Origin of the sequence: Mycolicibacterium arabiense, assembly GCF_010731815.2 — a bacterium.
GTDB classification, from domain to species: Bacteria; Actinomycetota; Actinomycetes; order Mycobacteriales; family Mycobacteriaceae; genus Mycobacterium; species Mycobacterium arabiense.
In genome coordinates this window covers 1,955,017-2,069,282 of the sequence record NZ_AP022593.1, presented here as the reverse complement: position 1 = coordinate 2,069,282, position 114,266 = coordinate 1,955,017, and the positions used below count along the sequence as shown (strand labels likewise).

At 68.7% G+C, this 114,266-nt stretch carries 114 protein-coding genes and 1 tRNA gene (2 of these 115 only partly in view); 74 read left to right on the top strand and 41 right to left on the bottom strand.

Annotated features, from left to right (window positions below):
• On the top strand, positions 1–775 hold the 3' portion of the coding sequence (locus tag G6N61_RS11670) for a glycosyltransferase family 2 protein (RefSeq protein ID WP_163918671.1). It extends 119 nt beyond the left edge of the window; the window shows 775 of its 894 coding nt (coding positions 120–894); the start codon falls outside the window, past its left edge; the stop codon is at positions 773–775.
• Between the two features lie 14 nt (positions 776–789).
• Entirely contained in the window at positions 790–1,866 is a 1,077-nt protein-coding gene (gene manB, locus G6N61_RS11665) for a mannose-1-phosphate guanylyltransferase ManB (RefSeq protein WP_163918670.1), read from the top strand.
• On the opposite strand, the gene G6N61_RS11660 is transcribed toward manB, so the two are convergent.
• The 3 genes from G6N61_RS11660 to cofD are packed head-to-tail and all read right to left on the bottom strand — an operon-like array spanning position 1,848 to position 4,773.
• Positions 1,848–2,402, bottom strand: a complete 555-nt coding sequence (locus tag G6N61_RS11660; protein WP_163918669.1) for an NUDIX hydrolase — start codon at positions 2,400–2,402, stop codon at positions 1,848–1,850. The two genes, manB and G6N61_RS11660, sit on opposite strands and share 19 nt — an antisense overlap.
• The gene (locus tag G6N61_RS11655; protein ID WP_163918668.1) at positions 2,399–3,751 is read right to left on the bottom strand and encodes a coenzyme F420-0:L-glutamate ligase; all 1,353 of its coding nucleotides are present in this window, start codon (positions 3,749–3,751) and stop codon (positions 2,399–2,401) included. The genes G6N61_RS11660 and G6N61_RS11655 overlap by 4 nt, the downstream gene beginning before the upstream one ends.
• Complete coding sequence (gene cofD / locus G6N61_RS11650) at positions 3,748–4,773, bottom strand: 2-phospho-L-lactate transferase (RefSeq protein WP_163918667.1); 1,026 nt, start codon at positions 4,771–4,773, stop codon at positions 3,748–3,750. Before cofD ends, G6N61_RS11655 begins: the two co-directional genes overlap by 4 nt.
• A 450-nt stretch (positions 4,774–5,223) precedes the next feature.
• Here cofD and G6N61_RS11645 point away from each other — a divergent pair, with 450 nt between their 5' ends.
• Positions 5,224–5,463: a WhiB family transcriptional regulator gene (locus G6N61_RS11645; protein ID WP_235887624.1), complete on the top strand. Its 240-nt coding sequence runs from the start codon at positions 5,224–5,226 to the stop codon at positions 5,461–5,463.
• Positions 5,464–5,497: 34 nt separating this feature from the next.
• On the opposite strand, the gene G6N61_RS11640 is transcribed toward G6N61_RS11645, so the two are convergent.
• Positions 5,498–5,920: a metallopeptidase family protein gene (locus G6N61_RS11640; protein WP_163918665.1), complete on the bottom strand. Its 423-nt coding sequence runs from the start codon at positions 5,918–5,920 to the stop codon at positions 5,498–5,500.
• A 129-nt stretch (positions 5,921–6,049) separates the two neighbouring features.
• Between G6N61_RS11640 and G6N61_RS11635 the strand changes: the two genes are divergently transcribed.
• The 4 genes from G6N61_RS11635 to manA all read left to right on the top strand — a co-directional run bounded on the left by G6N61_RS11635 (position 6,050) and on the right by manA (position 10,309).
• Positions 6,050–6,469, top strand: coding sequence for a DUF3499 domain-containing protein (locus tag G6N61_RS11635; protein ID WP_163918664.1), 420 nt, complete (start codon positions 6,050–6,052; stop codon positions 6,467–6,469).
• Positions 6,470–6,589: 120 nt separating this feature from the next.
• Positions 6,590–7,996, top strand: coding sequence for a phosphomannomutase/phosphoglucomutase (locus tag G6N61_RS11630; RefSeq protein ID WP_163918663.1), 1,407 nt, complete (start codon positions 6,590–6,592; stop codon positions 7,994–7,996).
• Positions 7,993–9,078: a TobH protein gene (locus G6N61_RS11625; protein ID WP_163918662.1), complete on the top strand. Its 1,086-nt coding sequence runs from the start codon at positions 7,993–7,995 to the stop codon at positions 9,076–9,078. Before G6N61_RS11630 ends, G6N61_RS11625 begins: the two co-directional genes overlap by 4 nt.
• 4 nt (positions 9,079–9,082) lie before the next feature.
• Positions 9,083–10,309 carry a mannose-6-phosphate isomerase, class I gene (gene manA / locus G6N61_RS11620; protein WP_163918661.1) on the top strand — a complete coding sequence of 409 codons (1,227 nt, stop codon included), beginning with the start codon at positions 9,083–9,085 and terminating at the stop codon, positions 10,307–10,309.
• On the opposite strand, the gene G6N61_RS11615 is transcribed toward manA, so the two are convergent.
• On the bottom strand, positions 10,306–11,688 hold the full coding sequence (locus G6N61_RS11615; protein WP_163918660.1) for an FAD-dependent oxidoreductase: 1,383 nt from the start codon (positions 11,686–11,688) through the stop codon (positions 10,306–10,308). The genes manA and G6N61_RS11615 overlap by 4 nt on opposite strands.
• Positions 11,689–11,745: 57 nt before the next feature.
• On the opposite strand from G6N61_RS11615, the gene G6N61_RS11610 reads away from it, so the two are divergent.
• The 10 genes from G6N61_RS11610 (at position 11,746) to G6N61_RS11565 (ending at position 20,299) form a co-directional block, all read left to right on the top strand.
• A complete protein-coding gene (locus tag G6N61_RS11610; protein WP_163918659.1) occupies positions 11,746–13,224 on the top strand; it encodes an APC family permease in 1,479 nt (492 codons plus the stop codon).
• Positions 13,225–13,432: 208 nt separating this feature from the next.
• Positions 13,433–14,656 carry an alkane 1-monooxygenase gene (locus G6N61_RS11605; protein ID WP_163918658.1) on the top strand — a complete coding sequence of 408 codons (1,224 nt, stop codon included), beginning with the start codon at positions 13,433–13,435 and terminating at the stop codon, positions 14,654–14,656.
• Positions 14,653–14,817, top strand: coding sequence for a rubredoxin (locus tag G6N61_RS11600; protein ID WP_163918657.1), 165 nt, complete (start codon positions 14,653–14,655; stop codon positions 14,815–14,817). Before G6N61_RS11605 ends, G6N61_RS11600 begins: the two co-directional genes overlap by 4 nt.
• 1 nt (position 14,818) lies before the next feature.
• A complete protein-coding gene (locus G6N61_RS11595; RefSeq protein ID WP_163918656.1) occupies positions 14,819–14,998 on the top strand; it encodes a rubredoxin in 180 nt (59 codons plus the stop codon).
• Between the two features lie 55 nt (positions 14,999–15,053).
• Entirely contained in the window at positions 15,054–15,686 is a 633-nt protein-coding gene (gene alkX, locus G6N61_RS11590) for a TetR family transcriptional regulator AlkX (RefSeq protein WP_163918655.1), read from the top strand.
• Positions 15,687–15,806: 120 nt separating this feature from the next.
• Entirely contained in the window at positions 15,807–17,273 is a 1,467-nt protein-coding gene (gene ahcY, locus G6N61_RS11585) for an adenosylhomocysteinase (RefSeq protein ID WP_163918654.1), read from the top strand.
• A gap of 172 nt (positions 17,274–17,445) precedes the next feature.
• Positions 17,446–17,673, top strand: a complete 228-nt coding sequence (locus G6N61_RS11580) for a hypothetical protein (RefSeq protein ID WP_235887497.1) — start codon at positions 17,446–17,448, stop codon at positions 17,671–17,673.
• A gap of 60 nt (positions 17,674–17,733) precedes the next feature.
• Entirely contained in the window at positions 17,734–18,591 is an 858-nt protein-coding gene (locus G6N61_RS11575) for an oxygenase MpaB family protein (RefSeq protein WP_163924763.1), read from the top strand.
• 3 nt (positions 18,592–18,594) lie between these two features.
• Positions 18,595–18,870, top strand: coding sequence for a hypothetical protein (locus tag G6N61_RS11570; protein WP_235887496.1), 276 nt, complete (start codon positions 18,595–18,597; stop codon positions 18,868–18,870).
• Positions 18,871–18,982: 112 nt separating this feature from the next.
• Positions 18,983–20,299, top strand: coding sequence for a lipase family protein (locus tag G6N61_RS11565; protein ID WP_163918653.1), 1,317 nt, complete (start codon positions 18,983–18,985; stop codon positions 20,297–20,299).
• On the opposite strand, the gene G6N61_RS11560 is transcribed toward G6N61_RS11565, so the two are convergent.
• Entirely contained in the window at positions 20,296–20,868 is a 573-nt protein-coding gene (locus tag G6N61_RS11560; RefSeq protein ID WP_163918652.1) for a TetR/AcrR family transcriptional regulator, read from the bottom strand. The genes G6N61_RS11565 and G6N61_RS11560 overlap by 4 nt on opposite strands.
• Before the next feature lie 202 nt (positions 20,869–21,070).
• On the opposite strand from G6N61_RS11560, the gene G6N61_RS11555 reads away from it, so the two are divergent.
• The 9 genes from G6N61_RS11555 (at position 21,071) to G6N61_RS11520 (ending at position 30,116) form a co-directional block, all read left to right on the top strand.
• Positions 21,071–21,736 (top strand): HAD family hydrolase, encoded by a 666-nt coding sequence (locus tag G6N61_RS11555; protein ID WP_163918651.1) that lies wholly within the window; start codon positions 21,071–21,073, stop codon positions 21,734–21,736.
• A 34-nt stretch (positions 21,737–21,770) separates the two neighbouring features.
• Positions 21,771–22,997, top strand: a complete 1,227-nt coding sequence (locus G6N61_RS11550; RefSeq protein WP_163918650.1) for a sedoheptulose 7-phosphate cyclase — start codon at positions 21,771–21,773, stop codon at positions 22,995–22,997.
• Positions 22,998–23,001: 4 nt separating this feature from the next.
• Positions 23,002–23,835 (top strand): O-methyltransferase, encoded by an 834-nt coding sequence (locus tag G6N61_RS11545; RefSeq protein WP_235887495.1) that lies wholly within the window; start codon positions 23,002–23,004, stop codon positions 23,833–23,835.
• A complete protein-coding gene (locus tag G6N61_RS11540; RefSeq protein WP_235887494.1) occupies positions 23,832–25,190 on the top strand; it encodes an ATP-grasp domain-containing protein in 1,359 nt (452 codons plus the stop codon). The genes G6N61_RS11545 and G6N61_RS11540 overlap by 4 nt, the downstream gene beginning before the upstream one ends.
• A gap of 1 nt (position 25,191) precedes the next feature.
• The gene (locus tag G6N61_RS30815) at positions 25,192–26,247 is read left to right on the top strand and encodes a D-alanine--D-alanine ligase family protein (RefSeq protein ID WP_163918649.1); all 1,056 of its coding nucleotides are present in this window, start codon (positions 25,192–25,194) and stop codon (positions 26,245–26,247) included.
• A complete protein-coding gene (locus tag G6N61_RS11535; RefSeq protein ID WP_163918648.1) occupies positions 26,229–26,999 on the top strand; it encodes a TauD/TfdA dioxygenase family protein in 771 nt (256 codons plus the stop codon). Before G6N61_RS30815 ends, G6N61_RS11535 begins: the two co-directional genes overlap by 19 nt.
• A gap of 21 nt (positions 27,000–27,020) precedes the next feature.
• Positions 27,021–27,938, top strand: a complete 918-nt coding sequence (locus G6N61_RS11530; protein WP_235887493.1) for an endonuclease/exonuclease/phosphatase family protein — start codon at positions 27,021–27,023, stop codon at positions 27,936–27,938.
• 132 nt (positions 27,939–28,070) lie between these two features.
• Positions 28,071–29,249, top strand: coding sequence for a PP2C family protein-serine/threonine phosphatase (locus tag G6N61_RS11525; protein WP_235887492.1), 1,179 nt, complete (start codon positions 28,071–28,073; stop codon positions 29,247–29,249).
• 51 nt (positions 29,250–29,300) lie between these two features.
• The gene (locus tag G6N61_RS11520; protein WP_163918646.1) at positions 29,301–30,116 is read left to right on the top strand and encodes a GAF domain-containing protein; all 816 of its coding nucleotides are present in this window, start codon (positions 29,301–29,303) and stop codon (positions 30,114–30,116) included.
• 615 nt (positions 30,117–30,731) lie between these two features.
• On the opposite strand, the gene G6N61_RS11515 is transcribed toward G6N61_RS11520, so the two are convergent.
• The 5 genes from G6N61_RS11515 to G6N61_RS11490 all read right to left on the bottom strand — a co-directional run bounded on the left by G6N61_RS11515 (position 30,732) and on the right by G6N61_RS11490 (position 36,304).
• Positions 30,732–31,163, bottom strand: a complete 432-nt coding sequence (locus tag G6N61_RS11515) for a hypothetical protein (RefSeq protein WP_163918645.1) — start codon at positions 31,161–31,163, stop codon at positions 30,732–30,734.
• 173 nt (positions 31,164–31,336) lie between these two features.
• Positions 31,337–32,155: a hypothetical protein gene (locus G6N61_RS11510; protein ID WP_163918644.1), complete on the bottom strand. Its 819-nt coding sequence runs from the start codon at positions 32,153–32,155 to the stop codon at positions 31,337–31,339.
• A gap of 405 nt (positions 32,156–32,560) precedes the next feature.
• Positions 32,561–35,263 carry a WXG100-like domain-containing protein gene (locus G6N61_RS11500; protein ID WP_163918643.1) on the bottom strand — a complete coding sequence of 901 codons (2,703 nt, stop codon included), beginning with the start codon at positions 35,261–35,263 and terminating at the stop codon, positions 32,561–32,563.
• 34 nt (positions 35,264–35,297) lie between these two features.
• Positions 35,298–35,579: a WXG100 family type VII secretion target gene (locus G6N61_RS11495; protein WP_179973607.1), complete on the bottom strand. Its 282-nt coding sequence runs from the start codon at positions 35,577–35,579 to the stop codon at positions 35,298–35,300.
• 2 nt (positions 35,580–35,581) lie between these two features.
• Positions 35,582–36,304: a WXG100 family type VII secretion target gene (locus tag G6N61_RS11490; protein ID WP_163918642.1), complete on the bottom strand. Its 723-nt coding sequence runs from the start codon at positions 36,302–36,304 to the stop codon at positions 35,582–35,584.
• A 140-nt stretch (positions 36,305–36,444) separates the two neighbouring features.
• Here G6N61_RS11490 and G6N61_RS11485 point away from each other — a divergent pair, with 140 nt between their 5' ends.
• The 4 genes from G6N61_RS11485 (at position 36,445) to lpqB (ending at position 41,248) form a co-directional block, all read left to right on the top strand.
• Positions 36,445–37,074 (top strand): dTMP kinase, encoded by a 630-nt coding sequence (locus G6N61_RS11485; RefSeq protein ID WP_163918641.1) that lies wholly within the window; start codon positions 36,445–36,447, stop codon positions 37,072–37,074.
• A 75-nt stretch (positions 37,075–37,149) separates the two neighbouring features.
• Positions 37,150–37,836, top strand: coding sequence for a two-component system response regulator MtrA (mtrA, locus tag G6N61_RS11480; RefSeq protein WP_163918640.1), 687 nt, complete (start codon positions 37,150–37,152; stop codon positions 37,834–37,836).
• Positions 37,833–39,485 carry an MtrAB system histidine kinase MtrB gene (gene mtrB / locus G6N61_RS11475; RefSeq protein ID WP_163918639.1) on the top strand — a complete coding sequence of 551 codons (1,653 nt, stop codon included), beginning with the start codon at positions 37,833–37,835 and terminating at the stop codon, positions 39,483–39,485. Before mtrA ends, mtrB begins: the two co-directional genes overlap by 4 nt.
• Before the next feature lie 17 nt (positions 39,486–39,502).
• Positions 39,503–41,248, top strand: a complete 1,746-nt coding sequence (lpqB, locus tag G6N61_RS11470; RefSeq protein WP_163924756.1) for an MtrAB system accessory lipoprotein LpqB — start codon at positions 39,503–39,505, stop codon at positions 41,246–41,248.
• Positions 41,249–41,289: 41 nt separating this feature from the next.
• Here lpqB and G6N61_RS11465 read toward each other — a convergent pair whose 3' ends face one another.
• Complete coding sequence (locus G6N61_RS11465) at positions 41,290–42,066, bottom strand: SDR family NAD(P)-dependent oxidoreductase (protein ID WP_163918638.1); 777 nt, start codon at positions 42,064–42,066, stop codon at positions 41,290–41,292.
• A gap of 112 nt (positions 42,067–42,178) precedes the next feature.
• Between G6N61_RS11465 and G6N61_RS11460 the strand changes: the two genes are divergently transcribed.
• From G6N61_RS11460 to secA, 3 genes are all read left to right on the top strand, one after another.
• A complete protein-coding gene (locus tag G6N61_RS11460) occupies positions 42,179–42,802 on the top strand; it encodes a ComF family protein (protein WP_163924755.1) in 624 nt (207 codons plus the stop codon).
• A gap of 285 nt (positions 42,803–43,087) precedes the next feature.
• The gene (gene hpf / locus G6N61_RS11455) at positions 43,088–43,768 is read left to right on the top strand and encodes a ribosome hibernation-promoting factor, HPF/YfiA family (protein WP_163918637.1); all 681 of its coding nucleotides are present in this window, start codon (positions 43,088–43,090) and stop codon (positions 43,766–43,768) included.
• Between the two features lie 140 nt (positions 43,769–43,908).
• Entirely contained in the window at positions 43,909–46,755 is a 2,847-nt protein-coding gene (gene secA / locus G6N61_RS11450) for a preprotein translocase subunit SecA (protein WP_163918636.1), read from the top strand.
• A 12-nt stretch (positions 46,756–46,767) separates the two neighbouring features.
• Here secA and G6N61_RS11445 read toward each other — a convergent pair whose 3' ends face one another.
• Positions 46,768–47,268 (bottom strand): Rv3235 family protein, encoded by a 501-nt coding sequence (locus tag G6N61_RS11445; protein WP_163918635.1) that lies wholly within the window; start codon positions 47,266–47,268, stop codon positions 46,768–46,770.
• Between the two features lie 183 nt (positions 47,269–47,451).
• Between G6N61_RS11445 and G6N61_RS11440 the strand changes: the two genes are divergently transcribed.
• The 4 genes from G6N61_RS11440 to G6N61_RS11425 all read left to right on the top strand — a co-directional run bounded on the left by G6N61_RS11440 (position 47,452) and on the right by G6N61_RS11425 (position 51,930).
• Entirely contained in the window at positions 47,452–48,861 is a 1,410-nt protein-coding gene (locus tag G6N61_RS11440) for a WS/DGAT/MGAT family O-acyltransferase (RefSeq protein ID WP_163918634.1), read from the top strand.
• Positions 48,862–48,878: 17 nt separating this feature from the next.
• On the top strand, positions 48,879–49,379 hold the full coding sequence (locus G6N61_RS11435) for a DUF6912 family protein (protein ID WP_163918633.1): 501 nt from the start codon (positions 48,879–48,881) through the stop codon (positions 49,377–49,379).
• A gap of 91 nt (positions 49,380–49,470) precedes the next feature.
• Positions 49,471–50,634 (top strand): ferredoxin reductase, encoded by a 1,164-nt coding sequence (locus G6N61_RS11430; RefSeq protein WP_163918632.1) that lies wholly within the window; start codon positions 49,471–49,473, stop codon positions 50,632–50,634.
• Positions 50,635–50,700: 66 nt separating this feature from the next.
• Positions 50,701–51,930: a fatty acid desaturase family protein gene (locus tag G6N61_RS11425; protein ID WP_163918631.1), complete on the top strand. Its 1,230-nt coding sequence runs from the start codon at positions 50,701–50,703 to the stop codon at positions 51,928–51,930.
• A gap of 81 nt (positions 51,931–52,011) precedes the next feature.
• Here G6N61_RS11425 and G6N61_RS11420 read toward each other — a convergent pair whose 3' ends face one another.
• The 4 genes from G6N61_RS11420 to aroA are packed head-to-tail and all read right to left on the bottom strand — an operon-like array spanning position 52,012 to position 55,871.
• Positions 52,012–52,875 carry an aldo/keto reductase gene (locus G6N61_RS11420; protein ID WP_163918630.1) on the bottom strand — a complete coding sequence of 288 codons (864 nt, stop codon included), beginning with the start codon at positions 52,873–52,875 and terminating at the stop codon, positions 52,012–52,014.
• 38 nt (positions 52,876–52,913) lie between these two features.
• The gene (locus tag G6N61_RS11415; protein WP_163918629.1) at positions 52,914–53,570 is read right to left on the bottom strand and encodes a class I SAM-dependent DNA methyltransferase; all 657 of its coding nucleotides are present in this window, start codon (positions 53,568–53,570) and stop codon (positions 52,914–52,916) included.
• Between the two features lies 1 nt (position 53,571).
• On the bottom strand, positions 53,572–54,552 hold the full coding sequence (gene rsgA / locus G6N61_RS11410; protein WP_163918628.1) for a ribosome small subunit-dependent GTPase A: 981 nt from the start codon (positions 54,550–54,552) through the stop codon (positions 53,572–53,574).
• Entirely contained in the window at positions 54,549–55,871 is a 1,323-nt protein-coding gene (gene aroA, locus G6N61_RS11405) for a 3-phosphoshikimate 1-carboxyvinyltransferase (protein WP_407666430.1), read from the bottom strand. The genes rsgA and aroA overlap by 4 nt, the downstream gene beginning before the upstream one ends.
• Before the next feature lie 44 nt (positions 55,872–55,915).
• Between aroA and G6N61_RS11400 the strand changes: the two genes are divergently transcribed.
• Together G6N61_RS11400 and G6N61_RS11395 are read left to right on the top strand one after the other, a co-directional pair.
• Complete coding sequence (locus G6N61_RS11400) at positions 55,916–56,671, top strand: SOS response-associated peptidase (protein WP_163918626.1); 756 nt, start codon at positions 55,916–55,918, stop codon at positions 56,669–56,671.
• Positions 56,668–58,176, top strand: coding sequence for a DUF7782 domain-containing protein (locus tag G6N61_RS11395; RefSeq protein ID WP_163918625.1), 1,509 nt, complete (start codon positions 56,668–56,670; stop codon positions 58,174–58,176). The genes G6N61_RS11400 and G6N61_RS11395 overlap by 4 nt, the downstream gene beginning before the upstream one ends.
• Before the next feature lies 1 nt (position 58,177).
• Here G6N61_RS11395 and G6N61_RS11390 read toward each other — a convergent pair whose 3' ends face one another.
• From G6N61_RS11390 to G6N61_RS11380, 3 genes are read right to left on the bottom strand one after another with little or no spacing between them, the layout of a single operon-like run.
• The gene (locus G6N61_RS11390) at positions 58,178–58,954 is read right to left on the bottom strand and encodes a class I SAM-dependent methyltransferase (protein WP_163918624.1); all 777 of its coding nucleotides are present in this window, start codon (positions 58,952–58,954) and stop codon (positions 58,178–58,180) included.
• Between the two features lie 5 nt (positions 58,955–58,959).
• On the bottom strand, positions 58,960–59,802 hold the full coding sequence (locus G6N61_RS11385) for an SDR family oxidoreductase (protein WP_163918623.1): 843 nt from the start codon (positions 59,800–59,802) through the stop codon (positions 58,960–58,962).
• A 35-nt stretch (positions 59,803–59,837) separates the two neighbouring features.
• On the bottom strand, positions 59,838–60,332 hold the full coding sequence (locus G6N61_RS11380; protein ID WP_163918622.1) for a YbaK/EbsC family protein: 495 nt from the start codon (positions 60,330–60,332) through the stop codon (positions 59,838–59,840).
• A gap of 226 nt (positions 60,333–60,558) precedes the next feature.
• Here G6N61_RS11380 and G6N61_RS11375 point away from each other — a divergent pair, with 226 nt between their 5' ends.
• Together G6N61_RS11375 and rsrA are read left to right on the top strand one after the other, a co-directional pair.
• Positions 60,559–61,227 carry a sigma-70 family RNA polymerase sigma factor gene (locus G6N61_RS11375; RefSeq protein ID WP_249783792.1) on the top strand — a complete coding sequence of 223 codons (669 nt, stop codon included), beginning with the start codon at positions 60,559–60,561 and terminating at the stop codon, positions 61,225–61,227.
• Entirely contained in the window at positions 61,224–61,535 is a 312-nt protein-coding gene (gene rsrA / locus G6N61_RS11370) for a mycothiol system anti-sigma-R factor (protein ID WP_163918620.1), read from the top strand. The genes G6N61_RS11375 and rsrA overlap by 4 nt, the downstream gene beginning before the upstream one ends.
• A 53-nt stretch (positions 61,536–61,588) precedes the next feature.
• Here rsrA and G6N61_RS31330 read toward each other — a convergent pair whose 3' ends face one another.
• A complete protein-coding gene (locus tag G6N61_RS31330) occupies positions 61,589–61,663 on the bottom strand; it encodes a 50S ribosomal protein bL37 (RefSeq protein ID WP_011728008.1) in 75 nt (24 codons plus the stop codon).
• Between the two features lie 167 nt (positions 61,664–61,830).
• On the opposite strand from G6N61_RS31330, the gene G6N61_RS11365 reads away from it, so the two are divergent.
• Positions 61,831–62,046: a biotin/lipoyl-binding carrier protein gene (locus tag G6N61_RS11365; RefSeq protein ID WP_163918619.1), complete on the top strand. Its 216-nt coding sequence runs from the start codon at positions 61,831–61,833 to the stop codon at positions 62,044–62,046.
• Positions 62,047–62,069: 23 nt separating this feature from the next.
• Positions 62,070–63,569 carry a two-component system sensor histidine kinase PdtaS gene (locus G6N61_RS11360; protein ID WP_163918618.1) on the top strand — a complete coding sequence of 500 codons (1,500 nt, stop codon included), beginning with the start codon at positions 62,070–62,072 and terminating at the stop codon, positions 63,567–63,569.
• Positions 63,570–63,759: 190 nt separating this feature from the next.
• On the opposite strand, the gene whiB1 is transcribed toward G6N61_RS11360, so the two are convergent.
• Together whiB1 and G6N61_RS11350 are read right to left on the bottom strand one after the other, a co-directional pair.
• Complete coding sequence (whiB1, locus tag G6N61_RS11355) at positions 63,760–64,014, bottom strand: transcriptional regulator WhiB1 (protein ID WP_059165613.1); 255 nt, start codon at positions 64,012–64,014, stop codon at positions 63,760–63,762.
• A 269-nt stretch (positions 64,015–64,283) separates the two neighbouring features.
• On the bottom strand, positions 64,284–65,252 hold the full coding sequence (locus G6N61_RS11350) for a diacylglycerol/lipid kinase family protein (RefSeq protein WP_163918617.1): 969 nt from the start codon (positions 65,250–65,252) through the stop codon (positions 64,284–64,286).
• A gap of 74 nt (positions 65,253–65,326) precedes the next feature.
• On the opposite strand from G6N61_RS11350, the gene G6N61_RS11345 reads away from it, so the two are divergent.
• Positions 65,327–65,755, top strand: a complete 429-nt coding sequence (locus tag G6N61_RS11345) for a hypothetical protein (RefSeq protein WP_163918616.1) — start codon at positions 65,327–65,329, stop codon at positions 65,753–65,755.
• Here G6N61_RS11345 and G6N61_RS11340 read toward each other — a convergent pair.
• Genes G6N61_RS11340 through G6N61_RS11330 form a run of 3 tightly spaced genes read right to left on the bottom strand, consistent with a single transcriptional unit; the run spans position 65,707 to position 67,888 of the window.
• Positions 65,707–66,189 carry a GNAT family N-acetyltransferase gene (locus G6N61_RS11340; RefSeq protein WP_163918615.1) on the bottom strand — a complete coding sequence of 161 codons (483 nt, stop codon included), beginning with the start codon at positions 66,187–66,189 and terminating at the stop codon, positions 65,707–65,709. The genes G6N61_RS11345 and G6N61_RS11340 overlap by 49 nt on opposite strands.
• Complete coding sequence (locus G6N61_RS11335; RefSeq protein WP_407666483.1) at positions 66,186–67,277, bottom strand: isochorismate synthase; 1,092 nt, start codon at positions 67,275–67,277, stop codon at positions 66,186–66,188. The genes G6N61_RS11340 and G6N61_RS11335 overlap by 4 nt, the downstream gene beginning before the upstream one ends.
• Entirely contained in the window at positions 67,277–67,888 is a 612-nt protein-coding gene (locus G6N61_RS11330) for an acid phosphatase (protein WP_163918614.1), read from the bottom strand. The genes G6N61_RS11335 and G6N61_RS11330 overlap by 1 nt, the downstream gene beginning before the upstream one ends.
• Positions 67,889–67,941: 53 nt before the next feature.
• Here G6N61_RS11330 and G6N61_RS11325 point away from each other — a divergent pair, with 53 nt between their 5' ends.
• Positions 67,942–68,736: a ParA family protein gene (locus G6N61_RS11325; RefSeq protein ID WP_163918613.1), complete on the top strand. Its 795-nt coding sequence runs from the start codon at positions 67,942–67,944 to the stop codon at positions 68,734–68,736.
• On the opposite strand, the gene G6N61_RS11320 is transcribed toward G6N61_RS11325, so the two are convergent.
• On the bottom strand, positions 68,733–69,944 hold the full coding sequence (locus G6N61_RS11320; protein WP_163918612.1) for an Rv3212 family protein: 1,212 nt from the start codon (positions 69,942–69,944) through the stop codon (positions 68,733–68,735). The two genes, G6N61_RS11325 and G6N61_RS11320, sit on opposite strands and share 4 nt — an antisense overlap.
• 18 nt (positions 69,945–69,962) lie before the next feature.
• Complete coding sequence (locus tag G6N61_RS11315; protein ID WP_163918611.1) at positions 69,963–71,549, bottom strand: DEAD/DEAH box helicase; 1,587 nt, start codon at positions 71,547–71,549, stop codon at positions 69,963–69,965.
• 231 nt (positions 71,550–71,780) lie between these two features.
• Here G6N61_RS11315 and G6N61_RS11310 point away from each other — a divergent pair, with 231 nt between their 5' ends.
• The gene (locus G6N61_RS11310) at positions 71,781–72,482 is read left to right on the top strand and encodes a ferritin-like fold-containing protein (RefSeq protein ID WP_163918610.1); all 702 of its coding nucleotides are present in this window, start codon (positions 71,781–71,783) and stop codon (positions 72,480–72,482) included.
• Between the two features lie 3 nt (positions 72,483–72,485).
• On the opposite strand, the gene G6N61_RS11305 is transcribed toward G6N61_RS11310, so the two are convergent.
• Positions 72,486–73,388, bottom strand: a complete 903-nt coding sequence (locus G6N61_RS11305; protein ID WP_163918609.1) for a hypothetical protein — start codon at positions 73,386–73,388, stop codon at positions 72,486–72,488.
• 215 nt (positions 73,389–73,603) lie between these two features.
• Between G6N61_RS11305 and G6N61_RS11300 the strand changes: the two genes are divergently transcribed.
• On the top strand, positions 73,604–73,861 hold the full coding sequence (locus G6N61_RS11300; protein ID WP_163918608.1) for a DUF3107 domain-containing protein: 258 nt from the start codon (positions 73,604–73,606) through the stop codon (positions 73,859–73,861).
• Here G6N61_RS11300 and G6N61_RS11295 read toward each other — a convergent pair.
• Positions 73,848–74,531 carry an HTH-type transcriptional activator FasR gene (locus G6N61_RS11295; RefSeq protein WP_163918607.1) on the bottom strand — a complete coding sequence of 228 codons (684 nt, stop codon included), beginning with the start codon at positions 74,529–74,531 and terminating at the stop codon, positions 73,848–73,850. The genes G6N61_RS11300 and G6N61_RS11295 overlap by 14 nt on opposite strands.
• A gap of 288 nt (positions 74,532–74,819) precedes the next feature.
• Here G6N61_RS11295 and G6N61_RS11290 point away from each other — a divergent pair, with 288 nt between their 5' ends.
• From G6N61_RS11290 to G6N61_RS11280, 3 genes are all read left to right on the top strand, one after another.
• Positions 74,820–75,809, top strand: coding sequence for a DUF3152 domain-containing protein (locus G6N61_RS11290; RefSeq protein ID WP_163924753.1), 990 nt, complete (start codon positions 74,820–74,822; stop codon positions 75,807–75,809).
• Between the two features lie 214 nt (positions 75,810–76,023).
• Positions 76,024–77,190, top strand: a complete 1,167-nt coding sequence (gene moeZ / locus G6N61_RS11285; protein WP_179973661.1) for an adenylyltransferase/sulfurtransferase MoeZ — start codon at positions 76,024–76,026, stop codon at positions 77,188–77,190.
• Positions 77,191–77,226: 36 nt separating this feature from the next.
• Positions 77,227–78,081, top strand: coding sequence for a TIGR02569 family protein (locus G6N61_RS11280; protein WP_163918605.1), 855 nt, complete (start codon positions 77,227–77,229; stop codon positions 78,079–78,081).
• Here G6N61_RS11280 and G6N61_RS11275 read toward each other — a convergent pair.
• Both G6N61_RS11275 and G6N61_RS11270 read right to left on the bottom strand, forming a co-directional pair.
• Positions 78,078–78,374: an MGMT family protein gene (locus tag G6N61_RS11275; protein ID WP_163918604.1), complete on the bottom strand. Its 297-nt coding sequence runs from the start codon at positions 78,372–78,374 to the stop codon at positions 78,078–78,080. The genes G6N61_RS11280 and G6N61_RS11275 overlap by 4 nt on opposite strands.
• A gap of 2 nt (positions 78,375–78,376) precedes the next feature.
• Entirely contained in the window at positions 78,377–79,153 is a 777-nt protein-coding gene (locus tag G6N61_RS11270) for an alpha/beta hydrolase (RefSeq protein ID WP_163918603.1), read from the bottom strand.
• A 62-nt stretch (positions 79,154–79,215) separates the two neighbouring features.
• Between G6N61_RS11270 and G6N61_RS11265 the strand changes: the two genes are divergently transcribed.
• Both G6N61_RS11265 and G6N61_RS11260 read left to right on the top strand, forming a co-directional pair.
• Positions 79,216–82,350, top strand: coding sequence for an ATP-dependent DNA helicase (locus tag G6N61_RS11265; protein ID WP_163918602.1), 3,135 nt, complete (start codon positions 79,216–79,218; stop codon positions 82,348–82,350).
• Positions 82,347–85,616 carry an ATP-dependent helicase gene (locus G6N61_RS11260; RefSeq protein WP_163918601.1) on the top strand — a complete coding sequence of 1,090 codons (3,270 nt, stop codon included), beginning with the start codon at positions 82,347–82,349 and terminating at the stop codon, positions 85,614–85,616. Before G6N61_RS11265 ends, G6N61_RS11260 begins: the two co-directional genes overlap by 4 nt.
• Here the strand turns inward: G6N61_RS11260 and G6N61_RS11255 are convergent.
• Complete coding sequence (locus tag G6N61_RS11255) at positions 85,613–86,014, bottom strand: DoxX family protein (protein ID WP_163918600.1); 402 nt, start codon at positions 86,012–86,014, stop codon at positions 85,613–85,615. The genes G6N61_RS11260 and G6N61_RS11255 overlap by 4 nt on opposite strands.
• A 45-nt stretch (positions 86,015–86,059) precedes the next feature.
• On the opposite strand from G6N61_RS11255, the gene G6N61_RS11250 reads away from it, so the two are divergent.
• Positions 86,060–87,157, top strand: a complete 1,098-nt coding sequence (locus G6N61_RS11250) for a potassium channel family protein (RefSeq protein WP_163918599.1) — start codon at positions 86,060–86,062, stop codon at positions 87,155–87,157.
• 7 nt (positions 87,158–87,164) lie between these two features.
• On the top strand, positions 87,165–88,091 hold the full coding sequence (gene nudC, locus G6N61_RS11245; RefSeq protein ID WP_163918598.1) for an NAD(+) diphosphatase: 927 nt from the start codon (positions 87,165–87,167) through the stop codon (positions 88,089–88,091).
• Positions 88,092–88,100: 9 nt separating this feature from the next.
• Here nudC and mrx1 read toward each other — a convergent pair whose 3' ends face one another.
• Complete coding sequence (mrx1, locus tag G6N61_RS11240; RefSeq protein WP_179973605.1) at positions 88,101–88,355, bottom strand: mycoredoxin Mrx1; 255 nt, start codon at positions 88,353–88,355, stop codon at positions 88,101–88,103.
• 37 nt (positions 88,356–88,392) lie between these two features.
• Between mrx1 and G6N61_RS11235 the strand changes: the two genes are divergently transcribed.
• The 3 genes from G6N61_RS11235 (at position 88,393) to G6N61_RS11225 (ending at position 91,294) form a co-directional block, all read left to right on the top strand.
• The gene (locus tag G6N61_RS11235) at positions 88,393–90,546 is read left to right on the top strand and encodes an ATP-dependent DNA helicase UvrD2 (protein ID WP_179973604.1); all 2,154 of its coding nucleotides are present in this window, start codon (positions 88,393–88,395) and stop codon (positions 90,544–90,546) included.
• 136 nt (positions 90,547–90,682) lie between these two features.
• Positions 90,683–90,880 (top strand): hypothetical protein, encoded by a 198-nt coding sequence (locus tag G6N61_RS11230; protein ID WP_163918597.1) that lies wholly within the window; start codon positions 90,683–90,685, stop codon positions 90,878–90,880.
• A 138-nt stretch (positions 90,881–91,018) separates the two neighbouring features.
• Positions 91,019–91,294: a WhiB family transcriptional regulator gene (locus G6N61_RS11225; protein ID WP_163918596.1), complete on the top strand. Its 276-nt coding sequence runs from the start codon at positions 91,019–91,021 to the stop codon at positions 91,292–91,294.
• 61 nt (positions 91,295–91,355) lie between these two features.
• On the opposite strand, the gene G6N61_RS11220 is transcribed toward G6N61_RS11225, so the two are convergent.
• The 3 genes from G6N61_RS11220 to G6N61_RS11210 are packed head-to-tail and all read right to left on the bottom strand — an operon-like array spanning position 91,356 to position 94,985.
• Positions 91,356–92,681, bottom strand: coding sequence for a macrolide-binding ATPase MABP-1 (locus G6N61_RS11220; protein WP_163918595.1), 1,326 nt, complete (start codon positions 92,679–92,681; stop codon positions 91,356–91,358).
• Positions 92,682–92,739: 58 nt separating this feature from the next.
• Positions 92,740–93,582 carry a bacteriocin biosynthesis cyclodehydratase domain-containing protein gene (locus tag G6N61_RS11215; RefSeq protein WP_163918594.1) on the bottom strand — a complete coding sequence of 281 codons (843 nt, stop codon included), beginning with the start codon at positions 93,580–93,582 and terminating at the stop codon, positions 92,740–92,742.
• Between the two features lie 35 nt (positions 93,583–93,617).
• Positions 93,618–94,985: a zinc-dependent metalloprotease gene (locus tag G6N61_RS11210; protein ID WP_163918593.1), complete on the bottom strand. Its 1,368-nt coding sequence runs from the start codon at positions 94,983–94,985 to the stop codon at positions 93,618–93,620.
• An 88-nt stretch (positions 94,986–95,073) separates the two neighbouring features.
• Here G6N61_RS11210 and G6N61_RS11205 point away from each other — a divergent pair, with 88 nt between their 5' ends.
• The 7 genes from G6N61_RS11205 to G6N61_RS11175 all read left to right on the top strand — a co-directional run bounded on the left by G6N61_RS11205 (position 95,074) and on the right by G6N61_RS11175 (position 102,995).
• The gene (locus G6N61_RS11205; protein ID WP_163918592.1) at positions 95,074–96,096 is read left to right on the top strand and encodes a YlbL family protein; all 1,023 of its coding nucleotides are present in this window, start codon (positions 95,074–95,076) and stop codon (positions 96,094–96,096) included.
• Positions 96,097–96,184: 88 nt separating this feature from the next.
• Positions 96,185–99,214: a UPF0182 family protein gene (locus tag G6N61_RS11200; RefSeq protein WP_163918591.1), complete on the top strand. Its 3,030-nt coding sequence runs from the start codon at positions 96,185–96,187 to the stop codon at positions 99,212–99,214.
• Between the two features lie 108 nt (positions 99,215–99,322).
• Entirely contained in the window at positions 99,323–100,699 is a 1,377-nt protein-coding gene (locus tag G6N61_RS11195) for an FAD-binding oxidoreductase (RefSeq protein WP_163918590.1), read from the top strand.
• Between the two features lie 52 nt (positions 100,700–100,751).
• Positions 100,752–100,825, top strand: a tRNA-Met gene (locus G6N61_RS11190).
• Positions 100,826–101,007: 182 nt separating this feature from the next.
• Positions 101,008–102,138 (top strand): GGDEF domain-containing protein, encoded by a 1,131-nt coding sequence (locus tag G6N61_RS11185; protein ID WP_163918589.1) that lies wholly within the window; start codon positions 101,008–101,010, stop codon positions 102,136–102,138.
• A gap of 104 nt (positions 102,139–102,242) precedes the next feature.
• Positions 102,243–102,611, top strand: coding sequence for a nuclear transport factor 2 family protein (locus G6N61_RS11180; RefSeq protein ID WP_163918588.1), 369 nt, complete (start codon positions 102,243–102,245; stop codon positions 102,609–102,611).
• A 114-nt stretch (positions 102,612–102,725) separates the two neighbouring features.
• On the top strand, positions 102,726–102,995 hold the full coding sequence (locus tag G6N61_RS11175; RefSeq protein WP_235887491.1) for a dienelactone hydrolase family protein: 270 nt from the start codon (positions 102,726–102,728) through the stop codon (positions 102,993–102,995).
• Positions 102,996–102,999: 4 nt separating this feature from the next.
• Here the strand turns inward: G6N61_RS11175 and G6N61_RS11170 are convergent, their stop codons facing one another.
• Positions 103,000–103,482, bottom strand: coding sequence for a cyclophilin-like fold protein (locus G6N61_RS11170; protein WP_163918587.1), 483 nt, complete (start codon positions 103,480–103,482; stop codon positions 103,000–103,002).
• Complete coding sequence (locus tag G6N61_RS11165) at positions 103,479–104,366, bottom strand: helix-turn-helix transcriptional regulator (RefSeq protein ID WP_163918586.1); 888 nt, start codon at positions 104,364–104,366, stop codon at positions 103,479–103,481. The genes G6N61_RS11170 and G6N61_RS11165 overlap by 4 nt, the downstream gene beginning before the upstream one ends.
• A 162-nt stretch (positions 104,367–104,528) precedes the next feature.
• On the opposite strand from G6N61_RS11165, the gene G6N61_RS11160 reads away from it, so the two are divergent.
• Genes G6N61_RS11160 through G6N61_RS11145 form a run of 5 tightly spaced genes read left to right on the top strand, consistent with a single transcriptional unit; the run spans position 104,529 to position 108,488 of the window.
• Positions 104,529–105,554, top strand: a complete 1,026-nt coding sequence (locus G6N61_RS11160; protein ID WP_163918585.1) for a zinc-dependent alcohol dehydrogenase family protein — start codon at positions 104,529–104,531, stop codon at positions 105,552–105,554.
• A gap of 38 nt (positions 105,555–105,592) precedes the next feature.
• The gene (locus G6N61_RS30810; protein ID WP_235887490.1) at positions 105,593–106,237 is read left to right on the top strand and encodes an MFS transporter; all 645 of its coding nucleotides are present in this window, start codon (positions 105,593–105,595) and stop codon (positions 106,235–106,237) included.
• Between the two features lie 3 nt (positions 106,238–106,240).
• Positions 106,241–106,843: an MFS transporter gene (locus tag G6N61_RS30805; protein WP_235887489.1), complete on the top strand. Its 603-nt coding sequence runs from the start codon at positions 106,241–106,243 to the stop codon at positions 106,841–106,843.
• Positions 106,840–107,976, top strand: coding sequence for an alpha/beta hydrolase (locus tag G6N61_RS11150; protein WP_163918584.1), 1,137 nt, complete (start codon positions 106,840–106,842; stop codon positions 107,974–107,976). Before G6N61_RS30805 ends, G6N61_RS11150 begins: the two co-directional genes overlap by 4 nt.
• 26 nt (positions 107,977–108,002) lie before the next feature.
• Entirely contained in the window at positions 108,003–108,488 is a 486-nt protein-coding gene (locus G6N61_RS11145) for a (R)-mandelonitrile lyase (protein ID WP_235887488.1), read from the top strand.
• Positions 108,489–108,501: 13 nt separating this feature from the next.
• On the opposite strand, the gene G6N61_RS11140 is transcribed toward G6N61_RS11145, so the two are convergent.
• Positions 108,502–108,864, bottom strand: coding sequence for a DNA polymerase ligase N-terminal domain-containing protein (locus tag G6N61_RS11140; RefSeq protein WP_163918583.1), 363 nt, complete (start codon positions 108,862–108,864; stop codon positions 108,502–108,504).
• 182 nt (positions 108,865–109,046) lie between these two features.
• Here G6N61_RS11140 and G6N61_RS11135 point away from each other — a divergent pair, with 182 nt between their 5' ends.
• From G6N61_RS11135 to G6N61_RS11125, 3 genes are read left to right on the top strand one after another with little or no spacing between them, the layout of a single operon-like run.
• Entirely contained in the window at positions 109,047–109,295 is a 249-nt protein-coding gene (locus G6N61_RS11135) for a BatC protein (protein ID WP_163918582.1), read from the top strand.
• 6 nt (positions 109,296–109,301) lie between these two features.
• The gene (locus tag G6N61_RS11130; RefSeq protein ID WP_163918581.1) at positions 109,302–110,534 is read left to right on the top strand and encodes a cupin domain-containing protein; all 1,233 of its coding nucleotides are present in this window, start codon (positions 109,302–109,304) and stop codon (positions 110,532–110,534) included.
• Positions 110,531–111,424 carry a ferredoxin family protein gene (locus tag G6N61_RS11125; protein WP_163918580.1) on the top strand — a complete coding sequence of 298 codons (894 nt, stop codon included), beginning with the start codon at positions 110,531–110,533 and terminating at the stop codon, positions 111,422–111,424. Before G6N61_RS11130 ends, G6N61_RS11125 begins: the two co-directional genes overlap by 4 nt.
• Positions 111,425–111,437: 13 nt before the next feature.
• On the opposite strand, the gene G6N61_RS11120 is transcribed toward G6N61_RS11125, so the two are convergent.
• A complete protein-coding gene (locus tag G6N61_RS11120) occupies positions 111,438–112,364 on the bottom strand; it encodes a LysR family transcriptional regulator (protein ID WP_163918579.1) in 927 nt (308 codons plus the stop codon).
• A 108-nt stretch (positions 112,365–112,472) separates the two neighbouring features.
• Between G6N61_RS11120 and G6N61_RS11115 the strand changes: the two genes are divergently transcribed.
• Positions 112,473–113,993: an APC family permease gene (locus G6N61_RS11115; protein ID WP_235887487.1), complete on the top strand. Its 1,521-nt coding sequence runs from the start codon at positions 112,473–112,475 to the stop codon at positions 113,991–113,993.
• Between the two features lie 204 nt (positions 113,994–114,197).
• Positions 114,198–114,266, top strand: partial view of a histidinol dehydrogenase gene (gene hisD, locus G6N61_RS11110; protein WP_163918577.1) — the 5' portion only. Its footprint extends 1,269 nt past the window's final position; the window shows 69 of its 1,338 coding nt (coding positions 1–69); its start codon is at positions 114,198–114,200; its stop codon lies off the right edge, out of view.

Sequence of the window (114,266 nt, the reverse complement as noted above, 5' to 3'; positions counted from 1 at the left end):
CGGATCCACCGATGGTGCGCCGGAGGCCGCCGTGCAGCAGCACCCGAACGTCCAATTGCTGCGCACCGGAGCCAATCTCGGCTACGGCGGCGCGGTGAACCGGGCCGTCGAGCACTACCTGCACGACCCGTCGTACTCGGGCGACGCGGAGTTCTTCGTGGTCGCCAACCCCGACGTGCAGTGGGGTCCCAACAGCATCGACGAGTTGCTCGAGGCCGCCGCGCGCTGGCCGCGTGCCGGGTCGCTCGGACCCTTGATCCGCGATCCGGACGGGTCGGTCTATCCCTCGGCGCGTCATCAGCCGAGCCTGGTGCGCGGCGGCATGCACGCGGTGGTCGGACCGTTCTGGAAGTCGAACCCGTGGACGGCGGCCTACCGTCAGGAGCGGCTGGAGCCCAGCGAACGCCCGGTCGGCTGGCTGTCCGGCTCGTGCCTTTTGCTGCGTCGGTCGGCTTTCGACGGGGTGAACGGCTTCGACGAGCGGTATTTCATGTACATGGAGGACGTCGACCTGGGTGATCGGTTGCACCAAGCCGGTTGGCTCAACGTCTACGTGCCGTCGGCGGAGGTTTTGCACGACAAGGGGCACAGCACGGGTCGCGACCCGGCCCGCAACTTGGCTGCCCATCACGTGAGCACCTACACTTTCCTCGCCGACCGGCACCCTCGCTGGTGGCAGGCTCCACTTCGGTGGAGCATCAGGTCGGCCCTCGCGGTACGCGCGCGGCTGGTCGTGGGCAATTCTCGGCGAACATTGGCGAAGGGACGGGGCTGATCGTGGGAACTCCGGTGGATCCAGCGCAGACGGACGCCGTCATCCTCGTCGGGGGACAGGGCACCCGACTGCGGCCGCTGACGCTGTCGGCGCCCAAGCCGATGCTGCCGACGGCGGGGCTGCCGTTCCTGACCCACCTGCTCAGCCGCATCGCGGACGCAGGCATCAAGCACGTCGTGCTCGGAACCTCCTACAAGGCGGACGTGTTCGAGAAGGAGTTCGGCGACGGTTCGGCGCTGGGACTCGACATCGAGTACGTGTTCGAGGAGGAGGCGCGCGGAACCGGTGGCGGCATCGCGAATGTGGCGCCCAAGCTGCGCTACGGCACGACGCTGGTGTTCAACGGCGACGTCCTGTCCGGCGCCGACCTCAAGGCACTGCTGACCAGCCACCACGAGCGCAAGGCCGACGTCACCCTGCACCTGGTCCGCGTCGGTGACCCGCGTGCCTTCGGTTGCGTGCCAACGGATTCCGAGGGTGGCGTCACCGCCTTCCTGGAGAAGACCCAGGACCCGCCGACCGATCAGATCAACGCGGGCTGCTACGTGTTCCAGCGCGAGGTGATCGACCGCATTCCCACCGATCGCGCGGTATCGGTGGAACGCGAGGTGTTCCCGGCGCTGCTGTCCGACGGCCTCAAGGTGTGCGGGTACGTCGACGCCACCTACTGGCGTGACATGGGCACGCCCGACGACTTCGTGCGTGGCTCGGCCGATCTGGTCCGCGGCATCGCGCCGTCGCCCGCCCTCAAGGGCCACCGCGGCGAGGAACTGGTGCACGAGGGCGCGGCCGTCGCACCGGGTGCGCTACTGATCGGCGGCACGGTCGTGGGCCGGGGTGCCGAGATCGGCGCGGGCGCACGGCTCGACGGCGCCGTCATCTTCGACGGGGCGCGCATCGAGGCCGGCGCGGTGATCGAGCGGTCCATCATCGGGTTCGGCGCTCGCATCGGCCCGCGGGCGCTGATCCGCGACGGCGTCATCGGTGACGGCGCGAACATCGGCGCTCGCTGCGAACTGCTGCGCGGCGCCAGGGTGTGGCCGGGGATCACGATCCCCGACGGCGGCATTCGCTACTCCACCGACGTCTGACCGCGAGCCGCGGCGGCCGCGGCCAGCTGACGCAGGCCGAAGTCGGCGTCGTCGGGCAGGCCGTCGAGCGGCCACCATCTCAGGTCGAGCGATTCGTCGCTGCGGGTGATCTCCGACCCCGCCGGGGCGTGCGCCACGAACTGGACGTCGAGGTGACGGGTGGCGACGCCCAGCGAACACGTCAGTGCGTGCACGTGGATGGCCGCGGGGACGGGGTCGACCACCACGCCCTCGATGCCCGATTCCTCGGTGGCCTCCCGCAGCGCGGCCGACGCGATGTCCAGATCGGTGTCCTCGCAGTGGCCGCCGAGCTGAACCCAACGGCCTATCCGTGGGTGCAGCGTCAACAGCGCATGCCTGCCGGCGTGGTCGAGCAACAGCGTCGACGCGGTGACGTGGCCCGGCTCGCAGGATCGCGAGCACGCATCCGGACGGGCCAGCACGAACGCCAGCACCGCGTTGCGTACCGAGTCCTGCGCCGGATCGATTGGGCGCCAGGTGCTCAGGGTCTCGACGACGGAGGCGTGCGGGCTCACAGTTCGACGAGCAGGTCGGTGGTCGGCACCGGCGGGCGCGGGCCGTCGGGCACGGAGCCCTCTGCGGCGTGGCCGATCGCGATGGCGCCCAACGGTTCCCAGTCGGCGGGCAGCTCGAGCTGGCTGCGCACGAGGTCGGCGGCGAAGATGGTCGACCCGATCCAGCAGCTGCCCACGTCACGGACTGCGAGCGCGACCAGCAGCGCCTGCACGGCGGCGCCGACCGCGACGGTGAACATGGTGTGTTCCGCGGCGGTCCGCTCGGCGTCGGGATACTCGTGAGCGCCGTCGGGGACCATGAACGGGATGATCAATTCGGGCGCGTCGTACAGGATTCGACCGCGCGCGACGCGGCGCTCGACGGCGTCGGCGGGCCTGCCGTCACCGAGCAAATCGGCGCGCCACCTGTCCTGCATGGCGTCGAGCAGGCGGGTGCGGCGGCCCCGGTCGCGCACCCACACGAACCGCACGGGGCGGGTGTGGTGTGGTGCGGGTGCCGTCAATGCCTCGCCCACCGCTGCCTCGATCACGGCCGGATCGACCGGGTCAGGGGCGAACTGGCGAATCGACCTGCGGAGCAACTGGGCCTGGGTGCGGCCGAGTTCGATCGCCTCGGCGGTGCCGAGCCAGAACAGGTCTTCCTCGCCCGCGCGAACCAGCGAGTGTCCGTTCGAGCCGTCGTCGCGTGGGGACAGGCCACGCACCACGGCGACGGGGATGGCGGTCAGCTTCCCCTTTACCAGATCTGCGGCGGCGGCGACTTCGTCGGCCACCGCCACCTCGGTGACGATCAGTTCGTTGCCGTGGCCGTCCTGGGCGCCGGCATAGCCGTGCAGCACGGCGAGGCCCGCAGCCCCGATCGCCACGTCGGTCTGCCCGTTCCGCCAGGCGCGGCCCATGGTGTCGGTCACGACGACGGCCACCGTGACGCCGAGCAGTTCCCGGAGTCGGTCGCGCAGCGCCGCGGCGCTGCCGTCGGGATCGACGGGCAGCAGGGCGAGTTCGGCGGAGTCGACGTTCGAACCGTCGACGCCGGCGGCGGCCTGGACGAGCCCGATGGCGTTCTCGGTGATGAGAGTCCGGCCCTTGCGGGCGAGCACGCGGACGGCTTCGTCGTCGATCAGGCGACGACGCAGGGCATCTCGTTCGTCCGGGTCCGTCGGGGCGGCGACGATGCGCCCCTCGCTCTTCGAGAGCACCTTGCTGGTGACCACGACGACGTCGTCGTCGCGTAGCCATGGCGCCGCACCGGCGATGGCGGCGGCGACGTCGTCACCGGGGCGGAACTCGGGCAGGGCGGACACGGGCAGGATTTCGACGGTCCCCGCCGAGCCGTGGTCGACGCTCACGCCAGGCCCGCCAACTGAAGTCCGCTGCGCACCATCTCGGCGGTGGTCGGTGGGTCGGACATCAACAAGGGTACGGAACGGACCTCGAGACCTTCGACCGTCGCCTCGTCGCCTTCGTCGATCAACCAGCCGTCCAGGATGCCGACGCCGCTGCGCGCGCCGTAGTGCGCACCGACCGCCTCGGAGGAGGTCTTCACGCCGATCACCGACAGGCATTCGTCGGCCATGCCGCGCAGTGCCCGTCCGGCGACGATGGGGGAGTAGCCGATCACGGGGGCGGGTGTCGAACGTAGAGCGGCCCGCACGCCGGGCACCGCGAGGATGGCGCCGATGCTGACGACGGGGTTCGACGGCGCGACGAGCACGACGTCGGCCTGAGAGATCGCCTCGGTGACCCCGGGACCCGCGGTGGCCTTCTCGGCACCGACGAACGCGAAGCCGTGGGTGGGGATCTTGGCGCGGTAGCGGACCCACCACTCCTGGAAGTGGATCGCGCGCCGGCTGCCATCCCCGTCCTGCGCGTTGCCCCCGTCGCCTGGTTCGGGATCCGTTACGACGACGTGCGTTTCGCTGCGGTCGTCACTCGCCGGCAACAACCGGGCCCCCGGCTGCCACCGGTCGCACAGTGCCTCGGTCACCTGGGACAGGGGGTAGCCGGCCCGGAGCATCTGGCTGCGCACGAGGTGGGTGGCGAGGTCCCGGTCGCCGAGGCCGAACCAGTCGGGCTGCACGCCGTAGGCCGCGAGTTCCTCCTTGGCGTGCCAGGTTTCGTCCCGGTGTCCCCAGCCGCGCTCGGGATCTATACCTCCACCTAAGGTGTACATACAGGTGTCCAGGTCGGGGCAGATGCGCACGCCGTGCATCCACGCGTCGTCGCCGACGTTCACCACCGCGGTCAGTTCGTGCTCGCCTGGCAAAGGAGCCGGGGGCGTAGCGCTGAACTGACCCAGCCCCAGCAACCGCTGCACTCCGAGGAGGAAGCGGGCACCACCCACTCCGCCGACCAGAACCGTCACCTTCACACCGATCGACACTAGGCTTTGGCGTGCGATGGTGTCGCCCGCGGGTGGGTGTGACCGACACGCCGGATGTCCGACGCGCCGCGTTTTGATCACGGGATGATATGAAATCCCGCCCTACCGCTTGACCGGTGCAGCTAACCCGTGTCTAATCACATCAGTGTCATTTCGCGGTTGGCCCTCCGGTTCCGGTGTCGCAGACCGAGATTCGATCACTTGTTCGAATTGAGTTGGCGCCACTTGCAGGGGTGGGGCTCCAGTGAGCGATCTACGAGACAAGTGAGGAGGCGGAATATGTCTTATGAGCGTGTCGATTTCGACGGCGTCGTGCAGTTCGATGGGCGGATGCTCGGCTCAGTAGGCGACGTGCCGCACACCAACACGGGGCCGGCCCAGTTCGCCGCGCCGGCGCGGCCCCAGCTGAGCTTGGTGCCGTTGCACGAGCGGTTCGACATGGAGTCGGACGACGAGGACGACGATCAGTGGCAGGAGCGCGGCCTGTGCGCTCAGACCGACCCCGAGGCGTTCTTCCCCGAGAAGGGTGGCTCGACCCGCGAGGCCAAGCGCATCTGCCAGGGCTGCGAGGTCCGCGACCGGTGCCTCGAGTACGCCCTCGCCAACGATGAGCGGTTCGGCATCTGGGGTGGGCTGTCCGAGCGGGAACGCCGTCGCCTCAAGCGCGGCATCGTCTAGGGCCCCTTCGCGCGACCTACCTGAGCGACCGCGCTCAGTCGTCGTCGATCGTCGGGTCGATGACGTTGGGCTCAACGCCCAAGAAGGTGGCCACCTGGGCCACCAAGATCTCGTGCAAGAGATCGGCGAGTTCGTCGGCGTCCTTGACCCGACGCTCGATCGGCTTGCGGAACAACACGATTCGGGCTCGTGTCGAATTGCCCCGAACATCTACTCCCGCCGGGATCAGCCGGGCCAGCGCAATCGGACCGTCGGCGATCACCTCGGGCGGCCACTGCACGCTCTCCGGGTCCTTCGGGGCTATCCGCGGAATCTCGTCCACCGCGACGTCGAGGGCCGACACCCTTTCCTGCCACTGTCGCTCGATCGGCTCATAGGCCTCGAGCACCGCCATGTCGAAGCGCTCCGCCCTGCTGCGCCAACCCGGGACGGTGTTGGGCAGCAGTGGTCCTCGCATTCCCCGTCCTCGGCGCGAGCCCCTTCGACGCTGTGCGGGCATCGGTCGATCGTAACGGTTCGGGATCGGCGGTCGTCCGACGCGCGTGTCCGGCACCGGGTGACGGTGCCGCGCGATAGCCTCTGCTCCGTGAACGTTCCTCGTCGCTGCTGCCGGCCTGGGTGCCCGCACTACGCCGTGGCGACGCTGACCTTCGTCTACAAGGACTCGACTGCGGTCGTAGGACCCTTGGCCACCGTGTCGGAACCGCATTCCTGGGATCTGTGCGTCCTGCACGCCGGGCGCATCACGGCGCCGCGTGGATGGGAGCTGGTCCGCCACGCCGGGCCATTGCCGTCGCACACCGACGACGACGACCTCGTCGCCCTGGCCGACGCCGTCCGCGAGGCCCGCGACGGCGGCGTTCCGTCGAGTGGTGTGGTCGCCGGCTTCTCCGATCCGACCACGGGAGCCCACGGCGGAGCGCTGATGGCGCCCGCCGCCCGTCGCGTGGAGCCCAACGGCCGCCGACGGGGACATCTGCGGGTCCTGCCCGATCCCTCGGACTGAGCGAACGGATGGCTGACGGACCGGTGTGAGCGGCGACGTGAGAAATCGCGAGCCGATAGGCTGGAGTCACGAGCATTCTGCGAGGGGATGCGGTGACCGTTGATGGGATCTAGGAGTTCTATGTCTCGGCCCGCTGCCGCCGTCCAGCGAGTGATCAAGGCGTACGACGTACGTGGGCTGGTCGGCGAGCAAATCGACGAGGACTTCGTCCGCGACGTCGGCGGCGCCTTCGCCCGCCTGGTGCGCGACGAGCAGACCCCCGGAGCCACCCAGGTCGTCATCGGCTACGACATGCGGGAGAGTTCCCCGTCGCTGGCCGCGGCCTTCGCCGACGGGGTGGTGGCCCAGGGGCTGGACGTCGTCCGGATCGGCCTCGCCTCGACCGACCAGCTCTACTTCGCCTCCGGCCTGCTCGACTGCCCCGGCGCGATGTTCACCGCGAGCCACAATCCCGCTGCCTACAACGGCATCAAGCTGTGTCGCGCCGGCGCCAAGCCGGTCGGCAAGGACACCGGCCTGACGACCATCAGCGACGAGGTCATCGGCGGGGTGCCCGAGGGCGCCGGTGCGCCCGGTTCCATCGAGGATCGCGACGTCCTCGCCGAGTACGGCGACTTCCTGCGGTCCCTGGTCGACCTGCGCGCCAGCAGGCCGCTGCGCGTCGCCGTCGACGCGGGCAACGGCATGGGTGGACACACGTCGCCCGCCGTGCTCGGCGCGATCAGCGGCATCACGCTGCTGCCGCTGTACTTCGAACTCGACGGCACCTTCCCCAACCACGAGGCCAACCCGCTGGACCCGGCCAACCTCGTCGATCTGCAGAAGCACGTACTCGACACCGGCGCCGACATCGGCCTGGCGTTCGACGGCGACGCCGACCGCTGCTTCGTCGTCGACGAACGCGGCATGCCCGTGTCACCGTCTGCGGTCACCGCCCTGGTGGCTGGTCGCGAACTCGGCCGCGAGATCGGTGCCACGGTCATCCACAACCTGATCACCTCGCGCGCGGTGCCGGAGCTGATCGTCGAACGCGGCGGCACCGCCGTCCGCTCGCGCGTCGGCCACTCCTACATCAAGGGGCTGATGGCCGAGACCGGCGCCATCTTCGGCGGTGAGCACTCGGCGCACTACTACTTCCGCGACTTCTGGGGCGCTGACTCCGGCATGCTCGCGGCGCTGCACGTCCTGGCCGCGCTCGGCGAGCAGGAGCGGCCGCTGTCGGCGATCATGGCCGACTACCAGCGCTACGAGGCGTCCGGCGAGATCAACTACACGGTGTCCGACGCGGCCGCGTGCGTCGACGCGGTGCTCAAGTCGTACGAGGGGCACATCCACTCGATCGACCACCTCGACGGTGTCACCGTCGACCTCGGCGACGGGCGCTGGTTCAATCTGCGCACCTCCAACACCGAACCCCTGTTGCGGCTCAACGTGGAGGCCCGCACGGCCGCCGAGGTCGACGACATCGTCGACCACGTCGGTACCCGGATACTCGCCACCTCGGGAAGCGGCGAGCCCGTCCCATGAGCGCTGAACCGCGCGCCGGCGCCGCAACCATCGACCTCGACGACGTCGACGGTCTGCTCGACGCCGACCGCGACGGACTGCTCCGTGCCGCATCGATGGCGGGGGCTCAGATGCGTTCCACTGCAGCGGCTTTCGACGAAGGCGTGTTCGAGCCGATGCGGTCGGATCATCCACCGCGCACCGTGATCTGGGTGGCGGGCAGCGGTACCGCCGCCGCGGCGGGCGCGCTGCTGGTCGCCGCTCTCGGCGCGTCCACGGTCGCGCCGATCGTCACCGCGTCCGAGGTGCCCCCGTGGGTGGGTGCCCTCGACGTCCTCGTCGTGGCGGGAGACGACGCAGCCGATCCCGCGCTGGTGACCGCTGTCGCCACGGGCGTGCGTCGCGGCGCACGGGTGTTGGTGGTCGCGCCGGAGGAGGGGCCGCTGCGCGATGCCGCCGCGGGCCGTGCGGTGCTCCTCGGCCCGCGTCTGCCCGTGCCCGACGACTTCAGCCTCGCCCGGTACCTCGCGGCGGGCCTGCTCGTCCTGCACGCCGTGGACCCCGGCATGCAGGTCGACGTGGCTGCCCTGGCCGACGAACTCGACGCCGAGGCACTGCGCAACAGCGCGGGCCGGGACGTCTTCACCAACCCGGCCAAGGCGCTCGCCGACCGGATGGCGGACGCGACCGTCGTCGTGGCAGGCGAGGGCGCGCCGATGCTCGCGCTGGCCCGGCACGTGAGCGCCGTGCTGCTGCGCGTGGGTCTTAGACCGGTCGCGTCGGTCGGGTTGGCCGACGTGCTGGTGTCCCTGCGCGGTGGGCTCAACCGCCAGACCGCCGACTTCGAGACATCGATCTTCCACGACGAGGAACTCGACGGTCCGCTGCCGACGCGCGTCCGCGCCATCGTGCTGACCGCCGATCAGGACCGGCCGACCACGCTGTCGCGGCTCAGCGGATACGACGACGTCACCACCACCAGCGCAGGCGACGTGGGGGACACCGCGGCGCCTCCGCCGAGTGGTCGGCTCGAGCAGCAGCTGGCGATGTTGGCGGTACGGCTCGAGATGGCGGCCGTCTACCTGCGATTGGTTCGGGGTTAGTCGCATGAACCTACTCAAGGGCGCACTGCGGACCTACGCCTGGGGTTCGCGCACGGCGATCGCGGAGTTCACCGGAAGGCCCAGTCCCACACCGCATCCCGAGGCCGAACTGTGGCTGGGCGCGCACCCCGGTGACCCCGCCCGGCTGATGTCCGACGACGGCGAGACCTCACTGCTCGAGGTGATCTCGCGCGACGCCGAAGGGCAGCTGGGCGCGGCGACGCGCAACCGCTTCGGCGACGCGCTGCCGTTCCTCGCCAAGGTGCTCGCCGCCGACGAGCCGCTGTCGCTGCAGGCCCACCCGAGCGCCGCGCAGGCCGCCGAGGGCTACGCCAGGGAGGACCGGCTCGGGATCCCGATCAACGGGCCGGCCCGCAACTACCGCGACCGCAGCCACAAACCCGAGTTGATCGTGGCGCTCGGACCGTTCGAGGCGCTGGCGGGGTTCCGGCCTGCGGCGGGCAGCGTCGAACTCATGCAGGCGTTGAACGTTCCCGCACTCGACCCGTACATCGGCCTGCTGTCGGGCCAGTCCGACGCCGACGGGCTGCGCGCGCTGTTCACCACCTGGATCACTGCGCCGCAACCGCAGCTCGACGTGCTGGTGCCGACCGTCCTCGACGGCGCGGTGAACTACATCCGCTCGGGGCAGACGGCGTTCGCCGCCGAGGCGAAGACACTGCTCGAACTCGGCGAGCGCTACCCCGGTGACGCCGGTGTGCTCGCCGCGATGCTGCTCAACCGCATCAGCCTCAGCGAGGGCCAGGGCATCTTCCTGCCCGCGGGCAACCTGCACGCGTATCTGCACGGCATGGGCTTCGAGGTGATGGCCAACTCCGACAACGTCCTTCGCGGTGGGCTGACGCCCAAGCACGTCGACGTCCCCGAACTGCTGCGCGTGCTCGACTTCACGCCGAACGCGGAGGTCGTCATCGAGCCTCGGGTCGTCGGCGACGGGCTGGAACTGGTCTACGAGACTCCCGCACCGGAATTCGCGGTGTCGGTGCTGTCACTCGACGGTGAGTACCTGGGCCACGAAGTCGATGCGCCTGCCCGCCACGATGGGCCGCAGGTGTTGCTGTGCACAGAGGGATCGGTTGCCGTGCATGCGAAGTCGAACACCCTGACCCTCGAGCGCGGCGCGTCGGCGTGGGTCCCCGCCGACGACGGCCCCATCCGACTGGTCGCCGAGCGGCCGAGCAAGCTGTTCCGCGCGACCGTCGGGATCTAGGGCGCCGACACCCGGTCGCGCTGCGGCGCCGACCGCAAGGACCGGCGCTTCTCGGCGATCAACGCACCCATGTTGTGCCGGATCGTGCGGCCTAGCGTGCGGGCATCCGGGACCATGTAGAGGCTGTCCAGCAGGCTGAACCGACGCAGGAACCACTCGGCCAGATCGGCCTCCGTCTCCGCCGCACCGAGGAACTGGTCGAACAGCTTGCCCACCCTGATGTACCACCACGGCACGTGCTCGGCGGTGGCGTTGTGCAACGCCAGGTCGCCGACGGCGTTCATCGTCCACACCGGCCACGTCGTCTTCTTCGTCGCCCGGAACAGCCGCGCCGCTAGGTCCTGCTCGCCGGCCTCCAGCACCGCACGCAAGTTGCGGGCCTGGATCGACGTCATCGTCATGCCTTGGCCGTACGTCGGGTTGAAGCTCACCACGGCGTCGCCGAACGGGATGATGCCCGCCGGGAAGCGGTCCATCTTGTCGTAGCGTCGCCACCGGCTGGTCGGGTACTTGTGGAAGGCCATCTCGCCGATGGGCTCGCCGCTGCGCAGCGCCGCGCTGATGTGCGGCGGCAGCAGGGTGTCGGCGAGTTCGTAGATCTCGGCCAGGTTCTGCGGCGGCGGGACCTTGCCGGTCCCGAACGTCGTCACGCTCCAGTTACCGTCCTCGTAGAGGAGCATGCCGAGGCCGACGGGATGATCGTGCGACGCGCCGGCCACCACGACCTTCTCCTTGATGACGCCTTCGGGGATGTGCACCTGGTGCGTCGCGTAGTCGATGCCGACGTCGACGGTGTCCTCGGTCGGTCGGCCGAATCCCCACTGCTCCAACCAGACCGGCAACCGGGTTCCGCGGCCCGTCGCGTCGACCACCAGGTCGGCGGGTACCGCGCTGGACTCGTCGCCGGCTTGCAGCAGGACACCGGTCACGCGTTCCCGCGCCGGGTCGTACCGGGGTTCGGCGACGCTGGTCTTGACCAGCACGACGTTCGGGATCGCCAACGCGCGCTTGCGGATCTGCCACTCCAGGTGCGGCCGGCTCGGCACGTATGCGGTGAACTCGCGCTTCAGCGTCGTCTTCGTGCCAAGGACGTGGCCTGCGGCGCCGAAGTGGATGCAGTCGGGCCGGTTCTCCAGCATCGGCACGCCGGCGGCGACCATGTCGTCGAGCAAACCCGGGAACAGGTCCTCGAACTCGGCGGCCCCGCGTGCCATCAGCAGGTGGACGTGGCGGCCCTGCGGCACCGCGGTCCGGTTGGCAGGGCCGTCGGGAAGTTCGTCGCGTTCGTAGATGGTCACCCGGTCGTAGGTGTCCGACAGCACCCGAGCCGCGCAGAGTCCGGCGAGGCTGGCACCGATCACAATGGCCTGTTTGCCCATGACTGCGACGGTACTGGGTATGGTCCCCGTCACACGAACCATGGAGGAGCTCCGAATATGACGGATCGGTGGCGTATCAAGTCGGTCGAGCAGTCCATTGCCGACACCGACGAGCCGGATACCCGTCTACGCAAGGACCTCACGTGGCGTGACCTCACGGTCTTCGGGGTGTCGGTCGTCATCGGGGCCGGGATCTTCACGATCACCGCGTCGACGGCGGGCGATCTGACCGGCCCGGCGATCTCGATCTCGTTCGTGATCGCCGCCATCACCTGCGGGCTGGCGGCGCTCTGCTACGCCGAGTTCGCGTCGACGGTGCCGGTGGCCGGCAGCGCCTACACGTTCTCCTACGCCACCTTCGGCGAGTTCACGGCCTGGATCATCGGCTGGGACCTCATCCTCGAGTTCGCGGTCGCCGCGGCAGTGGTGGCGAAGGGCTGGTCGTCGTATCTGGGCACGGTCTTCGGCTTCTCCGGCGGCACGGTCGATCTCGGCCCCGTCACGCTGGACTGGGGCGCGCTGATCATCATCACCGTGCTGTGTCTGCTGCTGGCGCGAGGCACCAAGCTCTCGTCGAACTTCAGCGCTGTCGTCACCGCGATCAAGGTGACGGTGGTGCTGCTCGTGGTGATCGTCGGAGCGTTCTACGTCAAGGCGGCCAACTACAGCCCGTTCATCCCGCCTACGGAATCGAACGCCGACACCGGGTCGGGCATCGACCAGTCCGTGTTCTCGCTGATCACCGGCGCCGAGGGCAGTACCTACGGCTGGTACGGCCTGCTGGCGGGTGCGTCGATCGTGTTCTTCGCCTTCATCGGCTTCGACATCGTCGCCACCACCGCGGAGGAGACCAAGAACCCGCAGCGCGACGTGCCACGCGGCATCCTGTACTCGCTGGCGATCGTCACGTTCCTCTACGTCGCGGTGTCGGTCGTGCTGTCGGGCATGGTGCCCTACACCGATCTGACCGCCGGCCCCGATGGTCAGGCGAATCTGGCCACGGCGTTCACCGCCAACGGGGTCGACTGGGCGGCCACGATCATCTCGATCGGTGCTCTCGCGGGCCTCACCACCGTGGTGATGGTCCTGCTGCTGGGGCAGATCAGGGTGCTGTTCGCGATGTCCCGCGACGGTCTGCTGCCGCGTCAGCTGGCCAAGACCGGAACACACGGCACGCCAGTGCGGATCACGGTGGTGGTCGGCGTCGTCGTCGCGCTGGCCGCCTCGGTGTTCCCGGTCGAACGCCTCGAGGAGATGGTGAACGTCGGCACGCTGTTCGCGTTCGTCCTGGTCTCCGCCGGGGTCATCGTGCTGCGGCGGACGCGGCCCGACCTGCCGCGGGGCTTCCGTGCCCCGTTCGTGCCCGTGCTGCCGATCGTGTCGATCCTCGCCTGCCTCTGGCTGATGCTGAATCTGACCGGACTCACGTGGATCCGGTTCGGCATCTGGATGGTCATCGGCATCGTCATCTATCTGCTGTACGGCCGCAGGCACTCGCTGCTGGGCCGCCGCGAGGCCGCCCCCTCGCCCAGGTAAACCCCTTCCCGCGGGGCCGCGGCCCCACCTCCCGCCGAGACTGCTGGCAGATCGCATTTCACCTCGAAAACGCGATCTCTCAGCAGTCTCGGCGACGTCGTGGGCGCGCCTGCGTTTACAAAAACGGTCTCGGTGTCTAGACAGCCGACAAAACAGCTCCTATAGTCAACGCAGACAGTGATGGCTCTCACATGGAGGTGAACTAGCTGTGACTACGCAGATCGATCCGAATGCGAACGTCCCGGTGGAGCAGTGGCGCGACAAGAAGCGTTACCTGTGGCTGATGGGCTTGATCGTGCCGACCGCGGTGCTGGTGATGCTGCCGATCGTGTGGGCGCTCAACCAGCTCGGCTGGCACGCGGCGGCGCAGGTCCCGTTCTGGATCGGGCCGATCCTGGTGTACATCGTGCTGCCGCTGCTCGACCGGAAGTTCGGACCCGACGGCGAGAACCCGCCCGACGAGGTGGTCGCCCGGCTCGAGAACGACAAGTACTACCGCTGGTGCACCTACAGCTTCATCCCGTTCCAGTACCTCACCGTCGTCATCGGCGCCTACCTCTTCACGGCCTCGGACCTCGGCTGGCTCGGGTTCGACGGCTCACTGAGCTGGCCGGCGAAGATCGGTCTCGCACTGTCGGTCGGGATGATGGGCGGCGTCGGCATCAACACCGCGCACGAGCTGGGCCACAAGAAGGACTCGCTCGAGCGGTGGTTGTCGAAGATCACGCTGGCGCAGACCTGCTACGGGCACTTCTTCATCGAGCACAACCGCGGCCATCACGTCCGGGTTGCCACGCCGGGGGATCCCGCGTCGGCGCGGTTCGGTGAGACGTTCTGGGAGTTCCTGCCCCGCAGCGTGTGGGGCAGCCTCAAGTCGTCGTGGGAGCTGGAGGCGCAGCGGTTGCGCCGTCTCGACAAGAGCCCGTGGCACTGGTCGAACGACGTGCTGAACGCCTGGGCGATGTCGGTGGTGCTGTACGGCGCACTGATCGCGGTGTTCGGTCTCGCGCTGATCCCGTACGTGGTGATCTCCGCGGTGTTCGGGTTCGCGCTGCTGGAGACCGTGAACTACCTCGAGCACTATGGGCTGCTCCGGCAGAAGACCGCCAGCGGGCGGTACGAGCGCTGCGCGCCCCAGCACAGCTGGAACTCCGACCACCTGGTGACCAACCTGTTCCTCTACCACCTGCAGCGGCACAGCGATCACCACGCGAACCCGACGCGCCGCTACCAGACGCTGCGCAGCATGGAGGGCGCTCCAAACCTCCCCAGCGGGTACGCGTCGATGATCGGACTGACGTACTTCCCGCCGCTGTGGCGCAAGGTCATGGACCACCGCGTGCTGGCGCACTACGACGGCGACATCAGCCGCGTCAACGTCCACCCGCGGGTGCGGGACAAGGTGCTCGCCAAGTACGGCGATCAGAAGTGAGCGCCTACCGCTGCCCGGGTTGCGACTTCGTCTACGACGAGGCCAAAGGTGCTCCGCGCGAGGGATTTCCGGCCGGCACGTCGTGGGACCAGGTGCCCGACGACTGGGCCTGCCCGGATTGCGCGGTCCGCGAGAAGGTCGATTTCGAGGAAGTGAGCTGACATGGATTACAAGTTGTTCGTCTGCGTGCAATGCGGTTTCGAGTACGACGAGGAGAAGGGCTGGCCGGAGGACGGCATCGCGCCGGGCACCCGGTGGGACGACATCCCCGAGGACTGGAGCTGCCCGGATTGCGGTGCGGCCAAGTCCGACTTCGAGATGATCGAGGTCGCCAGGCCGTGAACGCGACGCGGCGGTGACGACGTCCCTGGCGCCCGAAACGGATACTGTCGCCCGTGTGAGTGCAGACCGTGACCGTCGTTCGGCCCAGAGGGTGCCGTACGCCGAGGCGTCCCGGGTGCTGCTGCGCGACTCGATCCTCGATGGCATGCGGGAGTTGTTGCTGTCCCGCGACTGGTCGTCGATCACGCTGTCGGACGTCGCCAAGGCGGCAGGCATCAGCAGGCAGACGATCTACAACGAGTTCGGGTCGCGACAGGGCCTCGCCGAGGGGTACGCCCTACGCCTGGCCGATCGCCTGGTCGACGCCGTGGACCACGCGATCGACGGAAACGTCGGAAACATACACACCGCGTTCCTCGAGGGTTTCCGGGCGTTCTTCGCCGAGTCCGCCTCCGACCCGTTGGTCATCTCGCTGCTGACCGGCGTGGCCAAGCCGGACCTGCTGCAGATCATCACCACCGACAGTGCGCCGATCATCACGCGCTGCTCGGAACGGCTGACGTCGACCTTCATGCACAGCTGGGTCCGCGCCAGCGAGGAGGACTCCGGCGTCCTCGCCCGCGCCATCGTGCGGTTGGCCATGAGCTACGTGTCGATGCCGCCGGAAGCCAATCACGACGTGGCGCGTGACCTGGCCAGATTGATGACACCGTTCGCCGAACGCTACGGTGTCATAGATACCCCTTAGCCGGCAGAGCGCTTCAGTCGCCTGTCCCGCGAGCCCGCAGGCCGAGGGTGTCTACTTGCTGTTGCCGTTGCACGCTTCCGCGCGCCCACGGCACGACTCACGAACAAAAGGGACATCTACATGACTGCACCAACATTGACCGCCGACGTACGCAACGGGATCGACTTCAAGGTGGCGGACCTCTCGCTGGCCGAGTTCGGTCGCAAGGAGATCCGTCTGGCCGAGCACGAGATGCCCGGTCTGATGGCGCTGCGCCGCGAGTACTCCGAGGTTCTGCCGCTCAAGGGCGCCCGGGTCTCCGGCTCGCTGCACATGACGATCCAGACCGCCGTGCTCATCGAGACGCTGGTGGCGCTCGGCGCCGAGGTCCGCTGGGCCTCCTGCAACATCTTCTCCACCCAGGACCACGCCGCTGCGGCGACGGTCGTCGGGCCGCACGGCACGCCCGAGGAGCCCAAGGGCGTCCCCGTGTTCGCGTGGAAGGGTGAGTCGCTCGAGGAGTACTGGTGGGCGGCCGAGCAGATGCTGACCTGGCCGAACGAGCCCGCGAACATGATCCTCGACGACGGCGGCGACGCCACCATGCTGGTGCTGCGCGGCGCACAGTTCGAGAAGGCCGGCGTCGTGCCCCCGGACGAGGAGGACGCGTCCGACGAGTACAAGGTGTTCCTGAACCTGCTGCGCAACCGGTTCGAGACCGACAAGGGCAAGTGGACCAAGATTGCCGATTCGGTCCAGGGCGTCACCGAGGAGACCACCACCGGCGTGCTGCGGCTCTACCAGTTCGCCGCCGCGGGTGACCTGGCGTTCCCGGCGATCAACGTCAACGACTCCGTCACCAAGAGCAAGTTCGACAACAAGTACGGCACCCGGCACTCGCTCATCGACGGCATCAACCGCGGCACCGACGTCCTCATCGGCGGCAAGGCAGCGCTGGTGTGCGGTTACGGCGACGTCGGCAAGGGCTGCGCCGAGGCGCTCAAGGCGCAGGGTGCGCGCGTCGCGGTCACCGAGATCGACCCCATCAACGCCCTGCAGGCGCTGATGGACGGCTTCGAGGTCAAGACCGTCGAAGAGGCCGTGGGCTGGGCCGACATCATCATCACCGCTACCGGCAACCAGGGCATCATCACCCTCGACCACATGCGGTCGATGAAGCACCAGGCCATCCTGGGCAACATCGGTCACTTCGACGACGAGATCGAGATGGCGCGCCTCGAGCGTGACCCGGACATCCGCCGGATCAACATCAAGCCGCAGGTCGACGAGTTCGTCTTCCCCGACGGCCATTCGATCATCGTGCTGTCCGAGGGTCGTCTGCTGAACCTGGGCAACGCGACCGGACACCCGTCGTTCGTGATGAGCAATAGCTTCTCGAACCAGGTCATCGCTCAGATCGAGCTGTGGACCAAGAACGACGAGTACGACAACGAGGTGTACCGCCTGGCCAAGCACCTCGACGAGAAGGTCGCGAAGATCCACGTCGAAGCACTCGGTGGGTCGCTGACCCGCCTCACCAAGGAGCAGGCCGAGTACATCGGCGTCGACGTCGAGGGCCCGTACAAGCCGGAGCACTACCGCTACTGATCGTCTCGCCGCAACACTGGCGAGCGCCGTCTCACAGAGAGCCCCTGGCACACATCGTGTGCCGGGGGCTTTCCGTTGTGTGGGTGAATCGACCATCGGATGCGGTCGAACCGACCTCGCGGTCCGGAATGATCATTAACATAGCGGTCAGTCGAGAGCCGGGGGAGACGTCGTGGACGCATACGAGAGTGCGCGCGCACTGCTGCGCAAGGAGATGACGGTCGCCGAGTGGATCGGTCTGGCGGTGATCGTCAACGCGCCGTACGCGATCCTCGGCGTGGCGTGGACACTGTTCCACGCCGACCGCTTCGCCGGGTTGACCGGCATCGGGCTGGTGGTGTCGGTCGTGGGCAGCGTGCTGGCGTGGCCGTTGCTCCTCGTCGGCGCCTGCGTGGTGTGACGACCCGTGTCCGTTGATCCCGTCGGCGACGAATCATACTCTGCCAGGCCAGATCTCACGCTGGAGCAGTGCCGCATCGCGATCGGTCGCCGCACCGCACGTTGGACGGACGACGATGTCACCGCGTCCGATGCCATGGACTTCTGGGCCTTCGCCGCCGGCGCCGCCAACGTCGTCATGCAGTTGGCCCGGCCGCAGGTCGGGTACGGCGTGGTCGAGAGTCGAGTCGAATCCGGCAACCTGCTCGTACACCCGTGGAAGCGGGCGCGCACGACGTTCCAGTACCTCGCAGTGGCACTGCTGGGTTCCGACGACGATCGCGTCGCGTTCAAGGCTGCGGTCGACGGCGTCCACCGGGAGGTGACGTCGACGACGGCGAGTCCGGTGCGCTACAGCGCGTTCGACCGCGAACTTCAGATGTGGGTCGCTGCATGCCTGTTCGTCGGCCTCGAGGACACCTATCAACTGCTCCGGGGGGTGATGACGCCCGAGCAGTCCGAGCAGTTCTATCTGTCGGCATGGCCGCTCGGCACCACGCTGCAGGTCACCGACGATCAGTGGCCGGCCACCCGTGCCCAGTTCGACGACTACTGGGTGGATGCCTGCCGACGCGTCACCGTCGACGCCGTCGTGCAGACGTATCTGCAGGACCTGCTGAACCTAGTGATGGTCAATCCCGTTCTGCGGCTATCGATGCGGCCGTTGCTGAAATTCCTCACCGCGGGTTTCCTCGCACCCGTGTTCCGCGATGCACTTGGGCTGGGCTGGGGGAGCGGACGGCAGTTCGTCTTCGAGCGGTTGTTCCTGACCGTCGCCTTCGCGAACCGATTCCTGCCGGAGTTCGTCCGCCAGGGCGGCAGTCTCCTCCTGCTGGCCGACGTGCGTCGCCGGATCCGTACCCACCGAAGATTGGTGTGACAGTTGAAGACTCGAGAAGCGCATCAGCCGGTCCGCAGCCGCGCGCGTCGACTCCTCGGCCGCAAGGTGAGCGTCGAGGCGATGGTCGAGTTCGGGTTGTGGCTGGCGATTCCGCACATCCTGATCGGTCTTGGCTACTCACTGCTTCGCTACGAGACCATCACCGCGCTCGAGAAGCAGTTGCAACCGCTGCTCCCCGCGGCCGCCGACCTCGTCGCGTTCGGGCTGGTCGCGTCGCTGTGGCCGCTGTTTGCCGTCGTCCCCGACCTGTGCTCGTAATTGGCAAAATGGTCACAACCTCGTTCGACGACAACGACTTTCACGGTTCAGAAGTCGAGCAATGGGACGAAGCCATTACATAAGCGGCGTGATTTGTTACGGTTCGGCCATCATGGGTCGGTTACTGGGGGTCGTCGTCGTCGCGCTGCTGTTCGGAACTCTGGGGGCACTGCCCTCGGCATACGCGGAGCCGGATCCGACCAACGACGTTCGTGACCCCAAGTACAACGAGGACGAGTACTTGGCGTTCTACACGCCGCCGGACCCGTTGCCGCCCGGCAGGCCGGGCGACGTGGTGCGCTCGGAGCCGTCGCGCCTGGTGCTCGAGCCGTCTGGTCAGCTCGGGGCGATCATGGCCACCGGCACCCGAATCATGTACCGCAGCACCGACGCCCGCGGCAATCCGATGGCGGTCACCGGAACCTACTTCGAACCGTTCAACGACTGGCCGGGGCAGGGTCCGCGGCCGCTGATCGTCTACGGCCCCGGCACCCAAGGGCAGGGCGACCAGTGCGCGCCGTCACGGCAGTTCAATCAGGGCATTCACTTCTCGCCGTATCTCGACATCGCGTTCAACTACGAGGAACTGTTCGTCGCGACCATGGTGGCGCGGGGCTTCGCGATCGTGATGACCGACTACCAGGGCCTCGGCACCCCGGGCCTGCATACCTACGTCAACCGCGTCGCGCAGGGCAACGCGATGCTCGACGCGGGCCGGGCGGCCATGCGCTTGCCGGAGACCTCGTTGAACCCGGATGGGCCGCTGGCGTTTTGGGGCTACTCCCAGGGCGGCGGCGCGGCAGCGTCGGCCGCAGAACTCGCGTCGTCCTACGCGCCGGAGCTGCACGTCGTCGGAACCTACGCGGGTGCGCCCCCGGCCGACCTGAAGGAACTGTTCCCCTACGCCGACGGCAGCGCGCTGGTGGGCGTGGTCGGATACGCGCTCAACTCGGTCATCACGACGTACCCGGAGTTCGCGCAGACGATCCGGGACAAGCTCACCCCGCGTGGCGCCGACATGCTGGCGAAGGTCCAGGATCAGTGCGTCGCCGAAACGGCCACCAAGTTCATGTTCCGGCACCTGCAGCCCTACTTCAACGACGACATCTTCGCGACAGTGGAGCAGGAGCCGTTCAAGACGCTGTTCGACATGCAGCGCATCGGCAAGCTCACGCCGAATGCGCCCGCGCTGATCCTCAGCAACCGATTCGACCCGCTGGTGCCGTGGACTGCCTCCAATCAACTCGGCCGTGACTGGTGCGGCCACGGCGCCGACGTCCAGTTCTGGACCAACGAACAGCCGCCGTTCCTCAACAAGGCCGTCGTCAACCACGCCCTGCCGATGCTGGTCGACGGCGAACGGGCCATGCAGTGGATTGCCGATCGGTTCAACGGTCTGCCGACGACGCCCAACTGCGGCCAGTTCTAGCGCGCGCCCTTCAACACCAGGTCCACTGCCGCTTCGATGACGTCGTCGTCGGGAAGCGCGCCGAACATCACCGTCGGGCAGGCCACCACGCCGGAGATCATCGAGGTGGCCGCCTGCAGTCTGGGCCCTTCGAACACCTGGCTCAGCATGGTGCGGATCGGCCGCTGGCCGTCACCGTTGATGCGGTCCCGGATTGCGGCCATGTCGTCGACTGAGGCCCACTGGGCCATTACCGACAGGATCTGGTCGAGCCGGAAGTCCGTCACGGCCTGCCGGAAGACGCGCAGTTCGCCGATGAGGTCGGCGCGCAGGTCGCCGGTGGGTTCCTGATGCGGGAACTCGCCCATCGCGTCGAGCGCCAGCATGATCAGCTCTACCCGCGAGGGCCAGTGGGTGTACAGCGTGGTCTTCGAATAACCGGCGATCTCGGCGACGTGCGCGTGGGTCAGCGCGTCGGCGCCCTCGCTGGTGAGGACTTGTAGGGCGGCGCGGGATACGTCGGCACGCGTACGGGCCACCCGGGCGTCCTGTCCTGAATCGGCCGATTCGGATCGGTCGGGAGGTGTCACGGGCCACCTCCTCGCCGTCGTGTGCACCGAATGGCACAAGCTACCTAATGGACGCTCTGTTCAATAATGACATGAATGTTCATAATTGGACGTTTAGCGCAGTATTGGACCGGGGATTCACGGCGCGGGATGCGGGTCGGGTGAGTGGGTTCGCGTCGCGTCAACCATCAGAAGACGCCATGCGTCGAGCGAAAGGCCATCAATGTCCGCAATCTTGTTCGGATCCATCAGCACCCTCGCCGACACCTCGGAACTCCAGCGCCGCGCGTTCAACGAAGCGTTCGCCAGCCACGGGCTGGACTGGGACTGGTCCCAGGACGACTACTCCGCCATGCTCGGCTCCAACGGCGGCGCCCAGCGAGTCGCGGACTATGCGGCGTCGCGCGGCCAGGACGTCGATTCGTCGGCCATCCACGCCACCAAGTCCGAGATCTTCCGCAAGCTGCTCAACGACGAGGACGTGGAACCGCGTCCCGGTGTCGTCCGCACCATGGAACGGGCCAAGCACGAGGGCTACAAGCTCGGACTGGTCACCACCACGTCGACCGAGAACGTGTCCGCGCTGCTCGCCGCCCTGCAGCGCAAGCTCAACGCGGACGCCTTCGACCTGGTGGTCGACAGCTCGTCGGTCGATCAGACCAAGCCCGACCCTGCGTCATACCTCTTCGCCCTCGAAGAGCTCGGCGAGGACGCTTCGAGCGCCGTCGCGATCGAGGACAACGTGGGTGGCGTGCAGGCCGCCGCGAACGCCGGCGTCACCTGTGTCGCCTTCCCCAACCAGAACACCTCCGGCGGTGACTTCAGCGCGGCCGCCGAGACCGTCGACGCGCTCGACGCCGACCGCATCGTCGAGCTGACCCGCGCCTGATCGCGGACCGACCAACCGAGACTAGGAGAACCCGATGAGCAACATGCAAGCTCGAGTGACGAGCAGCGACAGGGCGTTTCACGTCGAGGGCTACGAGAAGATCGAGTACGACCTCCTCTACGTCGACGGCATCTTCGCACCCGAGCAGGAGGCGCTGGCCGACTGCTACCGCCCGTACGGCCGGGTCCTGATGGTCGTCGACGAAAGCGTCTACGGCATCTACGGCGAGCAGATCCGCGCCTACTTCGATCATCACGGTCTCACGCTGACGGTCATCCCCGTGCAGATCCGCGAGACCGCGAAGTCGCTGGAGACGTTCGAGCGCATCGTCAGCGAGTTCGATGCCTACGGTCTGGTGCGCACCGAGCCCGTCCTGGTCGTCGGTGGCGGATTGACCACCGACGTCGCGGGTTTCGCGTGTGCGAGCTACCGGCGCAACACGCCCTACATTCGCATCCCGACCACGCTGATCGGTCTGATCGACGCCAGTGTGTCGATCAAGGTGGCCGTCAACCACGGCAAGCACAAGAACCGCCTCGGTGCCTACCACGCCTCGCAGAAGGTCTTCCTCGACTTCTCCTTTCTGCGCACGCTGCCGGAGGATCAGGTGCGCAACGGCATGGCCGAGTTGATCAAGATCGCCGTCGTCGGCAATGCCGAGATCTTCGGACTGCTGGAAAGCCACGGCGCAGATCTGCTGCGGACCCGGTTCGGCCACCTCGACGGCACCGAGGAACTGCGCCAGGTCGGTGACCGTCTCACCTATGAGGCCATCGCCACGATGCTGGACCTCGAGGCGCCGAACCTGCACGAGATCGACCTGGATCGGGTGATCGCATTCGGTCACACCTGGAGTCCCACGTTGGAACTCACGCCGCCGGCGCCGTTCTTCCACGGCCACGCGATCAACATCGACATGGCGTTGTCGACCACGCTCGCCGAGCAGCGTGGCCTCATCTCGGCCACGGACCGCGACCGGGTGCTCAACGTGATGAGTGCGCTCGGCCTGGCACTCGACAGTGACTACCTCACCGCCGGTCTGCTGGCCTCGGCCACCGACTCGATCCTGAAGACCCGCGACGGCATCCTCCGCGCCGCCGTGCCCGATCCGATCGGGAACTGCCGGTTCCTCAACGACGTCACCGTCGACGAACTCGCCGACACGTTGACGTTGCACAAGAAGCTGTGCCTCGAGTTCGATCGCGGCGGGGACGGTGTCGACATGTTCACACCGGCCACCCCCGCCGCCTCCCATGCCTGACGCCATGGCTGCGCAGGAGACTGCGCCGGCACCACCGCGCGCTGTGACGCCGACGACGATCGTCGCCGCCGAATTGGTGGACCTGTGCGCGGAGCTGGAGGCGTGGGGCGGGGCGCCGACGGACCTGCTGGACCGGATGCGCCGCGTGCGCGACCTGGCAGGCGGGCTGGACCCGTATCTGGATCGTTGCACGACCGCGGAGTCGCCCGCATTGGCGCGACTCGCGCAGCGGACCCGCGAAACGGACTGGGCAGGCCAGTCCTCCGGGCAGCTCGAGCAGGAGATGCTCTCGGGTCACGTCGAGGGCCAGGCGCTGAAGTTCCTGGTGCGCCTCTGCGGTGCCACGCGGGTGCTCGAGGTCGGAATGTTCACCGGCTATTCGGCGCTCGCAATGGCAGAGGCACTGCCGGACGGCGGATCTCTGGTGGCGTGCGAGGTCGACGCCGGCGTCGCGGAGTTCGCGAGGGGCTGCTTCGACGATTCCCCGGTGGGTGACCGCATCAGCGTAGAGGTGGGCCCCGCCATGGACACGCTGCGCCGATTGGCAGCAGGCGTGCCGGAGACCGGGCCGTTCGACTTCGTCTTCATCGACGCAGACAAGTCGGGCTACCTGGGCTACCTCGACCTGCTGCTCGACGGCGACCTGCTCAGCCAGGACGCCGTCATCGCGGTGGACAACACCTTGATGCAGGGGCAGCCGTACACCGGGGTGAACGTCACTTCCAACGGTGCGGCGATCGCCTCGTTCAACGAGGCCGTCGCCGCCGACGCCAGGGTGGAGCAGGTGATCCTGCCGCTGCGTGACGGACTCACGCTGATCCGGCGCATCCCGACGTGACGACGTCGACGACGACCTCGACCCCGGCGCCGATCGTCGCCGGGGCCGAGGTGCGCCTGGGTTCGGCCGCCCGCACGCTGCTCGCTCTCGCCGGGCTGTGCATCACCGCGCCGATCAACCTGGCGGTGGTCGCACTGGCTCTCGCCACCAGGGCGCCGAAGCCCCGCCACGGAGACGGAACCGGCGGTGCGAGAACGATTTTGATCAGCGGCGGGAAGATGACCAAGGCGCTGCAACTCGCGCGGTCATTCCACACCGCAGGGCACCGGGTGATCCTCGTCGAGTCCGCGAAGTACCGGCTGACCGGCCACCGGTTCTCGCGGGCCGTCGACCGGTTCCACGTCGTGCCCGAACCCACCGCGCCCGGGTACGCCAAGGCGCTGCTGGACATCGCGCGCCGTGAGGGGGTCGATGTCTTCGTGCCGGTCTCGAGTCCTGCCTCGAGCGTGTACGAGTCCGATGCCCGTCGTCTGCTCGACGAGGTGTGCGAGGTGGTGCACCTCGACTCCGAGATGGTGCGCAGAGTGGATGACAAGTCCGAGTTCTCCCGCACGGCAGAGGCGATCGGTCTGCGGGTTCCCGATTCCCGCCGCATCACCGACGCGCGTCAGGTCGAGGAGTTCGAGTTCCCCGAAGGTCGCAGCTACATCCTCAAGCGGGTTGCATACAACCCCGTCGGACGGATGGACCTGACGCGTCTGACGCGTGAGACGCCCACGCAGAACGCGGAGTTCGCGCGTCGGTTGCACATCACCGCCGATGACCCGTGGATCCTGCAGGAGTACGTCACCGGTCAGGAGTACTGCACGCACGGTACGGTCCGTGACGGCCACCTGCAGGTCTACTGCTGCTGCGAGTCGTCGGCGTTCCAGATCAACTACGCCGCGGTCGACAAGCCCGAGATCGAGGACTGGGTGCGCCGTTTCGTCGCAGCGCTCGGACTCACCGGACAGGTGTCGTTCGACTTCATCGAGGCCGCGGACGGGCACGTCTACGCGATCGAGTGCAACCCGCGCACCCACTCGGCGATCACGATGTTCTACGACCACCCGGACGTCGCGGCGGCCTACCTCGAGGACGGCCACTCCACGATCACGCCGAATCCGGGTGCGCGGCCCACGTATTGGCTGTATCACGAAGTGTGGCGGCTGCTCACACAGCCCAATCGGCGAGACCGGATCGCCACCATCCTGGCGGGCAAGGACGCGATCTTCGCGCGCTGGGACCCGCTGCCGTTCTTTGCGGTCCACCACGTGCAGATCCCGTCGCTGCTGTGGCGGAACCTCCGGCGCGGCACGGGATGGACGCGGATCGACTTCAACATCGGCAAGCTCGTGGAACCGGGTGGTGACTGACGTGACCGGACCGCGCACCGTGCTACACCTCGTCGGATCGCCCGTCGACGACTTCCACGCCGAACTGTCCCGCCTCTACGCCGGCGCCTGCCTGACCGCGCTGGCCGATCCGCAGCGATACGACGCACGGGTGGCCTACGTTGCGCCGGACCGCAGCTGGCGGTTCCCGGTCGATCTGTCGGACCGGGCGATCGCCTCGGCGCCGCCGATGTCCGTGGCCGAGGCGATCGCTCACGTCGGATCCATGGACGTCGACGTGATGGTCCCGCAGATGTTCTGCCTGCCAGGCATGACGGCGTATCGGTCGCTGTTCGAGACGCTGGAGATCCCGTACGTGGGAAACTCCGCCGAGGTGATGGCGATCGCGGCGGACAAGGCCAAGACGCGCGCCATCGTCGCCGCTGCCGGGGTGCGCGTCCCCGATGGCCGAGTCGTTCACGACGACGCGCCCAGCGAGGTCCCATTCCCCGTAGTGGTCAAGCCGGTGGGAGCGGACAACTCGGTCGGCGTCTCGCTCGTTCGGTCCGAGTCCGATTACGCGCCCGCCGTACGGTCGGCACTGGCCCACGGCGGTCGGGCACTCGTCGAATCCTACGTCGAACTCGGGCGAGAAGTGCGCTGCGGCATCATCGTTCGCAACGGCGAGCTGGTGTGCCTGCCGCTGGAGGAGTACGCCGTGGACACCGCGACCAAGCCGATCCGCGGGGGCGACGACAAGCTCGCGCGTTCGGCGGACGGCGACTTGTTCCTGGTGGCCAAGGAGAGCAGCCGGGCGTGGATCGTCGCGCCGGACGACCCGGTGAACGAACGGGTGTGGGATGCCGCACGCCGCGCGCACCGGGCACTGGGATGTCGGCACTACAGCCTCTTCGACTTCCGCATCGACCGCGAGGGCAACCCGTGGTTCCTCGAAGCCGGACCATACTGCTCGTTCGCCCCGACCAGCGTGATCGCGGTGATGGCAGCCGCGGCCGGAACCCCGGTCGATCAGCTCTTCGCCGACACCCTCGAACAACTCGACCGCGAACGGAGCGCCGCGTGCACGTCACTTCACTGAACCCCGTCGGGGCCGTCGTCGAGGGCATCCGCGTCGAGGGTCTGGATCCGACCACCGTCAACAGGCTGCGGGTCCTGCTCGGCGAGCACGGTGTGCTGATCATGCCCGGCCAAGACGTCGACGACGACGGCTTCCTGGAGTTCCTGCGCAGCTTCGGCGAGTTGATGTTCACCGCAGGCGAGACACCCGTCGACGGCTTCGCCGACCTGAACGTGATCAGCAACGTCGGACGGACGACGCCGCCACGATCGACCTTTCACGTCGACACCACCTACGTGCGAAATCCGCCTGCCTACACGGCATTGCGCGCGGTGGAGGTGCCCGATCTGGGTGGGCAGACATTGTTCACGAACCAGTACCGGGCCTTCGACACGCTTCCCGAGCACGTGCAGCACGACCTCGAGGGCCGGGTGATCGAGCACGTGGTCACCGGCGTGGAGGTGGGCGAGGACGACGAGACGTCGGCCCGCCACCCCGTGCTACGTCCGCATCCGGTCACCGGTCGCACCGCGTTGTTCCTGACCACGCCGAAGCGGTGTGCATCGATCAGTGGGTTGGGGCCGCAGGAGGCCGCCGCGACGGTGGATTACCTGTTCGAGCATTCGACCCGGGACGACAACGTGACGAGGCACGCGTGGTCGGCGGGGGACGTGGTCATGTGGGACAACCGGTGCGTGATGCACAAGGCCGACCACTCCGGCGTCGTGGGTCGGCGCGTCATGCACCGCGGGATGGTGGCGGACGTCGCTTGATGCCGACGTCGGCGTGACGGCATGATCGTGGCCGTGACGTCGATGGGTGGCTGGCTGCGCACCGTCCGGTTCGCCCTGTCGCGGCGTCGGGTCGGCGTGCCGATCCGCGTCTATGACGTCGCGACCCGCCGATGGCGTGGCGCCGAGGGCGAGACGACCGACACGATGCGAGACGTGCTCACGGTGGCGACGTTCAACGTCTGGTTCGACGAGTACCACGCCCGCCAGCGCTACAACGCCATCGCCGACGAACTCGAGCGAGATGCCCCCGACGTCATGGTGTTTCAGGAAGTGACGGCGCCCGCGCTGGACGTTCTGCTCGCGCGACCGTGGATTCGCGCGGAGTACCGGAGCGCTGCCGTTACGGGTCGACGCGTGGGCAATTACGGCATGATGATCTTGTCGCGACTGCCGCTCGAAGACGCCGTCTACAGCCGGCTGCCGACCGCGGCAGCGAGGGGTCTGCTCACCGCGGGGGTGAAGGTCAATGGGGCCCGTGTGACCGTCGGCTGCGTCCACCTCGACAGCGGCAAGGCGTCGGCCCGGCTCCGGGAGCGCCAGCTGGCCGCGATCTTCGAGGCGACGGCACGCGAGCGCGACGTCGTGCTGCTCGGGGACTTCAACATGCGCGATCACGAGGATGGTGGGATCGACCCCCGGTACCGGGACGTCTGGCCCAGCCTGCGGCCGGATGATCCGGGGTACACCGAGGACACGTCGATCAACTTGATGCGCCTCGACAGCACGCAGAAGGAGCGTCATGTCCGGTTCGACCGCGTGCTGCTGAAGGGCGATGGGTGGGCGGCCGCGGACATCGAATTGTTGGGCACGGCGCCAATCTCGGCGACGCTGCCGCGGGTGTTCCCGTCGGACCACTTCGGCGTGCGGTGTCGGCTGGTGCGCACCGGAGTGACCGACCCCTTACCGACGTCGGACTGACCCTCGGCCCGTTCGTCGGCGTGGCATGATCAAAGTCGTCCCTGGGTGCAGACCGTCGCCCTCCGTCCACGATCGGAGACAAGAGGTACGGGTGTGGGACCCGTTGCACCATGGCATCGCTTGTGCCTCCTGGTGGCGGACGACGATGCGGAGTCGGTCGCCCGACTCCGGGAATTGATCGCCGAAGCGCTCTCCGACGCCGATGTCGTGTGGACGACGTCGATGGCGAGCGTCGAACGCCACCTGACCTGGCTGCGTCCGGATTGCGTGCTGCTCGACCTGGACCTGCCCGATGGGCGTGACCTCGCGGGGCTCGACCGGATGACCGCGGCGGCGCCGTCGGTCCCCGTGATCGCCTTGACCGCCTCCGAGGACGTCGACTTCGGCATCCTCGCGGTCGCGTCGGGCGCGCAGGACTACCTGGTCAAGCACCGGACAGACGCCGACTCGCTGCGTCGCGCACTGATGTACTCGATCGAGCGCAAGCGAGGGGAACTCGCGGCGTTGGAACTCGAATCGATTCGGCTGAACGCCGACGAGAACTCCCGGCTCGAACGGGGGTTGCAGCCGACGCCGTTGCTCCTGTCCGACCCGGGTGTCGACGTGGTCACCTCGTACCGGCCCAGCCGGGCGGGCACGCTGCTCGGCGGCGACTTCTACGACGTGGTGCAGACGCCCGATCGCGTCACGCACGTCGTGATCGGCGACGTGTCCGGCCACGGTCCCGAGGCGGCAGCACTCGGCGTGGCCCTTCGGATCGCCTGGCGGACACTGGTTGCATCCGGAGTGCAGGGCGCCGACGTCATGCCCCGGCTCGAATGGCTGCTGCGTGCCGAGCGGGACGGCCCGAGCAGCTTCGCCACGGCGCTGACGCTGTCGATCCAGCCCAACGGATCGGTGGACGCCGTGTGTGCCGGTCACCCCGGGATGCTGTGGCACGGAGGGTCGGACGTGCACTGGGTGGAGCCGCGGCGAGGCCCAGCGCTGGGCTTGGGCGGTGCGGCGTGGCCAGTGGAGTCGTTTGAGCTGTCCGACGGCGCGGGTCTGATCCTGTTGACCGACGGACTCTTCGAGGGGCACAGCGGATCCGGCAACGACCGGTTGGGCGAGGACGGTCTGCTGGAGATTGCGAGGGGGTTGTGCGCGCTCGGGGCCGGAGACTTCGTCGAGCAGCTGATCGGCGGCGCCGAACGACGAGCAAGCCAGCACGGTGGTTTGACCGATGACGTTGCGGTGGTGCGCATTGCACGCTCGGCCGACCTGATCACCGCCAGGCCCACCGGTTTCGGCGCGGCGCAGGGCGGGTACTGACGCGTCGAACGTCGACGAACGCGCGACGAACGTCGACGAGAGGATGCACCCATGGTCGGTTCCGCAGCTGGTGACGAGGGCGTCGTCGACACCGAAACGTTCATCGCACGCGTCAATCTCATCACCCACGCGACCGTCCGCTCGGCAGTCGATCGCCTGCAGAACGATCATCGAAACATCGACGCCGACAACGCCTTTCGTGCGCTCTATCACGTAGCCAAGCGTCACGACGTGAAGCTGCGGCACCTCGCGGCCGCGGTCGTCGAGACGGAGCCACGATCCGGCATCCGATCGGTGGACGAGCCGGAGCTGCCCTTCCAGCCTGGCCGTCGCGCAGGCCTCCCCAGCCGCACCGACGTCATGGCCGACCTACTCGCCGAGGCCGTCGAATTGACGTCGGCCAACGCCGCGGCGGTTCACCTGCGCCATGCCTTGCACGGCGGACTGTGCATCGAGCGCGACTCAGGGCTGGGCGAGGGGTTCCGGCGACAGTTCAGTTACGTCGACGATGCAGGTTCCGCGGCGGGCCGCTCCAGCGCGCGCTGCGAGGTCGTCCGCATCGACGACGTGAGCGTCTCGCCGATCTACACTCGCGCCGACGTCGCCGTGCTGGCAGACGAGGGCATTCGGGCGCAGCTGGCGGTGCCGATGTGCGATGAGACCGGGTTCAATTGGGGCGCAGTGGATGTGTTGTTCGCCGTGCGGCATCCCCGCATCGATCCGTTCGGAGTCGACATGCTGCACGGCCACGCGGATGCCTGCGCACAGTGGCTGCGGTGGTACGACCTGACCGTCATGCCGAAGTTGGTCACCGCCGTGCACCGTGCAGCGCAGGCGACGGGCTTGGTCGACGTCGCTTCGGCATAGCCGGGGGACAGGCTTCCGCTGACCGTCGTACTCGACCTGACGCGACTCGGGCAGTGGCTGCTGGCTAGGCCGGACGAAACGCTGTTCGGCGGAGATCTTCTCCAAGGCCGACATTTCGGAGCACGAACGCGCAATCGCGTCTTCTGCGAACAACGTCTCGATGCGTTCCAAATTGCTCTCCAACCATGCGGCCGACGCCTTGCCGGAGATTGCGTGCGCTTCGTCTAGGCCCTCGAGGTACTGACGGACGATCGGTAAGCGAAACCAATTTCGCTGCGAGGCCGACTGGGTGGGTGCCACGTCGCAGAACAGCTGGCTCCGCTCGTTACTGATCCAGAAGCTGGCTTACGGGCCTGTCAACCGCAACGAGGCGTCGCCAGTGGGTCTTCCGTCGGTTCTCGAGTCGGTGAGCCGGAACTGGGGGTTCGTATAGAGGAACTCGAAGTCGTTGTATAGATACGCCAGTAGAGTTTTCATGGACTTCTCCTGTGGGGGTGTCGGCAGAGTACGGTCGCCCCGACCGCCTGTGTGCCCGTGGTCTTCGAGCGAACGTCGCAATCGGCGCCCATGCCTTGCGGGTAGGCGTGTCGACTGAGTGCTACGGCATCGCCGAGATTAGGCAGACTGAGGTGGCCGCTGCATGTTCAGCATCGCATCGTGGGCTGTGTCGAAGTGCGCTTCTATGCAAGCCTTGACCCATTCGAGCGGGTTGTCGTAGCTTTCGTACTCTTGCCTGGCCATCTTCAAGCGACCTTCGAGCGGCAGATCTGAGCGCTTCACGAATCGCGTCAAGAACTGCCACTTCTTCGAAGTGCTGCGCAACCCGAATTCGTTCGGTGCGTCCAAGGGAGCGATCATGCAGTTCGTCTCGCCCTCCCGCGCGGATTCATAGATCTGAATCTTGCAGTCTGCGCTTCGGAAGTAGACAACGGACAGCAGGCGGCCGCCATCGTCTGTTCCATCTTGGATCTCGTCGAGGACGAAACCTCGTTCCGACAGGATCGGCTCAACCACTAGCCGAACGTCGCTGGGGAAGTCATCACTCATGGCTTGTCGTAACCGTAGGTCCCGGAGCGCATCGAGGAGGGTTACCGCGGAAGGCCACGGTCAGTACCGGGCTTCATCAGGAGTCTGCGATCCTGTTGCGTGATACATCCCTGAATCGACTCCGACACCCAGTGAGTAGCGGTCCACTGTCGAGACGAAGGTGTCCTGGAACTTCACTCGGCCGCCCCGGTCAACTGATTCTCTACGCCCTGCGTGTTCGCCAGTCGACTCGTCTCGACTATCGCCTCGTAGACCCCGGGCTCGACTAGCGTCGCCCCGATCCCTTCGGCCTCGGCTGGGTCATCGGACAGCAGAAGAACTCGGGCCTGTGATGCGCTGCGTCGCAACAGTCTTACGGGAACGCCGTCCACTTCGGCTGTGAACACCCTCTCGAAGATCTCGCATTCGGACGCCGGGACTGTCGAAACCCAGGCCCCAGGTCGGACTTGCTCGAAACCGCTTGGCCCATCACCGGTGATCGCTGACAACAGGACTAAATCGGCACGGACGTCTGCGAAGAACTCGCCACCCCGCCACCTCGCCATGGTTCCGACGATCGGGCTCGGGGGGCGCCACTGCCGGGCACCCGCCCAACCCCGCGCAACACCGGCATAGTTCGACAGGCACTTCTGTTCGCCGTCGGCTCGGATCCGCCAGTATTCGGCGCCATAGGAGTAGCGGGTCCGTCCCATGACCCACACGCGCGCCAGCGAGTCGCCCAGTAAGAAGCCGCTCGGGAACGTCTGCCATGGCCGCTCGGCAGGTCCAGGGCGGGCGAGCGTCGCCAGACGGGGCTGTTCGAAACGCACGACATCGGCGAATTCCGGTGCCCCATCGACGCCGTAAGCCGCCAGGAGTTGCCTGGGTGTCCGCAGGCTCGCCACCTCCGATGCCAACGTCACGTACCCACCGACGTGGTCGGAACCAGCCTCGACGATCGCAGCGGCTACCGCGCCGGTGAGCAGCTTCTGTAGCACGACGGGTTCAGGCACGACGGGTCTCCTCGACGTGAACGTCCTTCAGCTCCGCAGGATCGATCAGACCCGTCCATCCCATGTACTGGTCGCCCTCCAGGCCCAGTTCTTTGGCCACCGCGGGTGGGCCGACGAACCCCACCAGAACGCGGCCGTCCGGCAAAGTCCGCTGAAGCGAGACTTGGTGCCCCTCGAGAGTTGCTCTTGCGCGAAGGTGAAGCACACCGTCGATGGCCGACCTTGGCACCTTTACCCACGGGCCGCGCTGACCCATCCCCACCGAGGACTCACCTGACTCGAATCCGTCCGGCACGTCGGGTCCGGGAGCCGCACGTAAGGCCACCCAGTCATCGCCACTGAAGACGATGGGAAATCGACTACCTCGGTACTCGGCCACCGCACCAGTTACGGGCATTTCGTTCATCAGTTGCCCTGCGGAATCCACGCGCCACCCTTGAGCACAGCCACTAGGCGCTGGGTCCCATCGTCGAGTACCTCCCACATCTCTGCGCCTTCTCGCATGGTCATGTCCTTCGCTGTGTACTCGGGGATGACGTCGTCGCCCGATTTAGTGAAACCATTGCCGGTGAACGGATCGTCCCACCCGTCGTAGCTTCCGTCTCCCCCCATGTCGGAGTTCCGCGGCACCTCGTAGAAGCCTAGGGAGTCGGGGTCGGCGTGGAATCGGATGAGGTGTGTTCCAGGGTCGTGCGGCGCGAAGTGCGTGTCGGAGTAGTCCAATCGCAGACCGTCATGAATCTGTTCGGGTGTCGACAGGTGTGCCGTGTCGTCGGCGAACGTGACGGACCCACCGACCCGGTCAGGGGCAACGCGAGGGTTGTTCTCCATGATGTAGTCCTCGGCGCGACTTTGAACAAAATCGCCTGCTGCGTCGAAGTAACCCGGGGGCAGAACCTTCTGCATGACGGTATCCCTGGTCGGCGCAGGAAGGTCATCGCGCACGGCGTTGATCAGATCTCGTTGGTCCGGCGTCAGTCGTTCGGTGGGCGTATTGACCAAGTCCACGAAGTCACTCCTGCTGACACCATGCCGCTCCAACGCATCGGCGACACGATGGTTGTCACCCAGTTGTTCGGGCGCGAAGGCGGTTTGATGTGACGTGTCGTCCATCATCGAGTAGGTGCGCGAGCCGTCGCCATGATCCTCGCCGCCGGAGGATCCGTCGTGGGGAGGTCCTGCCGGCTCGTCCGAACCGCCCGCGCCCTCGGCGGAGCCGTGCGGGTGGCTCGCGTCTGGTGCGTTGGCGCCGCCTCCGCTGTGCTCGCTCGGAGATCCGCCGGGCGGCTCCCCACCCGCGTGCGCGGCGGCTGACGTGCCGGGATCGAACGGCGATGTGCCAGAACCATTTCCGCTCGTCGGGTCAGGGTGTGGTGACCCGCCGGAGGCGGCGGATGGGGCCGCGTCGGCGGGCGAGGGGCCACTGCTGGCAGCAGGCGTGCCCGAGTCGACCGGCGCGGGGCCGTCCCCGCGTCCCGGGCCGGCAGCAGCGCCCGTTCCCGGGTTGGGTGATCCGGTGGTCGGGTTGGGCGATGCGACGGGTGGCCCATCGCCGCCGCCAGTGCCTTGACCCCTGCCGCCAGGAGGCGTCGTCCCGGTCGGGTCACCCGACCTGGTGGGCCCACCGGAAGTACTCGGACTCGTCGGCGTGCCAGCACCATTGGGCGCGAACGGTCCGATGACCGAGTCGGGCACGGTGCCGGGCCGGAACTCGGGCATCTCCGGGAGACCACGTCCAACGCCCGGTACGTCGTCCAGATCGGGCAGGCGGTCGCCGCTGCCAACGCCCGGCAGGTCCGACAGCCGGGGGAGCCGCCCTTCGTCGAAGAGCCGGGTCGTGTAGCTCAGGCCCTTGGCCACCGAGCCCGTCTTCGACAGCGCGCCGCCGGGAACGAACAGCGACCCGATGTTGAACGCCGCCTCTCCGGCGGCTCTGCCGGGGTGGTCGCCCGACCACTTGTCCCACGCCACGAACTCCTTGCCCATGTTCGCGAGCACGCCGGGCAACGTCGACGGATCCTGAGCCACCGACTGGGCGAGTTCTGCCATGCCCTTCCAGGTGTCGACGTCGGCCATCGACACCACACCCGACACGGTGTTGATCAGGCCGGTGGTCAAACCCACCTGGAAGTCGGTGTAGACCGTCACCGTGTTGGCGAGCGCATTGCCCACGTCATCGCCGAAGGTCTCCACCAGGATGGGTCGGATCCACCGTTGGAACGCGTCCGCAGCCAGGCCGAGCGCGATCGTGAGTTCCTCGAGCAGTCCGACGACACCCTTGACCTGGTTCTGGAAGTTCTCCAGCACCTCGCCGACGTCATGGGCGATCTCGCGCAGGATGTCATCGCCCTCGCCGGTGAGGAACCCGGTGACCGTGTCCCACAGCCCATCGAGTGAGATCCGATCCATCAGGCGGCGGATGGCGTCCTGGGTGTCCTGCACGCCGCCGGCGAAGTCGTCGACCGATTGACCGATCGTCTTGGCCATGTCCGCCAGCGTCGTCACGCCCTCGTCGAGGTCGGCCAAGGCTTGGCCGATCTTCCCGCCCTCGGGGATGACCTGTTGTGCCACTGCACCTTCGAGCGCGGTCATGTCGCCGCCGAACGCCGACAGTCCGGTTGCGAGATTGCGCCACTGCGCGGCAGTGACGCGCAGGAGTGACGGATTGCCCGACGGCCAGGACATCATCGGGCCGAGGAAGGGCTGGAGGATGGCCCACTTGGTCGGCGGCGGTACGACCGCGCCGTTCGGCCCCATCGGAGCGTCTGCTGCCGTCGTCTTGCCCGGCTGACCGCCGACGCCACCGGTTGGCCCAGGACCTCCGATCGTCGATGCGGCGTCGGCGTTCTCGTAGTTGTAGCCGGTTGCCTTCAACATGAAGCCGACCACCTCGTGGGCTTCGACGGCCTTCGCCAACGCGTCGGCGAACTGCTGGGCTTGCCGCCCATACTTCATGCCGAAGTTCAGCCCGGCCGGATCCATGCCGGAGGCGATGCCACTGCCCAAGGCCGCGCCCAGCGCGTCGGACAGCATGCCCAGTTGCGAGCCGATGGAGCCCAGCCGCCCGCCGGAGTCCACCAGGACCTGCGGATCGACCTCTATCCGCACGGCCGCGCCCCCGCCGCTCTACCGCCTGCGCCGACTACCCCCACATCTGGCCGTTCTTGTTCACCGCGTCCGAGTAGTTCTTCCGCGCGGCCTCGGCGATCGCCTTCAGCTGTTCGAGTGCCGCCTTCATCTGTTCGGCGCCCTCGTCCCACTGCTGCTGCGCCTGGGCCTGCTGATCCGAGGCCTCGCCGTGCCAGGTCGAGCGCAACGCGGCCATGGCCGCGTCCACGTCGTCGAGGACCTCAGTCACCTCTTGCCCGAACTTCGCCATGTGATCGATGGCTGCCTGCATCTGGGCAAAATCCACCACCAGCATCGTCAGACCTCCCGGCTTCGCGGCTGTTCCACGGGACGCGTCGGCTCATCGGGGACGGCCGGAGGCAACTCGACTGGTGCCGGGCCCGCCGACTGGTCTCCCAGGGATGCCGCGGCCTCGGACTGTTCGACCACCGCGGTCGCGAGTTCGGCGGCCTGTCGAACGAACCCCGCCACCGCCTCGCCGATCTGCTGCGAGGTGCCTGCGGCGGCCTGCCCGGCCTGTGTCATGGGTTGCATGGCCGCCTGACCGACCGGGGCGGAGGACGCCGACGGTACCGCTCCTGCGTTCCCCGACGTGGTCTGAGCGGCAGCGTCAGCACCCGAAGCAGCACCGGCGTCACCCGCACCCGAAGCGGCAGCGCTCGCACCAGCCCCCGACGTCCCAGCACCACCACCGCCGGCCGAAGCCCCGCCTGCGCCCTGCACGGTGGTGCCGAGCGCGCCCGACGCCGACTCGTCGGTCTTGGCGTACTCCTTGCCCGCGATCGTCAACAGCTCCGACATGCGCTGCAGGCCTTCGACGACCTGCTTCGCCCCGTCGTGCCACTTCTCCCAGGCCGGTGCGTAGGCCGACGCGGCGCCGCCCTTCCATCCCGAGCCCAACAGCTGCGTGGTCTCGTCGTCGACGCCCGACAGCCCGTCCCGTAGACGTTGCGCGGCATCGTCCAGACGCGCTGCCGCCGAGTCCAACTCCGACACGACTACTTCGACCGACTGCCCCACCCGACGGACCTCCAGCCTCTCGACGGTCAGTTGAGAAGAGCCTATCGGCGGTCGGAGGGGGTCGGATGCACCAGTTACTCTCGCCGCACGGCAGTCCACGCACCGTGGCTCCGGTGCAGCGACCCGGGAGAAGTGACAGCGTGCTCATCACGATCGAGGGTGTCGACGGCGCGGGCAAGCGCACCCTGACCGACGGGTTGCGCGCGTCGTTCGAAGCGGACGGCAAGACCGTCACCACCCTCGCGTTCCCGCGCTACCACCAGTCGGTGCACGCCGACGTCGCCGCCGAGGCGCTGCACGGTGGCCACGGCGACCTTGCGGACTCGGTGTACGCGATGGCGATGCTGTTCGCGCTCGACCGGGCAGGCGCGCGCGACGACGTCGAGCGGCTCCGCGCCGACTTCGACGTCGTGATCCTCGACCGCTACGTCGCCTCCAACGCCGCATACAGCGCCGCGCGCCTGCACCAGGGCATCGACGGCGAGGTCGTGAGTTGGGTGCGGGCGCTGGAGTTCGAGCGGTTCGCGATGCCGATGCCGGACTGGCAGGTTCTGCTGGCCGTGCCGACCGAATTGGCCGCCCGGCGCGCCGAGCGACGCGCCGAGACCGACGCCGACCGCGCTCGCGACGCCTACGAGCGCGACGACGGTCTCCAGCGCCGCACCAACGAGGCGTACGCCGCGTTGGCTGCGCAGAACTGGTGCGGCCCTTGGTACGTGGCGGGCCCGGACACCACGGCCGCCGAGCTGGCGTCCGCGCTGCGGGCCTGAGCGCCGGGCGCGCCGCCTGCCCAACGGCAAAACGCCCGGTGTGGTAACCGGGGTTTATCGCGCATCGGTGACACCATGGTCACCATGAGGCAAAGGATTCTGGTCGTCGACGACGATCCATCGCTGGCCGAGATGCTGACGATCGTGCTGCGCGGTGAAGGATTCGACACGGCCGTGATCGGCGACGGTAGCCAGGCGCTGACCGCCGTGCGCGAACTGCGGCCCGATCTGGTGCTACTGGACCTCATGCTGCCCGGCATGAACGGCATCGACGTGTGCCGTGTCCTGCGCGCGGACTCGGGTGTGCCGATCGTGATGCTGACGGCCAAGACCGACACCGTCGACGTAGTGCTCGGCCTCGAGTCCGGCGCCGACGACTACGTCATGAAGCCGTTCAAGCAGAAGGAACTCGTCGCCCGCGTGCGCGCACGTCTGCGCCGCAACGACGACGGTCCCGCCGAGATGCTGTCGATCGCGGACATCGAGATCGACGTGCCCGCGCACAAGGTCACCCGTGCCGGAGAGCAGATCTCGCTGACGCCGTTGGAGTTCGACCTGCTCGTGGCGTTGGCACGCAAACCGCGCCAGGTGTTTACTCGAGATGTGCTGCTCGAGCAGGTCTGGGGCTACCGGCACCCCGCTGACACCCGGCTGGTGAACGTCCACGTGCAGCGACTGCGCGCCAAGGTCGAGACTGATCCGGAGAACCCGCAGGTGGTGCTCACCGTTCGAGGAGTGGGATACAAGGCCGGACCCCCATGATCTTCGGCTCCAAGCGCATCCGGGGCGGCTGGGGCCAAGGCCCCGTGCTGCGCGGGCTTGGAGCGCTGACCCGGGCACTGTCCTTCGCGTGGCGCCGTTCCCTGCAGCTGCGGGTGGTGTCGCTGACCCTCGGACTGTCGCTGGCCGTCATCCTCGTGCTGGGTTTCGTGCTGACCAGCCAGGTGACCGATCGCATCCTCGACGTCAAGGTGCGCGCCGCCACCGAGGAGATCGACCGCGCCCGCACCACCGTCAGCGGCATCGTCGGCGGCGAGGAGACCCGCTCGCTCGACAGCAGCCTGCAGCTCGCGCGCAACACGCTCATCGACCGCAAGGCCGACTCGGGCGCCGGCCTCGCCGGCGCGTTCGACGCCGTGCTGGTGGTGCCGGGCGATGGGCCGCGCGCCGCGACCGCCGCAGGCCCGGTCGGCCAGGTGCCAGATACGTTGCGCGACTTCGTGAAGGCCGGTCAGGTCAGCTACCAGTACGCGACGGTCCGCACCGACGGCTTCAACGGGCCGGCCCTGATCGTCGGCAGCCCCACGTCGTCGGCCGTCACGAACCTCGAGCTGTACCTGATCTTCCCGTTGAACAACGAGGAATCCACCATCGCGCTGGTGCGCGGGACGATGGCTACCGGCGGCATCGTGCTGCTGGGTCTGCTCGCCGCGATCGCACTCCTGGTGGCCCGGCAGATCGTGTTGCCGGTGCGCTCGGCGTCGCGGATCGCCGAGCGGTTCGCCGAAGGACACCTGACCGAGCGCATGCCGGTCCGCGGCGAGGACGACATGGCCCGACTGGCGGTGTCCTTCAACGACATGGCGGAGAGCCTGTCGCGCCAAATCACCCAGCTCGAGGAATTCGGAAACCTGCAGCGCCGCTTCACCTCCGACGTCAGCCACGAACTGCGTACGCCGCTGACCACGGTGCGCATGGCCGCCGACCTGATCTACGACCACAGCGACGACCTCGAGCCCGCGCTGCGTCGGTCGACCGAGTTGATGGTCAGTGAACTGGACCGGTTCGAGAGCCTGCTGAGCGACCTGCTCGAGATCTCGCGGCACGACGCCGGCGTCGCCGAGCTGTCCGTCGAGTCGGTCGACCTGCGGTCGACCGTCGAGAGCGCGCTGGACGACGTCGGACACCTGGCCAAGGACGCGGACGTCGACCTCATCGTCGATCTGCCCGGCGAGCACGTCATCGCCGAGGTGGATCCCCGACGGGTCGAACGCATCCTGCGCAACCTCATCGCCAACGCCATCGATCACGCCGAGCGCAAGCCCGTGCGCATCCGGATGGCGGCCGACGACGACACCGTCGCCGTCACCGTGCGCGACTACGGCGTCGGGCTGCGGCCCGGTGAGGAGAAGCTGGTCTTCAGCCGGTTCTGGCGGTCGGACCCCTCGCGCGTGCGGCGCTCGGGCGGCACCGGACTGGGCTTGGCCATCAGCATCGAAGACGCCCGGCTGCACCAGGGCCGCCTCGAAGCCTGGGGGGAGCCGGGCAAGGGCGCCTGCTTCCGGCTGACCCTGCCGCTGGTGCGTGGACACAAGGTGACGGCGAGCCCGCTGCCGCTGAAGCCAGCCGGCCCCGACCGGCCGCCGCGCCGACCGGCGCGAGAGCGCGAACCGGCGGGGGACCGGGCGTGAGACGCGCCGTGGCCGCCATGGCCGCGATCGTGGTCGGGATCAGCGTGGTGGGCTGCGCCGGAGTGCCGAGTTCCTCTGCGCCACAGGCGATCGGCACCGTCGAACGCCCGGCGCCGCCGAGCCTGCCGACGCCAAACCCCGGCATGGATCCCGACGTGCTGCTGCGAGAGTTCCTGAAGGCAACCGCGGACCCGGCCAACCGCCATCTCGCCGCACGCCAGTTCCTGACGGAGTCGGCGTCGCAGGCGTGGGACGACGCGGGCAGCGCGCTGCTGATCGACCGCGTGGTGTTCGTCGAGACCCGCGGGCCCGAGCGCGTCACCGTCACGATGAAGGCCGACATCCTCGGCTCACTTTCGGACATGGGCGTCTTCGAAACGGGGGAGGGCGCCCTGCCCGACCCCGGCCCGATCGAATTGGTGAAGACCCCGGCCGGGTGGCGCATCGACAAGCTGCCCAACGGGGTGTTCCTGGACTGGGCGCAGTTCCAGGCCACCTACAAGCGCAACACCCTGTACTTCGTCGACCCGACCGGCCAGACCGTCGTCCCCGACCCCCGCTACGTCGCGGTGTCCGATCCCGAGCTGCTCGCCACCGAACTCGTCACGAAGCTGGTGTCGGGACCGCGACCGGAGATGGACGAGACGGTCCGCAACCTGCTCGGCTCGCCGTTGCGGCTGCGCGGTCCCGTGACGCGTGCCGACGGCGGCAAGACCGGTGTCGGCCGCGGGTATGGCGGGGCGCGGGTCGAACTCGAGAACCTCTCGACCACCGATCCTCACAGCCGCACACTGCTTGCCGCGCAGTTGATCTGGACGTTGTCGCGAGCCGGTGTCAACGGGCCCTACGTCATCAACGCCGACGGCGCCGCGCTCGACGACCGGTTCGCCGAGGGGTGGAGCACCTCCGACGTCGCGGCCACCGACCCAGGCGCCGACCCCGGCGCGGCTGCCGGGCTGCACGCGCTGGTGGGTGGCTCGCTGGTGGCGCTCGACGGTCAGCGCGCGCCACGGGTGCCCGGATCGTTCGGACAGTTGCCCGGCCAAACCGCGGCGACGCTGTCGCGCAGCGGGCAGGAGGCGGCAGCGGTCGTGACACAGCGTCCGGGTGCGCCGGACATGGCCTCGGCGCTGTGGGTCGGACCGCTGGGCGGCAACGCCGCACAGGCCATCGACGGACGGATGCTGACCCGGCCGACCTGGTCGCTGGACTCGGCGGTCTGGGTGGTCGTGGACGGCGTCAACGTGGTGCGGGTCATCCAAGAGGCGGCATCGGGGCAACCCGCCCGCATCCCCGTGGACTCGGCTGCCGTCGCGACGCGCTTTCCCGGACCCATCACCGACCTGAAGCTCTCGCGCGACGGGACCCGTGCGGCGATCGTCGTCGAGGGCCAGGTGATCCTGGCGAGCGTCGTGCAGACCCAGGGCGGGCAGTACGCACTCACCTACCCGCGACGGTTGGGCTTCGGTCTGGGTGACACCGCGGTGTCGCTGGCGTGGCGCACCGGCGACGACATCGTCGTGACGCGGACCGACGCGCAGCACCCGGTGTCCTACGTCAACCTCGACGGGGTGAACTCCGACGGACCCAGCCGCAACCTGCTGGCCCCGGTGACCACCGTGGCGGCCAACCCGTCGTCGGTGTACGTCGCGGATCAGCGTGGCGTGCTGCAACTCTCGGGTGCCGCCGCGGAGGGCGACCCGGTCTGGACCGAGGTGCGGCCGCTGATGGTGGCCGGTGCGATGCCGGTGTTACCGGGCTGACTGCGCCGATCGCCGGCGCTGCACGCCCGCCGGGCCGGCGGTCACGCCGTGCCCATCAGCCGGTTCACGTGACCCATCAGGTCGGGGTACCGCTTCATGTGGGCGCCACCGTTGATGTCGAGCACCTCGCCGGTGATCCACGAGGCCTTCTCCGAGCAGAGGAACACCACGGCGTCGGCGATGTCCTCGGGCGTGCCCGCCCGGCCGAGCACGGTGTTCTCGACGTAGTCCTCGACGACGCCGGGCACGAGCGCCGCACCCTCGGTGAGCGGGGTGCGGACGAAGCCCGGGGCGACGGCGTTGACCCGGATCCCTCGCGCCGACAGTTCCATGGCGGCCACCTGGGTGAGCATCGACAGTCCCGCCTTGGCCGAGCAGTAGGCGCTCATCCCTGCCGCTGGCTGACGGCCGTTGAGCGACGAGATCCACAGCAGCGTACCGCCGTCGCGTAGATTGCGGCCCGCGTGCTTGGCGACGATCAGCGAACCCGTCAGGCAGACGTCGACGACGGAGCGGAACTGGTCCACGGGCATGTCGACGATGAGGCTGACGTTGCTGAAGCCCGCCGTGGTGACCACGACGTCGAGCGGGCCCGCCGCCTCGAACAGTGCGGTGACCGAGTCCTCGTCGATGACGTTCACGGCAGCCGACGCGTGCGGCTCACCGAGTTCGGCGGCCCGCGCCGACGCGCCGTCGGCGTCGAGGTCGGCGACCAGCACCCGGTAGCCCTCGGCCGCCAAGGCCTTCGCCGAGGCCCAGCCGATGCCCGACGCGCCCCCGATGACGAGTGCCGTCCGCCCGCCGTCGTCTTCAGTCACAGTGCCTCCACGTAGTCGGTCTAACGATCGGCCAACTGTAAGTGACTCGACACCGGGGGCGGCCGCCTTGGCGAGCAGAGGTGTCGGATGCCCGCCCCAGACTGGTCGCGTGCTGGCCGATCTCGTCCTCCCGCTCGAATGCGGCGGCTGCGGCGCACCTGGTGTCCGGTGGTGCGGGCCCTGCTCGGACGCGTTGGTGACCAGGGCCGCCGAGCCGTTGCTGGTCTTGCCGCGACTGGACCCCGGCGTGCCGGTGTTCGTGCTCGGCCGCTACGCGGGCGCCCGCAGGCAGGCCATCGTCGCGGTCAAGGAACGGGGACGCGCCGACCTCGTCGGTCCGCTGGGCAACGCGCTGGGGATCGGCCTGGGCAGGTTGGTGACCTGGGGCGTGGTGCCGGGCGGGCCGGTGCTGGTGCCCGCACCGACCCGCGCGACGTCTGCCCGTCGGCGCGGCGGCGACCCGGTGGCACGCATGGCCAAGCTCGCGGCGGGTCCCGACGGCGTGGTCGTCGACGCGCTGCGTCTGCGCGCGTTCACCAAGGACTCGGTCGGCTTGTCCGCCGCGGAGCGGCAACGCAACGTCGCGGGTCGGGTCCGGCTGCGACGGCCCGTCGAGGGCGAGGTGGTCCTGATCGACGACGTCGTGACGACCGGTGCCACCGCAGCCGAATCCGTCCGCGTCCTGCAAACAGCAGGCGCGCGCGTTGCCGCGGTCGTCGCGATCGCCCACGCCTGACGTCGGTCGGTGTCACGCCGAGGTGAACGGCTACGAACAGTTGGCGACCGGTCTGCGAAATTTGTGGCACGAACCGGTGAACTCGGACTACCTTCGAAGGCAACCGATCGTGAGTTCCTCACGAGGGCGTTGATTCAACCAGCGCCACATCGCCTGGCAGCGGTAGGAGGTGAGTCCTCGACACCTTGCGCCGGTGGGTGGCGACTTGCAGGTCCCGTCGGCGCGTTTCCCGACCAGCCGGCACGCCTCGGTGCGTGCGACGCGAAGAGAAACGAGATGCCAAGTATGTCAACAAAATCCGTGCAACCCGATCAGTCGACCATGGTCGTCGACGAGGACCGGCCAGCAGCGCCAAGCGCCGAGGTGGTCGTCAAGGGCCGCAACGTCGAAATCCCCGACCACTTCCGCACCTACGTCTCCGAGAAGCTGGCTCGCCTCGAGCGCTTCGATCGCACCATCCACCTCTTCGACGTCGAACTCGATCACGAGCGCAACCGTCGTCAACGCAAGAACTGCCAACACGTCGAGATCACCGCGCGAGGCCGCGGCCCGGTAGTCCGTGGCGAGGCATGCGCCGACAGCTTCTACGCCGCCCTCGAGGGTGCCGTCTGCAAACTCGAGAACCGGCTCCGTCGCAGCAAGGACCGACGCAAGATCCACTACGGCGACAAGACGCCGGTGTCGGTGGCCGAGGCGACCAAGGTCGTCGACCCCGATGCATTCCTTCCTCCCGTTCCCGCCACGGAGGAGACCGCCGACCAGAACGGCGCGGTCACCGAACACGAACCCGGTCACATCGTGCGGACCAAGGAACACCCCGCCAACCCGATGACCGTCGACGACGCCCTCTACGAGATGGAACTCGTGGGTCACGACTTCTTCCTGTTCCACGACAAGGAGAGCGACCGGCCAAGCGTCGTCTACCGACGGCACGCCTACGACTACGGGCTGATCAGACTGTCCTGACCACCCCGGCCGGCACGGGGTCCCCGAACGGGGCTCACGTGCCGGTTCGGGCGGTTGTCTCGGCGAGTCACCTACGATGGGTGTCGTTTGACGGAACACCGGTCAATCGAAAGATCCATCGAACCCGCAGGGGATGCAGCGTGCTGACGAGATTGCTCCGAATTGGCGAAGGCCGCATGGTCAAGCGCCTCAAGAAGGTCGCCGACTACGTCAACTCGTTGGCCGACGACACGGAGAAGCTCTCCGACGCCGAACTGCGCGCGAAGACCGACGAGTTCAAGAAGCGCATCGCCGACGGCGAGTCGCTCGACGACCTGCTGCCCGAGGCATTCGCGGTGGCCCGCGAGGCCGCGTGGCGCGTGCTGGGTCAGCGGCCCTTCGACGTGCAGATCATGGGTGGTGCCGCGCTGCACTTCGGCAACGTCGCGGAGATGAAGACCGGTGAGGGCAAGACCCTGACCAGCGTGCTGCCCGCCTACCTCAACGCGTTGAGCGGCAAGGGCGTCCACATCGTCACCGTCAACGACTACCTGGCCAAGCGCGACCGCGAGTCGATGGGCCGCATCCACCGCTTCCTCGGGCTCGACGTCGGCGTCATCCTGTCGCAGATGACGCCCGACGAGCGCCGCGTCGCCTACGCCGCGGACATCACCTACGGCACGAACAACGAATTCGGCTTCGACTACCTGCGCGACAACATGGCGCACTCGACCGCCGACATGGTGCAGCGTGGCCACAACTTCGCGGTCGTCGACGAGGTCGACTCGATCCTCATCGACGAGGCCCGTACACCGCTGATCATCTCCGGACCCGCCGACGGCGCGTCGAACTGGTACCTCGAGTTCGCCCGTCTCGCTCCGCTGATGGAGAAGGACAAGCACTACGAGGTCGACATCCGCAAGCGCACCATCGGCGTGCACGAGATCGGCGTCGAGTTCGTCGAGGATCAGCTCGGCATCGACAACCTCTACGAGGCTGCCAACTCGCCGCTGGTGAGCTACCTGAACAACGCCATCAAGGCCAAGGAACTGTTCCAGCGCGACAAGGACTACATCGTCCGCAACGGCGAGGTCCTGATCGTCGACGAGTTCACCGGCCGCGTGCTGCTGGGCCGCCGCTACAACGAGGGCATGCATCAGGCCATCGAGGCCAAGGAGCACGTCGAGATCAAGGCGGAGAACCAGACCCTCGCCACGATCACCCTGCAGAACTACTTCCGCCTCTACGACCGGCTCTCCGGTATGACCGGCACCGCGCAGACCGAGGCCGCCGAGCTGCACGAGATCTACGGCCTCGGCGTGGTCAGCATCCCGACCAACAAGCCGATGATCCGCGCCGACCAGTCCGACCTGATCTACAAGACCGAGGAAGCCAAGTACATCGCGGTCGTCGACGACGTCAGCGAGCGCTACGAGAAGGGCCAGCCGGTCTTGATCGGCACGACGAGCGTCGAACGCTCGGAGTACCTGTCCAAGCAGTTCACCAAGCGCCGCATCCCGCACAACGTGCTGAACGCCAAGTTCCACGAGCAGGAGGCCGGCATCATCGCCGAGGCCGGCAGGCGCGCGGCGATCACCGTCGCGACGAACATGGCCGGTCGCGGTACCGACATCGTGCTCGGTGGCAACCCGGACTACCTCGCCGACAAGCGGCTGCGCGACCGCGGGCTCGATCCCGTCGAGACGCCCGAGGACTACGAAGCCGCGTGGGATCAGACGATCGCCGACGTCAAGGCCGAGGTGGCGAAGGAGGCCGAGGAGGTCATCGCCGCAGGCGGCCTCTACGTGCTGGGCACCGAGCGTCACGAATCGCGCCGCATCGACAATCAGCTGCGCGGCCGCTCCGGCCGTCAGGGCGACCCGGGCGAATCCCGCTTCTACCTGTCACTGGGCGACGAACTCATGCGTCGCTTCAACGGCGAGACGCTGGAGTCCCTGCTCAACCGGTTGAACCTGCCTGACGACGTGCCCATCGAGGCCAAGATGGTGTCCCGCGCGATCAAGAGCGCGCAGACCCAGGTCGAGCAGCAGAACTTCGAGATCCGCAAGCAGGTGCTCAAGTACGACGAGGTGATGAACCAGCAGCGCAAGGTGATCTACGCCGAGCGCCGCATGATCCTCGAGGGCGAAGACGTGCAGGCCGAGGCGCGCAAGATGCTCGTCGACGTCGTCACCGCCTACGTCGACGGGGCCACGGCCGAGGGCTACTCGGAGGACTGGGACCTCGAGGCGCTGTGGACGGCGCTCAAGCTGCTCTACCCGGTCGGCATCGACCACCACGACCTGATCGACGGCGACGCCGTCGGCGAGCCCGGCGAACTGACCCGCGAGGAGCTGCTCGAGGCGTTGATCGCCGACGCCGAGCGGGCCTACGCCGAGCGCGAGGCGCAGCTCGTCGAGATCGGCGGCCCGGACGCCATGCGGTACCTGGAGCGCAGCGTCCTGCTGTCCACCATCGACCGCAAGTGGCGCGAACACCTCTACGAGATGGATTACCTCAAGGAGGGCATCGGGCTGCGCGCCATGGCGCAACGCGATCCGCTGGTCGAGTACCAGCGCGAGGGCTACGACATGTTCATGGCGATGCTCGACGGCCTCAAGGAGGACGCGGTCGGCCTGCTGTTCAACGCACAGGTGCAGGCGGCTGCGGACCCGGCCAGCCAGGTCGCCCCGGTCGCCGCGCCTGCCAACCTGGCGCAGTTCGCCAAGGACGCCGCGGCGAAGGCGCAGGCCTCCGGCGGCGGAGTCGCGACCAAGGAGGCTCCGCAGGAGCCGGCCCCTGCACTGCGGGTCAAGGGCATCGACGACGACGAAACACGCCGGCCCATGACCTACGTCGGACCGTCCGAGGACGGCTCGGCCGAGGTGCAGCGCCAGGGTGGCGCCGGCGGCAGGCACTCCGCAGGGTCGAACGGCGGCACCCGCAAGGAGCGTCGCGAGGCTGCGCGCAAGCAGAACCGTGGCGGTCCCAAGGCTCGCCGCGGCTGACACGCCCGGTAACTAGCCGATCTGCAGCGCCACCACCTGCCAGCGGCCGCCGACGACTTCGACGCGGCCGGCGACCGCTCGCACGCGCTTGCCCCTGGTGTAGGTGGCGAACACCTCTGCCGCGCTCGGCTCTCCGGGGCACCCGGACACCGCGCGCAGCCGTACGCGCTTGAGTGCGGCTGCGCCTTCGGGAGACGGGGTGCGCGTCAGCACGGACACCGCGTCGACCAGGTTCGGCCGCAGCATCGCGCGCAACTGGCCGACGGGTCGACGCCGGTCGACCACCTCGAGCACGCGGCGCAGCGCTGCATCGGCGAACACCGCGGCCGCCCGCGGAACGGGTGCCTCGCGCCGAGGCCTCGTCGCAGGCGTCATGGGCCGCGGGGTACGCCGGTGCATCGCGGTCGACGTCGGCATCGGGCAGGGCGCGGTGGTGCCGACCGGCGGCGGCTCGTAGTCGATGACCGGCGCGGTGAGGCTCTGACGTGCAGTGGCGATGGGTGATGCGCTCATGGTGAATCTCCAGCGGTCGACACGGTGTGGTGGCATCTGCTGGAGAGGCGCAGATGCATTCATGATCGCACGGCGGGAAGACACCTCCATGCACCCGTGATGCGGGCCCGCAGAATCGGCGGTTACCGTGACGGGGTCCGTGCACGTCGTAGCGATGGCTCGAAGGGGGAGGGGTGGCGCGTCATGGTGACTCGGCTGTCAGCAGCTGACGCGTCGTTCTACCACCTCGAGAACACCTCCACGCCGATGTACGTGGGGACGCTGTCCATCCTGCGCAAGCCGCGCAACGGGCTGAGCTACGAGACCCTGCTCGCCACCGTGGAGCGGCGGCTGCCGCAGATCCCGCGCTACCGGCAGAAGGTGCGCGAGGTGACGTTCGGCCTGGCCCGGCCGGTGTGGATCGACGACCGCGACTTCGACATCACCTATCACATCCGGCGCTCGGCGCTGCCGTCCCCGGGCAGCGACGCCCAGCTGCACGACCTGGTCGCCCGGCTCGGGTCCCGGCCGCTCGACAGGTCGCGGCCGCTGTGGGAGATGTACCTCGTCGAGGGGCTAGCCAAGAACCGCATCGCGATCTACACCAAGTCGCATCAGGCCTTGGTGAACGGGATGACGGCGCTGGAGATCGGCCACGTCATCGCCGACCGCACGCAGAAGAGCCCCGAATTCGGCGAGGACATCTGGATCCCCGCCCGCGAACCCAGCGACAGGCAACTGCTGCTCGGCGCGGCGCTCGAGTGGATCGCGCGCCCCGGTGCCCAGCTGTCGGCCGCCCGCAATGCGGTGACCGAGGTCGTGACCAACACGTCGCAGGCGGTCGAGACCGCGCGCCGGTTCGCCGACGTCGCCCGGACCGTCGCCAGGGGCACGGCGCCGAGCAGCCCGCTCAACACCACGGTGTCGCGCAACCGCAGGTTCACCGTGGCGTCCCACGACCTCGACGACTACCGCACGCTTCGGGCGCGCTACGACTGCGACGTGAACGACGTGGTGCTGGCCGTCGTGGCGGGCGCGCTGCGGAACTGGCTGATGTCGCGCGGCGAACCGGTCACCTCGTCGTCCACGGTGCGTGCCATGGCCCCGATGTCGGTGTATCCGGACGGGGAACTCGACGCTGCCGGGCCGGGGCAGGCGATCAGCGAGGTGTCGCCGTTCCTGGTGGACCTGCCCGTCGGCGAGGGCAACGCCGTGGTGCGGCTGTCGCAGATCGCCCATGCGACCGAGTCGGCGTCGACGGCCGCGAGCCTGGTGGACGCCCGAACCATCGTCACGCTGTCGGGGTTCGCGCCACCGACGTTGCACGCCATGGGCATTCGAGTCGCGACCAGCTTCTCGGCGCGCCTGTTCAATCTGTTGATCACCAACGTTCCCGGCGCGCAGAAGCAGATGTACGTGGCGGGCACCAAGCTGCAGGAGACGTACGCGGTACCCCCGCTGCTGCACAACCAGGCGCTGGCGATCGGCGTCACGTCCTACAACGGCATGCTCTACTTCGGCATCAATGCCGACCGGGACGGCATGAGCGACGTCGACGTGATGCCGAGCCTGTTGCGCGAATCACTGGACGAATTGCTGGATTCCGCGCGCTGATCGCTAAGGTCGCTGCTGTGCGCGTCTACGTTCCGGTGACCCTGGCCATGCTCGCCGGACTGGTCGCGGACCACACGTTGCACGCCCGCAGCGGCACGGCGTTCGCGGTGACGCCAACGCTGCGCGAGTCCTACGCCGAAGGTGACGACGACGAACTCGCCGAGGTCGCGCTGCGCGAGGCGGCGATGGCGTCGCTCCGGCTGCTCGCCGCCGAAGGCGAGGTCGAGGGCTTCCCGCGGCGCCGTGCGGTGCTGGTCGCGGACGTCGACGAGGTGACTGCGCGACCGGATCTGGACGACGCCGTGGTGCGCCTTGGCGGGCCGTTGGCGCTGACCGACGTGGTCGCTGCCTTCGTCGACAACGCCGGTGCGGAGGCTGCGGTGGCCGCGGCCGTCGACGTCGTCGACGATGCCGACCTGGGGGACGAGGACGCGGAGCTGACCGTCGGCGACGCGCAGGATCACGACCTGGCCTGGTATGCCGCTCAAGAGCTGCCATTCCTGCTCGAACTGCTCTGACGCACTAGCTACGCAAGCGTAGGTTACGGTACCGTAGGTTGCAGATTCTGCGGTTGGACTCCGCACAGCCCGAACGCGAGCAGGAGCCGTCATGGCCAAGAACACCATCAAGGTATCGGCCAAGGTCGCCGATACCGTACGCCCAGAGATCGCGGGGGCCAAGGAACGGCCCGGCTGGCATGCAGTCCGCCGAATCGTCCAGCGCATCACCACCCCGTTGCTGCCCGACGACTACCTGCAGCTGGCCAACCCGCTGTGGTCGGCGCGCGAACTGCGCGGCCGGGTACTCGAGGTGCGGCGCGAGACCTCCGATTCAGCGACCCTGGTCATCAAGCCGGGCTGGGGCTTCTCCTTCGACTACCAACCGGGTCAGTACATCGGCATCGGCGTGCTCGTCGACGGACGCTGGCGGTGGCGGTCGTACTCGCTGACGTCGAGCCCGGTGTACGGGACGACATATGGCAGGGGCGAGCGCAACATCGCCATCACCGTCAAGGCCATGCCGGAGGGCTTCCTCTCGGCGCACCTGGTCGACGGCATCGCCGCGGGCACGATCGTGCGCCTGCAGGCACCGCAGGGCAACTTCGTCATGCCGGACCCGGCACCCGCATCGGTACTGTTCCTCACCGCTGGTTCCGGCGTCACCCCAGTGATGTCGATGCTGCGCACGCTGGTGCGTCGCGGGCAGATCGGCGGAGCCGGCCACATCGTCCACGTGCACTCGGCACCGTCGGCGTCGGAGGTCATGTTCGCCGATGAACTCGCCCGCCTGGCCGAGGAGCGCGAGGGATACCGGCTCCATCTGCGCGCCACGCGCACCGAGGGTCGCCTCGATCTGTCCCGGCTCGACGAAGTGGTACCGGACTGGCGCGACCGGCAGGTCTGGGCGTGCGGTCCCGAGGGCATGCTCGACGACGCCGACCGCATCTGGAGTGAGGCGGGCCTGAAGGACAACCTGCACCTCGAGCGTTTTGCCGCGAAGAGGGCAGGCGCGCACGGTGCCGGCGGCACCGTCACGTTCGAACGCGCAGGGAAGACCGTGACGGCGGACGGCGCGACGTCGCTCATGGACGCCGGGGAGAGCGCCGGCATCCAGATGCCCTTCGGCTGCCGAATGGGTATATGTCAATCGTGCGTGGTCGGGTTGGTCGACGGTTACGTATGTGACCTGCGCACCGGCGACGAGCACGAGCCGGGCAGCCGGATTCAGACCTGCGTGTCGGCCGCGTCGGGCGACTGCACGCTCGACGTCTGAGGTTTACTGACTGGTAACCTACGGGTACGTAGGTTACGGTAGCGTAGGTAGAAAGGAGGTCGAGAAATGGCAATTACAGACGTACCGGAATTCACGCATCTGACCGATGCGGACATCGAGAATCTGGCGAACGAGCTGGATGCAATCCGACTCGACATCGAGGACTCCCGTGGTGAGCGCGACTCGCGCTACATCCGCCGCACCATCGCCGCGCAGCGCGCGCTCGAGGTGGCAGGCCGGCTGATGCTGACCGCCAGCTCGCGACGCTCCGCGTGGTGGGCCGGAACCGTGACCTTGGGCGTGGCCAAGATCATCGAGAACATGGAGATCGGCCACAACGTCATGCACGGCCAGTGGGACTGGATGAACGATCCCGAGATTCACTCCTCGACGTGGGAGTGGGACACCTCGGGAGCGGCCAAGCACTGGCGGTTCACCCACAACTTCATGCACCACAAGTACACAAACATCCTGGGCATGGACGACGACGTGGGCTACGGCCTCATCCGCGTCACCCGCGATGCGAAGTGGAAGCCGTTCAACCTCGGCAACCTGCTGTACAACACGATTCTCGCCCTCGGCTTCGAGTGGGGTATCGGGCTGCAGCACGTGGAGCTCGGCAAGATCTTCAAGGGCCGAGACAACCGCGACGAGAGCAAGATCCGGGCACGCGAATTCGCCGTCAAGGCGGGCGCACAGGTGGTCAAGGACTACGTCGCCTACCCGGCGCTGACCTCCCTGTCGCCTGGTGCGACCTACACGTCGACGTTGAAGGCCAACGCGGTGGCCAATGTCATCCGCAACGTGTGGTCGAACGCGGTGATCTTCTGCGGCCACTTCCCCGATGGCGCCGAGAAGTTCACCAAGACCGACATGGTCGGCGAGAGCAAGGGGCAGTGGTACCTGCGCCAGATGCTCGGCAGTGCCAACTTCAACGCAGGCCCGGCGCTGCGGTTCATGAGCGGCAACCTGTCGCACCAGATCGAACACCACCTCTTCCCGGATCTGCCCAGCAACCGGTACGAGGAGATCGGGGTGCGGGTGCGCCAGATCTGCGACAAGTACGACCTGCCCTACACCACGGGAAACTTCCTGCTGCAGTACGGCAAGTCGTGGCGCACCATCGCGAAGTTGTCGCTTCCGGACAAGTTCCTGACGGGCACCCGCGACGACGCGCCCGAGACGCGCAGCGAGCGGATGTTCGACGAACTCCCGCCCAGCGAGCGTCGCGGCCTCAAGTCGTCAATCGCCGCAGTGCGGGCGCGCCGACGCGAGAAGCGGGCACTCGCAGCCTGATTCACTAGCAACGAGACTGCGGGCAGATCACGAATCCTCGACGATTCACGATCTGCCCGCAGTTTCGCGTTGTGGGGAAGGTCAGTCCGGGATCATGTCGAACGTGTCGGGATTGGGGCCCGTGCGACCCTCCTCGCCCTTGTCGAGTTCGGTGAGTGCGTCGACGTCGTCGGGGCTCAGCTCGAAGTCGAAGATGTCGAAGTTGTCCTGAATCCGTTGCGGCGTCACCGACTTCGGGAAGATGACGTCGCCGCGCTGGATGTGCCACCGCAGCACGACCTGCGCGGGCGACTTTCCGGTGGCCTTGGCGATGCCCTCGACCGCCTGATCGTCGAGCACCTGGCCCTGTGCGATCGGCGACCACGCCTCGGTCACGATGCCGTGCTGGGCGCCGTAGGCGCGCACCTCGGCGTTGACGAAGTACGGGTGCACCTCGATCTGGTTGACCGCGGGCACCGTGTCGGTCTCGGCGGCCAGCCGCTCGAGGTGCGGCACCTGGAAGTTCGAGACGCCGATGCTGCGGGCGCGGCCGTCGGCCTTGAAGCCCTCCAGCGCCTTCCACGTCGAGACGAAGTCGCCGCCGTACTTCGTGGGCAGCGGCCAGTGGATGAGGAACAGGTCGACGTAGTTGTCCTCTGGGGCGTCGAAGCCCAGCTTGGACAGCGTCTCGTCGAAGGCCTTCCGTGCCGCGTCGGGTTCGTGGAAGCCGTTGTTCAGCTTGCTGGTGATGAAGACGTCGCTTCGGGCCAGTCCCGCGTCACGGATTCCTTGGCCGACGCCGGCTTCGTTGCCGTACATCTCCGCCGTATCGATGTGCCGGTAGCCGATGTCGAGTGCGGTTTTCACGGCGGCCGCGGTCTCGTCGGGGTCGATTTGGTAGACGCCGAAGCCCAGTTGCGGGATTCGGGCGCCGTCATTGAGTTCGATGTTGGGTACTGTGCTCACCGCCTCAGCGTGCCCGGTGCGAGGCGGGTGCAAACGGATCAGCGGGTGACGGCCGCGACCCGTCTGGCCAGCAGGAACGCCTGTGGTGTCGACTCGATGCCGCCGGGCTCGGCCGCCCGCACGGCTTCGGCGAACACCGCCAATCCGGCAGAATCCAGCGCGCCCGTGACGAAAGCCGGAGTGCGGCGGCGGAATTCGAGGTCGACCTCCACGCCGAACGCCTCGGTGAGCAACCGGGATCCCTCGCCGGCCTGGAATGCCAGCAGTGCCACCCCGCCCGGCACGAGTACGCGACGGAACTCGGCGAACACCTCGGGCAGGACGGCGTCTGGGACGTGGATCGTCGAGTACCACGCGCAGACCCCACCGACCGAGGCGTCGGGCGAGTCGACGGCGGTCATCGAGCCGACCGCGAAGCGGAGGTGGGGATTGAGTGCCTTGGCTTGCCCGATCATCCCGGGCGACAGGTCGCTGCCTGCGGCGTCGATTCCGAGGTCGTGCAGGATCGCCGTGGTGGCTCCGGTTCCGCACCCGACGTCGGCGACGCGGTGGTTCCCGGTCGCCTGTACGTAGCCGGCGAACGCGCCGAGCATGGCTCGTTCTAACGGCTTGTCGTCCAGGTGGTGGTGGAACGCGTCGGCGTACTCGCGGGCGGTCGCGTCGTACCCGCGCCGCGTCGCGTCGAGGAAGTCCACGTCAGCCTGCCCGCATCGCCGCCAGTAGCCGTCGGGCGGCGACCACGCGGTCGGCCGCCGAGCCGATCAGTCGGTCCAGCGCGCACTCGGGGTCGGCAGGCGGGCCGAGGTGGGTGCAGCCGCGCGGGCAGTCCTGAATCGCCTCGGCGAGGTCGGAGAACGCCATCATGACGTCGTCGGGGGCGATGTGGGCCAGGCCGAACGATCGCACGCCCGGGGTGTCGATCACCCAGCCGGAGTCGGCGAGCGGCAAGGCCACCGACTGCGTGGACGTATGCTTGCCCTTGCCGACGCCCGACACGACACCCACCGCTCGATGTGCATCCGGCAGGAGACGATTGACTAGCGTCGACTTGCCGACGCCGGAGTGGCCGAGCAGTACCGTGACCCGACCTGCGAGCAGGGCGGCGACGGGCGCCACGTCGCCGCCCTGGCCCGTCGCGATCACCGTCAGGTCGAGACCCGTGAATTGTTCGGCGAAGGGTTCAGGCGGCGCGAGGTCGGTCTTGGTCAGACACAGGATCGGGGTGAGCCCGCCCGCGTAGGCGGCGATCAGCGCGCGTTCCACGAAGCCGGTCCGGGGCGGCGGATCCACCAGCGCCACCACGATCAGCAACTGGTCGGCATTGGCCACGACGACGCGCTCGGTCGGATCGGTGTCGTCTGCGGTGCGGCGCAACACCGTTCGCCGTTCCCCCCGGCGGACGATGCGGGCGAGCGTGTCGGGCTTTCCGGACAGGTCCCCGACGATGTCGACCTCGTCGCCGACGACGATCGGGGTCCGGCCGAGTTCCCGTGCGCGCATGGTCGTGACGACCCGATCCGGGTCACCGCCGAGCGCGCAGCCCCACCGGCCACGGTCCACGGTGACCACCATCGCCCGCTCGGCGTCGGCATGGTCGGGTCGGATCTTGGTGCGCGGCCGCGAACCACGGCCCGAGCGCACCCGGACGTCCGATTCGTCGAGCTCGCGTCCGCTCAATGCCGCTCGCTCGTCCCGGACAGCATGTCCGCCCACATGCCAGGGAAGTCGGGCAGCGTCTTGGCGGTGGTACCGATGTCCTCGACCTCCACGCCGGGCACCTTGAGCCCGATGATCGCGCCCGCGGTCGCCATCCTGTGGTCGGCGTAGGACCGCCACGCCCCACCGTGCATCGGGCGCGCGACGATTTCCAGGCCGTCGTCGGTCTCCTCGCACTGGCCGCCGAGCCGGTTGATCTCGGTGGTCAGCGCGGCGAGCCGGTCGGTCTCGTGGCCCCGCAGGTGGGCGATACCGCTCAGCCGCGACTCCGAACCCGGCTCGGCCAGGGCCGCGATGGCTGCGACCGACGGAGCGAGTTCGCCGATCTCGCCGAGATCCGCGTCGAACCCGGCGTAACCGTCGGGGCCGGACGGGCCGGCGACCTCGAGGTGGCCGACACCCAGGTGCACCGAGGCGCCGATCTTCTGCAGCAGTTCGATGATGGCGGCGGCGGGTTGGACGCTCGTGGTCGGCCACCCGGCGATCCGGACGGTGCCGCCGGTCACCAGCGCTGCCGCGAGGAACGGCACCGAGTTCGACAGGTCGGGCTCGATCGGCCAGTGCCGCGCGGCCACCGGTCCTGGACTCACGTGCCACCGGTTGCCGTGGCCGTCGTCGACGTCGACGCCTGCCTCGCGCAGCATCGACACCGTCATCGCGACGTGCGGCGCCGAGGGCACGGCGGCTCCGGTGTGCACCACGGTCAGCCCGTCGGCGAACGTCGCGCCCGAGAGCAGCAGGCCCGAGACGAACTGCGACGACGCCGACGCGTCGATCTCCACGGTGCCGCCCCGTACCGATCCGGCGCCCCGCACCTGGAACGGCAGACCGTCGCCATCGAGTGCGACGCCCAGGTGGCGCAGCGCAGCCAGCAGCGGCGCGATCGGGCGGGACCGGGCCTGTTCGTCGCCGTCGAAGGTGACCGCCTCGGTCCCCAGCGCTGCCAGCGGCGGGACGAAGCGCAGCACGGTGCCCGCGAGGCCGCAGTCGATGGTCGCGTCGGCCGCGGGCTCGATGGCGCCGCTGACGGTGAGGTCGGTGCCGTCGCCGGTCACGGTGAGGCCCAGTGCGCGCAGGGCACCGATCATCAGATCGGTGTCGCGGCTGCGCAGTGCGCCGGTGACCGTCGAGGCACCCTGGGGCGTGGCCAGCGCGGCGAGGATCAGCGCCCGGTTGGTCTGCGACTTCGATCCCGGCACGGTGACGGTGGCCCGGACGGGCACCGGTGCGGTCGGTGCGGGCCAGAGCTGCGCTCGATCGTCGGGTGCACGGTCTGTCACGGTCACCATCCTGCCTTGTCGCCGGTTTCTGCCACCATGGACGTATGTGCGGGCGATTCGCGGTGACGACCGATCCGGCGCTGCTGGCCGAGAAGATCAAGGCGATCGACGAGAGCACCGCGGCGACAGCGAAGGACGCACCCGGCGCCAACTACAACGTCGCTCCCACGACCACGATCGCCACCGTGGTCAAGCGGCACACCGAACCCGACGACGAGTCGACGCGGCGGGTGCGGCTGATGCGCTGGGGCCTGGTTCCCGCGTGGACGAAGGCTGCCGACGGCGGGACTCCGGACACGAAGGGGCCGCTGCTGATCAACGCGCGCGCGGAGAAGATCACGTCGTCACCGGCGTTCCGCTCGTCGGCCAAGGGCAAGCGCTGCCTGGTCCCGATGGATGGCTGGTACGAGTGGCGCGGTGAGAAGGGCTCGAAGACGCCGTTCTTCATGTACGCCGGCGACGGCGAGCCGCTGTTCATGGCGGGCCTGTGGTCGACGTGGCGGCCCAAGGACGCTCCCAAGGACGCGCCGCCGCTGCTGAGCTGCACGATCATCACGACCGACGCGGCCGCCAAGCTCGCCGACATCCACGACCGGATGCCGCTGACCATCGGCGAGTCGGACTGGGACCGCTGGCTCGACCCGGACGCGCCCGTCGACGAGGGATTGCTGCGCGGACACGGCGATCTCGACCGCATCGAGATCCGCGAAGTCTCCCGACTGGTGAACAGCGTGCGCAACAACGGGCCCGAACTCATCGAGCCGGCCGAGCCGCAGGCCGAGCAGGGCACGCTGCTTTGACCCACCCCCTGTCGGACCCCGCGGTGGTCGACGCCCTCGCCGATGACCTCCGGGCGGCGGACTACACGACCGACGGTGTCGCCGGGCTGCTCGGCGCCGAGGCCGGGGCAGCGTTCAGCCGAGGATCGTGGTGGTCGGCGCTGCGCGCCACCGATCGGGCGACCCCGGAACGGCAGGCGCTGGCCATCCTGGTCCGGCTGTTCCTGCTCGGTGCGGAGGAGTCGCGCGACCGCGCCGCCCAGGCGATGCCCACCGCGGGCGTCGACGCGCTGGTCGCCAACCACGTCCTCGAGGTCACGCGAGAGGGCGCACTGCGCGCCGCCCTGGACATCCGCCCGCACGGCGACGGGGTGCGCGACTTCCTCGTCGTCTCCGATCTGGACGCCGCGGTCCGCCCCGGGGCCGTGGCGCGTGACCACGTGCTGGGCATCGGCAGTGCGTCGGTCACCCTGGCGCACGCCGTGGTCCGCGCACCCGTCCGCCGGGCGTTGGACCTCGGCACGGGCTGCGGCATCCAGGCACTGCACCTCGACGGGCATTGCGACGCGATCGTCGGCACCGACACCAACGCCCGTGCGCTTGCGCTGGCCGCGGCCACCGCCCGGCTGAACAGCATGTCGTGGGACCTGCGGCCGGGTAGCCTGTTCGAGCCGGTGGCCGGTGAGCGGTTCGACCTGATCGTGTCGAACCCGCCGTTCGTGGTGGGCACCGGGGCGCTCGACTACGAGTACCGCGACTCGGGCATGGCCGGGGACTCGTTGTCGGAGAAGCTGATCCGGCAGGCTCGCGACCACCTCGAACCGGGTGGGACCGCCCAGATCATGGCCAACTGGATCGTGCGCGATGGGCAGGACTGGCAGGATCGCGTCCGGGGCTGGCTCGTCGACACCGGCCTGCATGCGTGGGTGGTTCAGCGCGAGTTCGCCGATCCGATCAGCTACGTCTCGCTGTGGACCTCGGACGCGGGGGAGCCGCCGGAGGAAGCCGCTCGCCGCGGTGGACTGTGGCTGGACTGGTTCGCCGACCAGGACATCGCCGGGATCGGCATGGGCATGGTGACGCTGCGCGCCCCACGCAACGACGAGAGCCGCCCGCCCGACCAGGTGCTCGAGGAGATCACCGGTGCCGACGAGGGACTGACCGGGCCCGAGGTGGCGGCGTTCTTCGCCCGCCGCGAGTACCTGCACGACACCGGCGACGACCAGCTGTTGGCGGCCCGGTTGTCGACGGCGCCGGTGTTCCTCGAGGAACAGTCGCTGCCCGGACCCGAGGGCTGGCAGACCGTCGGGGCCGCAGTGCGCAGACCCGGCGGACCCGGTGCGGTCCTCGGCGTCGACGAGGTGTCGCGGGCGCTGCTCGCAGGGTGCCGTGGCGAGGTGCCGCTGGGCATGCTCGTCGACCTGCTCGCTTCGGTGCACGGCGTCGACGGCGACGCCCTGGCCGAGGCGGCGTTGCCGGTCGTGCGCGAGGCCATCGGTCGCGGAATCCTCTACGAGGCCGAGTGATTCACGCCCGTCGCGTCGCGGTGACCACCACGTAGGGCGCCTCGAACCTGACGCCGTCGGCGGTGGCGTGCTCGCTCAGCGCCTCGCGGAACGCGTCTTGCAGCCGGTCGCGCTGGTCGGAGTCGGCGCGACCGAAGGCTCCGACGTGCATCGGGGACTCCTCGGTGACGAACGCCAGCGCGGCGTCCAGCGATTCGAACTCCCACCCATGCCGGCCCTCGGTGATCTCGACACCCTCGAAGTCGGCGGCCAACCGCTGGGCCACCACGTCGGAGTTGCCCCACTGGTCGGGGGAGTAGCCGGTGTCGGGTGGTGCGCCGAGGACCGCGACGATCGGGTCGAAGAACGGGTTCTGCGCACTGCGGACCCAGGACGAGAACGCAAGCACGCCAGCCGGTTTGATCAGCCGGCCGATCTCGGCGACCTGGCGGCCCGGCTCGACGAAGATGATGCCCATGTTGGACACGGCGACGTCGAAGGCGCCGGTCGGCAGCCCCGTGTCGGCGGCATCGGCCGCCACCCACGTCACGTCGAGGCTCGCGGCCTTGGCCTTCTCCGTGGCCTGGTCGATCAGTTCGGGGGTGAGGTCGACGGCCGTGACGCGTGCGCCAAGCCGCGCCGCTGCCAGCGCCGCGCTACCGGTACCGCAGGCCAGGTCGACCAACGTCGCATCCCGCAGCGGCCGACGCCGGTCGGCGAACTCGACCGTCTGCACGGCGATGTCCGAGATGCGTTCCGCCACCGACTCGTATCGTCCGGCGGACCACGGTGAACCCATCGGGTTCAGCCCTGGTACCCGGGCGGATTGGGGGCGTCGACCCACAGGTGGACGCCGAGGTCGGAGCCGGGCACGCAGTCGTACACCGACAGGTCCGTCACGCCGTTCTCGATCAGCACGTCCTCGCAGAGCAGGCTGTGACCGGTGTACGTCGAGGGCTTGGTCAGGATCGCGTAGGCCGCGTCGGCGTACACCGCGGGCTTGCGCGCCTTGGCCATCGCCTCGTCGCCGCCGAGCAGGTTCTGCACGGCTGCCGTGGCGACCAGGGTGCGGGGCCACAGGGTGTTCGACGCGATGCCCGCGTCCCGCATCTCCTCGGCGATGCCCAACGCGCACAGCGTCATTCCGAACTTGGCCATCATGTAGGCCGTCGGCTTGAGCCACTCCGACTCGAGCCGGATCGGCGGCGACAACGTCAGCACGTGCGGGTTCTCCCGACCCTTCATGTGCGGCAAGCATGCCTGCGACACCGTGTAGGTGCCGCGCACCTGGATCCCGTTCATGAGGTCGAACCGCTTGAGCGGCACCTCCTCGATCGAGCCGAGGTTGATGGCGGAGGCGTTGTTGACGCACATGTCGATCCCGCCGAACGCCTCGACGGCCTTGGCCACCGCCGCCGTCACGGAGTCGCCGTCGCGGATGTCGCCGACGATCGGCAGGGCGTTGCCGCCGGCCTCCTCGATCTCCTTGGCTGCGGTGTAGACCGTGCCCTCGAGCTTGGGATGGGGTTCGGCGGTCTTGGCTACCAGCGCGACGTTGGCGCCGTCGGCGGCGACGCGCTTGGCGATCGCCAACCCGATGCCTCGGCTGGCGCCGGAGATGAACATGGTCTTCCCTGATAGCGACATGGGGTCACCCTAGGACGATCGGCGACGGCAGGGGTCTATCCGGGTGCCCGTATGTCGGCGACGGCGGCGTCGGTGAGCCGGACGAGGTCGTCGGGCGCAAGGGCCACGTCCCAGCCGCGCTTGCCAGCGCTGCACAACACCCGGTCCCACGCCATGGCGGAGGCGTCGACGACCGTGGGCAGCGGCTTGCGCTGACCGAGGGGTGAGATGCCGCCAAGGACGTAGCCGGTGGAACGTTCGGCTGCCCGGCGGTCGGCCATCGCGGCCCGTGGTGCCGACAGGGCGGCCGCGGCGGCCTTCAGCGACAGCTTGGCCGGAACTGGTAATACGGCGACCGCCAGACCCGTCGGTAGTTCGATGATCAGGGTCTTGAGGATCTGATCGGCCGCCACGCCCTCGGTCGCGGCGAGTTCGGCGACGGCCTCGTCGCCGAAGGACTCGACGCGCGGGTCGTGGTGGTAGCGCAGCACCTCGTGCGGCACGCCTGCCGTCACGAGCGCGGCGATCGCCGGGGTCGCAGCACGTGGCATCCGGCCACCCTAGCCAGCCGCAGTCGTCGACGGCTCGGCCCGGCCACCGGGAACAACCCCTGCGTACGGGCTGTTGTTCGAGGCGATCACGACGGTTCGGCGCGTTGTCGGACTCAGCAACTAGGATCGGTGGAAGGGGACCTTGGTGCCAACGGCCTGCCTGGAACGTCCAGTCGATGTGCTGGACCCGTTCGGTGCCGCAATCGAAGGGACGGTGTCCACCGACATGACCGACTCGACTCTGTCAGCCGGGACAGTTCCCGATGCGCTGACCGACGAACCGCCGAAGCCCGCGGAGACCGACGCCGAACTGACCGCACGGTTCGAGCGCGATGCCATTCCGCTGCTCGACCAGCTGTACGGAGGCGCGCTGCGGATGACCCGCAACCCCGCCGACGCCGAGGACCTGCTGCAGGAAACCATGGTCAAGGCCTATGCCGGATTCCGGTCGTTCCGCGAGGGCACCAACCTCAAGGCCTGGCTGTACCGGATCCTGACCAACACCTACATCAACAGCTACCGCAAGAAGCAGCGACAGCCTGCCGAGTACCCGACCGAGGAGATCACCGACTGGCAGCTGGCCGCCAACGCCGAGCACTCGTCGACCGGTCTGCGCTCGGCCGAGGTCGAGGCGCTGGAAGCGCTGCCCGACACGGAGGTCAAGGCCGCGCTGCAGGCGCTGCCCGAGGAGTTCCGGATGGCGGTCTACTACGCCGACGTCGAAGGCTTCCCATACAAGGAGATCGCGCAGATCATGGACACCCCGATCGGCACGGTCATGTCGCGACTGCACCGCGGACGCAAGCAGCTTCGTGAGCTGCTCGCCGACGTGGCTCGCGATCGCGGTTTCATTCGAGGTCCGGAGTTCAGCAAAGTGGAGGAGGTCACCTCATGACCGCCGATTTCTCACGCCCAGAGGGTCACGACTTCGAGCCGCCGCTCGGCCCGGTCGATCCCGAGCATCCCGAATGCGCCTCGGTCATCGCCGAGGTGTGGACGCTGCTCGACGGCGAATGCACCACCGAGACCCGCGACAAGCTGCGTCACCATCTCGAGGAGTGCCCCACCTGCCTGCGGCAGTACGGCGTCGAGGAGCGGGTGAAGAACCTGATCGCCAGCAAGTGCAGCGGCGAGCGTGCTCCCGACAGCCTGCGGCAGCGGCTTCGCATCGAGATCAGCCGCACCACCATCATCCGTAGCTGAAACGCAGGACGGCGGCCCAATGGGCCGCCGTCGTGTGTGTAGTGGGGTGAAGGTCAGGCGTTGGGACGCTTCCCGTGGTTGGCCTTCGAGTGCTTACGATCGCGCTTCTTGCGGCCTCGCTTGGCCATGGTCGGTCTCCCGTCGAGTCTGGTGAATCAGGTGCTTACTCCCCAGTGTCTCATGATCGTGCCGGTGAGTTCCAATGCGTTGTCAGCCTGCCGGTGTGGTTCGATGGTCCGGTAGGTCAGACCCCCTGGGTCCCCATGAGGCAAGCGTCGAGACGAGCGGAGTGAAGATGGCCGAGGACGTTCGCGCCGAGATCGTGGCCAGTGTGCTCGAGGTCGTGGTGAGCGAAGGCGATCAGATCGGCGAAGGGGACACCCTGGTGCTGCTCGAATCGATGAAGATGGAGATCCCGGTGCTCGCCGAGGTCGCGGGCACCGTCTCGTCGGTCAACGTCTCCGTCGGCGACGTCATCCAGGCCGGCGACCTCATCGCCGTCATCAGCTAGGCGCTCACCGGAGGAACCGCACCGTGTCGACCCTCGGTGACCTGCTCGCCGAGCACACGATGCTGCCCGGCAGCGCGGTCGATCACCTGCACGCCGTCGTCGGCGAGTGGCAACTCCTGGCCGACCTCTCGTTCGCCGACTATTTGATGTGGGTCCGCCGCGAGGACCTCGGGCTGGTCTGCGTCGCGCAGGTCCGGCCCAACACCGCGCCGACGGTGGTGCTCGCCGATGCCGTGGGCACGCAGAGCGAGGCCGACGCGATGCCCGTCGTCACCGCCGCATTCGTCTCGGGCCACATCGGCAGGGAAAGCGATGTCCTGCCCAACGATTCGCATTACGAACACTGGCTCAACGTCGAAGCCGTACCGGTCCGGCACGCCGACCAGGTGGTGGCCGTACTCACCCATCAGACGGCGCTTGCCGACCAGCGCAAGGCCAGCCCGCTCGAACGGGCCTACCTCGACTGCGCCCGCAATCTGCTGCACATGCTGTCGGAGGGGACGTTCCCCAACGTGGGCGACGTGGCCATGTCGCGGTCCAGTCCACGCGTCGGTGACGGCTTCATCCGGCTCGACGGAGACGGCGTGGTGGCCTTCGCCAGCCCCAATGCGTTGTCGGCCTACCACCGCATGGGTCTGGCCGCGGAACTCGAGGGCCACAACCTGGTCAGCGTGACGCGACCGCTGATCTCGGACCCCTTCGAGGCTCAGGAGCTGGCCACCCACGTGCGAGACTCGCTGGTCGGCGGGTCCAGCATGCGGATGGAGGTCGACGCGAACGGCGCGGCCGTGCTGCTGCGTACGTTGCCGCTGATCGTGCACGGCGCCGCCGCGGGCGCTGCCGTGCTGGTGCGCGACGTCACCGAGGTCAAGCGCCGGGACAGGGCGCTGCTGTCCAAGGACGCGACCATCCGCGAGATCCATCACCGCGTGAAGAACAACCTGCAGACCGTGGCCGCCCTGCTGCGGCTGCAGGCCCGGCGCACCAACAACGCCGAGGGCCGCGAGGCCTTGAACGAGTCGGTGCGGCGGGTGTCGTCGATCGCCCTGGTGCACGACGCGCTGTCGATGTCGGTCGACGAGGAAGTCAACCTCGACGAGGTGGTCGACCGCATCGTGCCGATCATGAACGACGTCGCGTCGGTGGACAGCCCCATCCGCATCGTGCGGCAGGGCGACCTGGGCGTGCTCGACGCCGATCGAGCGACCGCTCTGGTCATGGTGGTCACCGAGCTGGTGCAGAACGCCATCGAGCACGCCTATGACGGCGACACGGCCCAGGGCTGCGTGACCATTCGGGCCGAGCGGTCGGCACGCTGGCTCGACGTCGTGATCAGTGATGACGGCCGCGGGCTGCCGCCGGGATTCAGTCTGGAGAAGTCCGACCGCCTCGGCCTGCAGATCGTGCGCACGCTGGTCGCCGCCGAACTGGACGGCTCGCTGGGCATGCACGACGGGCCAGGGGGAGGGACGGAAGTGGTGTTGCGGGTGCCGATCGGTCGCCGCGCGCGGAGCGCGCAGTAGAACTCCGCGGGCGGAGCGCGCAGTAAGACTCAGCGCGCGGAGCGCGCAGTAGAACCCAGCGCGCAATGAAGAGCAGTACCGAAAACGCCACGGCGCGTGCGCAGAAATGGCGCATAGCCGTTTTCAAAGCCCCGAAACACACTTACGGCCCCGGTTTTCACCGGGGCCGTAAGCGGAAAGTCGAAGCGGGCTAGACGCCGGTACGCGCCTTCGTGCGGGCGTTGCGGCGCTTGAGCGCGCGACGCTCGTCTTCGCTCATGCCGCCCCACACGCCGGCATCCTGACCGGACTCCAGCGCCCAGGTGAGGCACTCGGTCGTCACCGGGCAGCGGTTGCAGACGAGCTTCGCGTCGGCGATCTGGGCGAGCGCCGGACCGCTGTTCCCTACCGGGAAGAACAGTTCGGGATCCTCGTCACGACAGACTGCCTTGTGCCGCCAATCCATTTCTTAACTCCTAGTCAGATCACTCGCCGTATGCGCAGCAAAGCGCACTAGCTTTTTGTTCGGCTGTTAACGCATGCACACGAAATGTTTCAGTGCTGTTGCATCCGATGCTTTCACAGGCTGAACAGATGTCAATAGAACCGAGTTCACACGTGGGCAATGTCACTGAGACGTTCGAGTGGGACCGCGTTGACGATCCCCTCATACGTTCGTACTACACTCAACGTACCTGCGCCCTGAGTTCGTCGCAGTGATAACAACCTCACAGTTCAGAGGCTTTTGGCCGTCGGCGCCACTACGGCGAGCGCATCCGGAACCGACGTGAACGTCATCGTTTCCCTCGGTCCGACGAAATCCCCGTCGATCTGGCACGCCGCCGGTGCGTCGGCCGTCACGGTGATCCACGACAGGTCGTCTTCGCGAATCAGGTGCTTGGCCTCGATGTTGGGCTTGCTCGACAGCATCCGTCGCACCAGCGCCAGGTTGGCCCAGACGTTCATGCTGGTGATCGCGAACACACCGAGTCCGGTCTCGAACGTCGTCGCCGGGTTGGTCCAGACCGGGCGGGTGTTGGCGTAGGTCCACGGGCTCGAGTTCGACACGAACGCGAAGTGGACGCCGGACACCGGAGTGCTGCCTGGCGTGCGCAGCGTCAGCCCGGGCTCCCTGCGTGCACTGGCCAGCATCTCGCGCACCGCTACCCGGATGTAGCGGCTCGCCGTCACCTTCCGCCCGCGTGCGCGTTGCTCCTCGACCGCGGCGACGACGTCGCCGTCGACGCCCATGCCGGCGGTGAACACCGCCCAGCGCTCGCCGCAGTCCATCAGCCCGATCCGCCGCCAGGCCGCACCGCTGCGGCGCGCGCTGAGCAGGTCGATCAGTTGGTTGGTGGCGTCGACCGGGTCGGGGCTGATTCCGAGTGCGCGGGCGAACACGTTCGCCGATCCGCCGGGCACGACGCCGACGGCCGGAGCGTTCGGATCCGGGACAGCCCGGTTGGGCCCGCACTCGCCGAGGATGCCGTTGACCACTTCGTTCACGGTGCCGTCACCGCCGTGCACGATGACGACGTCGATGCCGTCGCGGGTGGCGTCGCTGGCGATCTCGATCGCGTGCCCACGGTGGTCGGTGTGCACCACGGTGAGGTCCACGCGGCTCTCGAGCGCGTGCGCGAGCAGGTCACGCCCGGCCGCGGTGGTGGATGTCGCATTGGGATTGACGATCAGCACGGCGCGCACGGAAACCCAGCCTAGCCATGCGCCGTGGCGATGCCTCTACGCTTGGTCTCCGTGATCGATCCCGGGATGATCCGATGACGGTTCCCTCACCGACTCCGGTGCGGCAGGCCGGTGCGGCGGTGGCCTTCGAAGGCGCAGCGGCGCTGGTGGTCGCCGTGGTCCTGGTCGTGCTGTATCTGAGCGAATCCCAGCACCTCGCCTGGCTCAACGGGCTCGGCACCGCGATCTGGTTCGCGATCATGGGCGCCGGCGTGCTGACGGCGGGCTGGGCCCTGTGGACGGGGCGCCGCTGGGGGCGCGGCATCGCGGTCTTCGCTCAGCTGCTGCTCCTACCGGTGGCGTACTACATGGCCGTCGGTTCGGGGCAGTGGGCGCTCGGTGTGCCCGTCGGACTCATCGCCGTGGTCGTGTTGGCCCTGTTGTTCAGCCGGTCGGCACTCGAGTGGGTGGCGGCTCAGCCGGGCCCCGCGAGCGCCGACAACTCCGGCCCCGACACGCGATAGGTGATCCAGTCGGTCTGCGGCCGTCCGCCGACCGAGTCGTAGAGCGCGATCGCGTCGGTGTTCCAGTCCAGCACTGCCCACGACAGCCGGCTGTAGCCGTTGTCGACGCACACCCTGGCGAGGGTCGCCAGCAGTTCGCGCGCCAGGCCGCGTCTGCGGAAGGCGGGCCGGACGTAGAGGTCTTCGAGGTAGACCCCGGCCACTCCGTCCCACGTGGAGAAGCTCAGGAACCACAGCGCGCCTGCCGCCACCTGTCCGTCGACTTCGACGACGTGCCCGTTGACGGTCGGTGACTCGCCGAACAGTGCCGTGCGCAAGCCGCTTTCGGTGAGCAGGCATTCGTCGGCGGCGTGTTCGAACTCGGCGAGTTCGTGCACCATCGCGGTGAGTTCGGCCTCGTCGCCCGGCTCGGCGCGGCGGATCAGCACGCTCATGGACGTACCCCCAATGCGGTCGTGATGGTCTTGAACTTCGTACTCGTCTCGGCGACTTCGTCGTCGGGGTTCGACTCGGCCACGATGCCGCCGCCCGCGCGCGCGTCGGCGGTGCGGCGGTCGGCCGACAGTTCGGCACATCGGATCGACACCACCCAGGTGCCGTCACCGGAGGCGTCGCACCAGCCGACTGCGCCTGCGTAGAAGCCGCGGTCGCCCTCCAACTCGTTGATCAGGTCGGTGGCGGCGGCGGCTGGTACGCCGCCAACGGCGGGGGTGGGATGGAGTGCGACCGCGAGATCCAGCGCGGTGGTGGAGGATTGGCGTATCCGGCCGCTGATCGGGGTGTTGAGGTGCCACACCGCCGCGGTGCTGCTGAGCGCAGGCTCGGCGGCGATGCGGAGGTCCGTGCACAGCGGTGCCAGCGCATCGCGCATCTGATCGACGACGAGCTGGTGCTCGTGCCGGTCCTTCGCCGACGCCGCCAGGGCTTCGCCGTTGGCGCGGTCGATGGCGGGGTCGGGGGAGCGGGCCGCAGAACCTGCGAACGGACGGCAGGTCACGACGTCGCCCCGGCGCGCGACGAGCAGTTCGGGGCTCGCGCCGATCAAAGCGCTACCCACGTGGCGGCCGCCGGCGGGGGTCAGGTCGGCGAAGTACACGATGGCAGTAGGGTCTTCGGCCAGTCGGCGCATCACCGCGCTGACGTCGAGCGGCTGGTCGGCGACCAGGCGCAAGGCGCGCGCCAGCACGACCTTGTGCAGTGCCGACCGCGGATCGTTGAGCCTGCCCAGCGCTTCGCAGATGCGTGCGCGATGCACCTCGGGCGAGGGCAGTTCGCCGTCCACCTGCACCCTGGGCAACTCGGTTACGGGTGCGTCCGGCAGCGCGTCGCCGAACCGGAACGCGTCGGGCCGCATCAGGGCGGCGGGCCGGGTGAGATCGAACGGCAGGGCGCCCAACATCATCGGCGCGGCACCCGAGGCGAGCGCGGCGCGGGCGGCGGCCAGCTCCGGATACGGGGTGTGGATCCCGTCGGCGACCAGTGTCCGATCAGGTCCCGAGAGGACGAACGACGGTTCTGACATCAGGCGGGCAGGCACGGGTTCGTGTGTCCAGTGAGACCCAGCGCGCTGATCTGGCGGACACCGTGCTCGAAACCGCACACCGCGATCGACGCGGCCACCATCGACACGCGGATGCCCTCGGACACCGGCAGTTCGATCCAACGGGTCAGCATCGAGCGGGAGAAGTGACCGTGGCCGATGAACACCACGTCGCGTTCGGCCATGTGCGACAGCGCCAAGCTCACGGCGCGGTCGGCCCGCACGGTGACCGCGTCGATGCTCTCACCGCCCGGACAGGCGTGCGTCCACACCGTCCAGCCGGGTACGTGTTCGCGGATCTCCGGGGTGGTGAGTCCCTCGTAGTCGCCGTAGTCCCACTCGGCAAGCAGGGGCGTCACCTCGTCGACCCGCAAGCCGGCCAGTTCGGCGGTGGCCAGCGCGCGGTGGCGGGGGCTGGAGACGACCAGCGGGTCGGTCAGTTGCAGGTCGGCGATGGCTTCGGCGGCCAGCCTCGCCTGGTCCCGGCCGTCGTCGGTGAGTTCGACGTCGGTGCGTCCGGTGTGGCGGCCCGTGCGCGACCACTCGGTCTCGCCGTGACGCAGCAGCAGCAGGCGGTGCCGTTCGACAGTCACACCGCGATTGTGCCGCACGCCCGGTTCGGCGCGAGTCGTGCTTGGATGGTGGCGTGACGCGGGTACTGGCGGTCGCCAATCAAAAGGGCGGGGTGGCCAAGACGACGACGGTTGCGTCGTTGGGTGCCGCGATGACGGAACTGGGCAAGCAGGTGTTGCTCGTGGACCTCGACCCGCAGGGTTCGCTGACGTTCTCGCTCGGTCAGGATCCCGACAAGCTGCCGGTGTCCATCCACGAGGTGCTGCTCGGCGAGGTGGAACCCGACGCGGCGCTGGTGACGACGCCGGAGGGCATGACGCTGCTGCCCGCCAACATCGACCTCGCCGGTGCCGAGGCCATGCTGCTGATGCGGGCCGGTCGCGAGTACGCGCTCAAGCGCGCGCTGGCCAAGATCACCTCGGGCTACGACGTCGCGATCATCGACTGCCCGCCGTCGCTGGGGGTGCTGACGCTCAACGGGCTCACCGCCGCCAACGAGGTCATCGTTCCGCTGCAGTGCGAGACCCTCGCCCACCGCGGCGTCGGCCAGTTCCTCCGCACCGTCGACGACGTCCAGCAGATCACCAACGCCGATCTGGTTCTGCTCGGCGCGCTGCCCACGCTCTACGACTCGCGCACGACGCACAGCCGCGACGTGATCTTCGACGTCGCCGACCGCTATCAGCTCCCGGTGCTCGCGCCGCCAATCCCGCGCACCGTGCGGTTCGCCGAGGCCAGCGCCTCGGGGTCGTCGGTGCTGGCAGGGCGAAAAAACAAGGGCGCCAACGCATATCGCGAGCTGGCCGAGGCGCTGCTCAAGCACTGGAAGAACGGCAAGGCACTGCCGACGTTCACGCCCGAGGTCTAGCCGAGCGCCACCAGGTTCGCACCCCGCTGCTCGAGCACCATCGAACCCGCGACCGCGGGCACCACGGGCCCCTGCACGGCGTCGCGCGCCAGGTCGATGTGCCGCTCACCGGTCCCGGTCTGCGGATCGAACACGTCGTAGCCGCCGGTGACCGGCACCAGCAGGCGGCCCGCCATCACGACGCCCGGACCCACCGGGGCCTGGCCGTCGACGGGATTGACCGTGAACCGGTAGCGCATGCCGTTGGCCTCGAAGACGAGCAGTTCGTCGCCCGTCCACCACGTGAGCAGGTCGCCTGAACTCGCCGCGGTGGCGTCTGGTGCGGCGCCGCGCGTCAGCATCGTGCTCGAGATCGTGGTGCCGGTGTCGTCGACGACGTTGACCACCGGCTTTGGCGTCGGCAGGTACACCGCGGTCAGCGTGTCCGACACGGCGATCACCCGCGCGTCGGAGTCGGCGGACACGCCGGGCAGCTCGACGAACTTGGTCTCGGGCTGGTCCTCTTCGTCGGCGGGCTTGAGGAGGGTCAGGCGCATGTCGGCTTGGCCGGGGCAGGCTTCCATCACCGCCACCAGCGCGGTGCTGGCCGCGGCGGAGGTGAACTTGCAGAGCGGTTGGGCCGGGACGTCCGGTTTGATGCGTGCGTCCAGCGCCCCGTAGCTGATCATCCGGACCATGTCCGATCGCCACAGCTCGAGCCGGTTGGCTCCTGCCGAGAGCACGGTGGTGCCGTCGGAGGAGAGCTTGACTGCAGGATCGGCGTACGCGCTGCGGGTGGCGCCGCGCTTGCCGGTCTTGCCGTCGATGGTCGTGACCTGGCCGCAGCCCCGCGGGTCCGGATAGACCGCGACGGCGTTCTGGTACACCGCCGTCACGCCGCATAGTTCGACGTCGCGGGCGTAGGTCCACAGCACGTCGCCGGTCGCGGGGTCGCGGCCGTCCATCTGATCGCCGTCGCCGGTCACCACGCTTCCGCCCGCGACCACCGGCGCTCTGGTCTTCGGGCTCGGCGCGGTCCACAGTTGACGCAGGGCGCCTGGCACGTCGCGCGCCGACTTCAGCGCGGGAACCGGTTCGGCGGCGGGACGGCTCAGCGTCGCGCGGGCGTCGCTGGTCCACCAGATCATGGCGGCGACCACGGCGACCACGGTGGCGATCGCAACGGCGACCAGGACGTCGCTCTTCGTGCGGCGTTCGGGTGTGACCATCGGGTGGCGGCGGTCCCGCTATCCGGTGGTGGGCGCTGCGGCGTTGCTGTTGTTGCGACGACGGCGACGGCGGCGGGGAGCCGAGCGGGCACCCGACGGTGCGTCGGACGACTCGTCGGCCGGTCCGTTCTCGGCCGGTGCCTCGGAACCCTCGACGTGGCCGGACGCCTCCTGACCACCGCGCGTGCGCTGCCGGGTCCGGTTGCGGGTGCGGGGCGGCCGCTCGCCGCTGCCGTCGCCCTCGGTGTTACGGGGACCACGGTCACGGTCGCGCGGTTCGCGCTTCGGCTTGTCGGTGGTCCGCGTCGCCTTGCCGATCGAGCCCTTGGCGTCGGTGGGGATGCGCATCTGCTCGTAGAGGTGGTCGGAACTCGAGTACGTCTCGATGGGGTCCGGGTTGTCCAGGCCGAGCGCCTTGTCGATCATCGTCCACCGGGGCAGCTCGTCCCAGTCGACGAGCGTGACGGCGATGCCGGTCTTGCCCGCGCGGCCGGTGCGGCCGATGCGGTGCACGTAGGCCTGCTCGTCCTCGGGGATCTGGTAGTTGATGACGTGGGTGATGTCGTCGATGTCGATGCCGCGGGCGGCGACGTCGGTGGCGACGAGGACGTCGACGTCACCGTTGCGGAAGGACTTGAGCGCCTTCTCGCGGGCGCCCTGACCCAGGTCGCCGTGGACGGCACCCACCTTGAAGCCGCGCTCTGCGAGTTCGTCGGCGACCTTCTGGGCGGTGCGCTTGGTGCGCGTGAAGATCATCGTCGCGCCGCGGCCCTCGGCCTGCAGGATCCGGGCCACCATCTCGACCTTGTCCAGCGCGTGGGCGCGGTAGGCGAACTGCTCGGTGGTGTCGTGGGTCTGCGACGACTGCGCGGACTCCGCACGGATGTGCGTCGGCTGCGTCATGAACGTGCGGGCCAGGGTGATGATCGGATCCGGCATGGTCGCCGAGAACAGCATCGCCTGCCGCACGTCGGGGATCTGGCGCAGGATGCGCTCGATGTCGGGCAGGAAGCCCAGGTCGAGCATTTCGTCGGCCTCGTCGAGGACCAGCATGCTGAGCCCGCCGAGCTGCAGGTGGCCCTGCTGGGCCAGGTCGAGCAGACGACCGGGGGTGCCGATCACGACGTCGACGCCCTTCTGCAGGGCCTCGATCTGAGCCTCGTAGGGGCGGCCGCCGTAGATGGAGGTGACCGAGAGCTTGCGGTCGCCCGCGCGGAGGTACTTGGCGGCCCCGGCGATGTCCTCGTAGACCTGCAGGCACAGTTCGCGGGTGGGCACGACGACGAGCGCGCGGGGGATGCCGCTGAGTTCGCGGTCGGGGTCGGTGGTGATGCGCTGCAGCATCGGCACGCCGAAGGCCAGGGTCTTGCCCATGCCGGTGCGGGCCTGTCCGATGAGGTCGTCGCCTGCCAGCGCCATCGGCATGGTCAGTTCCTGGATGGCGAAGGGGTGTTCCTTGCCGTCCTCGGCCAGTGCCCGGACGATCTCCTCGCGGACGCCGAGGTCGGCGAACGAGATCTTCGCGGGTTCGGCCTCGACGATCTCGGTGATCTCGACGATCTCGGTCGTGGTGGTCTCTTGAGTCGATTCGGTGGATTCAGTCATGCGTACGGCAGTGCCTTTCGGGGTTCGATCCTCGTAGTCATCGCGGATGTTCACGCGCGCACGAGTTTCGACGAAGTAGCACCGGGGCCCGGGCCTCATAGGTAAGGCAGACCGACTGCGTGCACGCACATTATCTCTGGTCACGACTGCCTGAGCAGGTAAACCACTAGCCATGCTACCCGCTGACGCTCGGAAACCGACGGTCGCGGTGTCGCCGTCTAGAGTCGACGCATGACTCCGACCCAGCCCGCGGCCTCTCCCGAGCAGGCCGCAGCCCCCGGTGTTAACGGCGTGTCGGTGGACCACCCTGGGGTCACCGAACTGTTCGCCCTACTCGCATATGGGGAGGTGGCGGCGTTCTATCGGCTCACCGACGAGGCCCGGATGGCGCCGAATCTGGCGGGCCGGATCAACATGGCCAGCATGGCCGCAGCGGAGATGAACCACTACGAGGTGCTGCGCGAAGCGCTCGAGAGTCGGGGCGTCGACGTGGTGCGCGCGATGACCCGGTACGCGTCGGCGCTGGAGAACTATCACCGCCTCACGACGCCGAGCACGTGGCTCGAGGCCTTGGTCAAGACCTACATCGGCGACGCGCTGGCCGCCGACTTCTACCTCGAGATCGCCGACGCGCTGCCCGACGACGCGGCCGGGGTGGTGCGGGCCGTGTTGTCGGAGACCGGTCACTCGCAGTTCGTGGTCGCGGAGGTGAAGGCGGCGGTGACGGCCAGTGACAAGCAGCGGCACCGCTTGGCGCTGTGGTCGCGTCGCCTGCTCGGCGAGGCCATCACCCAGGCCCAGTTCGTCCTGGCCGACCACGACGAACTCGTCGACCTGGTGATGTCCAGCGGTGGGCTCGCGCAGCTCACCGAGTTCTTCGACCGGCTCCAGAAGACCCACGGCAGGCGCGTCGAGGAACTCGGACTCGCCTGATCGCTACCTGGTGCAGGTCGTGATCATCGAGTTCGAGTTCTGAAGGGCGATCGTGGCACCCGCGCCGTCGACGATCGAGCAGTTGAGTTGCCCGGTGACGCTGGTGGCGGTCACCGAACTCAACGTCACGCCCGGGTCGAGGACCACGGTCTTGTTCCACGGCAACGACACGTTGAGGTCGGTCTTGAGGGCACCCTGGGCGTCGGTGTAGATCACGGTCACCAGGTCGATGAGCGGGCGGGTGCCGGTGACCGAGTAGGTCACCGTGTTGGCTGCCGGTGCCGGCGGCGGTGCTGCCGCGACCGGTGGCGGTGCGACGGTGGCGCTCGGCGACGGGGTCACGGTGGTGACGGTCTCCGGAGGCAGTGACGCGACCGGCGGGAGCACCCGCGGCGTGCTTGCCGCCGGTGGCGCCTTCGAGGTCGTGGCCGGGGCCTGACTGGTCGCGGTCGGCGGGACGACGGTTGCCGACACCGAACCGCTGTCGCCGCCGCCGAGGATGACGACCGTGCAGATCACGGCGACCAGCAGGATCGCGCCTGCGACGCCGCCGACCCAGACCCAGCGGCGGTCGAGGGGTTCGTAGTACTCGTAGATCTCGTCGTCGTCGTATTCGGGTGCCACGTCGTCGGAGTCGTGGTCCTGCGGCGCGTAGCGGTCACTGCCGTAGCGGTCGTTGCCGTAGCGGTCGTACCCGCGGCGGTCATCGGCGTCGAGCACCTGCGTCCGGGGATCCGAGCCACCGTAGGTCGACGAATACGGACTCTCGTAGGTCGAGCCGTAGCCGGAGTCATAGCCGTAACGGCGTTCCCGGCCGTAGTCCCCGTAGGTGCGGTCGGGCCGCCACGACTCCGCGCGCGGCGACCGTCCGGAATACGGCGAATACGGTCGATTCTCCCTGCTCATCACGCTTCCCATGGTCTCGGCGGCATGTCTTCTCCGATGCTAGCGAGACGCAAGTGACGGAAGTGGCTCTAGCGCCCGCATGCGGGGTCACGGTCGGGACTCAGTTGGATCAAGCCCCCGTGTTCGCCGACCGCGTAGCCACCGGCGCACCGCCGGTGTCCCGCGTCCACTAGCCTCAGTGCAGTCAACGCTTTCGAATGAGAAGAGGGTCAGCGGTGGAGGTCAAGATCGGTGTCGCCGACAGCCCGCGCGAGTTGGTTTTCAACAGCGCGCAGGTTCCGAGCGAGGTGGAGCAGCTGATCGCCGACGCGCTGAACCAGGACTCGAAGCTGTTGAGCCTGACCGACGAGAAGGGCCGCCGCTTCCTGGTGCAGACCGCGAAGATCACCTACGTGGAGATCGGTGCCGCCGATACGCGCCGCGTGGGCTTCGGCATCGGCACCGTCGGCTCCGAGGCGGTCAAGAACGCGTAAGCGGCACGTGTGACAGTCCGCCCCAGGCGAACTGCACGGTGCCGTCGACCGCTGCTTCCTTGGAGATCGGCCGGTCGGCGTTCAGCCAGTACCGCGCGCTGTCGACACTGACGGCCACCAGGCCGACGGCGATCATCCGGGCGCGGTGCGCCTCGAGGCCGGAGTCGATGCTGATCAGGTCGAACACCGCGTCCGTGCAGGAGTCGGTGGCGGCCTTCACCTGTTCTGCCACCTGCGGTTCGGTGACGTAGTCGTTCTCGAATATCAGCCGGTAGCCCTGGCCGTCGTGCTCGATGAAGTCGAAGAACGCGCCGACGGCGGCGTGCAGTCGCTGCCGGTTGTCGGTGGTGGTGCGCAGTGCCTGCCGCACGCCCGAGACCAAGTTGTCGACGTGGCGCTGCAGCACCGCGAGATAGAGTTCGAGCTTCGACGAGAAGTGTTGGTAGAGCACCGGTTTCGAGACGCCGGCACGATCTGCGATCTCGTCCATGCCTGCCGCGTGGTAGCCCCGGTCGACGAACACCTCGCTGGCGGCGATGAGCAGCTGGCCACGCCGTTCGTCGCGTGGCAGCCGGTTCCCCCGCCGATTGCCCGCCGGCCGCGCCGAGGGGCCATCGCCGTTCGCCGGTTGCCCGCCTCTCCTCTCGGCGGCGTTGGCGAGTTCGCTCATCACGTCCTCAATCTCCGACCGCGAGGGACTGACCCCCCGAATGGTCACTGGTTGGCCGGACATGGTCCGGCAGTTCATCGCAACGACACTACTACTCCCGGTTGGGGCATCGCGTGATCTGCGCCTCGGGGTGATCCGGTGGCGCGCCGGAGCCGATCACGGGCGTCGCTGTGCCATTCTGGTCCGGTGACCTACGACCAAGGGCGTCGATGGGGCGAGCGCAGCGACGGGAGGAATACCGGAGGCGAGCGCGGTGACGCGGCGTACAGAGGCGGCGGTCGCGCCCCCGTGCTGCGCAACGAGTGGCGTGAGCCGCTGCGCGCGCAACGGGATCCGGTCGCGGGCGACACGGGGCGGCCGCGTTCCAACCGCGACGAGCACAGGCAGTGGCGCAAGCAGACGTGGCTGGGTCGCTTCGTCTCCACCTACGGCTGGCGCGCCTACGCGCTCCCCGTCCTCGCCGTCCTCACGGCCATCGTGCTGTTCCAGACCGTCACGTCACCGTCGACGGTGGAGCCCGTCGACGCCGCGGGCCCGGTGCAGGGCCCCCCGACGTTCGACGCGTCGAGCACCGCGATCATCGGTGCTCCGCCCAAGGGCCTGACCCAGTTCGACGCGAACCTGCCGACGGGCATCCTGCCCGAGGGCGGGGCCTTTACCGAGGCGGGCGCCAAGACGTGGCACGTCGTACCCGGCACCTCGCCGAGAGTCGGGGAGGGCACCACCAAGACGTTCACCTACACCGTCGAGGTCGAGGACGGCATCGACACCGCGGCCATCGGTGGTGACGAGGCGTTCGCGCGCATGGTCACCGAGACGCTGGCCAACCCCAAGAGTTGGACGCACAATCCGCAGTTCGCCTTCGTCCGCACCGACGACCCCGCGCAGGCGCCCGACTTCCGGATCTCGCTGACGTCGCCGATCACGGTCCGCGAGGGCTGCGGCTACGACATCCAGCTTGAGGCGTCCTGCTACAACCCGGCCTACCTCACCGACCAGCCGCGGGTGTTCGTCAACGAGGCGCGCTGGGTGCGCGGCGCGGTGCCGTTCCAGGGCGACATCGGGTCCTACCGCCAGTATCTGATCAACCACGAGGTCGGCCACGCCATCGGCTATCAGCGCCACGAACCGTGCGCCGAGAACGGCGCGCTGGCGCCGATCATGATGCAGCAGACGTTCTCCACCAGCAACGACGACGACGCGAAGTTCGACCCCGAGTCGGTGCAGGCCGACGGCAAGACCTGCCGCTTCAACCCCTGGCCCTACCCGATCGCCTGATCACCCCTCCCTTCTCCCCACCACCTCCCGCGAGCGTGCGTGTCTGCGGGCGACACGCCGGGCAGGAACCCGAGTTCACGCACGCTCGCCGGAGCAGCGGCTGGGGTCGTCGCTGCCGGGAAGGTCTGGCAGGCGATTGTCGTTGAACATCTGAGCCTGGTGTGATGGTCATCAGGAACAGACTTCGATCGAGGGAGTACCGGTGTCCTCACCGCTGCCGCCGCTGGTGGAACCCGCCGCGTCACTGACGCGCGAAGAAGTGGCGCGCTACAGCCGCCACCTGATCATCCCGGACCTCGGCGTCGACGGGCAGAAGCGCCTGAAGAACGCGCGAGTACTCGTCATCGGCGCCGGCGGGCTTGGCTCGCCGACGCTGCTCTACCTGGCCGCCGCGGGCGTCGGCACCATCGGCATCGTCGAGTTCGACGTCGTCGACGAGTCGAACCTGCAGCGCCAGATCATCCACGGCCAGTCCGACATCGGGAAATCGAAGGCACGCAGCGCCGCCGAGTCCATCAGCGAGATCAACCCGCTGGTCAATGTCGTCCTGCACGAAGTGCGCCTGGAACCCGACAATGCCGTCGAACTGTTCGAGCAGTACGACCTGATCCTGGACGGCACCGACAACTTCGCGACCCGCTATCTCGTCAACGACGCGGCCGTGCTGGCGGGCAAGCCCTACGTGTGGGGCTCGATCTACCGTTTCGAGGGACAGGTGTCGGTGTTCTGGGAGGACGCGCCGAACGGGCTGGGCCTGAACTACCGCGACCTCTACCCGGAGCCGCCGCCACCGGGGATGGTGCCGTCGTGCGCCGAGGGCGGCGTGCTCGGCATCCTGTGCGCGTCGATCGCGTCGGTGATGGGCACCGAGGCCATCAAGCTGCTGACCGGCATCGGCGATCCGCTGCTCGGCAGGCTGATGGTCTACGACGCGCTGGACATGACCTACCGGACGATCAAGATCCGCAAGGACCCGGCGACGCCGAAGATCACCGAGCTGATCGACTACGAGGCGTTCTGCGGCGTGGTGTCCGACGAGGCTGCCGCGGCCGCGTCCGGCGCCACCGTCACACCGCGCGAGCTGCGCGACATGCTCGACTCGGGCAAGAAGGTCGCGCTGATCGACGTGCGCGAACCCGTCGAGTGGGACATCAACCACATCGACGGCGCCGAGCTGATCCCCAAGTCCGCGCTCGAGGCCGGCGACGGGCTGGCGCGTCTGCCGCACGACCGGGTTCCAGTGCTGTACTGCAAGACCGGGGTTCGCTCCGCGGAGGCGCTTGCAGCGGTGAAGAAGGCCGGTTTCGCCGACGCACTGCACCTGCAGGGCGGGATCGTGGCGTGGGCCAAGCAACTCGAACCCGACATGGTCATGTACTGACGCCGAATCTGCCGGTCAACGCCTTAGGCTGTGGCCGTGACTGTCGACGGGCCGCCTGAACACGTGCTGGCGGCGTTCGGTCTGACCGGGCTGCGTCCGGTCGAACTCGGACCCAGTTGGGAGGGTGGCTGGCGCTGCGGCGAGGTCGTGCTGTCGATGGTGGCCGATCCCGCTCGTGCCGCATGGTCGGCCAAGGTGCGCGAGACGCTGTTCGTCGACGGCGTGCGACTGGCCCGGCCGGTCCGCTCCACCGACGGCCGCTACGTCGTGGCCGGGTGGCGCGCCGACACCTTCGTCGCAGGCAGCCCCGAACCCCGGCACGACGAGGTGGTGTCGGCGGCCGTCCGCCTGCACGAGGCCACCGCGAAGCTCGAGCGTCCGCGGTTCCTGACGCAGCCGCCTGGCGTGCCTTGGAACGAGGTCGACGTCTTCACCGCCGCGGACCGCGCGGCATGGGAGGACCGCCCGTTGCACTCGCTGCCGCCCGGGGCGATGGTCGCACCGAGTGCCGCCGACGGACAGCGCTCGATCGATCTGCTCAATCAGCTTGCCGCACTGCGCAAGCCCACCCGAGCCCCCAGTCAACTGGTGAACGGCGACATGTACGGCACGGTGCTGTTCGCAGGCACGGCCGCGCCCGGCATCACCGACATCACCCCGTACTGGCGGCCAGGGTCCTGGGCAGCGGGTGTCGTGGTGGTGGACGCGCTGGCGTGGGGTGAGGCCGACGACGGCCTGGTCGAGCGCTGGGCGTCGCTGCCGGAGTGGCCGCAGATGTTGTTGCGGGCGCTGATGTTCCGGCTCGCCGTCCACGCCCTGCACCCGCGCTCGACGGCCGCGGCCTTCCCGGGTCTGGCGAGGACCGCGGCGCTGGTCCGGCTGGTGCTCTAGAACTCGTGCCGCACGTCGCGTAGCGGCACCCGGCCGTCGACGGCGAGTACGCCCTCGGCGCGGAGTCGTTCGAGTTGGACGGTCGCCAGGTGCGGAGCGGGTCGGCCGGACGCGGTGATCACCCGGTGCCACGGCAGATCCGACGAGTCCGTGCGCATGATCCAGGCGACGATGCGTGGGCTCGAAAGGTCTGCCGCGGCTGCGATGTCACCGTAGGTCGACACGCTTCCCGCCGGGATGGCCGCAACCAGCGCGCGGACCCGCTCGACCTGCTCGTCGGTGATCGGGGCCATGGTCAGCCCAGTCGGTCGCGGATCACCGAGGCCGTGTCAGCCGGTTTCGCCAGGGGCACCATGTGGTCGCAGTCCCATTCCAGCAGCGTGAAGTCGGTGCTGGCGTCCAGAGCGGCGATCAATTCGTCGCTGGCGTAGGGCGGCTGGGTGCGGGTCGCCCGGATCAGCGTCGTCGGGGTGCCGTCGCGCGGAATGGGAACCGGGCGGGTCAGTTCGCTCCAGTAGGACAGCATCGCGGGCACGCTGATGCGCCAGCCGACGCGTCCGTTGGGCAGGTCGATCAGGTGCTCGTCGAGTTCGCGTTCGAGTTCCGCGTCATCGACCTCGCCCCAGGAGCCGTCGAGCTTCTCGGCCCTCGCCTCGGCGCGATCGGCATAGTCGGGGGAGTCGTACATCTGGTTGGCGATCTCCCGCATCCACGCTCCGTCGAGGCCGACGGCGGGATCGAGCAGCACCAGTGCGTCGACGAGATCCGGCCGTGCCGCAGCGAGATTGAGCGAGACGGCACCACCGAACGAGTGGCCGACGACCACCACCGGTGCACCGCCCTCGGCGTCGAGCAGCGCGGCCAGCGCGGCCACGTTCGCCTCGATGGTCCACGGCGCATCCCATGACGAGCGGCCGTGGCCCAGCAGGTCCGGAGCGAGGACGCCGACGCCCGACAGGTGGTTGGTCGCCAGCGATTCCCACCGTCGGCCGTGCCCGGTCAGGCCGTGGACGAGCAGGACGCGGGCGGGCTCGGGCGAGCCGAAGCGGTACACGTGCAGCGGTGAAGTCACCCCACGATGCTGCCAGCCCGAGGTCAGGGCCTCTTGTCGGACCCCCGTGGTGTCATTTCACCGTGCCCGCCTCACACACCGCGTTGACGCCAGAGTCGCTGACCGAACCCGGCCTGCGTGGCACCGTGCGGCTACTCGGTGGTCCCGGCACCGGCAAGTCGGCACTGCTGGTGCGCACGGCGGCGGCGCACGTGGCTGCTGGGACCGATCCGGAATCCGTTCTCCTGCTGACGGGTTCCGCGACGCTCGGCGGCCGGGCGCGCGCCGCGGTGACGGCTGCGCTCCTCGGTGGCGGCGGACCCGTCGCGGTGCGCGAACCGTTGGTGCGCACCGTGCACTCCTACGCCTTCGCCGTGCTCCGCCTCGCCGCCCAGCGCAACGGGGACCCGCCGCCGCGGCTCGTCACCAGCGCCGAGCAGGACGGCATCATCCGCGAGATGCTGGCAGGCGACGTGGAGGACGGCGCGGCATCGTCGGTGGACTGGCCGGCCTCGCTGCGTCCGGCGCTGAGCACGGTGGGCTTCGCGACCGAACTGCGCGACCTGCTGGCACGGTGCACCGAGCGTGGCGTCGATCCCGTTGCGCTGCAACGCCTCGGCAGGCGGACGGGCCGCCAGGAGTGGATCGCCGCGGGCCAGTTCGCGCAGTCCTACGAGCAGATCATGCTGCTGCGTTCGGCCGTGGGCATGGCGGCGCCGCAGGCCACGGTCCCGGCGCTGGGTGCGGCCGAACTCGTCGGCGCCGCGCTCGACGCCCTCGCCGCCGATCCCGACCTGCTCGCCGCCGAGCGAGCCAGGGTCAAGCTGCTGCTCGTCGACGACGCTCAGCACCTCGACCCGCAGGCCGCGCTACTCGTCCGCGTGCTGGCCGCGGGCGCCGAACTCGCCGTCATCGCAGGCGATCCGCACCAGACGGTGTACGGCTATCGCGGTGCGGACCCGGCGCTGCTCGAGCCCGGCGACGAACCGGCGATCGTGCTGACCCGGTCGCACCGCTGCGCACCGGCCGTGGCCCGCGCCGTGGCGGGCGTGGCGAGCCGGCTGCCCGGCGTGGACGAGGTCAGGCACCTCACCCCGGCCGACGACCGGCCGGGGTCGGTGGCGGTGCGGATCGCGGCCACCTCGCACGCGGAGTCGGCCCTCATCGCCGACGCGCTGCGACGCGCACACCTCGTCGACGGCGTGCCCTGGTCGCAGATGGCGGTCATCGTCCGGTCGGTACCGAGGTCAGGCACCGCACTCGCCCGCGCGTTGACGGCCGCGGGCGTGCCGGTGGAGCAGCCCTCGCCGTCCACGCCGCTGACCGAGCACCCGGTCGTCGCGGGTCTGCTGCTGGTGCTCGACGCCGTGGCGGACGGCCTGACCGGTGCGGCCGCAACGGCGTTGCTCACCGGCCCGCTGGGCGGAGTGGACCCGGTATCGCTGCGCCAGTTGCGTCGTACGCTGCGCCGCGCGGACGGCAGCGCACCGCCGCGCGAGTTCGCCGACCTGCTGCTCGACGCGCTGGAGGGGCGCGGCCCAGATCTGCCCGACCACCTCGCGCGGCCCGTTCGGCGCGTCCGGTCGGTACTGACGGCGGCCCGCCGCAGCCAGCGCGACGACCTCGATCCGCGCTTCGTGCTGTGGCAGGCGTGGCACCAGTGCGGTCTGCAGCGTCGGTGGCTCACTGCCGTCGAGCGCGGCGGTTCGTCGGCGGGGCAGGCCGGCCGCGACCTCGACGCCGTCACCGCCCTCTTCGACGTCGCCGAGCAGTACGTCACCCGCACCACCGGTGCGTCGCTCGCCGGCCTGGTGGACCACGTGCGCGCCATGACGCTGCCCCCTGCGGCGCGCGGTGAGGTGGCGCCGGGTGAGACGGTGGCGGTGCTCAGCGCGCACTCCGCGCTCGGCCGCGAGTGGGAGTTCGTGATCGTCGCGGGCGTGCAGGAAGGGTTGTGGCCCAACACCGTTCCGCGTGGCGGCATCCTCGGCACGCAGCGGCTGGTCGACGTCCTCGACGGCGTCGTCGACGGGCCGGACACCCCCGTCTCGAGCACGGCGCCCCTGCTGGCCGAGGAGCGCCGTCTGCTGGTCGCCGCACTCGGGCGGGCGCGCAACCACGTCCTCGTCACCGCGGTCGACAGCGACGAGGGCGACGAGGCGATGCTGCCGTCGACGTTCTGTGACGAGGTCGCCGCGCTGGCCACCGAGCGGCCCGACGCAGACGACGCGCCGCTGCTGGCTCCCCGCGTGCTCGCGCCCACCGCGGTGGTCGGTCGCCTGCGCGCGGTGGTGTGTGCGCCCGCCGAGGCGGTCGACCCGCATGCACGCGCTTGTGCGGCAACGCAGTTGGCACGTCTCGCCGCGGCGGGCGTGGCGGGGGCGACCCCGGACCAGTGGCACGCCACCACGACGCCGTCCACCGAAGCGCCGCTGTGGGACGGTGACGACCATGTCGTCACGATGTCGCCGTCGACGTTGCAGACGCTGACCGACTGCCCGCTGCGGTGGCTGTTGGAGCGCCACGGCGGTCAGGACGGCCGCGACGTCCGGTCGGCGCTTGGCTCGGTGGTGCACGCGCTGGTGTCGGACTCGTCGAAGAGCGAGGACCAGATGCTGGCCGACCTCCAAACCCTCTGGTCCGCACTGCCCTTCGACGCAGAGTGGTACTCCGCCAACGAGCTGGGCAGGCACCGGACCATGCTCTCCGCGTTCACCCAGTGGCGCGCCCAGACCCGTGGCGAACTGACCGAGGTGGGTACCGAGATCGAGGTCGACGGCGTCGTCACGCCCGTCGACGGGAACGGTCCGGCCGTGCGGGTGCGTGGGCGCGTCGACCGGCTCGAGCGTGATGCCGAGGACCGGCTGGTCGTCATCGACCTCAAGACCGGCAAGTCACCGGTCAGCAAGGACGACGCGCAGCGGCACGCCCAGCTCGCGACCTACCAGCTCGCGGTGGCCGAGGGACTGGTGCCCCAGGGCGATCAGGCAGGCGGCGGGCGGCTCGTGTACCTGGGCAAGATCGGATCGACCGGCCCGACCGAGCGCGAGCAGGATCCGATGACCGACGACGGCCAGGCGCAGTGGCGCCAGACCGTGGGGGAGGCCGCTTCCGCCACGCAGGGCCCGCACTTCACGGCGCGGGTCAACGACGGCTGCGCGCACTGCCCGGTGCGCGCGATGTGCCCGGCGCAGGCCGCGATGGAGGGACGCCCGTGACACCGCGTTACAGCCCAGCCGAACTCGCCGACGCGCTCGGCATCTTCGCGCCCACCGAGGAGCAGGCGGCCGTCATCGCCGCCCCGCCGGGGCCGCTGGTCGTGATCGCCGGTGCCGGTGCGGGCAAGACCGAGACGATGGCCGCCCGGGTGGTGTGGCTGGTCGCCAACGGCTATGCCACACCAGGGCAGGTGCTCGGGCTGACGTTCACGCGCAAGGCCGCAGGCCAACTGCTGCGCAGGGTGCGGACCCGGCTGTCCAGGCTGGCGGGCGTGGGTCTGGCCGCCGGCGCGCCGAGCATCGAGGAGCACGCCACCGTGAGCACGTATCACGCGTTCGCCGGAACGCTGCTGCGCGACCACGGGCTGCTGCTGCCGGTCGAGCCCTCCACCCGGCTGATCACCGAGACGGAGCTGTGGCAGTTGGCCTTTCGGGTGGTGTGCGAACACCCCGGCGCGCTGGAGACCGAGAAGTCTCCCGCGGCGATCACCGCGATGGTGCTGCGGTTGTCGGGTCAGCTCGCCGAGCACCTCGTCGACACGGGTCAGCTGCGCGACACCCACCTGGAGCTGGAACGGCTGGTGCACACGCTGCCTCCCGGTCCGCGGCAGCGCGACACCGGCCCGAATCAATCGTTGCTCAAGATGCTCGGCACGCAGACCGAGCGCACGGTGCTGATTCCGATGATCGACGCGTTGCACGAGCGCATGCGGGCCGAGAACGTCATGGACTTCGGCATGCAGATGTCGTCGGCCGCACGGTTGGCGGAGCGCTTCCCGCGGGTCGGTGCGGAACTGCGCGCCCGGTACCGCGTCGTCCTGCTCGACGAGTACCAGGACACCGGTCATGCGCAGCGCGTCGCGCTCTCGTCGCTGTTCGGTGGCGGCGTCGACGACGACCTGGCGCTGACCGCGGTGGGCGACCCGATCCAGTCGATCTACGGGTGGCGTGGCGCCTCGGCCACGAACTTGCCCCGATTCACCACCGACTTCCCGCTGTCCGACGGGACCCCGGCCCCCACGCTCGAACTGCGGACAAGCTGGCGCAACCCGCCCAGCGCCCTGCACCTGGCCAACGCCGTGTCCGCGGAGGCGCGTCGCCGATCGGTCGAGGTACGCGAACTGCTGCCAAGGCCCGGCGCACAGCCCGGCACGATCCGCTGCACGTTGCACTCCGACGTATCGGTCGAACGCGGTTGGGTGGCAGATCAATTGGCGCGTGCCTACCACGCCGCGCTCGAGGCGGGCGAGGCCGCGCCGACCGCCGCGGTGCTGGTACGCCGCAACGCCGACGCGGTACCCATGGCCGACGCGCTCACCGAGCGCGGCGTGCCGGTCGAGGTCGTCGGTCTCGCGGGGCTGCTCGCCATACCGGAGGTGGCCGACGTGGTCGCGACGCTGCGGCTCGCCGCCGAGCCGATGGCGGGCACGGCCGCGGTCCGCGTGCTGACCGGGCCGCGGTGGCGTCTCGGCGCCGCGGACCTGGCAGCGCTGTGGCGGCGTGCGGTCGAACTGGACCGGCTCGACACCGCCCGGGATCGCAGCTCGATCGGGGACATCGTCGCGTCGGCCGCCCCGGACGCCGACGCCGCGTGCCTCGCGGACGCCATCTGCGATCCCGGCCCCGCCGACCGCTACTCCACCGAGGGCTACCGGCGGATCGTGGCGCTGAGCCGCGAGCTGACGATGTTGCGCGGCCAGTTGCACCACCCGCTACCGGAACTCGTCGCGGAGGTGCGCCGGACGATGGGCGTGGACACCGAAGTCCGGGCGGCGCAACCGGTTTCGGCTGGCTGGACGGGGTCCGAGCACCTCGACGCGTTCGCCGACGTGGTGGCCGACTACGCCGCGCGCCCCTCGGCGACCGTCGGGGGGCTGCTCGCGTACCTCGACGCCGCGGCCGAGGTGGAGAACGGTCTGGCTCCGGCCGACGTCTCGGTCTCGCGCGATCGCGTGCAGATCCTCACCGTGCACGCCGCCAAGGGCCTGGAGTGGCAGATCGTCGCCGTCCCGCACCTCAGTGTCCGGGTGTTCCCGTCGACGGCGATGGCGCGCACCTGGCTCAGCGACGCGGGCGACCTCCCGCCCCTGCTGCGCGGTGACCGGGCCACGCTGTCCGAACACGGCGTGCCGGTGCTCGACACGTCCGACGTGAACGACCGCAAGGCGCTGTCGGACAAGATCACCGCGCACAAGCGCACCCTCGATCAGCGCCGGGGCGACGAGGAGCGACGGCTGCTGTACGTGGCGCTGACCCGCGCCGAGGACACCCTGCTGCTGTCCGGTCACCACTGGGGCGCCACGGAGTCCAAGCCTCGCGGGCCGTCGGAGTTCCTGCTGGAGATCAAGGACGTCATCGACCAGGCAGCCGCCGCCGGTCAGCCGTGCGGGGTCGTCGAGCACTGGGCACCGGAACCCGCCGACGGGGAACCCAACCCGCTGCGCGACGAGGTGATCGAGCGGCAGTGGCCCGGCGGCCGGTCCGGCGCCGACGACGTCGAAGCGGGCGCCGCGCTCGTCGCACGCGCACTCGCCGGCGATCTGGCGCAGCCGGTCCCCGCCGAGCCCACGGGGGAGGGCGCGGGCGTCGACGACGCCCAGGCGTGGGAGGCCGACGTCGACGCGCTACTCGCCGAACGGCAGAAGGCCGCGCACCGGCCGCCGCCCGTGCTGCCCGCCCACCTGTCGGTCAGCGCGCTCGTCGACGTGGGGCGCGACCCCGACGGCGCGCTGCGGCGGCTGCAGCGCAGGCTTCCCGCCCGGCCCGATCCACATGCCCTGCTGGGCACGGCGTTCCACGACTGGGTGCAGCGCTTCTTCCACGCCGAGCGGTTGTTCGACCTCGAGGACCTGCCCGGCGCGGTCGACGGAGAACTCGGCCGCGTCGAATCCGACCGGCTGGCCGAACTGCAGGCCGCGTTCGCAACGTCCGCGTGGGCGTCCCGCACGCCCACCGACGTCGAGGTGCCGTTCGACATGGTCGTCGGCGCCACGGTCGTGCGGGGTCGCATCGACGCGGTGTTCGCCGACGACGACGGCGGGTTCACCGTCGTCGACTGGAAGACCGGCGATCCCCCGGCCGACGACGAGGACCTGCGCCACAACGCCGTTCAGCTAGCGGTGTACCGGTTGGCGTGGGCCGCGACCCACGGCATCGAGCCCGCGATGGTCCGGGCGGCGTTCCACTACGTGCGCAGCGGTGTCACCGTGACGCCCGACGAACTGCCCGACGCCGCGGAACTCGCGACGCTGCTCGAGGTCGCCTAGCGCGGGGTGTTGCGGTAGACCTTCAGCGCCTGCATCACCATCGGCACCTGCAGCGGCAGCCGGGCGATGGCGCCGACGCGGGCCGGCCAGCCCTTGCTCCACCACAGGCGGACCATGTTGACGTTGGCGGGGAAGACCGCGAGGTACAGCGCGATCGCCGCCAGCGCGCCGAGGCGGCGCGTCCTGGGCACCAGCAGCAGTGCGCCGGTCGCGACCTCCGCGACGCCCGAGGCGTGCGTGTAGACCCGTGCGCTGCCGGGCAGTTCGGCGGGAACGATGGTGTCGAACGGCTTGGGAGCCACGAAGTGCAGGGCGCCCATGCCGACCAGCATCGCTCCCATTCGCTGCGCTGTGGCCTGGCTACGGGTGTCGACGCGCGATGGCGTGAGGGAGGTCATGGTTACATTGTGCTGTGCAGCGCCTTCGGCTAGTGATGGGGCCTCGTGGCGAGGGGTAAGTTGCGTCGCCGCCTGCAGCGGCTCGACCAGGAGAACCTGAGCGCACGCCACGACGCGGCGCTGGTCGAGGTCCTGACGATCCCCGAGGACTTCGTCAGTCCCGCACGCAGGATCGCGATGCGCGTGGTCTACGCGCTCGGAGCGCTGTTCGCGGCGGTGGCCATCGTCTACCTGGATCGGCACGGCTACCGCGACATCGAGTCGGCCCCGGACGCGAACAACCCGCTGTCGCTACTGGACTGCCTGTACTACGCCACCGTGTCGCTGTCGACGACGGGCTATGGCGACATCACGCCGGTCACGGACTCGGCACGGCTGATCAACGTCTTGGTGATCACCCCGCTGCGGGTGGCGTTCCTGATCGTGCTCATCGGCACCACGGTCGAGACGTTGACCACGCAGTCGCGACAAGCTCTCAAGATTCAGCGTTGGAGGAAGTCCGTGCGCAATCACACCGTCGTCGTCGGCTACGGCACCAAGGGCAGGACTGCGGTCACCGCGATGGTCAGCGACGGCGTCGCACCGGGCAACATCGTGGTGGTCGAGCAGAACGACTTCGCGCTCGAACGGGCGAAGGCCGCCGGTCTGGTCACCGTGCGAGGCGACGGCACCAAGGCCGAGGCGCTGAGACTTGCCAGCGTCCAGCACGCGGAGACGATCATCGTGGCCGCCAACAGCGACTCCGATTCCGTCCTCGTCACGCTCACCGCCCGTGAACTCGCGCCCAAGGCCAAGATCATCGCCGCGGTCCGCGAGGCCGAGAACCAGCACCTGCTCAAGCAGTCCGGCGCCGACACCACCGTCGTGACCTCGGAGACGGCGGGCCGGCTGTTGGGCATCGCCAAGCAGACCCCCAGCGTGGTTGAGGTCATGGAGGACCTGCTGACCCCCGACGCGGGCTTCGCGATCGCCGAGCGTCCGGTCACCGCCAAGGAGGTCGGGGCGTCGCCGCGACACATGAAGGAGATCGTGCTGGGCGTGGTCCGCAACGGCCAGCTGCTGCGGGTCGACCTGCCGGAGGCCGACGCGGTCGAACTCGGCGACAAGCTGCTGGTCATCAAGACCGCCAATTCGGAGGACTGACCGCCGCATGACCGACTTCACCCTGCGCAACGTCCCGCTGCTCTCACGCATCGGCGCTGACCGCGCAGACGTCCTGCGCACCGACGTCGACGCCGCGATCGCTGGCTGGCCGGATGCGCTGCTGCTGCGGGTCGATCGGCGCAACCAGGTGCTGATCTCCAACGGCCGGGTGGTGCTGACCTCCGCCGTCAAGTACGCCGACCACCCCGACGAACACGCGGTGTTCCTCGGTCGGATGCCCGACGGCAGGCACGTCTGGGGCGTGCGCGCCGCGCTGGAGGCGCCCGAGGATCCGACCGCCGAGACCGAGCTGCTCGACCTGCGCCGCGCAGGCACCGTGTTCGACGACGTCAGCGCTCAGCTGGTCTCTACGGCGACCGCGCTGCTCAACTGGCACGACCACGCCCGCTTCAGCCCCGTCGACGGGTCGCCGACGAAGGCGATCAAGAGCGGCTGGGGCCGGATCAACCCCAGCAACGGCCAGGAGGAGTTCCCGCGGATCGACCCGGCGATCATCTGCCTGGTGCACGACGGTCACGACCGCGCGGTACTGGCCCGCCAGACGGTGTGGCCCGAGCGGCTGTTCTCACTGCTCGCCGGCTTCGTCGAGGCGGGGGAGTCGTTCGAGGCCTGCGTGGTGCGTGAGATCAACGAGGAGGTCGGGCTGTCGGTCACCGACGTCCGCTACCTCGGCAGCCAGCCGTGGCCGTTCCCGCGCTCGCTGATGGTCGGCTTCCACGCCATCGGCGACCCGGAGCAGGAGTTCTCGTTCAACGACGGCGAGATCGCCGAGGCAGGCTGGTTCACCAGGGCCGAGGTCCGCGACGCGCTCGAGAACGGCGACTGGAGCAGCGACTCGGCGTCGCGACTGCTGCTGCCCGGGTCGATCTCGATCGCAAGGGAGATCATCGAGTCCTGGGCTGCGCTGGACTAGCGGTCACCGCTAGCCGCCGAGCTTGGCCTTGACCTGCTTGGCGCTCGGGTTCGTCAGCGTCGACCCGTCGGGAAACTTCACGGTCGGCACGACGTGGTTGCCGTTGTTGACCGATCCGACGAACTCGGCGGCCTCGGGGTCGGCCTCGATGTCGACCTCGGTCCAGGAGATGCCCTCGGACTTCAGCGCGGTCTTGAGGCGGGAGCAGAAGCCGCACCACGACGTCGTGTACATGGTCAGGCCAGAAGAAGTTGAAGTGCTCATGGGTTTCACAACGTATCGGACCTGGAGAAGATGCCCGATGTCCGATCGCCCTGCCAAGATGGTCGGCATGCCCAGTCCAGGTTCTGCGGCGCCGACCGAAGGGCTCCTCGACGATCTCGACGAGGAGCAGCGCGAGGCCGTCCAGGCGCCGCGTGGTCCGGTGTGCGTGCTCGCCGGCGCGGGCACCGGCAAGACCAGGACCATCACGCGTCGCATCGCGCACCTCGTCGCCTCGGGCCACGTCGCGCCCAGCCAGGTCCTGGCCGTCACCTTCACCTCCCGTGCCGCGGGCGAGATGCGCCTGCGGTTGCGGTCGCTCGATCAGCAGGCCGGTGGCGTCGGCACCGGTTCGGTCCAGGCCATGACCTTCCACGCTGCCGCCCGCCGTCAGTTGCAGTACTTCTGGCCGCGTCTGGTCGGCGACACGGGTTGGGAGCTGCTCGACAGCAAGTTCTCCGTCGTCGCGCAGGCCGCCAATCGGGCAGGCATGAAGACCGGCACCGATGACGTCCGCGACCTCGCGGGCGAGATCGAGTGGGCCAAGGCGTCGTTGATCAGTCCCGAGACCTATCCCGCCGAGGTCGCCAAGGCGGGCCGGGACATCCCGTTCGACGCCGCCAAGGTGGCGGCGGTCTACGCCGGCTACGAGGCCGCCAAGGCGCGCCGCGAGGGCACGACGCTGCTGGACTTCGACGACCTGCTGCTGCACACTGCGGCCGCGATCGAGAACGACGCGGCGGTGGCGCAGGAGTTCCGCGACCGCTACCGCTGCTTCGTCGTCGACGAGTACCAGGACGTGACGCCGCTGCAGCAGCGCGTGCTCGACGCCTGGCTCGGCGAGCGCGACGACCTGACCGTCGTCGGCGACGCCAACCAGACCATCTACTCGTTCACGGGCGCCACTCCGAACTACCTGCTCGACTTCTCGCGCCGGTTCCCCGAGGCCACGGTCGTCCGCCTCGAACGTGACTACCGGTCCACCCCACAGGTGGTGTCGCTGGCCAACCGGGTCATCGGAGCGGCGCGCGGCCGGATGGCGGGCAGTCGGCTGCACCTGGTGGGTCAGCGTCCGCCGGGCCCGGAGCCGTCGTTCAGCGAGAACCCCGACGAGGTCGCCGAGGCCACCGCGGTGGCGAAGAACATCAAGAAGCTGATCGAGGCGGGCACGCCGCCCGCGGAGATCGCGGTGCTCTACCGGATCAACGCCCAGTCCGAGGTGTACGAGGAAGCGCTGACCGCGGCGGGGGTGGCGTTCCAGGTGCGCGGCGGCGAGGGCTTCTTCAGCAGGCAGGAGATCCGGCAGTCCCTGCTCGCGCTGCAGCGTGCGGCCGAGCGGGGCGTCGAGGTGGCCGGCCCCGAATTGGCCGCGGGGGTGCGCGAACTGCTCGAACCGCTGGGGCTGACGACCGAGGCGCCTGCGGGCACCCGGGCCCGCGAGCGCTGGGAGGCACTGACCGCGCTCGCCGAACTCGTCGACGAGGACGTCGCCCAGCGTCCCGAACTCACCCTGCCCGCCCTGGTGACCGAACTGCGCCAGCGCGCCGACTCCCGGCATCCACCGGTGGTCCAGGGCGTGACGCTGGCGTCGCTGCACGCCGCGAAGGGCCTGGAGTGGGACGCGGTGTTCCTGGTGGGCCTGGCAGACGGGACACTACCCATCTCGCATGCGCTGTCCCACGGTGCCGACAGCGAGGCCGTGGAAGAGGAACGCCGGCTGTTCTACGTCGGAATCACAAGGGCGCGTGTGCATCTCGCGCTGAGCTGGGCGCTGGCCCGTGCGCCGGGCGGGCGGCAGGGGCGCAAGCCGTCGAGGTTCCTCAACGGCGTCGCGCCGCACACCGCTGCCGACACCGGCGGCGCCAAGCCGCGTCGGCAGCGCGGCCCCGCCCCGCGGTGCCGGGTGTGCAACGCAGCGCTGTCGACGCCGGCGTCGATCATGCTGCGACGGTGCGAGAACTGCCCGTCGGACATCAACGAGGACCTGCTGGCCGAGCTGAAGGACTGGCGTTCGCGCACCGCCAAGGAGATGAGCGTGCCCGCCTACGTGGTGTTCACCGACAACACGCTGATCGCGATCGCCGAGACCCTGCCGACCGACGACGCTGCGCTCGTCGCGATTCCGGGCATCGGGGCACGCAAGCTCGAACAGTTCGGACCCGACGTCCTGGAGTTGGTCCGCAGCCGTTCGTGAAACTGCCACGCATCGCAAAGATCACGCCAAAAGCGCTGGTCAGAAAATCGCTTGTGGCTTTTTCGTGTTAGCGTCTAGCCTCATAGACGCCTTCACGGGCGCCCCAATGACAGGCATGGAGAGGAGGTCCGGCGACATGATCAGCATTCCGTTTACCGGCGTAGTCGCTTCCGGCGGCCTCCTCGGCGTCGCATGGGCCGACCGTATCCACCCGGCCCACCATGCCATTCCGAATGCCGCCGTCGCGGTCTATGCCGCTGCCGCGCCCGCAATCATGCGCAAGCGCCGCACCGCCGCTGCGACCCTCGCGTCCGTGAATCGGGGCACCTGCTAGGACAGCCCACGACACGCCTCATGGCCACGGACCCGACATCGGATCCGTGGCCATTTTCATCGGGGGAGCCCGAGAACCTGGTCGAAGGATCCATCTAAGACAGATGACCGAGTAACACGACCAGGAAGCAGGAGAGACATGTCGGACCGGACATGCCGCGAGAGGCTGACGGTGCCCTGTCACGAGGAATCGCCGGATCTGTGGTTCGCCGAGAGCCCCACGGAGCTGGAGCGCGCGAAGGAGCTGTGCGCGGATTGCCCGATCCGCCGCGAGTGCCTGGACTCAGCGCTGGAACGTCAAGAGCCGTGGGGGGTCTGGGGTGGAGAGATCCTCGACCGCGGAACCATCGTGGCGCGCAAGCGGCCACGTGGTCGCCCCCGCAAGAACCCGCAGCCGAGCCCTGCGGCAGCATGAAACGAGGCCGCCCGGCGTGATCCGCTGGGCGGCCTCGTCGTGCTGAGGGCCGAGTGCCGGGTCAGTCGGCGAAGCCCGGGATCAGTTCCAGTGCAAGCGCTTTGGTGGGGATGTGCGCGTCGAGCTGACACGAGATCGCGACGTTGGAGGCGATGACCCGCATCGGGATCGCAAGCTTGGCCGGAATGTCCATCTGACGGGCGGTCTTGATCTGGTCGACCGAGAGGTCCATGTTCCTGGCGGCCATCTTCTGCAGCCACTTGCGGCTGTAGTGGAAGACCTCCACCTCGAGCGGTTCGACGTACTGGCGCAGCATGTCGTCGAGTTCGCGGGTCGACACCTGCTCGCCCTGCTGGATGAAACCCAGCCGCTCCATCGTGGGAAGCAGGTTGTCGTAGTCCTTTTCGAGCGAGTAGCGCACCACGCGACCGAGTTCGACCGGGATGCCGCCCGGCAGCGGCGCCACGGCACCGAAGTCCAGGACGCCCATCTTGCCCTCGGGCAGCAGCATGAAGTTCCCGGGATGCGCGTCGCCGTGCATCATCTCGAGCCGCCGCGGCGCGTCGTAGGTGAGTTCGAACAGCCGCGTGCCCATCAGGTCGCGCTGTTCGACGGTGCCCTCGCGGATGATCTTCGCCATCGGGATGCCTTCCATCCACTCGGCGACGACCACCTTGGGGGCGCTCGCGACGATGGCGGGCACCACGAAGTGCGGGTGGTCGCGGTAGGCCTTGGCGAACGCCCGCTGATTGTCGGCTTCGAGCCGGTAGTCGAGCTCCATCTCGGTGCGCTCGATCAGCTCGTCGACCACGCCTTGCACGTCGGCACCGGGGGACAGCTGCTTGAACACCGAGACCATGCGCTTCATGGTCTTGAGGTCGGCGCGCAGCGCTTCGTCGGCGCCGGGGTACTGGATCTTCACGGCGACGACGCGGCCGTCGGCCCACACGGCCTTGTGCACCTGGCCGATGCTGGCCGAGGCGATCGGTGCGTCGTCGAACGACTGGAAGCGTTGACGCCACTTGGTACCCAGCTGCGCGTTGAGCACGCGGTGCACCTTCTCGGCGGGCAGGGGCGGTGCGTCCTTCTGCAGCTTCGTCAGCGCTTCGCGATACGGCTCGCCGAACTGCTCGGGGACGGCGGCCTCCATCACCGACAGCGCCTGCCCGACCTTCATTGCGCCGCCCTTGAGTTCGCCGAGGACGGTGAACAGCTGATTGGCGGCCTTCTCCATCAGCTCGGCGTTGACCTCGTCCCGGGAGGAGCCGGTGAGTCGCTTGCCGAAGCCGAGCGCAGCACGTCCGGCGAACCCGACGGGAAGCGAAGCCAACTTCGCGTTGCGCGCTGCCCGACCACGCTTGATGTCTGCCACCACTCCATCATCCACGACTGCGCCACACCGGTTCCTGTGACGTCCCGAACACCACGGGAAGTGGCAGCAACCGTCAGCAACCGCACCGTGGATGGCGCGACCAGCGTCGGCTGATCGTCGATCCGGTGTGCACGTCGAACTCCAGCGTGGTGTCCAGGGTGGGCGGCGGAGCGTCGCGTAGTCCGGGACCGCCGCAGCCCCGAACGGCCTTGACGACGCGCTCGACCTGATCGAGCGCGAGCGCTGCGGTGGCGAGCACCGTGGCGCGGTCGGCATTGCCGACGGTGCGGCGCAACTGCGCGGCGACCGCGGGCCACGCGGCGTCGCGGTCGCTGCGGTGCAGGTCGGCACACCGCAGGCAGCTGGTCTGGCCCGGCACCACCAGCGGGCCGATCAGTCCGGTGCCGTCGCGCACCCGGACCTGCAGGTGCGGCACACCCGCGTCGTGCAAATCGTGCACCACCTGTGGATCGGTGACGAGGTAGTCCGAGAGCACCACCAGGTCGGTGTTGCGCGGGTTGACGCCCGCATGGCTGAGCCTGCTGATCGCGATCCGATTGCCCGAGCACCGCAGCGCCCCGGTCAGCAGGTCAGACAGCGGACCGCGGCCGTGCACCCGCACCGACGCCGACCGGGTGCGGGGAACGTCGACGGTCAGCACCTTCGACCGGGTGAGGGAGTCGACGAGTTCGGCGGCCGACCCGGCGTCGTGGGCGCCGCGGTTGAGCATCAGCGCGGTGAACACGGGCAGGGTCAGTCCCGATTGCAGCGCCCGCAGCAGGTCGGCGAGCGCGTCGGTCGTCAGCCCGGCGGGCGGGCTGACGAGGACGGCGCGGCGCGGGTCCCAGCCCACCTGCACGGTGTCGTCGGGCCGCATCAGCACCGGCATCGCCGGGTCGAGCGTGTAGCGGGTCACGCGCCGACTCAATCACGGTCGGCGGATGTGGCGCTCTAGTTATCCACAGGGGGACGGCCGGGGTCCTCGTCGCCGCCGTTGGCGTCCCTCTCGAGGTCGGCGATCGCCTGGTCCATGCCGTCGGTGTCGCCGCCGATCATCCGGTCGATGAATCCGGCGGGCTCGTCGAGGTCGCCGGCCGAGGGCAGCAGGTCGGGGTGCTGCCAGACGCCGTCACGGGCGTCGGCGCCGATCGCGTCGGTGAGCTTCTCCCAGAGGGCGGCCGCCTCGCGCAGCTTGCGCGGGCGCAGTTCCAAGCCGACCAGCGTGGCGAAGGTCTGCTCGGCAGGCCCGCCGGTGGCGCGGCGCCGCCGCAGCGTCTCGCTCAGCGCCGACGTTCCGGGGATGCGGTCGCCGAGCGCGGCGGTGACGACGGTCTGCACCCAGCCCTCGATCAGGGCCAGCAGCGTCTCGAGCCGCTCCAGTGCGGCGGTCTGCTCAGGGGTGGCCTTCGGTTCGAACATGCCCTGGCTGAGCAACTGTTCCATCTTCGAGGGGTCGGTCAGCGCCGACGGGTCAATGCCGCGGGCGAGTTCCTCGATGCCGCTGGAGTCGACCTTCATGCCCCTGGCGAACGCCTCGACGGCGCTCATGAGCTGGCTCGACAGCCACGGCACGTGCGAGAAGAGGCGATGGTGGGCGGCCTCGCGCGCGGCGAGGAACGTCATGATCTCGCTGCGTGGCTGCTCGAGCCCCTCGGCGAGGGTTTCGATGGCGTCGGGCATCAGCGCGGCGACGCCCTTGGGTCCCAGGGGCAGGCCGATGTCGGTGGAGGTCAGCACCTCCTTGGACAGCGTGCCCAGCGCCTGGCCCAGTTGCGAGCCGAAGGCCATGCCGCCCATCTGCTGCATCATCGCCATCAGTGGGCCTGCCATCGCGCGGGCTTCCTCGGGGAGTGCCGAGGTCCACACCGACGACATCTGCTCGGCCACCGGGTCGCACAACCGCTTCCAGGTGTCGAGGGTGTTGTCGATCCAGTCGCTCGGCGTCCACGCCGCCGTCCTGGTCGTGCCTGCGGGTAGCGGCGTCACGCCGTCGAGCCACGTCTCGGCGAGCCGCACGGCGTCGGCGATGGCCGACGTGGTCTGTTCGGGTATGGGCTTGACGAAGCCGATCGAGCTGGACGCCAGCTGGCGGGCCAGGTCGTAGTTCACCGGCCCGGTCTGCTTGCCGCTGCCCAGGTTCCCTGCGCCGCTGAACATCTCGCCGAGTTTGGAGAAGATCTGGCCGAGGTCGCCCATGTCGAACCCGCCGCCGCCGAAGCCGAACGGGTCGGATCCGGGCGCACCGGAATTGGGGTCCTTCTTGGGCTTGTCGCGGTCGGGGTCGTCTCCGGGGGAGAAGCCGAAGGGCAGGTCGGACATGCTTCAACGGTACTCACTGCAGCCGTTCGCCGTGGGTCGGCGGGTCACGCTGAGAGCTAATTCGGCCTGGAGCCCTACTGTGGGCGGCGTGAACAGGCGGATTCTGACCCTGCTGGTGGCGTTGGTACCCATCGTGGCGTTCGGCCTACTGCTCTCGGCGGTCACGGTACCGTTCGTGGGGCTTGGTCCGGGACCGACGTTCGACACCCTCGGCGAGGTGGAGGGCAAGGAGGTCGTCGACATCGAGGGCGCCGAGGTGCATCCGACGACGGGTCACCTCAACATGACCACCGTCGCGCAGAGTGACGGCATCACGCTCGGTCAGGCGCTGGCGCTATGGATCTCCGGGCGCGACCAGCTCGTCCCGAGGGCCCTGGTCTATCCGCCCGACAAGTCCAAGGACGAGGTCGACGAGTCCAACACCAAGGACTTCAAGCGGTCCGAGGACAGTGCCGAGTACGCCGCGCTGTCGTACCTGAAGTACCCGAAGTCGGTGACGGTCGAGTCGGTGACCGAACCCGGCCCGTCGGCGGGCAAGCTCGAGGACGGCGACGCCATCGACATGGTGAACGACAAGCCGGTGGCCACCCTCGAGGAGTTCACCGCGATGCTCAAGACCACGAAGCCGGGTGATCAGCTCGTCGTCGACTACCGCCGCAAGGGCGGCGACCTGGGGACCACGACGATCACGCTCGGCGACAACCCCGACCGCGACTACGGATTCCTCGGCGTCGGCGTGCTGGAGGCACCGTGGGCCGACTTCACCATCGACTTCAACCTGGCCAACGTCGGTGGACCGTCGGCCGGGCTGATGTTCAGCCTCGCCGTCGTGGACAAGCTGACCACCGGTGACATCAACGGCGGGAAGTTCGTCGCGGGCACCGGCACGATCGACGACGCGGGCAAGGTCGGACCGATCGGCGGCATCACCCACAAGATGGTCGCGGCGCGCGAGGCGGGTGCGACGGTGTTCCTGGTGCCCGCGGAGAACTGCGTGGAGGCGAACACCGGGGACACCGACGGCCTGACCCTGCTCAAGGTGGACACGCTCGCCACGGCGGTGGAGTCGCTGAAGACCTATTCCGCCGGTGGCGAAGCTCCCGGTTGCTGAGAGATCTCTTGGGGCCTGGTGCGTAGAGTTGGGGCACGTCGACTCGTCGACGTCACCGAAGAACGAGCACTCAGACTGGAGTTGACGAGTGGCAATGCGGCCTGCGGCACGGATGCCGAAGCTGACTCGACGTAGCCGAATCCTGGTCGGCATCGCGCTGGCCTTCGTGCTGCTGTTGCTGATTGGGCCCCGGTTCATCGACGCGTACGTCGACTGGCTCTGGTTCGGCGAACTCGGCTACCGGTCGGTGTTCACCACCGTGCTGACCACCCGGCTGGTCGTATTCCTCGTCGCGGCCCTGGTGGTGGGTGCGGTCGTCTTCGGCGCTCTGACGCTGGCCTATCGCACGCGGCCGGTGTTCGTCCCCTCGGTGGGACCCAACGATCCGGTGGCGCGCTACCGCACCGCCGTGATGTCGCGGATGAAGCTGTTCACCATCGGCGTGCCCGCGTTCATCGGCGTGCTCGCAGGCATCGTGGCTCAGACGTACTGGGTGCGGGTGCAGATGTTCCTGCACGGCGGTGAGTTCGGCGTGACCGATCCGCAGTTCGGTCTGGACCTCGGGTTCTACGCCTTCGACCTGCCGTTCTACCGCCTGATCCTGAGCTACCTGTTCGTGGCGACGTTCCTGGCGTTCGTGGCGAACCTGCTGGGGCACTACCTGTTCGGCGGCATCCGGTTGGCCGGTCGCACGGGGGCGCTGAGTCGCGCGGCACGCATCCAGCTGATCTCGCTGGGCGGCACGCTGATCCTGCTGAAGGCGTTCGCCTACTGGCTCGACCGCTACGAACTGTTGAGCCACACCCGCGGCGGCAAGCCGTTCACCGGCGCCGGCTACACCGACATCAACGCGGTGCTGCCTGCCAAGCTCATCCTGCTGGCCATCGCCGTCATCTGCGCGGTCGCCGTCTTCTCCGCGATCTTCCTGCGCGACCTACGCATCCCCGCCATCGGCGTAGTGCTACTGCTGCTGTCGTCGCTCATCATCGGCGCGGGCTGGCCGATGATCGTCGAGCAGTTCAGCGTCAAGCCGAACGCCGCGGCCAAGGAGTCGGAGTACATCGGCCGCAGCATCACCGCGACCAGGCAGGCCTACGGGCTCACCGACGAGACGGTGACCTACCGCGACTACAGCGGCAACTCCCAAGCCACCGCGCAGCAGGTCGCGGCCGACCGCGCGACCACGTCCAACATCCGCCTGCTCGATCCGACGATCGTGGGTCCTGCGTTCACGCAGTTCCAGCAGGGCAAGAACTTCTACTTCTTCCCCGAGCAGCTGTCGATCGACCGCTACGACGGGCCGGATGGCCGCCTGCGCGACTACGTCGTCGCCGCGCGCGAGCTGAACCCCGATCGCCTGATCGACAACCAGCGCGACTGGATCAACCGCCACACCGTGTACACCCACGGCAACGGCTTCATCGCCTCGCCGGCCAACACGGTGCGCGGCGTGGCCAACGACCCGAACCAGAACGGCGGCTACCCCGAGTTCCTCGCCAGCGTCGTGGGCGCCAACGGCGAGATCGTGTCGCCGGGACCGGCGCCGCTGGATCAGCCGCGCATCTACTACGGCCCCGTGATCGCGAACACCACGGAGGACTACGCGATCGTCGGCCGCAACGGCAACGACCGCGAGTACGACGTCGAGACCAACACCGAGACCAAGAACTACACGTACACCGGCTCGGGTGGCGTTCCGGTGGGCAACTGGCTGGCACGCAGCGTGTTCGCCGCGAAGTACGCCGAGCGGAACTTCCTGTTCTCCAACGTGATCGGCAGCAACAGCAGGATCCTGTTCAACCGGGATCCCGCCAAGCGCGTGCAGGCCGTGGCGCCATGGTTGACCACCGACAACGGTGCCTACCCGGCGATCGTCAACAAGCGCATCGTGTGGATCGTCGACGGCTACACCACGCTGGACAACTACCCGTACTCCGAGCTGACCTCGCTGTCGGACGCGACGGCCGACTCCAACGAGGTGGCGCTCAACCGGCTCGCGCCCGACAAGCAGGTGTCCTACATCCGCAACTCGGTGAAGGCCACCGTGGACGCCTACGACGGCACGGTAACGCTGTACGCCCAGGACGAGGCCGACCCCGTGCTCAAGGCGTGGATGGCGGTGTTCCCCGACACCGTCAAGCCGAAGTCGGACATCTCGGCCGAGCTGCAGGAGCACCTGCGGTACCCCGAGGATCTGTTCAAGGTGCAGCGTGCGCTGCTCGCCAAGTACCACGTCGACGACCCGGTGACGTTCTTCTCGACGTCGGACTTCTGGGACGTCCCGCTGGACCCGAACCCGACGGCCAGCAGCTACCAGCCGCCGTACTACATCGTCGCGAAGAACCTTGCCGCCAATGACAATTCGGCCTCGTTCCAGCTGACCACCGCGATGAACCGGTTCCGGCGTGACTTCCTCGCCGCGTACATCAGCGCGAGTTCGGATCCGGACTCCTACGGCAAGATCACGGTGCTGACCATTCCGGGTCAGGTCAACGGTCCGAAGCTGGCGTTCAACGCGATCAGTACCGACACCGCGGTCAGCCAGGACCTCGGCGTCATCGGCCGCGACAACCAGAACCGGATCAGGTGGGGCAACCTGCTCACGCTGCCGGTGAGCGATGGCGGTCTGCTCTACGTCGCTCCGGTGTACGCGTCGCCGGGTGCCAGTGACGCCGCGTCGTCCTACCCGCGCCTGATCCGCGTGGCGATGCTCTACAACGACAGGGTGGGCTACGGGCCGACGGTGCGCGACGCGCTCGACGAACTGTTCGGCGCGGGTGCGGGTGCAACGGCCACGGGGCCGGCGCCCACCGCGGGCCAGCCGGCTGCGAACGGCAACGGCAATCCGCCTGCGGCACAGCCGCAGCCGGGTAGCACGCCGCCCGCGGCGACGCCGCCTCCGGGTCAGAACCGCGCAGCCGAGGTGCCGACGCCGCCGGTGGCGGTGCCGCCGGGCGGGCCGGTGCAGTTGTCGCAGGCCAAGGCCGCCGCGCTGCAGGAGGTGAACACCGCGCTCGACGGGATGCAGCAGGCTCAGCAGAGCGGTGACTTCGCCGAGTTCGGTGAGGCGCTGCAGCGGCTCGACGATGCGATGAACAGGTATCGCGAGGCGCAGTAGGCCAGTAGATCGTCGCTTGGCAGGTCCTTGGGACGCCGTTCCAAGTGCCTGCCAAGCGCGCTGAGTCAGCCTCTTCACCAGAACCGACACTGGTGAAAGGACCCAAGAATGACCCTGACCGACGACGCCGGACGCACCTCGCACGACGTGCGGAGCCGCCTGGATGGCCTTCGCGACGTCGTCGCGGCACCGGTCGCGCTCCCTGGCGAACGGGTGTACGAGCGTGCGATGCCGTGGAACGTGGCGGCGCTGGTCGCCCCGGCAGCGGCGGTGTTCGCCACGTCGGCCGCCGACGTGGCCGCCGTGATGCGGTTCGCGGGCGAGCGGGGGTTTCGCGTTGCGGTGCAGGCCACCGGGCACGGCGCAATCGGGGTGGGTGACGACACGATCCTGGTGCTGACCGGCGGGCTGCGAGGGTGCGTGATCGACATCGACGAGCGGACCGCGCGGGTGGGGGCGGGCGTCACGTGGCAGCAGGTGATCGACGCCGCGGTGCCCCAGGGCCTCGCGCCGCTGTGCGGATCGGCGCCGGGGGTCGGCGTGGTCGGGTATCTGACCGGGGGCGGGATCGGTCCGTTGGTGCGCACGGTGGGCCTGTCGTCGGACTACGTGCGGGCGTTCGAACTCGTCACCGGCTCGGGTGAGGTCCTCTGGGTGACCCCGGAGGAGCACGCCGAGCTGTTCTGGGGCGTGCGCGGCGGCAAGGCCATGCTCGGCGTCGTCACGACCATCGAGTTCGAGCTGCTGCCGATCGACGAGTTCTACGGCGGCGCAATCTACTTCGACGCAGCGGATGCGGTGACGGTGCTGCACGCGTGGCGGTCGTGGAGCCAGGGACTACCCGAGACCGTGAACACGTCGATCGCGATTCAACAGTTGCCGCCGCTGCCGGGCGTGCCCGAGCCCCTGGCCGGACGGATGACCGTCGCGGTGCGGTACGTCGCGCTCGGCGACGCCGAGGAGGGGGAGCGGTTGCTCGCGCCCATGAGTGCCGTGGCCGCCCCGGTTCTCGACACCGTCGCGCTGCTGCCCTACGCGGCGATCGGCGCGGTCCACGCCGACCCCGTGGACCCGATGCCGATCAACGAGGACCACACGCTCCTGTGCGAACTCACGCCCGAGGCGGTGGACGCGGTCCTTGCCGCCGCAGGCCCCGAGGCGGGTTCCCCGCAGGTCATCGTCGAGCTGCGCCTGCTTGGTGGGGCCATGGCCCGGGAGCCGCGTCACGACAGCGCGTTCTGTCACCGCAACGCGGCCTACTCGCTGGCCGTGATCGGCGTGCTGGCACCGCCGGTGGCCGACGCGGTGCCGCAACACGCCGCCGCGCTGGTCGCCGGGCTCGCGCCGTGGTCGACGGGTGGGCAGATGCCGAACTTCGCGGCGTCGCACGATCCGGCGCGGCCCAGCAGGTGCTACGACGGTGACACCCTGCACCGGCTGAAGGCGATCGCGGCACGCCACGATCCGGCCGGGATACTGGCCTGAGCAGCCGATTTGGTTTTAGGTCAACGCCTTCGGTAACGTTGCGTTCACCCGACGCGGGGTGGAGCAGCTCGGTAGCTCGCTGGGCTCATAACCCAGAGGTCGCAGGTTCGAATCCTGTCCCCGCTACTAGGTAGAACGGCCCCCGGAAATTCTCCGGGGGCCGTTCTCTTTGCATGGGAGGCCGTCGGCCCCAAGCCCGGCCGTCCACCGGCTATGGTCACAACGTCCTGACACCGCCGTCAATCACGGCAGGTCAGGACTAGGTAGCCCGGCGGTGCGACGCAGGGGCCGTGAACGGGGAGTGCGGGATGCGGGCGGATGCGGGGAGCTTCGCCGTATTCGGCCGTCTCGTCCGCCAGTGGTGGGGTGAGCCGGTCGACTACGCCGCGCAGGTGCAGTACTTCGCCAAGCGCTCGATGTCCGGGGCCGTCCAGTACATGATCGGGCTCGGCACCGGATTCGACGGCGTGCTCTCCCTGGTCCTCCTCCTGCCGTCGGCCAACTCGCGTGCGTCTCAGGTCGCCGTGGCCGCGTTCGGCGCGCTGCAGCTGGCGTGGGCGTGGGTGTGGTGTGCCCGGCCATGGCCCTCGCGCAGGATGTCACTCGCATTCGTGGTGTCGGCCGACATCGCGATCACCGTGATGGTGCTGCTCGATTCGAGTTGGGTGCTCGGGTCGTTCGGGTTCAGCTTCTTCACCATGCTGTCGGTCTATCTCGTGTTCTTCGACGGCCCGAGAGCCCTTGCGGGACATGTGCTGTGGATACTGCTGACGACGGCGGCGTTCGCCGTGCACATCGGCATCGTAGGGCAGTTCGACGTCGTCGAGTTCACCGCGAAGACCCTGATGTCGGTGGCGCTCGTGGTCGGCACGCCGCTGGGGATTCAGGCCGCGATCTGGGCACTGCGCAACGACGCCAACGCGTCCGTCACCGATCCGCTCACCGGCTTGCTGAATCGGCGGGGTCTGCATCTGCACGTGGGCGATCTTCTGCGTGACGGCTCCCACGTCGCCGATGCCGTCACCGTGATGGTCGTCGACCTGGACCGGTTCAAGGACGTCAACGACACCTTCGGTCACACGATCGGGGACGAGGTGTTGATCCGCGCCGCACGTCGGATCAAGTCCGCAGTTCGCGGTAGTGCGCTGGTGGCGAGGGTGGGCGGCGAGGAGTTCGTCGTCGTCGATCCCGGCGACCCCGGGCGCGCCCACCGTGACGTCGACCGCGTCCGGTACGCGATCGCCGCTCCCGCCAAACCCCCGATCACGGCCAGCGTGGGGGTTTCCAGCGTTGCACTCGGCGGATCCTCCCTCGCGGGCAGCGAGCCGGCGACCTGGCTCGACCGGATCATCGAGCGGGCCGACCTTGCGATGTTCGATGCAAAGCGCCAAGGGGGCAACGCGACGATCTACCTGCCGGCCGTCGATGGCCGCGCGTGACGAGTGGAGTTCTGAACGCTGCGTTACAAAACTGCTAGGGTCTCGGTCGTGGCGTGCTGCCTGGCCCGCCGTGCAACGCCGTCCGAGCCCAAGAGGGAAGTGCCATGGCAGACGCGATCGAGCAGTTGATGCATGCCAACCTGATCGAGGTGTTCAACGAGCGCGACGCCGACACGCGCGCGGCGGCGATCGAGCGGACGTATGCGAAGGACGTGCGCTGGACCGATGACGAGGGCGTCACCACCGGCCATGCGGCGCTCGATGCGAAGTGCGTTGGGCTGCAGCAGAACCTGGGCGACATGCAGTTCGTCGCGGATGGCCCGGTCCAACGCCTGCAAGGTTTCGGATACCTCGCCTGGCAGCTCGTCGACCCCGCCAGCGGTCAGCTGTCGATGTCGGGCTTCGACGTCGCACTCATCGCGGATGGTCTGATCACCGACCTGTGGACGGTCTTGATCCCGCCCAACGGATGACCTGATGTCCCGCGGCGCAGTGGCGCATCGGGCACCATGGTCATCGTCACGCCATGAGAGAGCGCCACGCCCGACATCCGCATCTCCGCCCCAGCCGGCGAGGACCTGTCTGCGTTGACCCAATCCTGCCCACTGGTCGGCAGTTACGGCGCCAAGGACCGGATGCTGCCCGGTGCCGCCGCACGACTCGAGGCGACCCTGACCGACGGCAACGTCCCGCACGACGAGGAGTACCCGGACGTCGGCCACTCCTTCATGAACGACTGGGGCACGCCGGCACCCCTGCGCGTCGTCGAACGGGTGACGGGCTTCCACTACTCGGAGCCGGAATCCGAGGACGCATGGCGCCGCATCCTCGCGTCCTTCGCGATTCATCTGAGCTGAGCGGTTACGCCGACTCCACGGTGGCGGTGAACTCACCGGTCTCGCGAAGCGCGGCTGGGATGTCGCCGTCGACCTCACCGATTCGCGAGATGCCCGTCCAGTAGCCGACGTCGCCGTAGTAGAGCACCAGATCCCCTTCGGGCGACCAGTACCCGATGTCGCGGACGCGGGGGTCGTCCCCGTCGGGCATGCCGTCGACCGCCAACTTCCGGGGCAGCGGTGCCGACTTCTCCACGCCGTTGAGGTCGGCGAAGGTCAGCGTAAGGGGAAGCAGTGCCTTCAAGTCCCGGGCGGTCGAGTTGTCGAACAGTCGGCCCGTCAACTCCACGTCGCCGATGACGATGCGTATCCGGCTGGAGTCGACCGGTGATGCGTTGGAGGTCACCGGTGTCGGGTCGCTGGACGGGGCGGCCGGCGACGGTGCGGAACTGCAGCCCGTCACCAACATCCCGGCCAGCGCGGCAGCCAACGCGCTGAGGGTCCTCACGTCGACTGCTGCCCGGACTCGACCTCGATCGGCTGGTTCGCGGTCCACGACGCCAGCAGGTCGAGCGCATGCGCAGTGGGGGAGGCCGGTTCGGCGACGTAGAGCGTCAGGGTGAGCCCCGGATCGGAGATCATGTCGACGCTCTCGTAGAACAGTTCGAGATCACCGACGACGTCGTGGTGGAACGTCTTGGCCCCGGCACCGTGGGTCCGGACGTCATGGGCCCCCCACCGCCACCTGAAGTCCGCACTGAGAGTTGACAATTCGCCGACCAGATCCTGCAGCAGGGTGTCGTGCGGATCCCGGCCCGCCTCCGTGCGGAGGATTGCGACGCAGATGTCCGCTGCCTCGTCCCAGTGCGGATAGAACGTGTGCGAATCCTCGTGCAGGAACGTGAAGCGGGCGAAGTTGGGCGGTCTGCCGGGATCGCTGTCGTACAGCGCCGCGTGCATTCCCCTGCCGAGATGGTTGACGGCAAGGAGATCCATCCGACCGTTGCGGACGATCGCCGGAGCGGTGAAGTGATCGAGAGCCCACTGCAGGCTCGGGCGCGGGACCCAGCGCTTGGCGGGCCGTCGTCGCGGCCGCATGCCCGCGCTGGTGCCGTCCGCGGCGTGCGCAAGGTGGAAGAGGTGGGCGCGTTCGGCGTCGTCGAGCTGCAGGGCCCTGGCGATCGCATCGAGAATCGACGCCGAGACGCCGGCCAGACCGCCGCGCTCGAGCTTGCTGTAGTACTCGATGCTGACCCCCGCCAGCGATGCCACCTCACCGCGTCGCAGCCCGGGGACGCGGCGGTTGCCGTACTCCGGGATGCCCGCCTGCTGAGGTGTGATCTTGGCTCGACGCGACATCAAGAATTCGCGAACTTCGGCCCGGTTGTCCATGTCGACCACGGTACGAGGGCTCGACCCGAGATGGGACGTACTACCGATACACCCTTCGTCAGGGACTCCCAGGCCGCTTGGCGCCGGTGTTTCCTCGAATGAGCAAGCGGTGGCCGATCGCGATGGACCTGAGCCACCACCAATTGTTTACGAGGAGACCCCATGCGTGGTGTGGTGATGTACGCCCCAGGCGACGTGCGCGTCGAGGACGTCGAGGAACCGACGATCCTGGCGCCGACCGATGCGATCATCGCCCTCTCGGCGACCTGCATCTGCGGCTCCGACCTGTGGCCCTATCGTGGCGCCGACGACGTCGACGAACCCTTCCACATGGGCCACGAGTACGTCGGCATCGTCGAAGAGATCGGCGACGCAGTACGCACGATCGAGCCGGGACAGTTCGTCGTGGGCTCGTTCTTCGCCTCCGACAACACATGTGAGATCTGCCGGGCCGGCTATCAGACATCCTGCGTCAATCGTGAGGTGCTGGGCACCACCGGCCGCGCCCAGGCGCAACGCATGCGGGTGCCCCTGGCAGACGGCACCCTCGTCGCCACCCCGGGCATTCCGTCCGACGATCTGGTGCCGAGTCTCCTTGCCGCCTCGGACGTGTTGGGCACCGGCTGGTTCGGCGCGGTGGCCGCCGAGGCGGGGCCCGGCAAGACCGTCGCCGTCGTCGGTGACGGCGCCGTCGGACTGATGGCGATTCTGGCAGCCAAAGAGCCTGGCGCCGAACGCATCATCGCCATGAGCCGGCACGGGTCGCGTCAGCGACTCGCCCGTGAGTTCGGTGCCACCGACGTCGTGGAAGAGCGCGGGGCCGCCGGTGTCGCGCGCATCAAGGAACTGACCGGTGGCCTCGGCGCGCACTCCGTCGTCGAGGCGGTCGGCACCCAGGAATCGACCATGCAGGCCATCGCGTCGACGCGCCCCGGTGGACACGTCGGCTACGTCGGCGTACTGCACGGCGTCGAGCTGCGCGGTGACGACGTCTTCATGACCCACGTCCACCTCCACGGCGGACCTGCACCCGTACGTCGGTTCCTACCCGAGCTGATCGACCTAATCTGGACTCGAAAGATCAACCCCGGCAGGGTGTTCGACTTAGAACTGCCCATCGACCGAGCCGCCGAGGGCTACCGGGCCATGGACGAGCGCACGGCCATCAAGGTCCTCCTGCGTCCGTGAGGACCCCCATCCACCATCTACCCCGAGAGGAGGCCTCCATGACCAGCACCGCAGCGGACGCGGACACCCGGAGACTCCCGTTCGTCACCTACGTCCTGGCGATCGGCACGTTCCTGATGGGAACCACCGAGTTCATCATCGCCGGCCTGCTACCCGGCATCGCCAACGACCTCGACGTCACGCCGGCGCGCGCGGGGTTGCTCATCACGGTCTTCGCCGTCGGCATGATCGTCGGAACACCGGGCATGGCGATCCTGACCTTGCGCCTGCCCCGCCGGACGACACTGGCGCTCGCGCTGTGCGTGTTCGCCGTCGGGCACCTGGTGGTCGCATTCGGTTCGGGGTTCACGCTGCTGCTGGTCGCCCGCTTCGTCACCGCTCTGGCCACCGGGGCGTTCTGGGCGGTGGCCGCCGTCGTCGCGAGCCGCGCCGCAGGGCCTGCGGCGAGTTCGCGGGCGCTGGGCATCGTGCTCGGCGGCGGGATGCTCGCCAACGTCATCGGCGTCCCACTGGGCGCCTTCGCGGGTCAGCTCATCGGGTGGCGCGGGCCCTTCTGGGTGCTGGCGGTGCTCGCGGCCATCGCCTTCGTCCTGGTCCTGCGGTACGTACCGCCCGACGATCCGACGCAACCCCGGGCTTCCGTGCGCTCCGAGTTCGCCAGTTTGCGATCCGCTCGGCTGTGACTCGTGCTGGCGTCGGCCACGATGATCATGGGCGGCACTCTCGCCACCTACAGCTACATCGCGCCGCTTCTGACCGACCGCGCCGGACTGCCTGCGGATCTGGTGCCGCTGGCGCTGGTGGGGTTCGGCGTAAGCGCCCTCGCCGGGTCCTTCCTCGGCGGTCGCCTCGGCGACACCCGCCCGTATGCCGCCACGCTCACGGCGGCGGGCGCCACGGCGGCCATCCTGCTGGCCATCTGCCTGGCCGCACGCCACACGATGCCGACCGTGGTCCTCGTCGCGCTGCTGGGGCTGACGTCGATGACGGTCAACCCCATCCTCATCGCCCTGGCGGTCCGCTTCGCACAGCAGGCGCCCACGCTGGCGTCGGCGCTGAGCACCTCCGCGTTCAACCTCGGCACCGCTGTCGGGTCATGGATGGCCGGGCGCGCCCTCGAGTCCCCAGCGCAGGAACTGGGGCCGCCCATCATCGGAACCGTGATCGCCGCCCTGACCCTCGTGCCGCTGGCCGCGCTGGCGCACGCCCACCGAAAGGGTCGCCGGTCCACCGAAAGCTCAACCAGTACAACGATTTCACCACTGCACACGAAGGAGTACTCGTCATGACCACCACTTCCCACGCCACCGGACGCGGCCAGCGCAGGAGCCGCCTGATGAAACTGGCCGGCGGTGCAGCCGCTCTGGGCGTCCTGGCCACGGCGGGATGCGCTCCGTCCGCACCCGAGGCCGCCCCGTCCTCGCCGTCGTCGGCCGCGCCGTCGTCGAAGCTGGCGGCGGGGGACACGTCGAACGGGGCCGACAACTTCTACACCAGCGATCGTGTGACCGTGCAGAAGGTGACGTTCAAGAACCAGTACCAGATGAACGTGACCGGAAACCTGTTCGTCCCCAACGATCTGGACCGCAACGTCGAGAACGCGGCGATGGTCGTCGGGCACCCGATGGGTGCGGTCAAGGAGCAGAGCGCCAATCTGTACGCGACCAAGATGGCCGAGCAGGGGTTCGTCACCATGTCGCTGGACCTGTCGTACTGGGGTGAGAGCGACGGTCAACCGCGCAACCTGGTCGCCCCCGACGTCTACACCGAAGACTTCAGCGCCGCGGTGGACTACCTGCGCACCCAGTCGTTCGTCGACGACGAACGGATCGGAGCGCTCGGCGTCTGCGGCAGCGGCAGCTTCGTCATCAGTGCCGCCAAGATAGACCCCCGCATCAAAGCCGTTGCCACGGTGAGCATGTACGACATGGGCGGCGTCAACCGCAACGGACTGCGCAACTCGCTCACCCCGGAGCAGCGGCAGGAGATCCTCGCCGCGGCCGCCGCGCAGCGCGACGTCGAGTTCGCAGGCGGGGACGTCGAATACACCGGTGGGACGCCAGAGGAACTCACCGACCGGTCGACCGCGATCGACCGGGAGTTCTACGACTTCTACCGCACCGTGCGGGGACACAGCCCGGCGACCACCACGCACCCCACCCTCAGTAGCAATGTGCGGTTCATGAACTTCTACCCGTTCGAGGGCATCGAGACGATCTCGCCGCGCCCCATGCTCTTCATCACCGGCGACCAGGCCCACTCGCGCGAGTTCAGCGAGCAGGCCTACCAGCTCGCCGCAGAGCCCAAGCAGCTCGTGATGGTGCCCGGCGCCGGCCACGTCGACCTGTACGACCGCGTCGACCTCATTCCGTTCGACACCCTCACCACGTTCTTCCGGAACAGCCTGAACAGCCAGGAATGATCCCCACCCCGAAAGGAACCACCACGATGAAGAAGATCCTGTCGCTTACTGCCGTGCTGGCGGCCGTCGTACCGCTCGGGTTGTGGAAGGCCACGCCCGCCGGTGCCGAACCGACCATGGAGATCTCGCGCAGCGACGCCCGGCCGGCAGGACCGGGCCCGGCGGAGACCTTCACCGGCGCCGTCAGCGTCACACCGCTGTTCGACCCGAACGACGCCCGGCACTCCGGGGCGGCCGAGGTCGGTTTCAGCCCGGGCGCACGCTCTGCATGGCACAGCCACCCCGGCGGCCAGACGTTGATCGTCACCGAGGGCACCGGATGGGTGCAGGAGTGGGGCGGCAGCAAGCAGCAGATCAATCCTGGCGACGTCATCTGGACGCCACCCGGGGTCAAGCACTGGCACGGTGCAGTCGACACCACGGCCATGACGCACATCGCGATCCAGCAGGTCGCCGACGGCGAAGTCGTCGAGTGGATGGAGCACGTCACCGACGACCAGTACCTGGGCTAGTACGAAAACGCACTCAGCGGGTGTCGTCGTCGGGCTGGTCCTTGGTGAGGTGCACCAGCCAACCCTTGCCGGTGTCGATGAGGGCGTAGCGGACGACGCCCCGCTCACCATGCAACTCGAAGACGAAACGACGGTCGGTGCGGTCGACCAGTTGCCACCAGCCGTGGTCGGCGATCGACTTGTGCTCGTCGGTGTACGTCGCGTGTTCTAGGTCGTGATCGGCGACGGCCACGGCGAGGCGAGGATGGCGGGTGTCGGTCGGCAGACCCTTCGGCACCGCCCAGGACCGCAGCACTCCGTCTTCCTCGAGTCTCAGGTCGAAGTGCGGGCTAGGCTTGCGATGGTCGTGGAGTACGAAGATCGCACGCCGGGACATACCAGCATTCTGCTCCGATGCGGCATGCCGGATCAGACGGGCGGCCCCGGGTAGGGCCCGCCAGGAAGGCAAGGCGTGCCTTCCGTTTACCGATCGCGTTCGGTGGCAATTCACGCGGCACCGTGCCCCAGCAGGTCACTCCTGCTCAACTAGCCCGGTGCGGTCCGACGAAGGAGATTTTCATGGCGATCAACGACGACGACATCACCACCTCGGCCGGCGGCGGCGAGGGCACTGCTGACGGCGGCTCGAATCCCGAGGGTCATGACGGCGGTGCTGACGGGTCCGCCGGTGGCGAGGGCACGGCTGACGGTGGCTCGAACCCCGAGGGTCATGACGGCGGCGCCGACGGCTCTGCCGGTGGCGAGGGCACCGCGGATGGTGGCTCCAATCCCGAGGGCCATGACGGCGGTGCCGACGGTTCCGCCTAACGCTCGATGCTGAGCCGCTGCATCTCGATCGACCCCCAGGAGTTCGCCCGAACTCACTGGGGGGGTTCGCCGTTGCTCAGCCGATCGGACGCGCTGCCCCGCGGCTTCGACGATCTGCTCTCGGCCGCTGCCGTCGACGAGTTGCTCGCCGAACGCGGGGTGCGCGCACCGTTCATCCGCGTCGCCAAGGAGGGTGGCGTGGTGGCCAAGGACGGCTATCTCGCGCCGGCCGGCTTCGGTGCCGAGATGCCCGACCAGGTCGACTCGGCGAAGGTGCTCGCACAGTTCGCCGCCGGCGCGACCATCGTCCTGCAGGGCCTACACCGGCTGTGGCCGCCGGTCATCGACTTCGTCCGCGGCATGGTCGACGACCTCGGCCATCCCGTGCAGGCCAACGCCTACGTCACGCCGCCGCAGAACCGCGGCTTCGACCCGCACTACGACGTGCACGACGTCTTCGTGTTGCAGACCACCGGCCACAAGCACTGGACCGTGCACGAGCCCGTGCACCTCGACCCGCTGGCCGATCAACCGTGGACCGATCACCGCGCCGCAGTGGCCGAACGCGCCAAGGACGACCCGGTGATCGACACCGTGCTCGGCCCGGGCGACGCGCTCTATCTGCCGCGCGGCTGGATTCACTCCGCGCAGGCGATGGGCGGGGTGTCGATCCACCTGACCATCGGTGTCGCCGCGATGACGGGGATCGACGTCGTGCGGGCGCTGGTCGACCAGCTGGCCGATGCGGCCGACCTGAGAAGATCACTCCCCATGGGGATGAACGCAACCGACCGCGACGAGATGACGGCTACCGCCACCAAGGTCATCGCCCAGCTCGCCGCGACGCTGCGCGACGGCCCACCCGGGCTCGACGAGGGCGTCGCCGCCCGTCTCACCCGGCAGTACGCGCAGCGCACACGGCCCGTCGCCGTGCGGCCGCTGGCGTCGCTGGACGCCGCCGCTGGTGTCGACGCGGTCAGCGTGCGGTGGCGGCACGGGTTGATCGCGTCAGTGGAACGCGACGCCGGGAAGGTGCGGCTGCGTCTCACCGACCGCGCGATCACCTTCCCGGAGTCGTGCGCCGACGCCCTGGCTGCGCTGCATCGGGGAGCGACGCTCGGTGCCGCCGACCTGCCCGGCCTGGATGCCGCCGACGGCGAGGTGGTGCTCCGCCGGCTGCTGCGCGAGGCCGTCGTCGTACCGGTGGTCGACGAGCGCGTCGCGACGGCGGGCGAATGACCGCAGCGGCCAAGCGGGTCCCGTGCAGCAACCAGAGTCTCGCCCGCAACGACCCGATGTACGGCACCGCCTCGGCGGGCTTCTCCTGGCTGATGCTCGAATTGTCCGGCCCCTGGGGCCATTCGGCGTTCCTGCAGTCGCCGACGGTCATCGACCCCGTCCTGGGACGCGCGATCGTCCGTCGCGCCGAGATGGCCGGCATGCGGATCGCGGCCATTCGTAGGCACGGACGCAGGTCCGAGGCGCCGAGATGGCGCTGGTTCGTCGCGCAGGCGCGGCCCGGCGAGGAGGCGCTCTACGGTGGCGAGGTGGACGGCCCGACGGGCTATCTCGACCTCGCGCTGGACGGCTCCGACGGCGTCGCGGTCACCGGCCCGCTCGTCACCGTGTGTGCGCACGGCAAGCACGATCAGTGCTGCGCGGTGCGTGGCCGCGGTGCGGTCGCGGCCATCGCCGCCCACTACCCCGAATTGGTATGGGAGTGTTCGCATCTCGGCGGCGACCGCTTCGCCGCCACGATGCTGGTCCTCCCCGAGGGCCTGTGCTACGGACGGGTCGACACGACGGATGCGGCCGACCTGGTGCGGCGCTACCTCGACGGCCGTCTCGTCGACTCGCACCTGCGCGGGCGCACGTCGCTCCCGCACGTCGTGCAGGCCGCGCAGCACTTCGCGCGCGAAGCATTTGGTGACGACCGCATCGACGCGCTGCCACCGCTTCGCGTGGAGCGCGATGACGCCACCACGCGGGTGACGCTGGGCACCGACGCGGGCAGCGTCGAGGTCAAGGTGGGGGAGCAGATGTCGGCTCCGCTGCTGTCCCAGTGCAGCGCGACCGCCGAGGGGCAGGTGCGCACCTTCGTGCTCGAGGCCATCGAGCCTGCGCGCTAGCGCCCCGTGCGCATCACGTCGTGCGCCGCCCCGAACCGGCGGTTCGGGTGTTCGCCAAGGTATCCCTGGCCAGCCGGGCGAGTTCCTTCGTCGCGGGGGACAGCATCGTGGACTCCTTCTTGATGAGCGCGACGGTGTCGTAGAGCGGTTCCTCGAAGGGTAGGTACCGAAGGCCGACGGGCGCGACCGGAGACGTCGCAACCGCACGTGACACGAAGGTCTCGCCCGCTCCGGCTGCGACCAGCTCGAGTGCGGTGTCCACCTGTTCGACTTCGATCAACGGAGTCAGGGTGAGGCCCTTCAGCAATGCGCGTTCGGCCAACTGCCTGCGTGTGGGGTCACGCCAGCCCGCGTGCGCGTCGTACAGGATCAACTTGGCTGCGGCCATGTCCTCGATGGTCATTGGCCCCGTCCGCGAGGGGAAGGTCGTGGCGTAGACCACCTCGTCTCTGAGGAGGGGCGTGACGGAGAGTTCGCGCGTGTCCACGGGCAACACCACCAGTCCTGCTTCGAGAGCGCCGTCGCGCACGAGATCCGCGACGTCCGCGGAGTTCACGCCTACGACGCGCAGGCGAACGTTCGGATGGCGGGCGTGGAACGACGTCAGGAGGTCCGCCATCGCGTAGTGCTTGGCGTTGCGCAGCAGGCCGAATGATGCGACGCCCGACTGCAGTCCGGTCACTGCGGTCAGCGCTCGGTCGGCGGCGTGCGCAGACGCCAGAGTCTGCTCGGCCAAGGGCATCAGCTCCTCGCCGGGGGCTGTCAGCGTCAGCTTTCTCGGGCCCCGCACGAACAGTGGGGTGCCGTACTGCTCCTCGATCCGTCGGATGGTCTCCGAGACGGTCGGCTGCGACATGTGAAGCTCCTTGGCCGCAGCAGTGAACGAGCCGCACTGAGCCGCGGTGACGAAGACCCGTAGCTGAATCAGCGAAAGAGCCATAGCGAAAGACGATAGCACCCCCTGGGATTCACAAGGTTGTCCTCTTGGCCTCCCCTCCATAGGCTCGCTCCACGCCAGGTACTGACCTGCGGCACAGGAGGAATGGCAATGGACAGCACTGAAGAGGACCGCCAACTCGGCGAGCTGGGGTACACCCAGAAGCTAAGCCGATCGGTGGGGGGTGTCTCGTCGTTCTTCCTTGGCTTCTCGGTCATCAGCGCCACCACGGCGGTGTTCTCCGGTTTCGGTTTCGGGTTGGGGACGGCTGGCCCTGCGTTCGTATGGACGTTCCCGGTCGCAGTCGGGATCTTCTTCGTCTGGGCACTGATCGCGGCTGACCTGGTCGGAAAGCTCCCCCTGGCCGGTTACGCGTATCAATGGACGAGCAGGCTCGTCCATCCGAGCCTGGGGTGGTTCACCGGTTTTGCGGGTGCCGTCGGGTTCATCAGCGGTTTCACCGGTGTCGCCTTCGTGATGGCTGGATACGTCGGCGGCCTACTGGGCATCGACATGACCACCCCGGTCCAAATCGCCGTTGCCATCGCCATCGTCCTGCTGTGCGTGCTCATCAACGTCTACGGCGTACGGCTCGCGACCATGCTCAACAACATCGGTGTGGCCTTGGAGTTGGTGGTCACGGTCGGAGCGACTGCGTTCATCGCCGTCGTGGCATTCTTTGTCTCCGACGAACACCAGGGCATCGACTTCCTCTTCTCCACGGGCGCCGCGGGCACGTCGTCGTCGCCGTACGTCGTCGTGTGGTTGACCGCGAGCCTCGGCTGCATCTTCGGACTGCTGGGCGTCGAGGCAGCAGCGGACATCGCCGAAGAGACCAAGGATGCCCGGCGCACCATCCCTCGCACGATGTTCCTGGCACTGGGCGTGGCGTCGGCCATCGAGTTCTTCATGTACGTCGTCTTCCTCTTGGTCATCAAGGACCCGGACTCGCTAGTCGAAAGCGCCTCGCCGATCGCCGATCTGTTCGCGCAACAGGTATCGCCGTGGTTCTCCAAATTGGTCATCGCGATGGCCTTGACGAACATCCTGGTGTGCGTGCTGGCGATCATGCTCGTGGCCACCAGGTTGGTCTACGCCATGGGAAGGGACAACATGCTTCCCGGGTCGCGCCTCCTTCGCCGGGTCTCGGAGAAGCACATGGTGCCGACCCCTGCAGTCTTGACGACGGGTCTGGTCTCATTGGTCCTCCTGCTCTCGGCGCTGGCCAACGAGCAGACCTTCTCGTACATCGTCGGCATGTCGGCTCTCGGGTTCTTCTGCGTATACCTCTTGACCACCGCCGGGCTTCTGGTTGCCAACGCGCGCAGGCGAATACCCGTCGGATCGCCGGGGATATTCGACCTCGGACGGTTTCGCGCGCCGGTGTACGCCGTGGGCCTGATCGTCTTCGGATCGGTGATGTCAGCGCTGCTCCTGCTACCCGACTTCCGCGCCAATGCCATCGTCTTCGTTCTGACGATGGCGGTGGCAGGCGTGTGGTGGTTGCTCGTCCTGAGGGGACGCATCGCGCGTTCGGAGGCCGGACCGAGCTTCGCGCTCGCGAACGGGACGAAGCACGCTGCCGCGCCCGACCCGTCGACGACCGCCGCTGCTGCGTCGAACGGGGAGTAGAACTCGCCGACTCGCCCCGATGACCCGCGATGCCCCGGGTCATCGGGGTAACGCCGTTTCGCCCCGAAGCGTGTCGCGGGAGGCTTGGCCATCGCAAGGCCGTTCCCGCAGCGCCGTCGGGCCCTGGCATCATCGTGAAAACCTATGGACTCCGACGGGAATCACTCCCTAGTGCTTCACGACGGCTCTGCCTACGGTGTGGTCATGCGCTACTCCACTTCTCTCCTCGACCGGGTGCAGGGCCGAGTCCATCACCTCAAGCGACCCCTCGTG

Excerpts from the sequence above, each read along its gene's own strand:
- G6N61_RS11645 (WP_235887624.1), top strand. The coding sequence starts at position 5,224 with ATGGAGTCGGACGACGAGGACGACGATCAGTGGCAGGAGCGCGGCCTG.
- G6N61_RS11640 (WP_163918665.1), bottom strand. The coding sequence starts at position 5,920 with ATGCGAGGACCACTGCTGCCCAACACCGTCCCGGGTTGGCGCAGCAGG.
- G6N61_RS11630 (WP_163918663.1), top strand. The coding sequence starts at position 6,590 with ATGTCTCGGCCCGCTGCCGCCGTCCAGCGAGTGATCAAGGCGTACGAC.
- G6N61_RS11625 (WP_163918662.1), top strand. The coding sequence starts at position 7,993 with ATGAGCGCTGAACCGCGCGCCGGCGCCGCAACCATCGACCTCGACGAC.
- manA (WP_163918661.1), top strand. The coding sequence starts at position 9,083 with ATGAACCTACTCAAGGGCGCACTGCGGACCTACGCCTGGGGTTCGCGC.
- G6N61_RS11615 (WP_163918660.1), bottom strand. The coding sequence starts at position 11,688 with ATGGGCAAACAGGCCATTGTGATCGGTGCCAGCCTCGCCGGACTCTGC.
- G6N61_RS11610 (WP_163918659.1), top strand. The coding sequence starts at position 11,746 with ATGACGGATCGGTGGCGTATCAAGTCGGTCGAGCAGTCCATTGCCGAC.
- G6N61_RS11595 (WP_163918656.1), top strand. The coding sequence starts at position 14,819 with ATGGATTACAAGTTGTTCGTCTGCGTGCAATGCGGTTTCGAGTACGAC.
- ahcY (WP_163918654.1), top strand. The coding sequence starts at position 15,807 with ATGACTGCACCAACATTGACCGCCGACGTACGCAACGGGATCGACTTC.
- G6N61_RS11565 (WP_163918653.1), top strand. The coding sequence starts at position 18,983 with ATGGGTCGGTTACTGGGGGTCGTCGTCGTCGCGCTGCTGTTCGGAACT.
- G6N61_RS11555 (WP_163918651.1), top strand. The coding sequence starts at position 21,071 with ATGTCCGCAATCTTGTTCGGATCCATCAGCACCCTCGCCGACACCTCG.
- G6N61_RS11550 (WP_163918650.1), top strand. The coding sequence starts at position 21,771 with ATGAGCAACATGCAAGCTCGAGTGACGAGCAGCGACAGGGCGTTTCAC.
- G6N61_RS11545 (WP_235887495.1), top strand. The coding sequence starts at position 23,002 with ATGGCTGCGCAGGAGACTGCGCCGGCACCACCGCGCGCTGTGACGCCG.
- G6N61_RS11530 (WP_235887493.1), top strand. The coding sequence starts at position 27,021 with ATGATCGTGGCCGTGACGTCGATGGGTGGCTGGCTGCGCACCGTCCGG.
- G6N61_RS11520 (WP_163918646.1), top strand. The coding sequence starts at position 29,301 with ATGGTCGGTTCCGCAGCTGGTGACGAGGGCGTCGTCGACACCGAAACG.
- G6N61_RS11515 (WP_163918645.1), bottom strand. The coding sequence starts at position 31,163 with ATGAGTGATGACTTCCCCAGCGACGTTCGGCTAGTGGTTGAGCCGATC.
- G6N61_RS11495 (WP_179973607.1), bottom strand. The coding sequence starts at position 35,579 with ATGCTGGTGGTGGATTTTGCCCAGATGCAGGCAGCCATCGATCACATG.
- mtrA (WP_163918640.1), top strand. The coding sequence starts at position 37,150 with ATGGTCACCATGAGGCAAAGGATTCTGGTCGTCGACGACGATCCATCG.
- mtrB (WP_163918639.1), top strand. The coding sequence starts at position 37,833 with ATGATCTTCGGCTCCAAGCGCATCCGGGGCGGCTGGGGCCAAGGCCCC.
- lpqB (WP_163924756.1), top strand. The coding sequence starts at position 39,503 with ATGGCCGCGATCGTGGTCGGGATCAGCGTGGTGGGCTGCGCCGGAGTG.
- hpf (WP_163918637.1), top strand. The coding sequence starts at position 43,088 with ATGTCAACAAAATCCGTGCAACCCGATCAGTCGACCATGGTCGTCGAC.
- G6N61_RS11445 (WP_163918635.1), bottom strand. The coding sequence starts at position 47,268 with ATGAGCGCATCACCCATCGCCACTGCACGTCAGAGCCTCACCGCGCCG.
- G6N61_RS11440 (WP_163918634.1), top strand. The coding sequence starts at position 47,452 with ATGGTGACTCGGCTGTCAGCAGCTGACGCGTCGTTCTACCACCTCGAG.
- G6N61_RS11430 (WP_163918632.1), top strand. The coding sequence starts at position 49,471 with ATGGCCAAGAACACCATCAAGGTATCGGCCAAGGTCGCCGATACCGTA.
- G6N61_RS11425 (WP_163918631.1), top strand. The coding sequence starts at position 50,701 with ATGGCAATTACAGACGTACCGGAATTCACGCATCTGACCGATGCGGAC.
- G6N61_RS11400 (WP_163918626.1), top strand. The coding sequence starts at position 55,916 with ATGTGCGGGCGATTCGCGGTGACGACCGATCCGGCGCTGCTGGCCGAG.
- G6N61_RS11390 (WP_163918624.1), bottom strand. The coding sequence starts at position 58,954 with ATGGGTTCACCGTGGTCCGCCGGACGATACGAGTCGGTGGCGGAACGC.
- G6N61_RS11385 (WP_163918623.1), bottom strand. The coding sequence starts at position 59,802 with ATGTCGCTATCAGGGAAGACCATGTTCATCTCCGGCGCCAGCCGAGGC.
- G6N61_RS11380 (WP_163918622.1), bottom strand. The coding sequence starts at position 60,332 with ATGCCACGTGCTGCGACCCCGGCGATCGCCGCGCTCGTGACGGCAGGC.
- G6N61_RS11375 (WP_249783792.1), top strand. The coding sequence starts at position 60,559 with ATGACCGACTCGACTCTGTCAGCCGGGACAGTTCCCGATGCGCTGACC.
- rsrA (WP_163918620.1), top strand. The coding sequence starts at position 61,224 with ATGACCGCCGATTTCTCACGCCCAGAGGGTCACGACTTCGAGCCGCCG.
- G6N61_RS11365 (WP_163918619.1), top strand. The coding sequence starts at position 61,831 with ATGGCCGAGGACGTTCGCGCCGAGATCGTGGCCAGTGTGCTCGAGGTC.
- whiB1 (WP_059165613.1), bottom strand. The coding sequence starts at position 64,014 with ATGGATTGGCGGCACAAGGCAGTCTGTCGTGACGAGGATCCCGAACTG.
- G6N61_RS11345 (WP_163918616.1), top strand. The coding sequence starts at position 65,327 with ATGACGGTTCCCTCACCGACTCCGGTGCGGCAGGCCGGTGCGGCGGTG.
- G6N61_RS11340 (WP_163918615.1), bottom strand. The coding sequence starts at position 66,189 with ATGAGCGTGCTGATCCGCCGCGCCGAGCCGGGCGACGAGGCCGAACTC.
- G6N61_RS11335 (WP_407666483.1), bottom strand. The coding sequence starts at position 67,277 with ATGTCAGAACCGTCGTTCGTCCTCTCGGGACCTGATCGGACACTGGTC.
- G6N61_RS11320 (WP_163918612.1), bottom strand. The coding sequence starts at position 69,944 with ATGGTCACACCCGAACGCCGCACGAAGAGCGACGTCCTGGTCGCCGTT.
- G6N61_RS11315 (WP_163918611.1), bottom strand. The coding sequence starts at position 71,549 with ATGACTGAATCCACCGAATCGACTCAAGAGACCACCACGACCGAGATC.
- G6N61_RS11310 (WP_163918610.1), top strand. The coding sequence starts at position 71,781 with ATGACTCCGACCCAGCCCGCGGCCTCTCCCGAGCAGGCCGCAGCCCCC.
- G6N61_RS11305 (WP_163918609.1), bottom strand. The coding sequence starts at position 73,388 with ATGAGCAGGGAGAATCGACCGTATTCGCCGTATTCCGGACGGTCGCCG.
- G6N61_RS11295 (WP_163918607.1), bottom strand. The coding sequence starts at position 74,531 with ATGAGCGAACTCGCCAACGCCGCCGAGAGGAGAGGCGGGCAACCGGCG.
- G6N61_RS11275 (WP_163918604.1), bottom strand. The coding sequence starts at position 78,374 with ATGGCCCCGATCACCGACGAGCAGGTCGAGCGGGTCCGCGCGCTGGTT.
- G6N61_RS11255 (WP_163918600.1), bottom strand. The coding sequence starts at position 86,014 with ATGACCTCCCTCACGCCATCGCGCGTCGACACCCGTAGCCAGGCCACA.
- nudC (WP_163918598.1), top strand. The coding sequence starts at position 87,165 with ATGACCGACTTCACCCTGCGCAACGTCCCGCTGCTCTCACGCATCGGC.
- mrx1 (WP_179973605.1), bottom strand. The coding sequence starts at position 88,355 with ATGAGCACTTCAACTTCTTCTGGCCTGACCATGTACACGACGTCGTGG.
- G6N61_RS11235 (WP_179973604.1), top strand. The coding sequence starts at position 88,393 with ATGTCCGATCGCCCTGCCAAGATGGTCGGCATGCCCAGTCCAGGTTCT.
- G6N61_RS11230 (WP_163918597.1), top strand. The coding sequence starts at position 90,683 with ATGATCAGCATTCCGTTTACCGGCGTAGTCGCTTCCGGCGGCCTCCTC.
- G6N61_RS11225 (WP_163918596.1), top strand. The coding sequence starts at position 91,019 with ATGTCGGACCGGACATGCCGCGAGAGGCTGACGGTGCCCTGTCACGAG.
- G6N61_RS11210 (WP_163918593.1), bottom strand. The coding sequence starts at position 94,985 with ATGTCCGACCTGCCCTTCGGCTTCTCCCCCGGAGACGACCCCGACCGC.
- G6N61_RS11195 (WP_163918590.1), top strand. The coding sequence starts at position 99,323 with ATGACCCTGACCGACGACGCCGGACGCACCTCGCACGACGTGCGGAGC.
- G6N61_RS11185 (WP_163918589.1), top strand. The coding sequence starts at position 101,008 with ATGCGGGCGGATGCGGGGAGCTTCGCCGTATTCGGCCGTCTCGTCCGC.
- G6N61_RS11180 (WP_163918588.1), top strand. The coding sequence starts at position 102,243 with ATGGCAGACGCGATCGAGCAGTTGATGCATGCCAACCTGATCGAGGTG.
- G6N61_RS11165 (WP_163918586.1), bottom strand. The coding sequence starts at position 104,366 with ATGGACAACCGGGCCGAAGTTCGCGAATTCTTGATGTCGCGTCGAGCC.
- G6N61_RS11160 (WP_163918585.1), top strand. The coding sequence starts at position 104,529 with ATGCGTGGTGTGGTGATGTACGCCCCAGGCGACGTGCGCGTCGAGGAC.
- G6N61_RS30810 (WP_235887490.1), top strand. The coding sequence starts at position 105,593 with ATGACCAGCACCGCAGCGGACGCGGACACCCGGAGACTCCCGTTCGTC.
- G6N61_RS11150 (WP_163918584.1), top strand. The coding sequence starts at position 106,840 with ATGACCACCACTTCCCACGCCACCGGACGCGGCCAGCGCAGGAGCCGC.
- G6N61_RS11145 (WP_235887488.1), top strand. The coding sequence starts at position 108,003 with ATGAAGAAGATCCTGTCGCTTACTGCCGTGCTGGCGGCCGTCGTACCG.
- G6N61_RS11140 (WP_163918583.1), bottom strand. The coding sequence starts at position 108,864 with ATGTCCCGGCGTGCGATCTTCGTACTCCACGACCATCGCAAGCCTAGC.
- G6N61_RS11135 (WP_163918582.1), top strand. The coding sequence starts at position 109,047 with ATGGCGATCAACGACGACGACATCACCACCTCGGCCGGCGGCGGCGAG.
- G6N61_RS11130 (WP_163918581.1), top strand. The coding sequence starts at position 109,302 with ATGCTGAGCCGCTGCATCTCGATCGACCCCCAGGAGTTCGCCCGAACT.
- G6N61_RS11125 (WP_163918580.1), top strand. The coding sequence starts at position 110,531 with ATGACCGCAGCGGCCAAGCGGGTCCCGTGCAGCAACCAGAGTCTCGCC.
- G6N61_RS11120 (WP_163918579.1), bottom strand. The coding sequence starts at position 112,364 with ATGGCTCTTTCGCTGATTCAGCTACGGGTCTTCGTCACCGCGGCTCAG.
- G6N61_RS11115 (WP_235887487.1), top strand. The coding sequence starts at position 112,473 with ATGGACAGCACTGAAGAGGACCGCCAACTCGGCGAGCTGGGGTACACC.